General features: G+C 46.4%; 118 protein-coding genes, 1 tRNA gene and 3 pseudogenes (2 of these 122 running past the window's edge). 75 read left to right on the top strand and 47 right to left on the bottom strand.

What is annotated here, in order from left to right:
* Positions 1-828, top strand: the 3' portion of a protein-coding gene (locus CWI82_RS07070; RefSeq protein ID WP_130203017.1) for an MBL fold metallo-hydrolase RNA specificity domain-containing protein. 528 nt of this gene lie to the left of the window's left edge; 828 of the gene's 1,356 nt are visible here — the last part of the coding sequence; the start codon falls outside the window, past its left edge; it ends in the stop codon at positions 826-828.
* Between the two features lie 20 nt (positions 829-848).
* Here CWI82_RS07070 and CWI82_RS07065 read toward each other — a convergent pair whose 3' ends face one another.
* Entirely contained in the window at positions 849-2,210 is a 1,362-nt protein-coding gene (locus CWI82_RS07065; RefSeq protein ID WP_092854608.1) for an SLC13 family permease, read from the bottom strand.
* Positions 2,211-2,323: 113 nt separating this feature from the next.
* Between CWI82_RS07065 and CWI82_RS07060 the strand changes: the two genes are divergently transcribed.
* Positions 2,324-4,351, top strand: coding sequence for a BCCT family transporter (locus tag CWI82_RS07060; RefSeq protein ID WP_092854610.1), 2,028 nt, complete (start codon positions 2,324-2,326; stop codon positions 4,349-4,351).
* Here CWI82_RS07060 and CWI82_RS07055 read toward each other — a convergent pair whose 3' ends face one another.
* From CWI82_RS07055 to CWI82_RS07045, 3 genes are all read right to left on the bottom strand, one after another.
* On the bottom strand, positions 4,352-7,504 hold the full coding sequence (locus CWI82_RS07055; RefSeq protein WP_092854612.1) for a bifunctional diguanylate cyclase/phosphodiesterase: 3,153 nt from the start codon (positions 7,502-7,504) through the stop codon (positions 4,352-4,354). It lies immediately after the preceding gene.
* A gap of 69 nt (positions 7,505-7,573) precedes the next feature.
* A complete protein-coding gene (locus CWI82_RS07050; RefSeq protein ID WP_130203016.1) occupies positions 7,574-8,026 on the bottom strand; it encodes a GNAT family N-acetyltransferase in 453 nt (150 codons plus the stop codon).
* Complete coding sequence (locus CWI82_RS07045; RefSeq protein ID WP_130203015.1) at positions 8,026-8,610, bottom strand: YceI family protein; 585 nt, start codon at positions 8,608-8,610, stop codon at positions 8,026-8,028. The genes CWI82_RS07050 and CWI82_RS07045 overlap by 1 nt, the downstream gene beginning before the upstream one ends.
* Before the next feature lie 128 nt (positions 8,611-8,738).
* Between CWI82_RS07045 and CWI82_RS07040 the strand changes: the two genes are divergently transcribed.
* The gene (locus tag CWI82_RS07040) at positions 8,739-9,623 is read left to right on the top strand and encodes a mechanosensitive ion channel domain-containing protein (protein ID WP_092854618.1); all 885 of its coding nucleotides are present in this window, start codon (positions 8,739-8,741) and stop codon (positions 9,621-9,623) included.
* 195 nt (positions 9,624-9,818) lie between these two features.
* Positions 9,819-10,133 (top strand): hypothetical protein, encoded by a 315-nt coding sequence (locus CWI82_RS07035; RefSeq protein WP_092854620.1) that lies wholly within the window; start codon positions 9,819-9,821, stop codon positions 10,131-10,133.
* Here the strand turns inward: CWI82_RS07035 and CWI82_RS07030 are convergent.
* Entirely contained in the window at positions 10,120-12,255 is a 2,136-nt protein-coding gene (locus CWI82_RS07030; protein ID WP_092854622.1) for a putative bifunctional diguanylate cyclase/phosphodiesterase, read from the bottom strand. The genes CWI82_RS07035 and CWI82_RS07030 overlap by 14 nt on opposite strands.
* Before the next feature lie 185 nt (positions 12,256-12,440).
* Between CWI82_RS07030 and CWI82_RS07025 the strand changes: the two genes are divergently transcribed.
* The 5 genes from CWI82_RS07025 (at position 12,441) to prpF (ending at position 19,121) form a co-directional block, all read left to right on the top strand.
* A complete protein-coding gene (locus CWI82_RS07025) occupies positions 12,441-13,130 on the top strand; it encodes a GntR family transcriptional regulator (protein ID WP_092856831.1) in 690 nt (229 codons plus the stop codon).
* A gap of 1 nt (position 13,131) precedes the next feature.
* Positions 13,132-14,010 (top strand): methylisocitrate lyase, encoded by an 879-nt coding sequence (gene prpB, locus CWI82_RS07020; protein WP_092854624.1) that lies wholly within the window; start codon positions 13,132-13,134, stop codon positions 14,008-14,010.
* Positions 14,011-14,121: 111 nt separating this feature from the next.
* Positions 14,122-15,246 carry a bifunctional 2-methylcitrate synthase/citrate synthase gene (prpC, locus tag CWI82_RS07015; protein ID WP_130203014.1) on the top strand — a complete coding sequence of 375 codons (1,125 nt, stop codon included), beginning with the start codon at positions 14,122-14,124 and terminating at the stop codon, positions 15,244-15,246.
* A 79-nt stretch (positions 15,247-15,325) separates the two neighbouring features.
* Positions 15,326-17,920, top strand: coding sequence for a Fe/S-dependent 2-methylisocitrate dehydratase AcnD (acnD, locus tag CWI82_RS07010; RefSeq protein ID WP_130203013.1), 2,595 nt, complete (start codon positions 15,326-15,328; stop codon positions 17,918-17,920).
* A 4-nt stretch (positions 17,921-17,924) separates the two neighbouring features.
* A complete protein-coding gene (prpF, locus tag CWI82_RS07005) occupies positions 17,925-19,121 on the top strand; it encodes a 2-methylaconitate cis-trans isomerase PrpF (protein ID WP_092854631.1) in 1,197 nt (398 codons plus the stop codon).
* On the opposite strand, the gene CWI82_RS07000 is transcribed toward prpF, so the two are convergent.
* Positions 19,118-19,420, bottom strand: coding sequence for a type II toxin-antitoxin system RelE/ParE family toxin (locus CWI82_RS07000; RefSeq protein ID WP_092854633.1), 303 nt, complete (start codon positions 19,418-19,420; stop codon positions 19,118-19,120). The two genes, prpF and CWI82_RS07000, sit on opposite strands and share 4 nt — an antisense overlap.
* Before the next feature lie 3 nt (positions 19,421-19,423).
* Positions 19,424-19,654, bottom strand: a complete 231-nt coding sequence (locus CWI82_RS06995; RefSeq protein WP_092854635.1) for a ribbon-helix-helix domain-containing protein — start codon at positions 19,652-19,654, stop codon at positions 19,424-19,426.
* 153 nt (positions 19,655-19,807) lie between these two features.
* Here CWI82_RS06995 and rluF point away from each other — a divergent pair, with 153 nt between their 5' ends.
* Both rluF and CWI82_RS06985 read left to right on the top strand, forming a co-directional pair.
* Positions 19,808-20,710 carry a 23S rRNA pseudouridine(2604) synthase RluF gene (gene rluF, locus CWI82_RS06990; protein WP_092854637.1) on the top strand — a complete coding sequence of 301 codons (903 nt, stop codon included), beginning with the start codon at positions 19,808-19,810 and terminating at the stop codon, positions 20,708-20,710.
* Entirely contained in the window at positions 20,703-21,086 is a 384-nt protein-coding gene (locus CWI82_RS06985) for a YchJ family protein (protein WP_092854639.1), read from the top strand. Before rluF ends, CWI82_RS06985 begins: the two co-directional genes overlap by 8 nt.
* A gap of 24 nt (positions 21,087-21,110) precedes the next feature.
* Here the strand turns inward: CWI82_RS06985 and CWI82_RS06980 are convergent, their stop codons facing one another.
* The 3 genes from CWI82_RS06980 to CWI82_RS06970 all read right to left on the bottom strand — a co-directional run bounded on the left by CWI82_RS06980 (position 21,111) and on the right by CWI82_RS06970 (position 23,320).
* Positions 21,111-21,479, bottom strand: coding sequence for a DUF4870 family protein (locus CWI82_RS06980; RefSeq protein ID WP_233340208.1), 369 nt, complete (start codon positions 21,477-21,479; stop codon positions 21,111-21,113).
* 80 nt (positions 21,480-21,559) lie between these two features.
* Positions 21,560-22,987: a protein adenylyltransferase SelO gene (locus CWI82_RS06975; RefSeq protein ID WP_130203012.1), complete on the bottom strand. Its 1,428-nt coding sequence runs from the start codon at positions 22,985-22,987 to the stop codon at positions 21,560-21,562.
* 81 nt (positions 22,988-23,068) lie between these two features.
* Positions 23,069-23,320, bottom strand: a complete 252-nt coding sequence (locus CWI82_RS06970; RefSeq protein WP_130203011.1) for a hypothetical protein — start codon at positions 23,318-23,320, stop codon at positions 23,069-23,071.
* A 205-nt stretch (positions 23,321-23,525) separates the two neighbouring features.
* Between CWI82_RS06970 and CWI82_RS06965 the strand changes: the two genes are divergently transcribed.
* On the top strand, positions 23,526-24,224 hold the full coding sequence (locus CWI82_RS06965; RefSeq protein ID WP_092854645.1) for an OmpW/AlkL family protein: 699 nt from the start codon (positions 23,526-23,528) through the stop codon (positions 24,222-24,224).
* 60 nt (positions 24,225-24,284) lie between these two features.
* Here the strand turns inward: CWI82_RS06965 and CWI82_RS06960 are convergent, their stop codons facing one another.
* On the bottom strand, positions 24,285-24,497 hold the full coding sequence (locus tag CWI82_RS06960; RefSeq protein WP_092854647.1) for a DUF2798 domain-containing protein: 213 nt from the start codon (positions 24,495-24,497) through the stop codon (positions 24,285-24,287).
* Between the two features lie 110 nt (positions 24,498-24,607).
* On the opposite strand from CWI82_RS06960, the gene CWI82_RS06955 reads away from it, so the two are divergent.
* Positions 24,608-25,045 carry a thiol-disulfide oxidoreductase DCC family protein gene (locus tag CWI82_RS06955; RefSeq protein WP_092854649.1) on the top strand — a complete coding sequence of 146 codons (438 nt, stop codon included), beginning with the start codon at positions 24,608-24,610 and terminating at the stop codon, positions 25,043-25,045.
* Positions 25,046-25,078: 33 nt separating this feature from the next.
* Here the strand turns inward: CWI82_RS06955 and trxC are convergent, their stop codons facing one another.
* The 5 genes and pseudogenes from trxC to CWI82_RS06930 form a co-directional block, all read right to left on the bottom strand.
* A complete protein-coding gene (gene trxC / locus CWI82_RS06950; RefSeq protein WP_092854651.1) occupies positions 25,079-25,510 on the bottom strand; it encodes a thioredoxin TrxC in 432 nt (143 codons plus the stop codon).
* A gap of 82 nt (positions 25,511-25,592) precedes the next feature.
* Positions 25,593-25,715: pseudogene (locus tag CWI82_RS11570) on the bottom strand (hypothetical protein); the annotation flags it as partial.
* 33 nt (positions 25,716-25,748) lie between these two features.
* Positions 25,749-25,991, bottom strand: coding sequence for a type II toxin-antitoxin system ParD family antitoxin (locus CWI82_RS06940; protein WP_092854653.1), 243 nt, complete (start codon positions 25,989-25,991; stop codon positions 25,749-25,751).
* 124 nt (positions 25,992-26,115) lie between these two features.
* Positions 26,116-26,325 (bottom strand): cold-shock protein, encoded by a 210-nt coding sequence (locus tag CWI82_RS06935; protein ID WP_130203010.1) that lies wholly within the window; start codon positions 26,323-26,325, stop codon positions 26,116-26,118.
* 265 nt (positions 26,326-26,590) lie between these two features.
* The gene (locus tag CWI82_RS06930) at positions 26,591-27,862 is read right to left on the bottom strand and encodes a DEAD/DEAH box helicase (protein WP_233340207.1); all 1,272 of its coding nucleotides are present in this window, start codon (positions 27,860-27,862) and stop codon (positions 26,591-26,593) included.
* 311 nt (positions 27,863-28,173) lie between these two features.
* Between CWI82_RS06930 and CWI82_RS06925 the strand changes: the two genes are divergently transcribed.
* The 6 genes from CWI82_RS06925 (at position 28,174) to CWI82_RS11430 (ending at position 33,381) form a co-directional block, all read left to right on the top strand.
* The gene (locus CWI82_RS06925; protein WP_130203009.1) at positions 28,174-29,664 is read left to right on the top strand and encodes a SulP family inorganic anion transporter; all 1,491 of its coding nucleotides are present in this window, start codon (positions 28,174-28,176) and stop codon (positions 29,662-29,664) included.
* A 17-nt stretch (positions 29,665-29,681) separates the two neighbouring features.
* Positions 29,682-30,533: a universal stress protein gene (locus CWI82_RS06920; RefSeq protein ID WP_130203008.1), complete on the top strand. Its 852-nt coding sequence runs from the start codon at positions 29,682-29,684 to the stop codon at positions 30,531-30,533.
* A gap of 100 nt (positions 30,534-30,633) precedes the next feature.
* Positions 30,634-32,142, top strand: coding sequence for an FAD-binding domain-containing protein (locus tag CWI82_RS06915; protein WP_130203007.1), 1,509 nt, complete (start codon positions 30,634-30,636; stop codon positions 32,140-32,142).
* A gap of 115 nt (positions 32,143-32,257) precedes the next feature.
* Complete coding sequence (locus tag CWI82_RS06910; RefSeq protein WP_092854663.1) at positions 32,258-32,539, top strand: CopG family ribbon-helix-helix protein; 282 nt, start codon at positions 32,258-32,260, stop codon at positions 32,537-32,539.
* A 2-nt stretch (positions 32,540-32,541) separates the two neighbouring features.
* The gene (locus tag CWI82_RS06905; RefSeq protein WP_092854666.1) at positions 32,542-32,817 is read left to right on the top strand and encodes a type II toxin-antitoxin system RelE/ParE family toxin; all 276 of its coding nucleotides are present in this window, start codon (positions 32,542-32,544) and stop codon (positions 32,815-32,817) included.
* A 399-nt stretch (positions 32,818-33,216) separates the two neighbouring features.
* Positions 33,217-33,381 carry a hypothetical protein gene (locus tag CWI82_RS11430; protein ID WP_165383892.1) on the top strand — a complete coding sequence of 55 codons (165 nt, stop codon included), beginning with the start codon at positions 33,217-33,219 and terminating at the stop codon, positions 33,379-33,381.
* A gap of 54 nt (positions 33,382-33,435) precedes the next feature.
* Here CWI82_RS11430 and CWI82_RS06900 read toward each other — a convergent pair whose 3' ends face one another.
* The 3 genes from CWI82_RS06900 to CWI82_RS06890 form a co-directional block, all read right to left on the bottom strand.
* Positions 33,436-34,143: a hypothetical protein gene (locus tag CWI82_RS06900; protein WP_130203006.1), complete on the bottom strand. Its 708-nt coding sequence runs from the start codon at positions 34,141-34,143 to the stop codon at positions 33,436-33,438.
* 108 nt (positions 34,144-34,251) lie between these two features.
* Complete coding sequence (locus CWI82_RS06895) at positions 34,252-34,707, bottom strand: hypothetical protein (RefSeq protein ID WP_130203005.1); 456 nt, start codon at positions 34,705-34,707, stop codon at positions 34,252-34,254.
* A 595-nt stretch (positions 34,708-35,302) separates the two neighbouring features.
* Positions 35,303-35,656 (bottom strand): DUF3147 family protein, encoded by a 354-nt coding sequence (locus CWI82_RS06890; protein WP_130203004.1) that lies wholly within the window; start codon positions 35,654-35,656, stop codon positions 35,303-35,305.
* An 84-nt stretch (positions 35,657-35,740) separates the two neighbouring features.
* Between CWI82_RS06890 and CWI82_RS06885 the strand changes: the two genes are divergently transcribed.
* From CWI82_RS06885 to CWI82_RS06840, 9 genes are all read left to right on the top strand, one after another.
* Positions 35,741-36,124, top strand: a complete 384-nt coding sequence (locus CWI82_RS06885; protein WP_064663795.1) for a BlaI/MecI/CopY family transcriptional regulator — start codon at positions 35,741-35,743, stop codon at positions 36,122-36,124.
* A gap of 2 nt (positions 36,125-36,126) precedes the next feature.
* Positions 36,127-37,116, top strand: coding sequence for a M56 family metallopeptidase (locus CWI82_RS06880; protein WP_130203003.1), 990 nt, complete (start codon positions 36,127-36,129; stop codon positions 37,114-37,116).
* A gap of 13 nt (positions 37,117-37,129) precedes the next feature.
* Positions 37,130-38,467 (top strand): TolC family protein, encoded by a 1,338-nt coding sequence (locus CWI82_RS06875; RefSeq protein ID WP_199286244.1) that lies wholly within the window; start codon positions 37,130-37,132, stop codon positions 38,465-38,467.
* A 16-nt stretch (positions 38,468-38,483) separates the two neighbouring features.
* Complete coding sequence (locus CWI82_RS06870; protein WP_130203002.1) at positions 38,484-39,716, top strand: efflux RND transporter periplasmic adaptor subunit; 1,233 nt, start codon at positions 38,484-38,486, stop codon at positions 39,714-39,716.
* A gap of 10 nt (positions 39,717-39,726) precedes the next feature.
* Positions 39,727-42,870, top strand: coding sequence for an efflux RND transporter permease subunit (locus CWI82_RS06865; protein WP_130203001.1), 3,144 nt, complete (start codon positions 39,727-39,729; stop codon positions 42,868-42,870).
* A gap of 1 nt (position 42,871) precedes the next feature.
* Positions 42,872-43,555, top strand: coding sequence for a HupE/UreJ family protein (locus CWI82_RS06860; protein ID WP_407681424.1), 684 nt, complete (start codon positions 42,872-42,874; stop codon positions 43,553-43,555).
* 55 nt (positions 43,556-43,610) lie between these two features.
* Positions 43,611-44,135, top strand: a complete 525-nt coding sequence (locus CWI82_RS06855) for a hypothetical protein (RefSeq protein ID WP_123326088.1) — start codon at positions 43,611-43,613, stop codon at positions 44,133-44,135.
* Complete coding sequence (locus CWI82_RS06850; protein ID WP_325049923.1) at positions 44,110-44,508, top strand: DUF6488 family protein; 399 nt, start codon at positions 44,110-44,112, stop codon at positions 44,506-44,508. Before CWI82_RS06855 ends, CWI82_RS06850 begins: the two co-directional genes overlap by 26 nt.
* A gap of 417 nt (positions 44,509-44,925) precedes the next feature.
* On the top strand, positions 44,926-45,615 hold the full coding sequence (locus CWI82_RS06840) for a site-specific integrase (protein ID WP_130203000.1): 690 nt from the start codon (positions 44,926-44,928) through the stop codon (positions 45,613-45,615).
* A gap of 24 nt (positions 45,616-45,639) precedes the next feature.
* Here the strand turns inward: CWI82_RS06840 and CWI82_RS06835 are convergent, their stop codons facing one another.
* The 5 genes from CWI82_RS06835 to CWI82_RS06815 are packed head-to-tail and all read right to left on the bottom strand — an operon-like array spanning position 45,640 to position 52,533.
* Positions 45,640-45,975 (bottom strand): YnfA family protein, encoded by a 336-nt coding sequence (locus CWI82_RS06835; protein ID WP_055437776.1) that lies wholly within the window; start codon positions 45,973-45,975, stop codon positions 45,640-45,642.
* 2 nt (positions 45,976-45,977) lie between these two features.
* Positions 45,978-46,865 carry a cation diffusion facilitator family transporter gene (locus CWI82_RS06830; protein ID WP_130202999.1) on the bottom strand — a complete coding sequence of 296 codons (888 nt, stop codon included), beginning with the start codon at positions 46,863-46,865 and terminating at the stop codon, positions 45,978-45,980.
* A gap of 59 nt (positions 46,866-46,924) precedes the next feature.
* A complete protein-coding gene (locus tag CWI82_RS06825) occupies positions 46,925-50,122 on the bottom strand; it encodes an efflux RND transporter permease subunit (RefSeq protein WP_092857842.1) in 3,198 nt (1,065 codons plus the stop codon).
* A gap of 11 nt (positions 50,123-50,133) precedes the next feature.
* Positions 50,134-51,279, bottom strand: a complete 1,146-nt coding sequence (locus CWI82_RS06820) for an efflux RND transporter periplasmic adaptor subunit (RefSeq protein ID WP_130202998.1) — start codon at positions 51,277-51,279, stop codon at positions 50,134-50,136.
* 3 nt (positions 51,280-51,282) lie between these two features.
* Positions 51,283-52,533, bottom strand: a complete 1,251-nt coding sequence (locus CWI82_RS06815; protein WP_130202997.1) for a TolC family protein — start codon at positions 52,531-52,533, stop codon at positions 51,283-51,285.
* Between the two features lie 211 nt (positions 52,534-52,744).
* Here CWI82_RS06815 and CWI82_RS06810 point away from each other — a divergent pair, with 211 nt between their 5' ends.
* Together CWI82_RS06810 and CWI82_RS06805 are read left to right on the top strand one after the other, a co-directional pair.
* Entirely contained in the window at positions 52,745-52,930 is a 186-nt protein-coding gene (locus CWI82_RS06810) for a hypothetical protein (protein ID WP_055437781.1), read from the top strand.
* 720 nt (positions 52,931-53,650) lie between these two features.
* The gene (locus CWI82_RS06805) at positions 53,651-54,772 is read left to right on the top strand and encodes an Eco57I restriction-modification methylase domain-containing protein (RefSeq protein ID WP_130202996.1); all 1,122 of its coding nucleotides are present in this window, start codon (positions 53,651-53,653) and stop codon (positions 54,770-54,772) included.
* A 270-nt stretch (positions 54,773-55,042) separates the two neighbouring features.
* Here CWI82_RS06805 and CWI82_RS06800 read toward each other — a convergent pair whose 3' ends face one another.
* Positions 55,043-55,243 carry a hypothetical protein gene (locus CWI82_RS06800; protein ID WP_006956255.1) on the bottom strand — a complete coding sequence of 67 codons (201 nt, stop codon included), beginning with the start codon at positions 55,241-55,243 and terminating at the stop codon, positions 55,043-55,045.
* Between the two features lie 75 nt (positions 55,244-55,318).
* Here CWI82_RS06800 and CWI82_RS06795 point away from each other — a divergent pair, with 75 nt between their 5' ends.
* The 9 genes from CWI82_RS06795 to CWI82_RS06755 all read left to right on the top strand — a co-directional run bounded on the left by CWI82_RS06795 (position 55,319) and on the right by CWI82_RS06755 (position 61,956).
* Positions 55,319-55,663: a hypothetical protein gene (locus CWI82_RS06795; RefSeq protein WP_055437783.1), complete on the top strand. Its 345-nt coding sequence runs from the start codon at positions 55,319-55,321 to the stop codon at positions 55,661-55,663.
* Between the two features lie 66 nt (positions 55,664-55,729).
* Positions 55,730-56,221: a DUF411 domain-containing protein gene (locus tag CWI82_RS06790; protein WP_130202995.1), complete on the top strand. Its 492-nt coding sequence runs from the start codon at positions 55,730-55,732 to the stop codon at positions 56,219-56,221.
* A gap of 2 nt (positions 56,222-56,223) precedes the next feature.
* Complete coding sequence (gene tatA, locus CWI82_RS06785) at positions 56,224-56,442, top strand: twin-arginine translocase TatA/TatE family subunit (RefSeq protein WP_092854680.1); 219 nt, start codon at positions 56,224-56,226, stop codon at positions 56,440-56,442.
* Positions 56,432-58,195 carry a copper resistance system multicopper oxidase gene (locus CWI82_RS06780; protein ID WP_092854682.1) on the top strand — a complete coding sequence of 588 codons (1,764 nt, stop codon included), beginning with the start codon at positions 56,432-56,434 and terminating at the stop codon, positions 58,193-58,195. Before tatA ends, CWI82_RS06780 begins: the two co-directional genes overlap by 11 nt.
* A gap of 11 nt (positions 58,196-58,206) precedes the next feature.
* The gene (locus tag CWI82_RS06775; RefSeq protein ID WP_092854684.1) at positions 58,207-58,950 is read left to right on the top strand and encodes a copper resistance protein B; all 744 of its coding nucleotides are present in this window, start codon (positions 58,207-58,209) and stop codon (positions 58,948-58,950) included.
* Between the two features lie 26 nt (positions 58,951-58,976).
* Complete coding sequence (locus tag CWI82_RS06770) at positions 58,977-59,327, top strand: copper resistance CopC family protein (RefSeq protein ID WP_011234483.1); 351 nt, start codon at positions 58,977-58,979, stop codon at positions 59,325-59,327.
* Positions 59,324-60,172, top strand: coding sequence for a copper resistance D family protein (locus tag CWI82_RS06765; RefSeq protein ID WP_233340205.1), 849 nt, complete (start codon positions 59,324-59,326; stop codon positions 60,170-60,172). The genes CWI82_RS06770 and CWI82_RS06765 overlap by 4 nt, the downstream gene beginning before the upstream one ends.
* A gap of 17 nt (positions 60,173-60,189) precedes the next feature.
* Positions 60,190-60,624, top strand: coding sequence for a YybH family protein (locus CWI82_RS06760; protein ID WP_092854689.1), 435 nt, complete (start codon positions 60,190-60,192; stop codon positions 60,622-60,624).
* A 21-nt stretch (positions 60,625-60,645) separates the two neighbouring features.
* Positions 60,646-61,956, top strand: a complete 1,311-nt coding sequence (locus tag CWI82_RS06755; protein ID WP_092854691.1) for an APC family permease — start codon at positions 60,646-60,648, stop codon at positions 61,954-61,956.
* A gap of 26 nt (positions 61,957-61,982) precedes the next feature.
* Here the strand turns inward: CWI82_RS06755 and CWI82_RS06750 are convergent, their stop codons facing one another.
* The 3 genes from CWI82_RS06750 to CWI82_RS06740 form a co-directional block, all read right to left on the bottom strand.
* The gene (locus CWI82_RS06750; protein ID WP_055437791.1) at positions 61,983-62,729 is read right to left on the bottom strand and encodes a MauE/DoxX family redox-associated membrane protein; all 747 of its coding nucleotides are present in this window, start codon (positions 62,727-62,729) and stop codon (positions 61,983-61,985) included.
* 273 nt (positions 62,730-63,002) lie between these two features.
* Positions 63,003-63,515, bottom strand: a complete 513-nt coding sequence (gene lspA, locus CWI82_RS06745) for a signal peptidase II (RefSeq protein WP_003821921.1) — start codon at positions 63,513-63,515, stop codon at positions 63,003-63,005.
* Between the two features lie 3 nt (positions 63,516-63,518).
* Entirely contained in the window at positions 63,519-64,415 is an 897-nt protein-coding gene (locus CWI82_RS06740; protein ID WP_004574643.1) for a cation transporter, read from the bottom strand.
* Between the two features lie 95 nt (positions 64,416-64,510).
* Between CWI82_RS06740 and cadR the strand changes: the two genes are divergently transcribed.
* From cadR to CWI82_RS06680, 11 genes and pseudogenes are all read left to right on the top strand, one after another.
* Positions 64,511-64,918 carry a Cd(II)/Pb(II)-responsive transcriptional regulator gene (gene cadR, locus CWI82_RS06735; RefSeq protein WP_004364961.1) on the top strand — a complete coding sequence of 136 codons (408 nt, stop codon included), beginning with the start codon at positions 64,511-64,513 and terminating at the stop codon, positions 64,916-64,918.
* Positions 64,919-65,643: 725 nt separating this feature from the next.
* Positions 65,644-66,933 (top strand): TolC family protein, encoded by a 1,290-nt coding sequence (locus CWI82_RS06725; RefSeq protein ID WP_233340204.1) that lies wholly within the window; start codon positions 65,644-65,646, stop codon positions 66,931-66,933.
* Position 66,934: 1 nt separating this feature from the next.
* Positions 66,935-68,461, top strand: a complete 1,527-nt coding sequence (locus tag CWI82_RS06720; RefSeq protein WP_092854695.1) for an efflux RND transporter periplasmic adaptor subunit — start codon at positions 66,935-66,937, stop codon at positions 68,459-68,461.
* The gene (locus CWI82_RS06715) at positions 68,454-71,579 is read left to right on the top strand and encodes an efflux RND transporter permease subunit (protein ID WP_092854697.1); all 3,126 of its coding nucleotides are present in this window, start codon (positions 68,454-68,456) and stop codon (positions 71,577-71,579) included. Before CWI82_RS06720 ends, CWI82_RS06715 begins: the two co-directional genes overlap by 8 nt.
* Before the next feature lie 99 nt (positions 71,580-71,678).
* Entirely contained in the window at positions 71,679-72,014 is a 336-nt protein-coding gene (locus CWI82_RS06710) for a hypothetical protein (RefSeq protein ID WP_092854699.1), read from the top strand.
* A gap of 129 nt (positions 72,015-72,143) precedes the next feature.
* Positions 72,144-72,482, top strand: coding sequence for a P-II family nitrogen regulator (locus CWI82_RS06705; RefSeq protein WP_092854701.1), 339 nt, complete (start codon positions 72,144-72,146; stop codon positions 72,480-72,482).
* Positions 72,483-72,539: 57 nt separating this feature from the next.
* Complete coding sequence (locus CWI82_RS06700) at positions 72,540-72,911, top strand: cation transporter (RefSeq protein WP_055437796.1); 372 nt, start codon at positions 72,540-72,542, stop codon at positions 72,909-72,911.
* A 27-nt stretch (positions 72,912-72,938) separates the two neighbouring features.
* Positions 72,939-73,397, top strand: coding sequence for a hypothetical protein (locus CWI82_RS06695; protein ID WP_055437797.1), 459 nt, complete (start codon positions 72,939-72,941; stop codon positions 73,395-73,397).
* Between the two features lie 45 nt (positions 73,398-73,442).
* Positions 73,443-73,823: pseudogene (locus CWI82_RS06690) on the top strand (IS30 family transposase); the annotation flags it as partial.
* Between the two features lie 12 nt (positions 73,824-73,835).
* Positions 73,836-74,729: pseudogene (locus tag CWI82_RS06685) on the top strand (IS3 family transposase); the annotation flags it as partial.
* 113 nt (positions 74,730-74,842) lie between these two features.
* Entirely contained in the window at positions 74,843-77,176 is a 2,334-nt protein-coding gene (locus tag CWI82_RS06680; RefSeq protein ID WP_130202994.1) for a heavy metal translocating P-type ATPase, read from the top strand.
* A gap of 217 nt (positions 77,177-77,393) precedes the next feature.
* Here CWI82_RS06680 and CWI82_RS06675 read toward each other — a convergent pair whose 3' ends face one another.
* Positions 77,394-78,035, bottom strand: coding sequence for an IS3 family transposase (locus CWI82_RS06675; RefSeq protein WP_130202993.1), 642 nt, complete (start codon positions 78,033-78,035; stop codon positions 77,394-77,396).
* Positions 77,947-78,204: a hypothetical protein gene (locus CWI82_RS06670; RefSeq protein WP_092854705.1), complete on the bottom strand. Its 258-nt coding sequence runs from the start codon at positions 78,202-78,204 to the stop codon at positions 77,947-77,949. The genes CWI82_RS06675 and CWI82_RS06670 overlap by 89 nt, the downstream gene beginning before the upstream one ends.
* An 8-nt stretch (positions 78,205-78,212) precedes the next feature.
* Here CWI82_RS06670 and CWI82_RS06665 point away from each other — a divergent pair, with 8 nt between their 5' ends.
* Positions 78,213-78,830, top strand: a complete 618-nt coding sequence (locus CWI82_RS06665) for a hypothetical protein (RefSeq protein ID WP_130202992.1) — start codon at positions 78,213-78,215, stop codon at positions 78,828-78,830.
* A gap of 235 nt (positions 78,831-79,065) precedes the next feature.
* On the opposite strand, the gene CWI82_RS06660 is transcribed toward CWI82_RS06665, so the two are convergent.
* From CWI82_RS06660 to CWI82_RS06640, 5 genes are all read right to left on the bottom strand, one after another.
* Positions 79,066-79,142 (bottom strand) — tRNA-Val (locus CWI82_RS06660).
* 135 nt (positions 79,143-79,277) lie between these two features.
* Positions 79,278-80,765: a class I adenylate-forming enzyme family protein gene (locus tag CWI82_RS06655; protein ID WP_130202991.1), complete on the bottom strand. Its 1,488-nt coding sequence runs from the start codon at positions 80,763-80,765 to the stop codon at positions 79,278-79,280.
* Between the two features lie 45 nt (positions 80,766-80,810).
* Complete coding sequence (locus tag CWI82_RS06650; protein WP_130202990.1) at positions 80,811-82,475, bottom strand: isovaleryl-CoA dehydrogenase; 1,665 nt, start codon at positions 82,473-82,475, stop codon at positions 80,811-80,813.
* 15 nt (positions 82,476-82,490) lie between these two features.
* Positions 82,491-83,111, bottom strand: a complete 621-nt coding sequence (locus CWI82_RS06645; RefSeq protein WP_165383891.1) for a TetR/AcrR family transcriptional regulator — start codon at positions 83,109-83,111, stop codon at positions 82,491-82,493.
* Between the two features lie 58 nt (positions 83,112-83,169).
* Positions 83,170-84,207, bottom strand: coding sequence for a cytochrome P450 (locus tag CWI82_RS06640; RefSeq protein ID WP_165383890.1), 1,038 nt, complete (start codon positions 84,205-84,207; stop codon positions 83,170-83,172).
* Between the two features lie 189 nt (positions 84,208-84,396).
* Between CWI82_RS06640 and CWI82_RS06635 the strand changes: the two genes are divergently transcribed.
* A complete protein-coding gene (locus CWI82_RS06635; RefSeq protein WP_199286243.1) occupies positions 84,397-84,675 on the top strand; it encodes a hypothetical protein in 279 nt (92 codons plus the stop codon).
* An 8-nt stretch (positions 84,676-84,683) separates the two neighbouring features.
* Here the strand turns inward: CWI82_RS06635 and CWI82_RS06630 are convergent, their stop codons facing one another.
* The gene (locus CWI82_RS06630; protein ID WP_130202988.1) at positions 84,684-84,917 is read right to left on the bottom strand and encodes a hypothetical protein; all 234 of its coding nucleotides are present in this window, start codon (positions 84,915-84,917) and stop codon (positions 84,684-84,686) included.
* Positions 84,918-84,963: 46 nt separating this feature from the next.
* Here CWI82_RS06630 and CWI82_RS06625 point away from each other — a divergent pair, with 46 nt between their 5' ends.
* Positions 84,964-85,479 (top strand): RrF2 family transcriptional regulator, encoded by a 516-nt coding sequence (locus CWI82_RS06625; protein WP_233340203.1) that lies wholly within the window; start codon positions 84,964-84,966, stop codon positions 85,477-85,479.
* On the opposite strand, the gene CWI82_RS06620 is transcribed toward CWI82_RS06625, so the two are convergent.
* From CWI82_RS06620 to CWI82_RS06605, 4 genes are all read right to left on the bottom strand, one after another.
* A complete protein-coding gene (locus tag CWI82_RS06620) occupies positions 85,421-86,632 on the bottom strand; it encodes a vWA domain-containing protein (RefSeq protein ID WP_130202987.1) in 1,212 nt (403 codons plus the stop codon). The genes CWI82_RS06625 and CWI82_RS06620 overlap by 59 nt on opposite strands.
* Positions 86,633-86,636: 4 nt before the next feature.
* Entirely contained in the window at positions 86,637-87,473 is an 837-nt protein-coding gene (locus tag CWI82_RS06615; RefSeq protein WP_130202986.1) for an AAA family ATPase, read from the bottom strand.
* A complete protein-coding gene (locus CWI82_RS06610) occupies positions 87,473-87,901 on the bottom strand; it encodes a DUF6746 family protein (RefSeq protein ID WP_233340202.1) in 429 nt (142 codons plus the stop codon). The genes CWI82_RS06615 and CWI82_RS06610 overlap by 1 nt, the downstream gene beginning before the upstream one ends.
* 99 nt (positions 87,902-88,000) lie before the next feature.
* Positions 88,001-89,068 carry a DUF3080 family protein gene (locus CWI82_RS06605; protein WP_130202985.1) on the bottom strand — a complete coding sequence of 356 codons (1,068 nt, stop codon included), beginning with the start codon at positions 89,066-89,068 and terminating at the stop codon, positions 88,001-88,003.
* Positions 89,069-89,091: 23 nt separating this feature from the next.
* On the opposite strand from CWI82_RS06605, the gene CWI82_RS06600 reads away from it, so the two are divergent.
* On the top strand, positions 89,092-89,703 hold the full coding sequence (locus tag CWI82_RS06600) for a riboflavin synthase subunit alpha (protein ID WP_130202984.1): 612 nt from the start codon (positions 89,092-89,094) through the stop codon (positions 89,701-89,703).
* On the opposite strand, the gene CWI82_RS06595 is transcribed toward CWI82_RS06600, so the two are convergent.
* The gene (locus tag CWI82_RS06595; protein ID WP_092854729.1) at positions 89,700-89,909 is read right to left on the bottom strand and encodes a CPXCG motif-containing cysteine-rich protein; all 210 of its coding nucleotides are present in this window, start codon (positions 89,907-89,909) and stop codon (positions 89,700-89,702) included. The genes CWI82_RS06600 and CWI82_RS06595 overlap by 4 nt on opposite strands.
* A gap of 110 nt (positions 89,910-90,019) precedes the next feature.
* Positions 90,020-90,925, bottom strand: a complete 906-nt coding sequence (locus CWI82_RS06590) for a DMT family transporter (RefSeq protein ID WP_130202983.1) — start codon at positions 90,923-90,925, stop codon at positions 90,020-90,022.
* A gap of 86 nt (positions 90,926-91,011) precedes the next feature.
* On the opposite strand from CWI82_RS06590, the gene thrS reads away from it, so the two are divergent.
* From thrS to CWI82_RS06555, 7 genes are all read left to right on the top strand, one after another.
* A complete protein-coding gene (gene thrS / locus CWI82_RS06585) occupies positions 91,012-92,928 on the top strand; it encodes a threonine--tRNA ligase (protein ID WP_130202982.1) in 1,917 nt (638 codons plus the stop codon).
* Between the two features lie 19 nt (positions 92,929-92,947).
* The gene (gene infC / locus CWI82_RS06580; protein ID WP_130202981.1) at positions 92,948-93,490 is read left to right on the top strand and encodes a translation initiation factor IF-3; all 543 of its coding nucleotides are present in this window, start codon (positions 92,948-92,950) and stop codon (positions 93,488-93,490) included.
* Positions 93,491-93,575: 85 nt separating this feature from the next.
* A complete protein-coding gene (gene rpmI, locus CWI82_RS06575) occupies positions 93,576-93,773 on the top strand; it encodes a 50S ribosomal protein L35 (protein ID WP_034729724.1) in 198 nt (65 codons plus the stop codon).
* A 16-nt stretch (positions 93,774-93,789) separates the two neighbouring features.
* Positions 93,790-94,143, top strand: a complete 354-nt coding sequence (gene rplT, locus CWI82_RS06570) for a 50S ribosomal protein L20 (protein ID WP_055437818.1) — start codon at positions 93,790-93,792, stop codon at positions 94,141-94,143.
* 128 nt (positions 94,144-94,271) lie between these two features.
* Entirely contained in the window at positions 94,272-95,252 is a 981-nt protein-coding gene (gene pheS / locus CWI82_RS06565; protein ID WP_092854735.1) for a phenylalanine--tRNA ligase subunit alpha, read from the top strand.
* Between the two features lie 16 nt (positions 95,253-95,268).
* Entirely contained in the window at positions 95,269-97,656 is a 2,388-nt protein-coding gene (pheT, locus tag CWI82_RS06560; protein WP_130202980.1) for a phenylalanine--tRNA ligase subunit beta, read from the top strand.
* A gap of 3 nt (positions 97,657-97,659) precedes the next feature.
* A complete protein-coding gene (locus tag CWI82_RS06555) occupies positions 97,660-97,950 on the top strand; it encodes an integration host factor subunit alpha (RefSeq protein ID WP_092854739.1) in 291 nt (96 codons plus the stop codon).
* A 64-nt stretch (positions 97,951-98,014) separates the two neighbouring features.
* On the opposite strand, the gene CWI82_RS06550 is transcribed toward CWI82_RS06555, so the two are convergent.
* From CWI82_RS06550 to CWI82_RS06540, 3 genes are all read right to left on the bottom strand, one after another.
* On the bottom strand, positions 98,015-98,686 hold the full coding sequence (locus CWI82_RS06550) for a ChrR family anti-sigma-E factor (RefSeq protein ID WP_092854741.1): 672 nt from the start codon (positions 98,684-98,686) through the stop codon (positions 98,015-98,017).
* Positions 98,679-99,260 (bottom strand): sigma-70 family RNA polymerase sigma factor, encoded by a 582-nt coding sequence (locus tag CWI82_RS06545; RefSeq protein ID WP_233340201.1) that lies wholly within the window; start codon positions 99,258-99,260, stop codon positions 98,679-98,681. The genes CWI82_RS06550 and CWI82_RS06545 overlap by 8 nt, the downstream gene beginning before the upstream one ends.
* Before the next feature lie 125 nt (positions 99,261-99,385).
* Positions 99,386-99,997 (bottom strand): LON peptidase substrate-binding domain-containing protein, encoded by a 612-nt coding sequence (locus CWI82_RS06540; protein ID WP_130202978.1) that lies wholly within the window; start codon positions 99,995-99,997, stop codon positions 99,386-99,388.
* Positions 99,998-100,168: 171 nt separating this feature from the next.
* On the opposite strand from CWI82_RS06540, the gene CWI82_RS06535 reads away from it, so the two are divergent.
* Genes CWI82_RS06535 through CWI82_RS06490 form a run of 10 tightly spaced genes read left to right on the top strand, consistent with a single transcriptional unit; the run spans position 100,169 to position 108,618 of the window.
* A complete protein-coding gene (locus tag CWI82_RS06535) occupies positions 100,169-101,104 on the top strand; it encodes a YbgA family protein (protein WP_233340200.1) in 936 nt (311 codons plus the stop codon).
* Entirely contained in the window at positions 101,101-102,507 is a 1,407-nt protein-coding gene (locus CWI82_RS06530; protein ID WP_130202976.1) for a cryptochrome/photolyase family protein, read from the top strand. The genes CWI82_RS06535 and CWI82_RS06530 overlap by 4 nt, the downstream gene beginning before the upstream one ends.
* 25 nt (positions 102,508-102,532) lie before the next feature.
* Positions 102,533-102,970, top strand: a complete 438-nt coding sequence (locus CWI82_RS06525) for a nuclear transport factor 2 family protein (RefSeq protein ID WP_092854751.1) — start codon at positions 102,533-102,535, stop codon at positions 102,968-102,970.
* A complete protein-coding gene (locus CWI82_RS06520) occupies positions 102,967-103,683 on the top strand; it encodes an SDR family NAD(P)-dependent oxidoreductase (protein ID WP_092854753.1) in 717 nt (238 codons plus the stop codon). Before CWI82_RS06525 ends, CWI82_RS06520 begins: the two co-directional genes overlap by 4 nt.
* A 43-nt stretch (positions 103,684-103,726) precedes the next feature.
* Complete coding sequence (locus CWI82_RS06515; RefSeq protein ID WP_130202975.1) at positions 103,727-105,007, top strand: NAD(P)/FAD-dependent oxidoreductase; 1,281 nt, start codon at positions 103,727-103,729, stop codon at positions 105,005-105,007.
* Positions 104,997-105,746, top strand: a complete 750-nt coding sequence (locus CWI82_RS06510; RefSeq protein ID WP_233340199.1) for a DUF1365 domain-containing protein — start codon at positions 104,997-104,999, stop codon at positions 105,744-105,746. The genes CWI82_RS06515 and CWI82_RS06510 overlap by 11 nt, the downstream gene beginning before the upstream one ends.
* 12 nt (positions 105,747-105,758) lie before the next feature.
* Complete coding sequence (locus CWI82_RS06505) at positions 105,759-106,997, top strand: SAM-dependent methyltransferase (protein WP_130202974.1); 1,239 nt, start codon at positions 105,759-105,761, stop codon at positions 106,995-106,997.
* Positions 106,988-107,521: a DUF2878 family protein gene (locus CWI82_RS06500; protein ID WP_165383889.1), complete on the top strand. Its 534-nt coding sequence runs from the start codon at positions 106,988-106,990 to the stop codon at positions 107,519-107,521. The genes CWI82_RS06505 and CWI82_RS06500 overlap by 10 nt, the downstream gene beginning before the upstream one ends.
* Positions 107,522-107,539: 18 nt before the next feature.
* Positions 107,540-108,088, top strand: coding sequence for a chalcone isomerase family protein (locus tag CWI82_RS06495; RefSeq protein ID WP_130202972.1), 549 nt, complete (start codon positions 107,540-107,542; stop codon positions 108,086-108,088).
* On the top strand, positions 108,085-108,618 hold the full coding sequence (locus CWI82_RS06490) for a DUF3833 domain-containing protein (RefSeq protein ID WP_130202971.1): 534 nt from the start codon (positions 108,085-108,087) through the stop codon (positions 108,616-108,618). The genes CWI82_RS06495 and CWI82_RS06490 overlap by 4 nt, the downstream gene beginning before the upstream one ends.
* 8 nt (positions 108,619-108,626) lie before the next feature.
* Here the strand turns inward: CWI82_RS06490 and dauA are convergent, their stop codons facing one another.
* Together dauA and CWI82_RS06480 are read right to left on the bottom strand one after the other, a co-directional pair.
* Positions 108,627-110,372 carry a C4-dicarboxylic acid transporter DauA gene (gene dauA / locus CWI82_RS06485; protein ID WP_130202970.1) on the bottom strand — a complete coding sequence of 582 codons (1,746 nt, stop codon included), beginning with the start codon at positions 110,370-110,372 and terminating at the stop codon, positions 108,627-108,629.
* Between the two features lie 133 nt (positions 110,373-110,505).
* On the bottom strand, positions 110,506-110,919 hold the full coding sequence (locus CWI82_RS06480) for a hypothetical protein (RefSeq protein ID WP_092854767.1): 414 nt from the start codon (positions 110,917-110,919) through the stop codon (positions 110,506-110,508).
* Between the two features lie 146 nt (positions 110,920-111,065).
* Between CWI82_RS06480 and CWI82_RS06475 the strand changes: the two genes are divergently transcribed.
* The 4 genes in view from CWI82_RS06475 to CWI82_RS06460 are tightly spaced (each overlapping or abutting the next) and all read left to right on the top strand, a layout consistent with a single transcriptional unit that may run on beyond the window.
* Complete coding sequence (locus CWI82_RS06475) at positions 111,066-111,821, top strand: Nif3-like dinuclear metal center hexameric protein (RefSeq protein WP_092854769.1); 756 nt, start codon at positions 111,066-111,068, stop codon at positions 111,819-111,821.
* A complete protein-coding gene (locus CWI82_RS06470) occupies positions 111,821-112,594 on the top strand; it encodes a methyltransferase domain-containing protein (RefSeq protein WP_130202969.1) in 774 nt (257 codons plus the stop codon). Before CWI82_RS06475 ends, CWI82_RS06470 begins: the two co-directional genes overlap by 1 nt.
* Positions 112,587-113,510 carry a diacylglycerol/lipid kinase family protein gene (locus tag CWI82_RS06465; RefSeq protein WP_130202968.1) on the top strand — a complete coding sequence of 308 codons (924 nt, stop codon included), beginning with the start codon at positions 112,587-112,589 and terminating at the stop codon, positions 113,508-113,510. Before CWI82_RS06470 ends, CWI82_RS06465 begins: the two co-directional genes overlap by 8 nt.
* A protein-coding gene (locus tag CWI82_RS06460; RefSeq protein WP_130202967.1) for an NAD(P)-dependent oxidoreductase crosses the window boundary here: on the top strand, positions 113,507-113,602 show its 5' portion. Its footprint extends 774 nt past the window's final position; only the first 96 of its 870 coding nucleotides appear in the window; the start codon lies at positions 113,507-113,509; its stop codon lies beyond the right edge, outside the window. The genes CWI82_RS06465 and CWI82_RS06460 overlap by 4 nt, the downstream gene beginning before the upstream one ends.

The following is a 113,602-nucleotide window of genomic DNA, read 5'->3' as shown; positions in this document are numbered from 1 at the left end:
GGCTTTAGCGGAGATATCGGTCGTCCACATGATATTTTAATGAAAGCGCCCGAGCCGATGCCACCGGTTGATATTCTATTAGTCGAATCAACCTATGGTGATCGTCGTCACGAAACCGGTGACCCATGGCAACAACTTGCCGATGTGGTGAATGAGACGGCTGCCAGCGGTGGAGTGCTGCTGATTCCAAGTTTTGCAGTTGGTCGTGCACAATTATTGCAACACATGTTGGTGACTTTAATGGCAGAACGCAAAATACCGCGCATGCCAATATTTCTAGATAGTCCAATGGCAATAAAAGCGTCAGATATTTATGGCGACTTTCATCAATTTCATCGGTTAACAGCAGCGCAATGCCAAGCCGCAGAGCAACAGATCATTTATACGCCTCATGTTGAAGATTCCAAGGCTATCGCGAAACAAACTGGACCGCATATCATTATTGCTGGCAGCGGCATGGCCACTGGTGGACGTATATTGCACCATTTCAAACATTGGTTGGCTGATCATCGAGCGACGGTACTGTTTTCGGGGCACCAAGCAGGTGGAACGCGTGGTGCAAAAATGGAGCAGGGCGTAGAGCGCATTAAAGTTCACGGCGAGTGGCTGCAGGTAAAAGCAAGAATTCGCCGACTTGATGGGTTGTCTGGTCACGCAGATTATGAGGAAATTGGTGATTGGTTACACAGCTCGCCACTACCGCCGGATTTGCAAGTGTACTTGGTTCACGGCGAACCTGATTCTTTAGAGGCCATGTCCGATTATCTCAAACAAACGACGTCTTATGACGTGAATATTGCCGATTATATGGGTGTTATTCATTTTTAAATGAACAACACCCATGTGAACTAAACCAACAGGACCACAACGGCGGTGGTAATCACCGCCATAATCACGTTTAACACCATACCTTCGCGCACCATCATTTTGATAGTGAGACGCTCTGATGCAAATACAATGGAGTTTGGTGGTGTCGCTACGGGTAAGCAGAAGGCGCAACTGCAAGCAATAGCAGCAGGTATCATGAGTAACTCAGGTGGTAGATTTAACGCCCCGGCAGCCGCTGCCAACACTGGCATTAATAACGTCGCCGTAGCGGTGTTTGAGGTAACTTCGGTAAGAAAACTGACCGAAATGGCAAGTAAAAACACCAATAACCAAGTCGGTACGCCCGTAAAGCCAATCAAGCTATCGCCAATAATTTGACTTAAGCCACTGCTAACGAAGCCTTGCGCTAATGCAATACCACCAGCGAATAGCAACAATATGCCCCAAGGAATCGACACAGCATCGCGCCATTCCAGTAACGGCACGCCTTCTTTATCGTGCCAAATGAACAATGCCAGAACGCCCATGAATGCCACAGTTGCATCTCCCATGCCGCCTAGCCCTAGTGTTTCAGTCCAACCACCAAACGGTGCAGTTCGAGTCATCCATAAAATAATCACAACACCAAAAATTAACAGCACACGTTTTTCGGCACTTCGCATGGGGCCACTTTCGGCAATCACGAGATGAGCCGAAGATGTTAAGCCGCGGGTTAACCACCACGCCATGACTGGAATGCCAATAATGACCAACGGTAAACCGATTTGCATCCAACGCATAAAGCCGAAACTTGTTCCCGTGTAACTCTCATAAACCGATGCGAAAATTAGATTCGGTGGTGTGCCGATCAGGGTCGCGATACCGCCAACTGAGGCAGAGTAGGCGAGCCCCAGTAGCAGCGCGCGCTGAAATTTGTGGTCAGGACTCGCGTCGGCTAGCGCGAGTGCGACCGGTAACAAAGCAAGCACGGCTGCGGTATTTGAGATCCACATCGATAAAAAAGCAGTAGCTATCATAAAGGCAAAAATCATGCGGCGGGCACTGCGGTTACCGAATTTACGCACTAAACCTAGTGCGATTCGTTTGTGTACACCGCTTAATTCAACAGCTTTGGCGAGCATAAACGCTGCCATAAACAACAAAATAATTGGATTACCAAGCGCCGCCGATACTTCGTTTACGTTGGCTATTCCGCCAAGAGGTAACAATACGAATGGCAGTAATGAAGTAACCGGTAGCGACACGGTTTCAGTAATCCACCACCACGCAACCCACACCGTGGTTGCCAGTGTCCATGCTGCGGCACTTGGCATGTCGAACATAAAATGTGTGAGTGAATAGGACAACACTGCGGCAGCAGGTCCTGCAATACGATGCAACATAGAGAATAGCGCTCCAGAGATTTTCAAAATAGGCTATCAGAGTTGTGGCAAATTTGAAATTTTTCCTCTGAACGCATAGGGTTAAATAACAAAAGCAAAAGGAGTTAGTGCGCATGTCTACGAAAAAGGCGAAATGGAACTCTGCAATTTTAGTACCGGTATTTGTACCAGCTGTAGCCGTTATTGCATTGTTAGTGATTGGTACGTTGAGTAGCCCAGAACTTGCCGGAGAACTTTTTAGCGACGTCTTAGCATGGATAACCACCGATTTCGGTTGGTTCTACATGTTAGCGGTTGCGATCTTTCTGGTATTTATTGTGGTGGTCGCAATATCGAAATGGGGGCGCATTAAGTTAGGCCCTGACCACGCTGAGCCCGAATACAGCTTTCCAGCTTGGTTCGCGATGTTATTTTCTGCTGGTTACGGTATCGCATTACTGTTTTTTGGGGTGGCTGAGCCGGTGCTTCATTATGCAAGCCCGCCTGTTGGCGCTGCGCAAACGGTTGATTCTGCCAAACAAGCGATGCAGATTGCCTATTTCCACTGGGGTTTCCACATTTGGGCTATTTATGGCTTAGTAGGTCTCGTGCTTGCCTATTTCTCGTTTCGACATGGTTTGCCATTGTCGATGCGCTCAACACTCTATCCAATGATTGGTGAGAAAATTCACGGCCCAGCAGGACACGCCGTTGATACCTTTGCCATTTTGGGAACAATGTTCGGTATCGCAACCACGCTCGGATTATCAGTCATTCAAATCAACGCTGGATTGAATTATCTATGGCCGGAAATTCCAATCAGTACTGCGGTGCAGCTTATCGCTATTACCGTCATCACCGTCTTTGCGATTATGTCAGTAGTAGCCGGCTTGGATAAGGGCGTGAAGCGCCTGTCATACGTCAACATGGTGTTGGTGCTATTTATTTTGCTGTTTGTGTTTTTTGCCGGGCCGACGGTACATATTCTCGAGACATACTTACAGAACACCGGTTCTTATCTGAATAATATTGTGGAGCGGACATTTAATCTTCAAGCTTATTCACGCAGTGACTGGATTGGCAATTGGACGCTCTTTATATTTGGATGGACAATCGCATGGGCGCCGTTTGTCGGGCTCTTTATTGCGAAAATTAGTCGTGGCCGCACGATTCGCCAGTTCGTGTTTGGCGTGATGTTTGTGCCGACCATGTTTACCTTTTTCTGGTTTAGTGTGTTTGGTGATACCGCTCTCAATATGATTATGAACGAGGGCTACACAACACTCATTAGCGAAGTTCAAAACGACGAAGCCATTGCGCTGTTTAAGCTTTATGAGCGCCTGCCATGGACGAATATCCTGTCGTTTGCGACTGTTATTTTAATCGTAACGTTTTTCGTGACCTCATCTGACTCTGGCTCATTGGTCATAGATTCTCTCGCTTCCGGTGGCATTGCTGAAACGCCAGTTTGGCAACGCGTTTTTTGGGCAAGTGCAGAGGGCGTTGTAGCGGGCGTATTATTATTAGCCGGCGGTCTTGGTGCACTGCAAACCGCATCAATAGCTAGTGCCTTACCATTCGCGGTGATCATATTAATTGCTGCCTTTGGTATGTGGCGCGCGCTGGTTATTGAGGGGCACCAATATGCAAGTTTAAAAACAGCCATGCGTACGCATCGACGCGGTGTTCATGCAGGTCCTACATATTGGAAAAAGCGTTTAGCCGGAGTTGTTGATTTTCCACGCCAAACCGAAGTACGTGAATTTGTTGAGCACACGGTTATGGAGTGTCTTGGCGATGTCGCGAGAGAGCTTGGCGATAAACAATGGGTGACCGAGACTTCATTCGATGCCGATCACGTACGCGCTATTTTGACGATTCGTCGCCAAGATGAAGTCGATTTTAGCTACGAAGTGCGTATGCGCGCATACCAGCGTCCGCAGTTTGCTATGTCAGATAAACGAGACAAACGAGAAACAGAATATTATCGTGCTGAGGTGTTTTTGCGCCAAGGTGGGCAAGCTTATGACTTATATGGATATGAGCCGAATGACATTATCAATGACGTGATCAATCAGTTCGAGAACTATTTGCAGTTTATGCATATCTCTCCGGGAAGTCTGCCGTGGGATCTCGAACAGCATGACGATGACCTGAAATAGTTAAATCAGGTCACTGTTCTGCAGAAAAATTAATAAATCGGTCAGTGGCATTGGGCGGGCAAAGTAATAGCCTTGCCCATAGCCACAGCCAAATTGTTTTAAGATGGCAATCTGCTCTTTTGTTTCAACACCTTCAGCTATCACTTCAAGGCCTACCTGAGAGGCCATATTGATGATGCCTTGCGTAATAACCTGATCGCTTAAAGAATGGTCGAGCTCTTTAATGAATGCGCGGTCAATTTTCAGCTTGGTCACCGGTAAGGTTTTCAAGTAACTGAGCCCAGAAAACCCAGTACCAAAGTCATCAATTGCAACACGAACGCCACGCTCACGTAAACGCTCGAGTACATTAATTGCATTATCGGTATTTTCCATCAGAATGCTTTCCGTGAGTTCCAGCTCCAACATATCTGGTGGTGTTTGCGTATCGTTTAAAACCTTCTCAATTTGCTCAAAAAAGTTGGCGCGATGGAACTGTAATGCAGATAAGTTTACAGCCACTCGCTGAACACCGGCCTGCTGAAGCTTATGCAAATCCGTACAAGCTTGCTTCAAGGCCCATGCGCCGGCAGGAATAATTTGCCCTGTGGCTTCCGCCAGCGGAATGAACTCAACTGGTGAAATGGCTGTGCCATCGTTCAATGTCCAGCGCATCAGTGCCTCTACCGAGACAATTTTGCCTGTACTGAAGTCAATAATAGGCTGGTAATACAATTGCAAGGCTTCGTTATCAATCGCTTGTTGTAACTGACTTCGCAGAATAATGTCAGAAGCGGACATCGATTTACGCTGTTTATTATAAAACTGCCAGTGATTTCGCCCTTGTTGTTTTGCCTGAGACATGGCGACATCGGCTTGTTGAATCAAACTTAGCGCGTCTTTATCAGTCGATTTATAAACGGTAACACCGATACTTGCCGTCAGATATATTTTTTGTTTACCGACGGTGTAGGGCTCATCGATAAAGTTCATTATTTCAGCTACAACAGCTTCAAGCTGAGCCATCGAATGGCAACGATTGGTTGCCAACACAAATTCATCACCACCGAAGCGAGCCAGAATATCGGGCTGTTTGACGTGATGTTGCAATCGTGCAGCAACTTGCTGCAGAATTTCATCACCAACTTGCAAGCCAAGACTATCATTCACTGGCTTAAATCCATCTAAGTCGATAAATAACACAGCCAATATCTGTTCCGATGGTTTTCTCTGTTGTTGGTGAACGAATTGAGTTAAGCAGCTCTCGAACGCGGCGCGATTATACAGGCCGGTTAGTCCGTCATGTCGAGCTTGATAATTCAGTTGTTCTTCTTGTTCTTTTATTTGGGTAATGTCGCGGCCGATACCGAACGTACCTAATACTTTGCCACCGATAATGATCGGCAAATTAGTGATATCAAAAATTTTTCTTAGTTTGTTTTGATACGTAATGACTTCAGCCTCATAGCGTTGGCTTTGCCCGGTTTGAATAATTTCAGTGAATATCGGAAGAATTCGAGCAAACTCATTGTCGTCTAGAAATGCATTGAAATGCATATTGAGTAGTTGTTCTCGACTCACTTCAACTTGTTGGCAAAACGCGTCATTTACATGGGTAAATTTACCCTCACAGTCGAGCGAGAAAACTGGATCTGGATGCTGACTAAATAAGCTACGATAACGTTGCTCATTGACGGTGAGTTCTTGGCGTTGTTTGCGCAAATGTTTTTGAGTGAGCGCAATTCTACTGCTGTGATGACGAAGTGCTCGGTTTTGTTCGAACATCAGCACAAATGCAAGACTAAATAACAATCCTAAACTGACAATAGCCGTACGCATATTGGCGGCATAGGAAAGGTCTTTAAAGTCATATAACGTTGCGTGGAGTTTTAATTCAGGCCCAAAAGGTATCGATAGAATGGTGGAGGCGAGCGCGAGCTCATTTTCATGAGTGTGTTTATCTGCTTCGAAGCTACGTTCGGCCTGATCAGAGAGTCTGGTATAGACCTTAATACTTTCGTTCGTGAGCCGCGTAGCAGGGTTCATCATTTGGTTTAAGTTGAATACCGCTAATAAATAGCGCATATCATCAACAACATCGGCAATCGGTAAAATCATCAAGGCGACAGCAGGGGACTCAGCCTGCATAAACTGTAGTTCAGGAATTATGAAATTAATTTCAACATGATGTTCAACTAACCAATGCTGTACTTCGGGGATTGCCATAACCTCTAAACTGGGCATATGACTATCCGGACGATCCTCCGTCCACAACGTACGTTTATTCGAATCAAGCGCAGATAAACTCAATAAGTGAGGAATATCGCGAAGATATGCCTGCACGTCAGACCGGCGATCAAATTGAAATCCGTTGCCAGCCGCTTTTTCCCACCGTTCGGTCATCCGTTGCATTAACTGCACATTCACCATTGCCATGGTGGTGCGAGCATTCGCTAAGCGCACAACTTCGCGTTCAGCTTGTTGTTGAATTTCTTTTAGGCTGGAATAGCCCATGAAATACCAAGCTGCGCTGGTGAAGCAAACTGCGACAAAACCAATCGCCATGGCCTGTTTACCCGGCAATGATGAACTAAAACGCTCTTGCCGCGACAGTAAGTTGTAGCCGACACCGATAAACAGCAAGAGTACGGCAGCTACGCTGGTGATATCGGGATGAGGCCCGAGCAACATAAAACCATTTGGGTCAACATGTAGGACTAACATGATTGCTGCGGCAATTGTTACCACAGTTGACGTCACGCGCATCCAAATGCGTTGTACGGGGTGCTTCGGGTTCATCCCCAGCATGACGCCAAGGACTATGAACAGAAGTATCATGGGTGAATACAGCGCGGCTTCGTATTCAGCAAGCCAAGACATAAACAAAATGTCATGTAGGCTGGTGTTCACTAATAAACTATGAAGAGCAGCAAGGATAATAATGCCAGCTCCGAACCATTGGATGAATCGACGTTTGAAGAGTAAGCCTGCGGTGGCAAGGCTGATCGCGATGCAGATCAGTGAGGAATTATTCGACAACATGCGTTCAAACAAGCTTTGCGGCTCGACGATCGCATTCATGACGAGGCCGAGCGCACCAATTGTGAAGGTCGCTACGAGGGTTGTGAATAATGTTGCCGAAACAACAAATGGATTGATCCGAATTTTCGACAAAGGACTTCGTGCCTTAAATTTTTTGATTAATTATTATGAAGTCACTATATGAAAGAATTAATCGTACCGTCAACAGGCTTTCATCTGCATGAATAGACGGTGTTGCCCTGGTCCCATAAAATCGTTGATTTGTTTGATTTTTTCGAAACCTAGCTGATGATACAAATGAAGCGCACCATGGTTATTCGGTGAAACCGTGAGTGCTATTTTGGAAAATGAATTGGGCTGATTGCCAACGTTTGTAAGTAATGCCTTCATTAATTTCGACCCTACGCCTTCACCACGCGCCGATTCAGCGACTAATAGCGACATGACCCACAATGAATTGTCGGCACCTGGAGCTGCTAAGACATAACCGACGATGACATCATCCCTTGCGGCGATAAGCAGCCACTGCGGCCATTGCGCAAGCGCTTGGTAGAATAACGGGGCGGGATAGCCCTCGTCAGCATATGTACTGCTTTCGAGGGCAGCTAATGACTCAATATCGGCGGCAATGGCCGGGCGAATATGAATGGTCATTATTGTGTGAATTGCACACTAAAGGTAACAGGTACGCTGTAATCGATGCGCGATAGACCAGCAATTTCACGCAGTTTATCGACACCGGCAACGAGACTAAAAGCTTTTGTATCAATAATCACAGGTTGCGTGGTCGTTGCTAAAAAGCGATCGGTAGCAAGACGAGTTAATTGCAGATAAGCACTTAACGTTTCACTCTCACCGGCGATGTACACATCAAGTTCAACGGCAAGCGGTACCGATTCGCCCACAGCCATGGCCATTAACACATCATCTTCCAATGTTGCGGTTGCGGTCACGACAGAATACTCGCTGGATTGGAATACATGTTCGAGCATGCGTTCGTTGCGAATTGGAATTTGCGTGTCGAGGCTTACGACAGGTATTTCGATGCTGACGCGGTTGTCGTTCCATGTACCCTGCAAATCGGTAAACCGATGTGTTTCAGCCACATGATTATTTTTTACAGAGACAAAATTGAGAACGGAGTTGTCGCTGTCGAGTTGCCATGTGTCAGCCTGTACTGAACTCGTGAATAATGCGGCTGTACACATGCTTGCAAACAAAATATTTTTAATAGACATACAGTTACTCCTCCTGTTGGGCTATAAAAGATAGCATATACATCATTTTTACTCGAGATGCAGACGGAATATTTACGAAACTGGTGTAAGATATCCGTCATAAAAAATAAAAACTATTTAGGTATGTTATGTATACGGATACATTGACAAATTTGTTTAACGAATTTCAGTTTTCGGAACAATTATTGCGGCCGGTTATCGCCACCTTGATACTGGTGACAGCGATAGTCATTATCCGTGCGATCTTGTCAAAATTCATTCGTAAGAGCGTTCGCTCGACCGATCTACGTCGTCGTTGGTTTGTACAAACCCGTAATGCTTTGTTGCTGTTAATGGTTGTCGGACTCATGCTGATTTGGGCTGAGGAACTGCGCACGCTTGCGCTCGGTATTGTCGCAATCGCCGTAGCCTTTGTGGTGGCAACCAAAGAGCTCATTATGTGTTTGACCGGGAGCTTAGTAAAATCGGGCGGTAGCGCATTTAGCATTGGCGATAGAATTCAAATCAAAGATTTTCGCGGGGATGTAATTGACCAAAATTTGTTAACGACAACTATTTTGGAAGTAGGGCCTGGAAAATTTTCACATCAACGCACCGGTCGTATGATCGCCATTCCAAATTCATTGTTTGTCTCCGAACCAGTAGTGAACGAAAGTTACACTCATGATTTCGTGCTGCATGTTTTTACCGTGCCGTTCAAACGCGAAGACAATTGGCATGCCGCACAACAAGCGTTGCTTGAGTCAGCGAATCGTCATTGTGCCGACTATGTTGAGCAAGCTCGACGGTATATGCAACGCATGAGTGATCACCGTGGCATTGATGTTCCATCAGCTGATCCACGTGTAACCATCTCGGTTCCGGCGGCAGGCGAAATTCACCTTATCGTTCGGTTCCCATGCAAGTCCGGAATGCGTAGCTTCATGGAACAATCTATTCTCAATGATGTGTTTCAGCACAATGACTTTACTCCGAGCACCAAGCAACTCAAATCGGAAGTACCGACGCAGTAGGGATCCCTCCACCAGATAAATCAAGCGAATTAGCGAATGTTATATTGCCTTTCGCTGCAGAGCTTTCTATTCTATTCAAAGTCAATCGACATATTTAAATGTTTTTTAAATGTTATCTATCTCCCGATAGATACTTCAGGGAAAGGTGGTCAGGAAGGGATTCCTTTTATATGAGTTGCATGTGAAGGGGTAGGTTTGAACACCATTCGTTGTGTTATTTTAAGTGGCAGCTGCTGTTTAATGGCAGGATGCAGTGATCTTAGTCCTTCATGTGATGCGGCGTTAGCGAAACGCGAAATCCGTCAGTTTGTTATGACCCAATTGCCTGGACACGTTGAGTTTAAATCGATGGGGATCACCACATTGCGAACCAACTTCGCAACTGGCGAAGTGTTGTGTTCAGCGAAGGTGACCTTACAAGATGCTTATTTGAATAACGAAGTGAGTCGTGCAGTCGGGTATACCGTAAAATATGATAAACAACACCAATTTAAGATTACGGTGTTCTAACATGTTTAAATGCTTGATTGAACTCATTTACAGAAACGGGGCGGCCGAATAAATAACCTTGATAGATGTAACAACCCAATTGGGTTAAAAATTGACGTTGTTCAGGTTCTTCAACACCCTCAGCGATGACCGAGAGTTTTAAGCTTTGTGCCAATTGTATGATGGCCTGAACAATCGTCGCTGTTGATTTCTGATGAAGCATATCGCGTACGAACTGCACATCAATCTTGAGTGTCTCAAATGGTAATTCCGCCAAATATAAGAGTGACGAGTAACCCGTACCGAAATCATCGATAGCGAATTGCACGCCAAATTTTGTAAGCTGACGCATTTTTTCTGCGACAATTTCAATATCATGCAGCATCAGGCTCTCTGTGATCTCAAGTTTGAGACGCGATGCATCAATGGCATTACGTTGTAATGCTTGATTGAGTTTGTCGACAAAATCAGGCTGTTGAAATTGTCGACCACTGACATTAATGGCGAGTGTGATGGATGCTGTCTCTGGGGATTTGCTCCAGGATTGTAAAATCACGCAGGCTTGTTGAATAATCCAATCACCGATTTCGATGATTAGACCTGACTCTTCAGCGATTGGAATGAATTCAGCCGGGGAGACCCAACCTTGTTCGGGATGATGCCAACGCAACAAAGCTTCAGCGCCGACGATGTCCTCATGCTGATTTACCTGAGGTTGCACGAACAGCTGCAACTCATTCCGTGTCAGAGCACTGCGTAAATCTTTTTCGAGCTTCGCTCGTTGCTTTGCTTGTTCAGCCATGTTTGCATGGAAAACCTCAACACCACTATGATGATGATTCAACTTCGCATACGCCAAGGCTAAGCCGGCCTCGCCAAGAATAGAGTCGGGTAAACTCTGTTTGTCGAAACGGGTGATTCCAACGGATACTGTGAGCAGATGAGTAAAATGCCCCAACTTGTATGGTTGCTCAAGTCGCGACTGGATGGCTTTGATGAGTGCGAATGTCTCAACTTTTGAACGATGATCATCAGCGTGCATCGAGCACGGTAGCACGACAGCAAATTCATTTCCGGCTAAGCGAGCAATGAAAGTTTTTTTATCGGTCAATTGACTCAAATGTTGCTGTAATCGATCGGCGACTTCTTGCAATACCAAATCACCATTACTTGCTCCAAAGTTATTGTTAAGCGCTTTGAACTTGTCGAGATCGAAAATTGCTAGCGCATACGTGGCATGATCAATGGTTTCTAATTGCTCAATCAGCATTTGCCGATTGGCCAGACCGGTTAAACTATCGCGTGTTGCGAGATTATGAATGATTGAACGCGCTTCTTTTTGCGATTTAGCTTGGGCGTACAAACGTTTATCGACAAAGGTACCAAATACAGCAACGAGAATGGCGACGACCGCGCAAATTCCAATGAAATAAGCGAGCCAATGGTCGTGCTGATGTTGACCATTGACGTCAACAACACCATAAAATCGTGCTGCAAACATCGCAGTGTAATGCATCCCGCTAATTGCGAGAGCGATTAAGGCGGCAGATACGATGCGACTTAACAAACGCGATACGGGCGTTTTTCGTGACCAGCGATTCATCACTCGGTATGCCAGCATGGCAATGACACCAAGGCCCAACGCGACCGCTATTGAAACAACAAACCATCCCTGATCATAAAGTAACGTGCCATTAAACTGCATTGCCGCCATGCCAACATAATGCATAGTGCCAATGCCTAACCCCAAAACCATACCGGCAACCACTGTTAATGAAAGTGGTGCCGTATAAGGGGCTTTTTCAGCAACTTGCGTTTTCAGCGCAAACCAATTGGCGATAATTGCTGGAATGACCGACAACAAAGTTAAGTCGACCTGATGAGAAATTTCTAACGGTATTTCGAATGCCAGCATGCCAATAAAATGCATACTCCAAACAGCCAAGCCAGCAATCACGGCGCTGACAATGAGCCACACATGACGAAAGGTGGTTTGTTTGTAAGAACCAGCGCGAGTCAGTGTTAATAAAGACGTGTAGGCGCCGAGCAGGGCAACAGCATAAGATAAAAAGACGAGAAATAAATTATGACGGCCGAAAATAATAGGTTGTGTCGCCTGCCCAAAATCGAAGAATAATTCCATATTTTTCTTGTTGCTCTTTTTATTGTCGATTTCTCGTAGGTATTGTCGTTTGTATCAACATACTACGGGAAAATATAGTAGACCGTTCAAAAAAATAAATTGTCGACAATAAGTTTTGTGTTCCACTTGGAATTGGCTGTTAATGAGCGTATCATTCGTTCAACTCATAAAATATGTCGACAATCATGACCGATTCACCACAAAGTCCATTATGGCGCTCGCCTGTCACTTCATCCGATCGACTCTTACTCGAGATGCAGCGGACGATAGTTGAAGGCGAAATAGCATCAGGCAGTAAGATTAGCGAGCCAGAATTGGCGCGTAAATTCAACGTGAGTCGAGCCCCATTGCGCGAAGCCATGGCGCGACTTGAGCGCTGTCACTTGATCGAACGTATCCCGAACGCTGGTGCACGCGTGGTGAAATTATCTACGGAAGGGTTACGTGCGTTGTATCAAATTCGGGAGGAACTCGAAGGGCTCGCATGTCGACTCGCGGCAGAAAATATGGATGAGCAAGAAATTGAACAGTTGCGCGGTTTGCTTGACCAACATTTAAACACTCAGCGGGTTCGTGAAGGTGAAAGCTACTATCAAGAAGCCGGCGATTTAGATTTTCATTACCGCATCATTATCGGCAGTAAAAATCCATATTTGATTAATATGCTGTGCGATGAGCTCTATTTTCTTGTGCGTATGTACCGCGTGCAGTTGGGGATGAATGGCCCGCGTGTTTCACGTGCCTTTGATGAGCATAAAGCTATTATTAACGCCATTGCCAATCGCGATGGCGAGTTGGCGGATCTTTTGATGCGTCGTCACATTGCCGCCTCGCGCGGCAACATCGAATTGAAACTGCAACAATTGGGGAAGTAACATGACACAAACTCACAGTGCGGGCGCAAAATTCCGCCAAGCGATTACCGACAATAAACCATTACAAATTGTTGGTACCATTAATGCGTATACGGCAATGATGGCGGAGCGTGTTGGCCACCAAGCGCTATACTTGTCGGGTGCAGGCGTTGCCAACGCATCGTTTGGCTTGCCAGATTTAGGCATGACGTCACTGAACGACGTGTGCGAAGATATTCGCCGTATTACGGGCGCAACCGATGTGCCGCTACTAGTGGATGCAGACACCGGCTGGGGCGGGGCGTTCAATATTGCTCGTACCGTTAAAGAAATGACGCGTGCTGGCGCTGCAGGCTTCCATATTGAGGACCAAGTTGCGCAGAAACGCTGTGGACACCGTCCGAACAAAGAAATTGTCTCGCAGGCAGAAATGGTTGATCGCGTAAAAGCAGCCGTTGATGCGCGTATTGACGATCAATTCTTCATTATGGCGCGTACCGATGCCTTCCAACAAGAAGGTTTGGAGGCTGCTATTGAACGTGCACAAGCGTGTGTGGAAGCTGGCGCTGATGCTATTTTTGCTGAAGCGGTCCATACGCTTGAGCACTACCAAGCGTTCACCAAGGCGCTAGATGTACCAGTACTTGCGAATATTACCGAGTTTGGTGCCACGCCATTATTTAGCAAAGACGAATTAGCGGAAGTTGGCATCGAGTTAGTGTTGTATCCGCTGAGCGCTTTCCGTGCCATGAATAAAGCAGCACTCAATGTCTACGAGAGTATTTTGGCAAACGGCCATCAGAAAGATGTTGTCGATAGCATGCAAACGCGCGCGGAGTTGTATGACTTCTTAAATTATCATGCGTTCGAAGACAAGCTCGATCAGTTATTCAAAAAATAAAAACCAAAGCGCTATTAGATAATAGATATTGGATATTAGAAAACACGGGACACTAATATCTAATATCCAATTGCTAATATCGCCTTAGATTTTCAAAATAAGGAGTGAGAGATGGTTGATAAGAAATTGACGGGCGCGGGTTTGCGCGGACAAGTAGCAGGCGAAACAGCACTATGTACCGTTGGCAAAAGCGGTTCAGGCCTAACCTATTATGGCTATGACATTAAAGAATTAGCTGACAAAGTGAGCTTTGAAGAAGTGGCTTACTTACTATCACAGGGCGAGTTGCCAACCAAAGAACAACTGGCTGAATACAAAGCTCGCCTGAAGAAGCAGCGTGGCTTGCCACAAGAGCTTAAAGATGTGCTTGAGCGTATTCCAGCTGACGCACACCCGATGGATGTTATGCGCACTGGTTGTTCATTCTTAGGTAACATTGAGCCAGAAGAAGACTTCAACCAAGCGGACGCAAAGATTGAGCGCATGTTGGCGGCTTTCCCAAGCATTTTGCTGTACTGGTATCGTTTTAGCCATGAAGGCAAGCGTATTGAAACGCAAACAGATGACGATTCAATTGGCGCGCATTTCTTGCACTTATTACATGACAAGGCGCCGTCGAAACTGCACACCGACGTGATGAATACCTCATTGATTCTGTATGCAGAACACGAGTTTAATGCATCAACCTTCACAGCACGTGTTTGTGCGTCAACCTTGTCAGATATTTTCTCATGTGTCACAGGCGCCATTGGTTCACTGCGTGGCCCATTGCATGGTGGTGCGAACGAAGCAGCCATGGAATTGATTGAGAATATGAAAGATGCTGACGATGCAGAAAAAACGCTGATGGGCATGCTTGAGCGCAAAGAGAAAATCATGGGCTTCGGTCATGCAATTTATCGCGAGTTCGATCCACGTAATGACATTATCAAAGAATGGTCTGAGAAACTCTCGAAAGAGTTCGGCGACAGCCGTTTGTACGATGTGTCAGTTCGTTGTGAAGAAGTCATGTGGCGCGAGAAAAAATTATTCCCGAACGCTGATTTCTTCCATGCTTCGGCTTATCACTATATGGGCATTCCGACCAAGTTGTTTACGCCGATTTTCGTTATGTCACGCGTAACCGGCTGGACTGCGCACGTGAAAGAGCAACGCGCGAATAACCGTATTATTCGTCCGAGTGCCGACTATACTGGCCCAGCGCCACGTCCAGTACCTGCTTTGGAAGACCGCTAAGCAGATGAAAAAGAGGCACTTCGGTGCCTCTTTTTGGCTTTCCGAATGAAAACACTGATGTTAATGAAGGGGCATAGCCATGAATACCGAATTTCGTAAACCGCTCCCGGGCACTACGCTACAGTATTACGATACACGTGCCGCGGTAGAAGCGATTAAGCCAGGCGCTTATGACGGCCTGCCATACACCTCAAAAATTTTAGCTGAACAGTTAGTGCGTCGCTGCAATCCGGAAGATTTGACAGCTTGTTTGACGCAAATTGTTGAGCGCAAACGCGATTTAGATTTTCCATGGTATCCAGCTCGCGTTGTTTGTCATGACATTCTTGGTCAGACAGCATTAGTTGATTTGGCTGGCTTACGTGATGCCATTGCTGCGAAAGGCGGCGACCCGGCCAAAGTAAACCCAGTAGTGCCAACTCAGTTGATTGTGGACCACTCGTTAGCGGTTGAGCATGCAGGCTTTGAAAAAGATGCGTTTGAGAAGAACCGTGACATTGAAGACCGTCGTAACGACGACCGTTTCCATTTCATCAATTGGACCAAGACTGCATTCAAGAACGTAGATGTGATTCCGCCGGGTAACGGCATCATGCACCAAATCAACCTCGAGAAAATGTCGCCGGTGGTGCAAGTGCGTGACAACGTCGCATTCCCTGATACCTGTGTGGGTACCGATAGTCATACCCCAATGGTTGATGCGCTGGGCGTTATCTCTGTCGGTGTTGGCGGTTTGGAAGCTGAAAGCGTGATGCTTGGCCGCGCTTCGTACATGCGTCTGCCAGATATTATCGGTGTTGAATTAACTGGTAAGTTAAAACCAGGTATTACCGGTACTGATTTAGTCCTAGCGATTACGCATTTCTTGCGTAAAGAGCGCGTGGTCGGTGCTTATTTAGAGTTTTATGGTGAGGGCGCTGATGCTCTGTCAGTCGGTGACCGTGCAACGATTTCGAACATGACGCCAGAATACGGTGCCACTGCGGCGATGTTCTATATTGATTCGCAAACCACGGATTACCTGAAACTCACAGGTCGCGATGACAAACAAGTTGAGCTTGTTGAGAAATTTGCGAAGCACACCGGGTTGTGGGCTGACAGCATGAAAGGTGCTCAATATGAGCGCGTATTGACGTTTGATTTGTCAAAAGTTGAACGTAACTTAGCTGGACCTTCAAATCCGCACGCGTTACTACCAGCGGCTGAACTGAGCTCGCGAGGCATTGCAAAGCATATTGAGCAACCAGAGAACGGTCTCATGCCAGACGGTGCAGTGATCATTGCAGCTATCACCAGCTGTACTAACACCAGTAACCCGCGCAACATGATTGCAGCTGGTTTGATTGCCCGTAACGCGAATAAACTCGGTTTAACCCGTAAGCCGTGGGTGAAAACCTCGCTGGCGCCGGGCTCGAAGACGGTGAAAATGTATCTTGAAGATGCCAATTTGCTACCTGAGCTAGAAAATTTGGGCTTTGGTGTGGTTGGTTTTGCGTGTACCACCTGTAACGGGATGAGTGGCGCGTTAGACCCGAAAATCCAGAAAGAAATTATTGAACGTGATCTGTTCTCGACGGCAGTACTCTCGGGTAACCGTAACTTCGATGGTCGGATTCATCCGTATGCGAAACAAGCATTCTTGGCATCACCGCCGTTGGTAGTTGCGTACGCCATCGCAGGTACTATTCGTTTTGATATCGAAAAAGACGTGTTGGGCTTTGACCATGACGGTAACCCAGTCACATTAAAAGATATCTGGCCAAGCGATGAAGAAATCGATGCGATTGTGAAGCAAGCGGTGAAACCGGAGCAATTCCGCACGGTGTATGACCCGATGTTTAGTATCGATGTTGATTACGGCGAGAAAACCGATCCGTTATATAACTGGCGTCCGCAGAGTACCTATATTCGTCGTCCACCCTATTGGGAAGGCTCATTCGCTTCAGCAAATAGCTTGAAGGGGTTGCGTCCGTTAGCGGTGCTTGGTGACAACATCACCACCGATCACCTGTCGCCGTCGAACGCGATTTTGGCCGACAGCGCCGCTGGTGAATATCTGGCAAAAATGGGCTTACCAGAAGAGGATTTCAACAGCTATGCGACACACCGTGGTGATCATTTGACCGCGCAACGTGCGACCTTTGCCAACCCGAAACTGTTCAACGAAATGGTATTGGATGATAACGGTGAGGTGATTCAAGGTTCTTTGGCTCGTGTTGAGCCAGAAGGCAAAGTCATGCGCATGTGGGAAGCAATTGAAACCTACATGGAGCGTAAGCAGCCGTTGATTATTGTTGCTGGTGCAGACTATGGCCAAGGGTCATCGCGTGACTGGGCAGCCAAAGGTGTTCGTCTCGCGGGTGTTGAATGCATTGTCGCTGAAGGTTTCGAGCGCATTCACCGTACCAACTTGATTGGTATGGGCGTATTACCTCTTGAATTTGAAGCAGGTACCACGCGTAAAACCTTGAATATTGATGGTACCGAAACCTTTGATGTTGAGGGTGATGTGAAGCCCGGTGCTGTGATGACTCTAGTGATTCATCGCGCCAACGGTGACACCGTGAAAGTGCCAACCAAGTGTCGTTTAGATACCGCAGAAGAAGTGTCGATATACTCTGCCGGCGGTGTATTACAACGCTTTGCACAAGACTTCTTAGCGGGAGAGGTGTAAACACATGGCATTTCCTCCACAGTTAAAAATTGCCGCCACGTATATGCGTGGCGGTACCTCGAAAGGGGTGTTTTTTAAGCTCGATGATTTGCCTTTAGCGGCACAGACGCCAGGCCCGGCTCGCGATAAGCTTCTGTTACGAGTCATTGGTAGCCCTGATCCGTATGGTAAACACACCGATGGCATGGGCGGCGCGACATCAAGCACCAGTAAAACGGTGATCTTGTCGCGTAGCTCTCGTGCTGATCACGATGTTGACTATTTGTTTGGCCAAGTATCAATTGATAAGCCATTTATTGATTGGAGCGGTAACTGCGGCAACTTAACTGCGGCGGTAGGCTCATTTGCAATCAGTAATGGCTTGGTCGATGCTTCGCGGATTCCAGACAACGGCACATGCGTTGTGCGAATTTGGCAAGCCAATATTCAGAAAACCATTATTGCTCACGTACCAATTACCAACGGTGAAGTACAAGAAACCGGCGACTTCGAGCTTGACGGTGTGACGTTTCCTGCGGCTGAGGTACAAGTTGAATTTATGGACCCAGCGTCGGATGAAGACGCTCAAGAGAACGGAAAGGGTGGCTCTATGTTCCCAACCGGAAACGTGGTCGATGAATTTGAAGTTCCTGGCTTTGGTAGGTTACAAGCCACTTTCATTAATGCGGGTATTCCGACTATTTTTGTGAATGCTGCGGATATTGGCTACACCGGTACCGAGCTTCAGGGTGCGATAAATGAAAATGCCGATGCGCTATTGAAGTTTGAAACTCTGCGAGCGCATGGTGCGCTGAAAATGGGCTTGATTTCATCTATTGATGAAGCAGCGTCACGCCAGCATACGCCGAAAATCGCATTTGTTGCGCCTCCAGCGGACTATGTCTCATCAAGCGGCAAAGCCATTAATGCGAGCGACATTGATGTGTTAGTCCGCGCGATGTCGATGGGCAAATTACACCACGCGATGATGGGCACAGCAGCGGTGGCAATCGCTACGGCGGCAGCGGTTCCCGGCACTTTGGTCAACTTAGCCGCTGGCGGCGGTGATCGTAACCAAGTGGTATTTGGTCATCCATCCGGCACTTTGCGCGTTGGCGCTGAAGCCAAGCAAGTGAACAGTGAATGGACGGTTACGAAGGCGATTATGAGCCGCAGTGCCCGTGTACTCATGGAAGGTTGGGTGCGCGTTCCACAAGACTAGAGCCACGTTTCTAAATCTTGACCGCCAAGGATGGCGATGATTTCTACTATCGTTCCATTATCCTTCGATTCGTTGATGCGGTAATAGATGCTATCAACACCACATACGCCGCGCCGATAACCCTGACGAACTTCATTAACAGCCGGAAACTGAAAAGGAATCTCGGCGATACGTTCGAAGGTCTCGAAAAATTTATAGAAATAATCATCGGCAGCTTGTTCACCAAAAGTTGACAGGCCATATGCGTAAATTCGCCGTAGATCTTCTTTGGCCGCATTGGATAGCTTGTATGAAGCCATCCGCTATTTTCTCAGTGCCTGCTTAAACTCATTTAAAATTTCATCTGCCGATTGCTCGGTAAATCCGCTTGTTTCGGCTTGTTGAAGTTTATAATTAATCGCTTCCGCTCGACGCGCACGACGAATTAAATCGTTAATTAATTCACTCTTACTCGCATATTCGCCGGTTACATCAACGTGTTCGCGCAGCCATTGATCGTTTTGCTCAGTTAACGTAATACTTTGTCGGGTCATTTTTAAGGACTCTCTTTAATGCTGGCTGTGGTGTAAATATACACCATGAGAGTGAAAATGCTAGCGACCAATATCGTCTTTTGTTTCATGATTTGTCTTACATTCTGATAAACTGCGCAGGTAAATTCAGTCTATCAAGGTGATTTTAAAGCCATGCAGCCAAACCAACCTCAGCAACGCGAAGCCGTTCGCCTGAACAAGTTCATTAGCGAAAGCGGCATGTGTTCGCGTCGTGAAGCGGATCGATTCATTGAGCAAGGGCAGGTCACTTTGAATGGCCGCAGAGCGGTGGTTGGCGATAAAGTTGGTGCTGGCGACGAAGTTCGAGTCAATGGACGTTTGGTAGCAGCGCAGAATAAAGAAAAGTTTGTGTTTATTGCACTGAATAAGCCGGTCGGTGTGGTGAGTACAACAGATTCAGCCGAGCGTAACAACATTCAGAAGTTTGTTGGTCATAAAGAACGGATTTTCCCGATCGGGCGTCTAGATAAAGACTCACAAGGTCTGATTTTCTTAACCAGCAATGGCGATTTGGTGAATAAGATTTTACGTGCTGGTAATAAGCACGAGAAAGAGTATGTGGTCACGGTTCACCGTCCTATTACATCTGATTTTATTCGTGGTATGGCTAGTGGCGTTCCGATTCTTGGCACCATGACGAAGCGTTGTAAAGTAGAGCAACTGTCGACATTCGTATTTCGTTTAACGCTAATTGAAGGTATGAATCGTCAGATTCGTCGGATGTGCGAGCACTTTGGTTATGAAGTTCGAAAGCTAGAACGCACGCGGATTATGAATGTTCGCTTAGGTGCTTTGCAGGTAGGGCAGTGGCGTAACTTAACCGAGCGCGAGCTCGCTGAACTCATGGCCTCGATTCAGCATTCTAGTGGCTTGGCTCCGGAAGGGCATAAGAGCCGTCGACCGAAACCGCAACGACCGCCGAGTGTGGGTGGCGAGCAACGACCCAACGCACGGGGACAGCGATCAGGCTCTCGTTCAAGGCATAAACCATCGAACGTGAGTAGCACGCATAAAAAAGGGTGGCCGTATGAATAAGCCACTCGGTAAAAAGTGCCCATGCGGCGGCGGAAAGTACGCCAAGTGTTGCGAACGGTTTCATTTAGGGAAGTCGTTACCACGCACACCTGAAGAGCTGATGCGTTCACGTTATAGCGCATATGCGCGCGGTTTAGCCTATTACGTCGCAGCAAGCTGGCACCCAAGTACCTTACCACCGGGATTTTCGTTAGACGACAATCCACAATGGTTACAGCTACAATTAATTGCCACGGGTACACACGGTAACCGCGGTTATGTGCATTTCAAAGCCTACTTTCAAATTGATGACGATATTGGCGTGATGGAAGAACAGTCGCATTTCATCCGCGAAAATAATCGTTGGTATTACTTAGATGGTGAAGTGCAGGAATAGCCTGCACTTCAAGGTCTAATCGTTTTAGACGTACATCGGACGATTTGCACTCAAAGCATTTAAGCCTTTTATGGCGCGGTAGATATACCAAACAGCCACCGCCAGAAGTATTAAGATACCGATACCAACCATCGTTAAAATTCCGCCAATAATAGTCCACAGTAAAACAAACCAAAACGTGCGGATTTGCCAGCGGAAATGCGATTCAAGAAAAGTGCCACGTACCTCACTCAATTTCACATAGTTCATCACTACACCAATAATTGACGTGATCCCGAATATCAAAGATACCAGCTGCAAGATATAGATAATTTGGGTGTATTGTTTGTTGGCTGCAAGTTGCGCTACAGCAACGTTATTCACTGACGATGATTCGTGATTGAAGTCTGACATAGGTTAAAATCCTTTATTGTTATTTTTGCATCCCTGTTAACTATATTGAATTGTTTCTAAACTTACCAATAAATTAGGGCTTAAGTGCCACAAAACGTTTGCGTGATCGCTTGTTCGGATTTAGCTGGTTCAAACCAGTCCTTAAACTCAGTGCGTTCAGTGAAGGGGTCGGCAAGCATGCGTTGTAAGCGGTTGAAAATGGTTAAGTCACCGTCATTGGCTGCTGCTTGAATGGCTAATTCTATTAAGTGATTACGCGGGATATATGCCGGATTCACTTGGTGGAGATCGCTGCGGTCAGCATGTGCTTGCCAGTCATTAAACCAGATCTGCCATGAATCGCTATTTTCGAATAATTGTTGTGCGCGCTCAGGCGTGGCATCACCCAAGAAGCGAAACGCTTGGGTAAAGTCGACTTGCTGTGCTTGCATCAGGTTCAAATAGCGTTCGACAAGAGGTTTTGCGATGGTTGGGTCGTTCACGCCGATCTTACGGCTCATTTCTTTCCAATAATAGTCTTCGTAGGTGGTTTGAAATGTTTCAATCGTCGCGGTAGCTTGCGCGACCGCTTTGTCAGGATCGTCATCTATTAGCGGCAGTAATGTTTCTGCAAATCGAGCGATATTCCACAAGCCAATTGCAGGTTGGTTGTGGTAGGCATACCGACCGCGTTTATCAATGAAGCTAAATTTAGTTGCCGGATCATAGGCTTCCATGAACGCACATGGGCCGTAATCGATGGTTTCGCCGCTTAGTGTCATATTGTCGGTGTTCATCACGCCGTGGATAAAACCAAGGCTCATCCACTTGGCGATGAGTTGTGCTTGTTTGTTTTGCACGTGTTCAAGTAAATCTAAATAGAGTGTCGCAAAATCTTTTAGCGCTGGATAATGACGGTCAATCACGTAATCAGCAAAGCTTTTGAGTAAGTTGTAGTCTCTCAGATGCAGCACATACTGCGCAGTGCCAACTCGCAGGTGACTTTTGGCAACGCGTGTGAGAATGGCACCAGGTTGTGCCGTGTCGCGTTGCACCCACTCGCCGGTTGCTACTGCTGCCAATGCACGGGTCGTCGGTACGTTGAGCTTATGCATGGCTTCGCTCACTAAATATTCGCGGATGACCGGGCCCATCGGCGAGCGACCGTCACCACCGCGAGAATAAGGCGTTCGGCCTGATCCCTTAAGCTGAATATCGTAACGTTGCTGGTTATTGGCTATCACTTCAGTGAGCAGTAAGGCTCGGCCATCGCCAAGTTGTGGCACGAAATTAGCAAACTGATGACCGGCATAGGCCAGCGCCGCTGGAGTTGCCCATTCAGGTGTTTGATTACCGGAAAATATTTGCAAGCCCTTTTCTGTCGCCCATAACTCTTGCGGTATTTGCAACTGCTTCGCTAACTCTTCATTAAATGCGATCCATTGCGGCGCATGTACAGGGGTCGCTTTGCATGGTGCAAATAACTGTTCAGATAAATCTTGATAGCTGTGCTCAGGACGAAATGGCATGCCGTAAACCTTTATAGCGAGTTACTGCGTTCAGTTTAACATGGGGGAGAGGTGGGGTGCAGTCCTTGGTCTGCACCCCACTTATTCTGGGCGAAGATCGCCATGCAGGAACTTACATACAAATACGACTTTGCCGTATTTGTTGAACGACCATTTTATACAGGCTTGTATGGCTTCCATCACGTCATCGTATTCACCAAACACTTGGGTGCTTAGCGTATTGGTAAGAATATGCAGATTAGGATATTTCGCTAATTCATCGATAAATTCACGAATAGGGTCTTTGTAGTTTTCAGCTAATGGATATTTGCTAATATCAACTGTCAGTTTCATGTCGGATGTCCTCTTGTTTGGTTTCGTTAATTATAGAGAAATGAGGGGTGCAGGCCTAGGCCTGCACCCCTCCTCATACCACCTTGGTGATATTTGTTTGGTGTGCAAATACCCCTGATTTTCTTGTGGTTACATTTATTGATCGCAATCAATTTATTCCAGCAGTGACCTTATAAAATGTGCGGAAATTACTAAGGAGAGCTGTATGAAAAAGTCATTATTAGTTTGTAGTTTACTTGCGGCCGTGGCCGGTGCGCCTGCTTATGCAGATACCTTTAGCGTGAACGTTGGCGCAATCGGTGTGATGCCAAATGATAGTAGCTCAAACCTGCCAGTGGTGGAGTCCATTGCTGGATTTGAGAATGGAAGTACTGGGGTAACCGTTGATAACAACACCCAACTTGGTATCACCATTGACTACAAAATGACAGATAACTGGACGTTGGAATTAGTTGCAGCAACACCGTTTAGCCATGAAATTCATGGCACTGGTGTGCTTGCGGGAATGAAAATTGGTGAAACGAAGCACTTGCCACCAACGTTGTTAGCACAGTACCACTTTGATATCGGTTCTGACAATGTGAAGCCGTTCGTTGGTCTAGGTTTGAACTACACCACGTTCTTTGAAGACAAGGTATCAAACCAGTTGGTTTCTACTCTAGGTGCGTTGGGCGTTGCAACCGCTGATGACCACGTTGATCTCGCGTTGTCTGATAGCTTCGGTTATGCATTGCAAGCTGGCGTGAACTGGAAATTGACTGACAAGTGGGGCGTACACTTTATGGTATCGAAAATGGATATCGATACCGATGCAGACGTACGTTTGAATGGGACAACGATTGAAACTGTCGCTGTAGAAATTGATCCGACTGTCGCAATGGTTGGTGTGCGCTACACCTTCTAATTGCTCCCGAAAGAGTGACGAAAGAGGAGGGGTGCAGTCCAAGGACTGCACCCCTCTTTTTTATAGTTTTGCAGCGAGCTTTTCGCTGATCGCGCGAATGCGTTGACCGCCAATAAAAACTAAAAATCCGGCAATTGGCCACGCGATATAGAATGCGGTAAACCAACGGCCCCAGAAACCTGAATCAAATCCAGTATTAATCCAGGTGATTAAACAGGTCATCAACAATGCCATGTAGCAGCTCATTAGGGCTGGAAAAATCAACTTCTTCATCGCAGGTTACACCATAATTTAGTAACTACTTAAATAAAATCGATGCAGAGTTTATAAGATTTGTAGGTAAAGTCAAAGAGAAGAAGGAGAAGTGATCGGGAGGAGTCAACATGGCGTATAATTCAGGAACTCATAAACCACAAAAAGAGGTGCCCGTGGCCACAAAACTGACTCTTTTTTACGATGGTGGTTGCCCGCTGTGCGTGAAAGAAATGAAGCACTTAAAGGCGAAAGACAAACAGCGCAAGCTCAAATTTGAGAATATATGGGCAGTCGATTTCGCCGAGCGCTATCCGCACATTGAGGTGGCTGAAGCGAATCGCATTTTGCATGGACAAAAAGCCAACGGCGAAATGATTTATGGCTTGGATGTCACTCATGCTGCATGGTCAGCGGTAGGGCGAGGCTGGATGACAGCCACGTTACGTTGGCCCATCGTGAAATGGTTTGCAGACAAAGGTTATCTGTTCTTTGCCCGCAACCGCAATGGTATCTCGAAGCTAATTACGGGGCAGGAGCGCTGCCTGCAGTGCTCCCTCGACGAATAACCAATAACGAATAACGAATAACCAGCAACGCTCTTAAAGATGTTGATTTAGCCACTGCACCAACTGCGCCGGCCCCATCGCACCGGCTTGGCGTGCAACCTCTTGTCCGTTTTTAACCACCATCAATGTCGGAATGCTCCGAATCATAAAATGCTGAGCCAAGTGAGGCTCCGATTCGGTACTTACTTTTACGAAACGCGCCTTCTCAGCATACTGCTGCGCAACCTGTTCGAATATCGGCGCAAACTGCTTACACGGCCCGCACCAACTCGCCCAGAAGTCCACCACTAATGGTAAATCACTGTCGCGATGTACGCGAAACTCATCGGCGTTAACCGCAAATGCTTTCCCGGGAAATAACGAAGCCTTGCATACACCGCACTTAGCTTCGCTACGAGGCTTATCGGTAACAACACGATTTTTTTTATGACAGCTAGGGCATGCCACGATGATATTGTCAGCCATACGCGTCCTCTCTAAGAAAATTTAATACCGAGTATATGGGCTCTAACCTAAATTAATTCAAGGAAATAAAATGTAGTGGGTTTTAAAGGGGGAAATAAAGATAAGGATTCATTTGTTGATGCAATATTCGAACAATTAGAACGGCAGAACCTGAATTATCATTTGTAACGATACGATAAAAGACCGCATGGTGGTTATGGTTAAAACGTCGAACTCCTCAGCGGCGAGCGAAGAAAGTTTATAAGCCATGCTTTTGCTTCACTTGATTAGCTATATCGCGAAGTGACAAATCACTTACGCCACTAGCATCGCCGTCTGAAACAGCGTTTCGAAGCATATTAAGTTGGCGCTCTTGGGTTTCGAGTAAACGTAGCGCTGAGCGCACAACCTCGCTGGTGGAGCCATAACGACCTGACTCAATGAGCTCGTTCACGAATTCATCGAGTTGAGTACCAATGGTAATACTTGTTGTGCGAGCCATCGTTAATCCAAGAATGTGTATGAATAATTAACACAATAATAGTCTGTTATTTAAAAGAAGCAAATTCAAGACATAAAAAAGGAGCTCAACAGAGCTCCTCATTATCAAGCGATACTATCGGCGATTAAAGCGCAACGATGTTTTCAGCTTGTGGGCCTTTAGGGCCTTGAGTGATCGAGAATGATACACGTTGGCCTTCGGCTAAGGTTTTGAAACCGGTGCTAGCAATTGCGCTAAAGTGAGCAAATACGTCTGCGCCACCTTGTTGCTCAATAAAACCAAAACCTTTTGCTTCGTTAAACCATTTTACAACGCCAGTTACTGTAGTAGACATATTATTAATCCTGAAAATTTAAAAATTTAATTGCCGTGGCGAAAACCACTGACAACGTCATGCGGGGTAAAAAAAGGAAATTTAAAGCTGCAGGACGAAGAATAATGCTAGTAATACGAAGTAGAGGAGATTTAACTTGCTGTTTCTAACCAACGCGACGTACGCTACGCTGATTGTTCAACAAGTCAAACGTTATTTTAGTAACAGCTAAAAACAAGTGCCGATCGTGGTTTACCCACCTGAAGGTATACCACGGTCAAACTACTTAGTGACTTGCTTTTCGACCGCCGTCGCGCCGCTTGAAACGGTTTGAAGGCTTGTTATTTCCATTGCTAGCTTGTGATTTCCGCGGCGGTCGCGGTGCACGTTGGCCTTGCTTCGGTGCTGGAGTTTTACCAGTTAATTGCACCTCAGCAAAGCCTTCTAAAGTGTGACGTTCAATTGGCTGACCAATGAGCTTTTCAATCGCTTTGAGGGTTTTAAACTCTTCGTCCATGACCAATGAAATGGCGTGCCCAACTTGTCCAGCGCGACCGGTACGGCCAATTCGATGCACGTAATCTTCAGCAACTTGTGGCAAATCAAAGTTGATGACATACGGTAATTTTTCGATATCGAGACCACGAGCGGCAATATCAGTAGCGACGAGCACGTTAACTTTGCCCGATTTAAAATCGGCTAATGCTTTAGTTCGAGCGCCTTGGCTCTTGTTGCCGTGAATCGCGGCAGCTAAAAAGCCGTCTTGATCAAGCTGCTTCACCAAGCGGTTCGCACCATGTTTGGTACGCGAGAACACGATAACTTGCGGTAGATTCAAATTACGCAGAATTTGCATGAGCATGCGAGGTTTTTTGCTTTTCTCAGCGGCATACATGATCTGGTCAATGCGCTCAGCAGTCGAGTTAGGCGGCGCAACGGAGATTTCGACTGGGTTTTTCACCAACGTTTTCGCCAACGTGCGAATGTCGTCCGAAAATGTCGCCGAGAACATCAGCGTTTGGCGTTTGGCTGGTAGTAACTTAATGATTTTCTTAATGTCGTGAATAAACCCCATGTCGAGCATGCGATCAGCTTCATCAAGCACTAACACTTCTAACTTCGGAAATCGGATCGCATTTTGCTGATAGAGATCGAGAAGACGGCCTGGCGTTGCGACTAAAATATCGACACCTTTGCGCAACTTCATCATTTGTGGATTAATTTTTACACCACCAAACACCACGGCATAGTTGAGTGGTAAACCGCGTCCATAGGTTGCGACACTTTCACCAACTTGCGCAGCAAGTTCACGTGTTGGCGTTAAAATGAGTACGCGCGCGGTATTTGCTTTGGCGCGCTCATTGCCCTTGAGCATTTCTAAAATCGGCAGGGTGAATCCTGCAGTTTTGCCGGTACCGGTTTGGGCTGCCGCCATCACATCGTGGCCAGCAAGTACCGCTGGTATTGCCTGCGCTTGAATGGGGGTTGGTTCGGTATAACCTTGGCGGGTTAGGGCGTCGAGAATTTCAGGGCAAAGTCCGAGTTCAGAAAAAGTCATGTATAAATGTGCAACTCAATTGTGATTAGAGCCGCTATTCTAACCTATACCGGCGATTGGTGCAGTCTATTTAGATTCCGAAGGAGTAACCAGCAATTTTGCGTTCAATCACCTAATTCCGTATAATCCGCGCCTTCTTACATTGGGTAAGAGCAAGCACGGAGAGTTGTTGGTTTGTTTAACCTTACGCCACCCTAGCGTTCATAATTTCTTCTAACGTTGCGTTTATACTCTGACTACCAGAGCCGAAAACGCGGCGCATTTCTGTATTTCTATTGTTTGAATTTTAACGAAAAAGTGAAACTTAACTTATGTTCAAAACCATTCAGAACCAGTGGTTTTCGAATATCCGTGGCGATTTGCTCGCGGGTATTGTCGTAGCTCTAGCGCTTATTCCTGAGGCCATTGCTTTCTCAATTATCGCCGGTGTTGATCCGAAAATAGGGCTGTATGCCTCTTTCTGTATTGCCGTGATCATTGCATTCACTGGTGGGCGACCGGGTATGATTTCGGCAGCAACCGGCGCGATGGCGTTGCTGATGGTGACCTTGGTGCGCGAGCACGGGCTCGAGTATTTGTTAGCGGCCACGCTATTGACCGGCGTACTACAAATCGGCGCTGGGTACTTAAAGCTCGGATCGTTAATGCGCTTTGTGTCGCGCTCAGTAGTAACCGGTTTTGTGAATGCATTGGCGATATTGATATTCATGGCGCAGTTACCTGAGCTGACCAATGTGACTTGGCATGTGTACGCCATGACGGCAGCTGGTTTAGGGATTATTTATTTATTCCCGTACGTTCCAGTTATCGGCAAGCTCTTACCGTCGCCATTGGTGTGTATTATTTCTTTAACGATTGTGGCGATTTTCTGGAACATTGATATTCGTACTGTGGGTGACATGGGGCAATTACCAGATACCTTACCGATTTTCTTATGGCCGGATGTGCCGCTTAACTTCGAAACCTTAGCTATTATCTTCCCGTATTCTGCTGGCTTGGCTGTGGTTGGTTTGCTTGAGTCACTGATGACGGCAACGATTGTTGATGACCTGACGGATACGACGAGTGACAAGAATCGTGAATGTAAAGGTCAAGGTATTGCGAATATCGGTGCTGGTTTGATGGGCGGTATGGCTGGTTGCGCGATGATTGGGCAGTCGGTGATTAACGTGAAATCAGGTGGTCGTACACGCTTATCAACCTTAACGGCCGGTATTTTTTTGATGGTTCTTATTTTGGTTCTTGATGAGTGGCTGAAACAGATCCCAATGGCAGCGCTGGTTGCTGTGATGATTATGGTATCCATTGGCACCTTTAGTTGGGATTCCATTCGTAACCTGAAAAAGCATCCGTTATCAACCAATATCGTGATGGTGACCACGGTTGTTGTCGTTGTTGCCACGCATAACCTAGCAATCGGCGTTGGGGTTGGCGTGTTGCTTGCCGCCATGTTCTTTGCGAACAAAATTGGCCACTTTATGAGTGTGACATCAACGATTGATGAATCCGGAAGCGAACGACGTTATCAGGTGATCGGCCAGGTGTTTTTCTCTTCTGCCGATAAGTTTGTTGACTCGTTTGACTTTAAAGAAGCGCTCGATAAGGTCATTATTGATCTTACTAAAGCACATTTCTGGGACATTACCGCGGTAGGAGCACTTGATAAAGTGGTGATTAAGTTCCACCGTGAGGGCGCAGAAGTGGAAGTGCGCGGCTTAAATGAAGCGAGTGCTACGATTGTTGACCGCTTTGGTGTTCATGATAAACCCGACGCTGCCGACAGTATTATGGGCGGCCATTAGAATAATAAGGGGAAATTATGTCTTATGTAATTAGCTGTATCGATGGTGCATCGCGCAACACTGCGGTGTGCGATTACTCCGCATGGGCCGCGAAGCAATTGTCGGCGCCGGTGATGTTATTGCATGTTTTAGATGAATTAAAAACGCAAACTGAGAGTGAGCTTTCTGGAAATATTGGTTTAGGTACGCGCGAACATTTGCTTGAACAACTTGCTGAACTTGACGTTAAGCGTGCAAAAGTAGCGTTGGAACATGGTCATGTGCTGTTGCAACTCGCCGACGAAAAACTGAAAAAGCTTGGCGTGAGTGAGGTAACTCAACGTCAGCGGCACGGCGAACTTGCCGAAAACCTATTAGCGCTTGAAGGCGATGTACGTCTTGCGGTGCTAGGCCTCCATGGGGAAGCATCTGCAAACCAATTGCATCAAGTAGGAAGCCAGCTGGAAACCGTAATTCGCACCGTCCATCGACCGTTATTACTGACTCCAGATACGTTCAGTGAACCGCGCTCAGCAATGTTAGCCTTCGACGGTAGCAAAACTACTGAAAAAGGCGTCGAAATGTTGGCGAAAAGCCCGTTGTTTAAAGGCATGCCGATACATGTGGTGATGGTTGACGCCGACACTGCGAACAATTGGGAAAAGCTCAATTGGGCTGAGAAAGTGTTAAGCGACGGCGGTCACGAAGTTAGTGTGGCGCTTCGTGCAGGTGATGTAGAAGCCACCTTGCACCAGTATCAATCTGAACACGACATTGACCTCATGGTAATGGGGGCATTTGGCCATTCACGCATTCGCCAATTTTTGGTTGGCAGCACCACCATGGCGATGCTAAAAGCAAGCCGCACCCCAACCCTAGTACTGCGATAAAGGAGAGGTGCAGTCCTTGGACTGCACCTCACTTAGTGAGTGATCCCTTCGCAATCTCAGCACGTTTTAAAACTTAGATATTTCTTTTAACGTGCACTTCATGAATCTTCAAGTTGTCTGGTTTAAACGCGATTTACGAACAATTGATAACCAAGCATTGGCTGCAGCAAGCAAGGCTGGGCCTGTGCTGTGCGTTTACGTACTTGAGTCCGAATACTGGCAGTTGCCGGATACCAGCAATCGACAATGGCAGTTTGTGCGTGAATCACTAGTTGATTTACAGGAGCAACTCCATAAGCTTGGCGGTGCCTTGTGGATAACGCAGGGCGATGTGGTTGAAACGCTGACAAGATTAAAGCATCGGTTTGGAGCATTCACGTTACATAGCCATGAAGAACAAGGTAATGCTTGGACGTTTGCACGGGATAGGGCGGTAAAACGTTGGTGCGTAGCAAACCAAGTTAGATGGCATGAATATGCTCAGTTTGGCGTTGTACGCCCGGTAAAACAACGGGAAGGGCAGTTTCATGAACACTGGTTTACTTACATGTCGGAGCCACAGGCTGAGTTGCCTCGTGAAATCAATTTCGTCACCTTCGAAGTGCCATCAATCTACTTACCTTTCGATGTCACACAAGATGAATACCCCTGTTTAAAGCGCCAGAGCGGTGGTCGTACTCAGGCATTGGCCACTTTAACGAGCTTTTTGACTCGCCGTAGTGAGCGCTATCGAGGTTCAATTAGTTCGCCGTTGACCGCGCCGGCAGCATGTTCTCGCTTAAGCCCTTACTTGGCGTATGGCTGTATTAGCCTCAAAGAGTTGGTCCAACAAACCAATGTCGCGCAAGAGCGCACCGTCAATAGCTACTGGCGAAGAAGTTTAAATGATTTTGCGAAACGACTGTGGTGGCATTGTTATTTCATGCAGCGTTTTGAAAGCCATTGTTATATGGAAAACCGACCGCTAGTGCCGCAAATGGCGCAACTTGAACCAGAATTCGATGCCATAAAGTTTGACGCATGGAAACACGGGCGCACTGGTTGGCCCATGGTTGATGCGTGTATGCGCTACTTGCATCACCATGGCTGGATTAATTTTCGGATGCGCGCGATGTTGGTTTCGGCTGCGACGTACTCACTCGGGTTACCATGGCAGCCTGTTGCACAATGGTTAGCGAAGTTATTTGTTGATTACGAGCCAGGTATTCATTACCCACAAGTTCAAATGCAAAGCGGACAAGCCAGTAATTCGATACTGCGAATATACAACCCGGTGCATCAAGCGCAGCGATTGGATCCCGATGGTCTTTTTGTAAAGCGTTGGATACCTGAATTGCAGCATATTGAAGGGGCTTGGCTATTTGAACCATGGCAAATGCCGAATAATTTAAGACGTCAAGCTGGCTGGAATGAGCAATACTTTTATCCAACGCCGTTGGTGGATTTTGAACAATCTCACCGCCAAATCAAAGCCGCCATTGCTGAACTTCGCCAGCGCTATAACTTACATCCCGCCGACCGCAACAAAGAGCGCCGCCGGCTACCAGCATCACGCAAAAAACACCGTACAAAGTCGCAATTGGCTGACAACCAATTAAGTTTGTTTTAAATCGACTATTCGCGAATACTCAGAAACAAGATGGTCCTTGTTTCCGAAGTAAATTAGACGATTTTTTAACTTGGTGCTACATTGTACATAATTTGTAACACATGCGGTGATTGATATGAGCGATGCAACATTTACGTTCCGAGTTAACGATGAGTTGAAAAGTGAATTTTCAAAAGCAGCGCGTTCACGCGATCGAAGCAGTGCACAGTTGTTGCGTGACTTCATGCGTGAATATGTGCACCAACAGCAGCGATTGGCTGAACACGAAAGCTGGTTTAAGGAGCAAGTAAATCAAGGGCTTGATTCTGCTAACGCTGGGGATTTGGTGCCAGCGAATGACGTTGAGGCTAAGTTTTCGGCACGCAGAGCGTTAACTCAGCGTAACACCGATAAGTAGCGATGATAGTGCAATGGACTCCTGAAGCCATTCAGGACCGTGAACAAATTTATGATTTTATCGAAGGTAACAACCCATTAGCTGCGCCTCAATTAGATAACCTAATTTCCTCAAGCGTTGCAAATTTATCTGAATATCCAGAAATGGGTCGTGAAGGACGAGTTCTCGGAACTCGAGAGTTTGTTGTACATGCAAATTACGTCATCGTGTACGATGTCCGTGATAACGCTATACGAATATTGCGGATTTTACATTCAGCAATGAAATGGCCGGGATAGACTTAGTACCAAGAGCTTTGAAACTTTAAGAAGATGGTGCGTCCGAGTAGACTCGAACTACCGACCCCTACCATGTCAAGGTAGTCTGGGGTAATTTTTATCTTTACACCTTAATGTACATTGCTTTACAACCCTTGCTACATAAGGGGTTCAGCTATCCATCACCTCAGCGTCGCTTAAAATCCATTAAGGTAAATTAGCATGGACACCGCCAACTTGGTCACATGGTCTTGGCATGAAATCATGCTATTTTGAGCGGCAAAAAAGCATGATTTCATGCTATTTGGGATTTTGGTGTGTGCATAGATATGCATTGTAGTGAGTTTTTAGAGGGCGTTTGGTTCGTTGTGAAGTGCTATAATTAGCGCAAGCCTAAGCGATGATAAGGAGGATTTTGTCATGTTTAGTTGGTTGCTAAAACCGAGGACAACTTATAATTCGAACCTGTCAGAATTCGTGCGAAATGCAAAATCGCGCGAGAAGAAGCGTGTGTATGCTCGGGTAATTGATAAAGCAATTGAGGCACAGAACGAAGTCATTGAACGCCAAAAGGCAACGTCATAGAGCTTCACGAAGTGAATTTAATGAAAACGGAGGCGATTGTGCCTCCGTTTTTTATTAGGCGGCCTGTGCCGAACTTACGAGTTGTCCGGGCGCTGGAAACGACACGCCTTGTCGCAGAATATCGGCGGCGGGCGATCCAAGGTTTTCATAATCCAAACTTAAACACTTATTCAAAGCGTCAATCTGTGCTGCGGTGAACACATAGGGCGTTACCGTTTTAGCAATGTGTGCGCGTCGTTGTTCTGGCAGCGTAAAGGATACATTCGATGGATGCGGATTCAATTCACCTGATTTCACATGGGTATAAATATCGTCGGTGATTTCCCACGCGTCCCATTGCTCACAAATAATATCGGGGTTAAGGCCCGCCAGTTCGTGAGAGTAGGTGGCATCAAACTCAAATCGATAATGCTTGGTGCCGTTTAACGATGTCTTGATGATGTCTGGCTCCATGTAAAACTTGTACCAAATATCCAAACAAACATCACTATCTTGGCAAGCTTGAGGAATAAGCTGCATGCCAGGGCCAAGAGCTGCAAGCGCAGTTAGATACAACCGGTAGCCATAACCCTTTTTCTCGGCGGCAGTGGCTAAGGTTTCGACTTGTGCGTATTTATCGTCGCGTAGCTCGAACTGAAGGGCACCTAAAATTTGCTGGTGGTTGTCGACCAATGCAATCAGTTGATGCTGCATATCAAACAGGCATTCGGTATGTTCAGCATGCGCAAACGCTTTATCGAAAACGGTTTTTGAGTGGTGCATCGTTGTGGCTCCTTGTTGGTTGAAATAACTAATGCGTAACCACGCTAGCATGTTTCGAATTTGGCGCTACTGATTGGCAGAGCATGAAAATAGGGTGCTTCAGGGCTTTTAATCAAATGGGTTATGTGAGTCAAATGAGCTGAATGAGTCGTTATGGATACTACTGTTAAAGATATCGTCACCGCTCATACTGCCGGTGAATATGTCGTCATCGAACACTGAATGAATATTTGCTGGATTTAACGGCGAGAGCAGATTAGTTGGGTCGAGTAATTTGTCGTGCAGCATTGAGTGGTGACATGAGTAGTGACTTGAGAAGTGAAAAGTACGGTGGTTTGCCCAACAAAACTGGCAACGGTGCGATGTTGGCTCATCATCGCTATCGTGTAAACCTCGCAGCTCAGCGCTTAAGGGGCGTGTGTTCGTATCTTTAATCTGCTCACTAAATTTTTTGATAGGCTCAGGAGCCAGTAAGTCTGGTGAGCGTTTTGCAGCAACGTCGCCCTTACCAAGTAGATAGCCAATAACCATGACAGCAAACGCCACCGAGATGATAATTCCCATGTGATTTCTCCATTTGAAACTCAGTTAATTTAGTCTTAAAAATGATGCTATGGTTAACATGAGTAACATATTTTGAAATTGACGCTACAATCTTGCAGAAGGTAGGTTGAGGGATTTAAATGAACACTGAATCAACGGAAGAAAACGCAAGTGCATACTGCAAAAGATAACCATATGATTGTCTTACAGGACAACAGAGAGGGCTCTATGACAACAACCCAAGCAATTATTATGACAATCACACCAGTATTATTTGTAGCCATTGGTTTGGCAATGATTTATTGGCCTAAGAAAGATAAATAGGCTAGTAAATTTTCAATTTGAAAGGTTGCATATAGGGTGGGGGGATTTGAATAAGCGCCCATTTAGGCGCCTATTCGGTGATTAATAGTTTGACGGGCTATTAATCGAAACGTTCTTAATCCGTACTTGGTTATTCTTACTGGAAATCGACTCAAATGCAAGGAAACATCTGAAGGGATATTCATGTTAGCGATTTACACAGCAATACAAGAGAAACTCAGGGCTATTTAGAAATGTTGCGGATATTGCTGTTAGTCAGCTATGAGCGAAAAACGGACCTTGCCGCAGGCATTTAAGGAAGCAAATTTATTCCAAATTGTTTCAGCAATAACGAAAACAGCCAAAAACAAATTATCGTTACTATTGAGCTGATGAGTAACGATACCCAAAAACTGTAGCGTTGCATCAGCGTGGGGAAAATAAAAAACATTGGTAACGTCGGAAGAACATACCAAAAGGTGTACCAAGCATGATTGGCTATTTTCTCTGACGGCTGCTTTTCAACATATAACCAAATCATGGTTAAAATGGTGACTGTCGGTAATGCCACTATCAGTGCGCCTAGTTTATCACTTCGTTTTGCTAGCTCTGATGCAGCTACGATAACCATTGCGGTGATCAAATACTTAGTTATTAGCCAACCCATATAATACCCTTAAATCTAAAAACCGATTGCCTATCGGTTTTTGTTGTGACAATATAGCCAGCGAATTAAATAGAGTAAAGTGTTATGCAATTAGGTGAACTAGAAAAGTTAGTGCTTCAACATTTCTGGAATGTCAAAGAGGCGGATGCAAAGCAAGTACATAAAGTACTGGGGCTTGCGCGTGGTAATTCCTTAAATACCATTCAAAGTACGCTTGATAGGTTATTTAAAAAAGAATTACTTAAGCGCACTAAACAAGGCCATGCGTATTGTTATTCAGCCAGAGTAGATCGTGAAGGTTTAATTGCTCAGCTTATTTCAAATGTGACCAGTGACTTTGTTGAAGATGGTGAAAACAGCTTAATAGCCGCTTTTAGTTCCGCTTCAGCACAACTTAATGACGCACAACTCGATACATTAGAAAAAATGATCGAAAAACAACGCCAGTTAAGAAAGGAACAGGCTTAATTATGTTGGTTGGAGAGTTGGCAATCGCACTAAACTTGCTCAGTGTTGCAGTGCTTGCATTTGTGATCGGTATTGCAAGTGTCGCTGTCATATCTCGTTTTGTGTTGTTCAGGCTCAATCAAGTCAGTTTTAATAGTCAAAAATTTATAATGTGCTCTCTTGTTAGTGCGCCTTGGTGGATAGCACTTTCTTGCATCGGTTACTTTATGCCCTACTCGATAGGGCTTGATAAAATTTTTAAAATAAGCTGGTTCGAAGATTTTGCCCATTGGCACCATATCGATATTTTCAGCTTTTCAAGTTGGCACGCGTTAACATTGCTTTTGGCATTGATCTATTTAGCATGGCGCGTAGCAAAGACTATCTTAGCTAGGACCAAACAATCTATCGCATTATCGAGTTTGCTAAGCTTTACTGACGCACAAGATGTTAAGACGACTAATGGCAATCAATATTTCTTGATGCCTGTTAAAGTACCTGTTGCTTTTACTACAGGCTTTATATCGCCCAAGATCTACGTATCAACCGGACTACAAACCCAAGTTAGCGATGAACAACTTAATATCATCGTTAATCATGAGCTTGCCCATGTAACGGCAAGAGATCCGTTATTTAAAGTGCTCTTCACGGCACTAGCCAGCTTCTATCCATCTCGTATAAAACAAACCCTAATTGAGCAATATGTCTTAATGACGGAAAAGATAGCCGATAATGAGGTCACTAAAGAATACGACCACCTTGACGTCGCACAGACATTGATTGATGTCGCTAGGCTTCAAAAGGCACTTCCTACGGATTACGATCAGGCTCCTGTTAGCTACTTCGGACATGATCACACCAGTCTTCGTGTTGAGCGGTTATTAAATCCAATTAATAAACCATCACTTACCACTATCTTCATTACTCTAGCATTATTGGTAACTATGCCTGTATTTGCTGCATCCACGGTCGATAGTTTCCATCACTTTATCGAAACTTTTTTCATCCATTAATTAAGGATATGGAATGAGATTTAACCCATATAAAAACAAGCGTAATAGCAACGAAAAAAAACCGATTAGCTATCGGTTTTTGGCTGTTGGTATAGCTGTAACAACGGGAGTTGGTTTAGCAATACCAACACCCTCTTTGGCTAATTCGCAGTCCCAGCAGCAAATACAGTCATCACATCAGATTATTAATCTGAGCAAGGCTGTGACCATGACTCTAGAAAGTCATCCCGAACTGAAAGCCTTGGTAGCTGAAGAAGCTGTGTGGCAAGGCAATATCGAGCAAGCTGCCATTGGAGAACGCCCTCAAATAGGTTTAATGATTGAGGATGCGTTAGGGACAGGTGAGCATAGTGCATTAAAAAGTATGCAATCGACACTCACTTACTCTTGGCTACTTCAACAAGATCAAATTGATGGCAGAGTTAATGCGGCAAAAAGCCAAGCAAGTGCAGTAATAGTAGAGCAAAAAATAAAAGCACTCGATCTTTCTGCGATTGTTGCAAAGCAGTTTGTTGAAATCTTGATAAAGCAAGAGCGCTTGAAATTAAATCAATTAGCAGTTTCTCAGGCACAGGAAGTGGTTGACGCGATTGCCAAAAGAGTAAAAGCGGGTAAAAGTTCCAATGTTGAAATGCGCTTGGCTCAAGCCGAGCTGGTTCGAAGAAATCTCGCTGTAGAAGATTTAGAGCACGAATTAAAAGCCAGTCATTATCAACTGTCATCTTTATGGGGCAAGCCTCAGGCTGAGCTTAAATTAACGGGGAATTTAATGCTTAAGCCGGAAATTCCCTCGGTAGAAAGCCAGCTAATCAAGCTTAAGCAAATCCCACAAATACAGCAGTTTGTTAATGAACAACGTATCGCTCAGTCTCAAATGGAGCTTGCACGCATTGAAGCAAAACCTCAGTGGCAACTCACTGCGGGATTGAGACGATATGAAGCGACAGATGACTTTGGTTTAGTGGCGGGTATCTCTATTCCTTGGGGGAATGCCAATAGAAATGCAGGAACAATAGCGGCCTTACGCGCAAAACAAGATGTACTGGCAACTCAGCAACAAGCCTTAATGCAGAAACTTGATGCACAGCTATATGTACTATTGCAAGAAATGGCGCATTCCCACCATGTCATTGAAACGATTCAAGCTGAAATTATTCCCGTACTAGAAACCGCATTGACTGAAGCAAGTCAGGCATTTGATATCGGCAAGCTTAGCTACAACCAGTGGAGTGATAACCGTAGAGAGCTACTTAGCGCCCAAAATCAGTTACTTGATGCCTATCAATCTTTGCACTTACAACATATTGAAATTCAACGTCTAACTGGCGTGTCCGTTAGTGATAGCGAGTAGAACCGTGAGCAAACTTATGAAAAATAAAAATATCCTGTCGTCACTGAGCTTGGCGATACTTATCTCATTAACAGGTGTCATCGCACCTAATGCTGTTGCATCATCAACACCAGCAACAGAGCAAGCTGAACCAGAGAAAGGTCCACACCGTGGGCGCATGTTACGAGATGGTGATTTTGCAATAGAGCTATCTATTTTTGAAACAGGTGTGCCACCAGAATTTCGAGTTTGGGCGACTAATGATGGACAGCCTATCGATCCAAAGAAAGTCGATTTAAACGTAAAATTAATTCGCTTAGGCGATGGTACTGATGATATTAACTTTAATGCCCAAGGTGATTTTCTTCGCGGTGATATGGTCATTTATGAGCCTCACTCTTTTGTTGTTGCCATTGAAGCCACTTATCAGGGTAAAAAGTACAATTGGCGATATGACAACTTCGAAGGTCGCACCACGATTGAACAGGCAGTTGCCGATGCAATGGAAATCAACACTGAAATTGCAGGCCCTGCGACCATTCATCAAACCATTCCCGCTTATGGCAAATTAAGTTTACCTGTGGACGCTAAGCGAAACATTGCTGCCCGTTTTGATGGTGAAATCACCAAGTTACATGTCAATTACGGTGAAACTGTTAAACAAGGCCAAACGCTGTTCACAGTAGAGAGTAATGAAAGTCTTAAACCCTACGTTATTAAATCGCCCACTAACGGTGTTGTTACCCAGTTATTCGCAAACGCGGGTGAGCAAACGGGTGGTAGAACCTTACTGACCATTACTAATTTTAATCGCCATATTGCCAAATTAGCGGTTTATCCTTCGGATTATTCCAAGGTGAAACTGGAAACGCCAGTAACGTTAAACGTTGAAGGTCATGAGGAAACCCTAGCAGGTAAGGTGTCATTTATTGAGCCTAGCGTGAGAGATGATCAGGCAAGAATAGTTTGGGTCGAATTAGCTGATGGCCTGTTTTCTGAAGGCAGTTTTGTTAAAGCTGACATAGAAATTGCCACTATTGATGTGCCACTGGCAGTTAAACGTGTGGGCTTGCAAGGCTTTAGAGATTTTACTGTCGTTTACGCCAAAGTGGGTGAGCAGTATGAAGTTCGTATGCTTGAGTTAGGCCGCGCTGGAGGCGAATGGATTGAAGTATTAGGTGGCTTAAAAGCGGGAACCGAATACGTGACCGACAATAGCTACATCTTAAAAGCCGACATTGAAAAGTCTGGCGCATCACACGATCACTAGGAGTGTAACAATGTTGGAGTCAATTTTACGCTTTTCAATAAAGCGCAAATTCCTTGTGATGGTGATGGTGTTAGCGGTTTCAGGTCTAGGTATTTGGAATTTTACCAAACTACCGATTGATGCAGTGCCCGATATCACCAATGTGCAGGTAATGATCAATACCGAAGCGGCTGGTTTTACTCCGTTAGAAGTTGAGCAAAGGGTAACCTTTCCGTTAGAGACCGCGTTGTCGGGTTTACCGGGGTTGATCTATACCCGCTCAGTTTCTCGTTATGGCCTATCTCAAGTGGTTGCAATATTCAGTGATGATACTGATGTCTATTTTGCCCGTCAGCTTGTTAATGAGCGTTTATCAGCGGCACGCGCTGAATTACCGCTGGGCTTAGAGCCTCAACTTGGGCCAATTGCGACAGGTCTTGGTGAAATATTCATGTTCACCGTTGATGCTGAGCCTGATGCTACACATGCTGATGGCACGCCTATTACACCAACGGATTTACGCACCGTACATGACTGGACAATAAGACCACAGTTAATGCGGGTTCCGGGTGTAGTAGAAGTGAACCCGATAGGGGGATTTGAGCGTGAAATATTAGTCGCTTTCAAACCTGAAAAGTTACTTGCTTTTGGGCTGTCACAAGCCGATGTGGTTGATGCAATTTCGCAAAACAACCAAAACCAAGGTGCAGGCTTTATTGAGCAAAATGGCGCGCAGTGGTTGTTAAGGCTGCCCGGTCAGGTTACTGATATGACTGCCATTGGTAATATTCCGCTTAAGTCGGTTGATGGTTCATCAATTTATATAAAAGACGTAGCCGATATTGAAAACGGCAAAGGGCTAAGAACTGGTGCTGCTACACAAAATGGTCGTGAAGTGGTAATGAGTACTGTGTTCATGCTTATTGGTGAAAACAGCCGCACCGTTGCCCATGCAGTGGGAGAAAAGCTCAAGGAAATTAACGCCACTTTGCCAGAAGGTATTGTCGCAACTGCTGTTTATGACCGTACTAAATTAGTAGATAAAACCCTCAAAACAGTTCAACTTAACCTGACCGAAGGGGCGATACTGGTAATCGTTGTACTCTTTGTTCTTTTAGGTAACTTTAGAGCCGCATTCTTAACTGCCTTAGTGATCCCTTTTGCCATGTTAATGACAGTGACAGGTATGGTACAAACTCGTGTGAGTGCAAACCTGATGAGTTTAGGCGCGTTAGATTTTGGCTTGTTAGTCGATGGTGCCATTATCATTGTAGAAAATTGCCTTCGCAGGCTAAGTCAGGCGGGGAGCAGTCCTCTGCCGCTAAAAGAACGTATGGAACTCGTGTTCGAAGCAACAAAAGAAGTCATACGCCCAGCGCTATTTGGTGTGTTTATTATCACCGCTGTTTACTTACCAATTTTTGCCCTAGAAGGTGTTGAAGGTAAGATGTTCCACCCTATGGCGATCACCGTGGTTATCGCTTTACTTAGCGCTATGGTGTTATCGGTTACCTTTGTACCTGCTATGGTTGCCTTGTTATTTAAAAAGCCTGTGAAAGAAAAACACAGCCCAATAATTCGTGGTGCTGCTGTTCTGTATAAACCAGCATTGAACTGGGTATTAAAAGCCCGTTGGTTAGTGGTTGTAGCCGCAACAGTATTAGTGGGTTTGTCAGGTTATCAGGCAACTAAGCTAGGTAGTGAATTTGCGCCTAATTTGGATGAAGGTGATATTGCCATGCACGCGCTGCGGATTCCGGGTACATCACTGTCTCAAGCAATCGCGCTTCAGGAATCCTTAGAAGATAAAATTAAACAAATGCCAGAAGTTGAGCGCGTTTTTGCCAAAATAGGAACGGCCGATGTTGCAACCGATGCCGTGCCGCCAAGTGTCGCTGATAACTTTATTATCTTGAAACCTCGCGAGTTATGGCCTGATCCTGACAAAACTAAAGTACAAATCGTAGAAGAGCTAGCCGCGCTAGTAGAGCCAATTCCGGGTAACCGCTATGAGTTTTTACAGCCAATACAAATGCGTTTCAACGAATTATTGGCAGGGGTCAGAGCTGAACTTGCGATAAAAGTGTTTGGTGATGACTTTGATACGTTGACCACGTTAGGCGATGAGATAGAGGGTGCAATCTCTCAGGTTGAAGGTGCTGTAGATATACAAGTTGAGCAAACTACTGGGTTACCTATGCTTAATCTTGTACCAAATCGTGAAAAACTGATGCAGTTTGGCATTAACATCAGCCAAGTACAGTCTCAAGTGGCAACGGCTATGGGCGGTACAATCGCAGGTAAGTTTTATCAAGGCGATGTCCGTTCTGATATTGTAGTGCGTCTTGCAGAGTCTAAACGTAATGATATCGATTCATTACCTTATTTACCGATAACTTTGGCTGATGGACATTCAGTACCGCTTAAAGAATTAGTTGATATTGAGTTGATATCTGGTGCAAACCAAATTAACCGTGAAAATGGTAAACGGAGAGTGGTGGTAACTGCCAATGTTCGCGGAAGAGACTTAGGAAGTTTCGTTGGTGATATTAAAACGGTTATTGAAGAAAACGTAGAAGTTCCAGCAGGCTACTGGGTGGAATATGGCGGCACTTATCAAAAACTGCAATCCGCTTCAGAGCGCCTGAGTATTGTTGTACCTGTCACTTTAATCATGATTGTTGGTTTGTTAATCCTCGCACTTAACTCATTTAAAGATGCCATGATCATCTTTACGGGGGTTCCGCTCGCATTAACTGGTGGTATTGCAGCGCTGTTACTACGTGATATTCCATTCTCAATTTCGGCAGCGGTTGGCTTTATTGCCTTATCGGGCATCGCCATCTTAAATGGACTGGTTATGGTGTCGTTTATTAGAGAGCTGCGCAAAGATGGGCTGGCACTTGATAAAGCAATCTTTGACGGTGCGCTGACGCGTCTTCGACCTGTGTTAACAACGGCACTCGTTGCATCATTAGGTTTTATTCCTATGGCGCTAAATACGGGCATAGGCTCAGAGGTTCAGCGGCCTCTAGCAACAGTGGTCATTGGCGGCATTATTTCGTCAACGATTTTGACCCTGTTTGTCATTCCTGCCTTGTATAGAATTTTACATAAAGAAAAGGAGTCTATTTTGACTGATGTTGAAGTATTGGAGTCACAAGATGCCAAGTAACATGATTAAAGTACTGACCTATCTGACGATTGCGCTGTTAGCGCTTATCAGTGTTGAAGCTTTGGCTCACGGAGTTGATGACAAAACCAGAGCGTTTTTAGAGCAAAATACGGGTGTTCAGTTTATTCCATTCTTATACATAGGCGCTAAGCATATGATAACGGGCTATGACCATTTGTTGTTTTTAGTCGGTGTTATCTTCTTCTTATATCGCAGCCGTGACATACTTTTGTACGTCACTATGTTTACTATCGGACATAGCACAACATTGCTATTTGGCGTGTTAAGCGATATTCAAGTTAATGCTTATTTAATTGATGCCATTATCGGTTTTTCTGTAATTTATAAGGGCTTCGATAATCTAGGTGGCTTTAAGCGTTGCTTTAATTGGCAACCTAATACCCAATGGGCGGTGCTGATTTTTGGTCTGTTTCATGGCTTTGGTTTAGCAACCAAGTTACAAGAATTCAGCCTTCCGGATGATGGCTTAGTGACCAATTTAATTGCGTTTAATATTGGTGTCGAGCTTGGTCAATTTGCGGCACTTGCACTGATACTTATTTTGATAAATGCGTGGCGAAAATTACCGTCATTCCAACGATTTTCAACAATTACCAATGGCGCATTAATGAGCGCTGGTGTGATGTTGATGGGCTATCAACTTACAGGTTATTTCGTTATTTAATTGATTCAATCAATAGAAATACGCGACAAATTAGAGAAAACAAAAAGAGAATCTTATGCAACATACAGTTAGTACCAAAACACTCGTTAAAGCGAGTATCTCAGCAGTCGTCGTCGCGGCTATTACTCTGGTTACCTTTATCTTACCAGCAGAGTACAACATCGATCCGACAGGTCTCGGTGGCAAGTTAGGTTTAACAGCACTTGCACAAGCGGCTGAAATGGAAACAACGTCATTAGAGACGACTAAAGGCACCGATGAGTTTCAAACAATAGAAGTGACCGTTCCAGCGGGACGTGGCATTGAATATAAATTCTATATGAAACAGCATGAAAAAATGACCTATGAATGGTTAACCGATGGTGCTTCATTGTACTTCGATTTACATGGTGAGCCTGAAGGCGACACAACGGGATATTTTGAAAGCTACACCATTGCTACAGCTAATGAAATGAAAGGCAGCTATACCACGCCATTTACTGGCTCTCATGGTTGGTACTGGAAAAACAAATCAGATAAGTCTGTTTCTATACAGCTACTGGTTAAAGGGCAATATGAAGTTATTGGCCTTAAACAATAACGACTTGAAACTTAATATCAGATATTTAATGGGAACTAAAATGAACAAACTAATATCAATTGTTGCACTTTGTGGTGCCTTGCTTACTGGTAACGTACAAGCTCATGGTGATCATGGGGTTATCAGCGGTCAGAAAGCAATTAGCATTTCTGCCACCTTGATCAAAAAGATGACATTTAAAGACGCGGGTTTTGAAGTTGGTAAGTTAGATGAGTCATGGAAGAATATTGATAAATCTCAACTTTCGATTGCTAATGTTGAAGACAATTTTTACGTTGTTAGTGCGTCTAATCCTAGCAATGAAAATAAGCTTTATTTCCAAATTGCTAAAAACGGTCGTGTTATCGCTGTTAAAGGTAAAAACGATTTTTAACAAAATAAAAAGGCACCTTTTGATACAAGCTTGAGGTGCTTTTATTTTTGTATTTAAAGTCCGCTATTGGCACACAGCGGACATAGCTTCGTCGAATTTTAACTATTAAGTTTTTATCCTACACAATATTACGTTTGCCACTTTTACCAACTAACCATACTCTTCAAACCTCGTGTCAACGCACAGGTTGTTAACTGCAGTTGACAAACCCCGGGGTAGTTACATACACACAACACCTCGATAATGACGAAGCCATTCAAGCATATTTGGATGCATGCGTGGAGGAATCTGATGGAGATCCGACATTTTCAACTATCGCTAAGGTGGCATCTGCACTTGGTTTAACGTTAACCTTGCAGCCTAAATCAACGAGCACATACTAAGCTAACTTTATCCGTAATCTTTTTCCTACAGCCAATGTGTAATCCCCCCGAAAAATCGGGGGGATTACACGATGAAGCACAACGTTTATTGAATGAGTTACCTAAGCATCTGCGGTTGATGGCTCAATTTTCACTGGCTACAGGTTTGCGTCAGTCGAATGTGAGTTATCTACGGTGGGATCAAGTGGACTTAGAACGTGGTTTTGCGTGGATTCATCCTGATCAATCAAAATCAGGAAAGGCGATAAACGTGCCACTCAATAACGATGCTTTATCGGTGTTGCAAGAAGTGCAGGGCGACGATGTTCACTATTGTTTTGTGTATCAAGGCAAACCAGTTGAGCGCACATCAACCAAAGCATGGCATGCAGCGTTAAAACGAGCGGGTATTGAAAATTTTCGTTGGCACGATTTACGCCATACATGGGCAAGCTGGCATGTTCAACGCGGCACAAGCTTACAAGAGTTGCAGGAGCTTGGCGGTTGGTCATCGTATGAGATGGTACTGCGGTACGCTCACCTTGCGAGTCATCATTTGAAACGGGTGGCGGGCAATGTGGATGGTACAACTGGTACAAATCTGGTACAAAGCCAGAAAAAGAAAAGCCCCGCTATTTCTAGCGAGGCCTTATCAATAATGGTGCGGAGGCGGGAATCGAAAAGTTTTGATAAAAACCTGTTTTTAAAGATTAAAATCAATCGGAATAAAAAGCGTGTGACTTAGCGTGTTACTAAATCTCAGCCCAGTCTAACGCCAACCATATACAATGATCCCCATGCCTGTGAGCACAAACGCCGTCCCAATCAGGTCGAAGCTGGATAAAGGCGATTTATCGACAATTCGCAGCCAGACTATGGCAGTTAATACGTAAATACCGCCGTAGGCTGCGTAAACGCGCCCGCTTTCCGCTGGATGAAGTGTTAATAAGTAAGCAAATAAGGCTAAGCTCATTGCCGCCGGAATGAGTAACCAAACAGAATGACCCTCTTTGAGCCATAAGTAGGGTAAATAGCAACCGACAATTTCAGCAACTGCGGTGGCAATAAATAACCCGAGTGTTTTTAATAAAAATAATGCACTCATTATCAGTTGTCCCTACAGGCTTCATCAGGATCTTCTAGTTCTACCGTTGTATGGCTTAAAGCATAGGGCGCAAGGACGTCATCGATGCGCTGTTTTAAATCGCTACGGGCCTCGATATCAAGGTTTTTAGATAACACCAAATGAACGGTTAATACATGCTCCTCGCCGTCTAGTGACCAAAAATGCAAATGGTGTAGGTCAGCAATATGAGGTAGCTCCAGTAAAGCGTCCGCGACTTGTCTGTAGGTGTCTTTGTCTGGCGTGGCCTGTATGAAGAGTTTCAGCGTTGCCCACAGGTTGCGCAGTACATTCACTAAAATAAACATCGTAAAACCAATCGACAGTAGCGGATCGAGAATTGGCCAATCCACAAACAGCAAAGCAATACCAACGATTAGTACAGCAACCCAGCCGAGAACATCTTCCAGCAAGTGCCAGTTAATAACGCGTTCGTTTAACGTTTTACCTTCTGACAATTTGTAAGCCGCAAAGCCATTAACCACAATGCCAAGTACCGCCAACGCAATCATGCCATCAGCCACGGGCATTTGTTGGTTCCAGAGCCTGGGAATTGCTTCTACAAGTACCCAGGCAGAGCCTGCGATTAAAACAACGGCATTGATAAATGCACCGGCAAGATTCAGTCGCTTATAACCGTAGGTAAAGTGTTGGTTAGCCTGTTTTTTGCCCAGCTTATTAAGTACCCACGCCAGGCCAAGCGACAAGCTATCGCCAAGATCATGAACGGCATCAGCTAAAATGGCGGTACTGTTGGTAAGAAAGCCACCAATAAACTCGATAATGGTGAAAACAAAGTTAAGAACAAATGCCCACCCTAATCGGTTGGACGGCATGTCCTTTGAGTGATCATGGTTATGGTGATGCCCCATAATACGTTCCTCTTTGTAGTAGAAGGGGCGGCAATAACCGCCCCCTTAAGTGCTGAACCCTAACGGCTCAGATCCTTAATTTTTTGTTTCGAAAACCAAGGATAGAGCACGGGTAAGATAACCAGTGTTAGCAATGTCGCAGACACCAAACCGCCAACAATGACGGTGGCCAATGGACGCTGAATTTCAGCGCCTGCGCCGGTTGCAAACAGCATGGGAATGAGTCCTAACGCTGAGGTTATTGCCGTCATTAATACCGGGCGTAGTCGAGACCATGCGCCATCAAACACGGCATCATTAACTGCATGCCCATCGGTTATTCTCTGGTTTATACTTTCGACCAGAACCACACCGTTTAGTACCGCCACACCAAACAGTGTGATGAAACCCACGGCGCTGGGCACCGATAAGTACTGTCCTGACACATAGAGTGCCACAATACCACCGATGACTGCCAACGGTACATTCACCAAAATCAACATGGCTTGACCCATGGTGCCGAAAGCAAAATAAAGCAGCAGGGCGATGAGTGCCAGCGATATGGGAACGACAATGGACAAGCGCTCCTGTGCTCGTTGTTGACTTTCGAACTGGCCACCAATGTCGACTGAGTAACCGGTTGGTAAATCCACCTTCTCGTCAATCGCCTTCCTAATATCGGCAACCACGCTGCCCATGTCACGACCCTGAACGTTCGATTGAATTACAACGCGACGCTGTACATCATCACGACGGATTTGCGGTGGTCCTGATTCAATTGCAACGTTGGCGACTTCGCCTAAGGTTACCCAGGCCCCCGAGGGAGTTAACAAGCGTAACGAGCGAATAGACTCCGGCGTATCGCGGAATTGCTTGGCCAACCGCACGTAAATATCATAGCGCTCATTACCGCGAATGATCTGGCCTGCCGAAGCGCCACCCAAGCCATTGTCGACAACGCTAAGTACATCGGAGACATTTAAGCCGTAGCGTGAGAGTTGTTGGCGTTTCGGCGAAACCACCAGTTGTGCTTCACCTTTTATTTGCTCCATCGCTACTGCAACGGCCCCGTCAACCTGCTTGACGGCACTTTCTATTTCCTGGCCTTTACGGGCCAACACGTCAAGCTCGGGTCCAAATAGTTTGATGGCTAGCTGCGATTTTACACCTGAGAGCAGTTCATCAACCCGTGTTGCAATAGGTTGTGAAAAATTAAACAACAAGCCTGGGTGATCATCTAGTTTTGCCTCCATTTTTTCTTGTAAGGCGTAGCGATCCGATGCTGTTGTCCATTCAGACTGCGGCTTAAGACCCACATATATCTCGATGTTGCTGATAGGCTCTGGATCGCCGCCCACTTCGGCTCGTCCAATGCGGCTGAGTGCGTAGGTGGTTTCCGGGAACGACATCAGGATTTTTTCAAGCTTCGGAGCCACCTCTAAGGCCGTTTCAAGGTTAGAGGAGGGGGCTAATGTCACGCGAATATTAATCGTGCCTTCTTCCAGTTCGGGCGCAAACTCTGTGCCGAGACGAGGCACTAACACCAAAGCGCCGACAAACAGCACACCGGCCAGGGCAATAACAGCCTTTTTACTGCGTAACGCCACCGATAATAGTCTTTTATAACCATTATCTAGTGGTTTAAGCAGCTTATTTTCACGAGGCTTAATACCCCGACTGAAAAAGTAACTGGCTAATGCCGGTACAACCATGATGGCCACAAAAACCGCGGAGATAATGGCCAGCATAATACTGATAGCCATGGGCTCAAATAATTTAGCTTCAACACCCTGAAAACTAAACAGTGGCATAAAGACCACCAAGATAATCATGGCGGCAAAGAATACCGGTCGTGCCACTTCGTTAGCCGCTTCCTTAACTCGCAGCTTGATACCATGACTATCGAGTTTGGCTGCCTGAGGATCCGGGTCGCGGTGCTCTGTGCGTTGCTCGGCGTCGTCTTGGTGTTCACTATCCGGACGACTTAAGTGCTTAAAGATATTTTCAACCATCACCACGGAGCCGTCGACCAGCATACCAATGGCAACAGCAATCCCGCCCAGCGACATCAGGTTAGCCGACATGCCCATCGCGGACATTACCATCAGGGCAATGGCGATAGAAACGGGAATGGACAGTAACACTAAAAAAGTAGCGCGTATGTTGAGCAAAAACAGTGCTAATACTGCGATAATAAACACAAAGGCAATGAGCAGTGAATACGCGACCGTAGATACGGCTTTTTGTATTAAATCGGCCTGATCATAATACGGCTCAAAGGTAACACCCTCGGGTAATGCTTGCTGAATAAGCGGAATGCGCTTTTTAATACCGTCGATGGTGGCTTTGGTATTCGAGCCCATGCGTTTGAGCACAATACCCGACACCACTTCGCCCAACTGGTTGACCTCGCCGTCGACTTTACGCGACATTGAGACCGCCCCCTGGCGAATTTCACTGCCGATTTCGACGTCGGCAACCTGTCCCAGTGTTACGGAAACGCCGTCAACGGTTTTGAGCGGTATTTGTCGTATTTGTTGCAGGCCTTTTTTACCGCTATCCAACCAGCCGGTGCCGCGAATAACCAACTGCTCCTGACCGCGGGGCATATACCAACCACCAACGTTACCGTTATTCTTGTTGACCGCGCCCATGACGTCTTGCTGGGTAAGGTCGTAAGACAGCAGCTTGGCGGGATTGAGGTTAACCTGATATTGCTTAACTTCACCGCCAAAGGACAAGACTTCGGTAATTCCCTCAACGGGCATCAGTAGCAGTTTAACCACATAGTCGTTAAGACTGCGTAGCTCCATGCTACTGACACCAGAGCCCGGCTCGGCAAGTAGCAGATACTGATAAACCTGGCCGAGACCGGAAGAGTTAGGGCCCATTTCGGGCGTGCCGACTCCCTCTGGAATCAACTCCTTTGCCGCTTGCAGCCGCTCGAATACCAGTTGCCGGGCAAAGTAGATATCGACACTCTCGTCAAATACCACGGTAATGCCCGATAAACCTGTTTTTGAGATTGACCGAACTTCTTTGACGTCGGGCAGGGCATACATCACCGACTCTATCGGATAGGTAATAAGCTGCTCGACTTCGGTCGCTGCTAATCCTGGTGCTTCCGTATTTACCGTTACCTGAACGTTGGTAACATCGGGAAAGGCATCCAGATTAAGTTTGGGAATAATAAAAAATGACGCAATGCTGATGCTGAATAAAGCCAATACCAATAACAGGCGATTGGCGACAGCAAACTGAATAATGCGCTGAAACATACAACCTCCTGTTAGTGGTTATGTGGGTCAAAACCGCCTTTAGCGATTTGTGAGCGAACGAAAAACGCGCCGTTGTCTACGTATTTTGTGCCTTCCTTAACGCCTCGAATAACTTTCCACGGACCCTTTTCATCAACCAATTCGACTTTCTTCGGTTCAAACTTTCCGGGTTCGTGCTCAATGAATATCTGCCAGTCACCATCAGGGGCCCGCATTAAGGCTGAGTCCTTAACTGCAAGCACCGGTCCATCCGACTTGACTGAGAAATAAACATCCGCAAATAAACCAGGGTGTAATTGGTCCTTTTCGTTATTTACCGCAAGTCGTACCGTTCGGGTGCGGGTTTTATGGTCTATTGTGTGGCCTTCCTGAATGACTTTTGCCGCAAAGCGCTGATTGTCGACACTCACTGTAACAGGATCACCAAACTGCACACTAAGGTCAGCTGAGCCTGGTAGACGAGCATTAACCCACAAGGTTTCTTCTTGCAGCACTTCAACCAAGTGGTTACCGGCATTGACTGGCTGACCCTGCTTGAAGTTATCGCTAACCACAATCCCGCCAATTTCTGAGGTCAGTTGGTATTCGCCGATAGGGTAGTCAGGTTTACTTAAACGCTTAATATCACTGGCTGACATACCAAATGCTTTGAGTTGCGCTTGCGCTGAGGTAAAGGCGTTTTTCGCTTCGACAAAGCGTTTTTCACCCACCGTTGACTCACCGAGTGACTGCACGCGTTGCCATTCGTTAAGTGTGACCAAATACTGACTTTGCGCCTCCGCCATGGTGGCGCTGAAGAGGGTTGCCAGTGGCTCACCTTTTTCGACGTGATCGCCAATACTGACAAAACGTTTGAGAACGGTCGAATCGATGCGCGGACTCACGATATAGCTATTAAAGTCGTTAGCAACCACCTCGCCCGGGGCATAAACCGGATATTCAATGACTTGAGTTTGCAAGGTTCGCGTGGTGATATCTGCCATGGATAGCTGCTTGCTGGATAGCTCCACGCCTGAGCTTTCCTTATGTTCACCTTGCTCGTGTTTGCCTTCTTCCTTGTGGGTATCTTCTTTTTCGTCGTGTCCGTGTTCATCCTGCGCCATAACCGAAAAGCTCAGCGCAAGTGCTATTGCTGCGTATAAAGGTTTTACTGACATCGTTTACTCTCCAATCTCTGCGTTTGTTGGCTGGCTTAACGGCGATAACGTCAGCGCTTTACTGAGTTCGCCCGAACGGTACAACCATTCAATGGCGGCCAACCGATATTGTGTTTGCAGCGCTATCCCTGCAAATTGGCTATCGAGCTGCTGTTGCACAGCGGTGAGGTAGTCTGTGGTGGATAGGTCACCGGCGAGCCAGGACTGCTCAATCACCTGCATCGACTCATCCTGCCGAGATTGAAAGTCTTTTTGCCAGCTTTGCCACTGTTTTTTCACAAAACGATAATTGTTAAGAGATGATTTCAGTGCTGCTTGCCATTGTTGCCTTAGTGCAATCAAACGTTTTTCTTCAGCAACAGCTTCGCTATTGGCTGCGCGTACCGCATCGCTGTAGTTATTGCGAATCTGTAGTGGAATGCTGAATGATAAGCCAACTACTGTTTCGTTATCGCTCTCGCCCGCTTCGACGCCTATGGTTGGGTTGGCGGTGGTTAACGAGCGTTTCCAGTCGACATCGGCGCGCTTTAATTGCCATTGCAGGTAAGCGGCTTTTAACGCTGGATGTTGTTGCCAGCGAGCCGTTAACGCAGGTTCAACGTTAAATAGCTCCTCATTCACGGAGAGTTGAGCGACGTCAATCGTGGTTAGCAGAGCGTTTAACTCTGCTTCAGCGGATTGCAGCTGTTGATAAGCCGCTGCCGTTTGTTGCAGTTGCCGACTTAGTGCGAGTACCGTCAGTTGTTCGTCGACGGCACCTAAGTCACCGGCTTTACGTCGTTCGGCAACCAAGCTTATCGCCTGTTTAACGATTTTCTCTTGTTGCTCGGCCAGTGCGTAACGCTGTTTTGCATCCAGCCATTGCACATAGGCATTCAACAGAGTTTTAGCATGCGATGTCGCCGACTGGCGATAAATACTCACTGCCATAGCCGTCATGGCGTCACTCTGACTGGCTCTTGCTTCATTGCGAGTGCTCCAGTCCAGCGTTTGGCTTAGACCAACAGCGTAATTATTGATGTCACCCTCACGCTCCAAGCGTGACGATAAGCTAGGGTTGTACAAAGGCTGGTTTAATTGCTTGCCCTGTTGAATCAGCGCTTCAGCCTGCTGTTGAGCGGCTTCAACACTGGGGTGTTGCTGCACAGTTTGTTGCCATTGCTCGGGCAACTGTTGTGCATTGGCGTAGCTTGAACTTATTGCCAGACTTACGGCAACAAGCAAGCGTTTGCTATGTGTCGAAAACGGACCCATAGATAGACTCCTCAGTCATATTACTGCGTAAAATAACGATTTAGTTGCGCTGCTAAAGCAGCGTATTAGGCAGTTATGAGGAGATGGGAGGCCGGAATAGCGGCGATGACAGAGGATTAGTGTAAAACTGGGTGTAACCGGGGCGGGTCACATTCAAGCGGGGTAACGCCAGTGACTTTTCTGACTTCATTGCGTATAGGTGAAATGAGCCATGGCAGTGACAGCAATGGTGGCAATCAAAGCTGATTTCTCCATTTTTCGGAAGACTACGTTTGTCGATGTGGGATTCGTCATGCTCAAAATTGAGGTGTTGCTCAGAAGAGGACTGGTGAGATTGATGCACGTCAGCAACCGCCTGACTGATTTGAGTCAGAACAGCAACAAGCACCAGTATTAAAAATCCCAGTCTAAGCATTATTACCTACGGTTTAAAAAGGCGTCACTACGGTACATTAATTAAAAGCCGTTCTCAATCAAAGCTTGGACTCACCATAATTTAAAAGATATATCATCAACAAGAGTCGTTCTGTTTTGATTACTACTAAGTTCTCAAAATGCAATAACGGGAACAAGCAACCCCCCTAAAAACGGGCTATTTCCCCCTTTATACCCTGTTCAGTACTCAAAGTCACGTTTTACAGCAAAAAAAGGAATTCGGGCATGGCCGAAGTACAAGCGCTTAAACAGCCGGATACCGTGAAGCTGACTAGCTACTTTTGTTACCAACGGAGTAAAGTTGATCTAAGTTAAGATGAGCCTAAAAATTTGGACCACCTTGGAGCTAGTCTGATGGTTTCATATGGAATGCTACTTTGAGCGCCAGCGTGGTAATACGCAGATTTTTGTAGAGTAAAGGAAGCTGCTAGGCAAGCTGAAGCTACCAGCCATCACAAAAGAGTGGTGGTGAAGGAAACTGATAATGATAATTAGTAGATGTTATATAAAGCTAGTGCGTACCTCTAGTCATCATGATTTAAAAGATATATCACTGTGTTGATATCCAATCGAAGTATTCTTCTTTGTAATAGAAATCAGGATAAAATCAAAAATTTTAAGGATTTGTCTTGGGATTTTTTCTTGGAGGAGTATACTGTATGAATGAACAGTAGAGGTGTATATGATAGATAATACAGCCATGTTGCTACAGCCTAATGCCCTAGAAAGTCTAGTTGACACGGTTGATCAGTATAGGACTGATGCTAACCAGTTGCTTGACCAAAGTACACGCGGGCAGAAAGGTCAGTTTATGACTCCTGCTTCTGTTGCTCAAACCTTGTCTGGGATGTTTAGAAATCTAGATGGTGAGGTTCGGGTCCTTGACGCCGGTGCTGGTGGTGGTTCATTAACTGCATCATTGGTGGCGAGAGCGTTGACCGAGTTCGCTCCAACTTCAATTAGCGGCAACGCATGGGAGTTGGAGAACGTTTTAGTGGAGCGCTTGGAGGATTCGTTTGGCCTATGTGAGGAAGCTAGCCAGGAATCCGGCGTAGCTTGGAAGTCACATATAAACCAAATAGACTTTATCGAGCATGCCGTAGAAATAATAAATGATCGAACCAGCGGCAAGACAACTCCTACTTTCAATAAAGCTATTTTAAACCCTCCTTACCTAAAAATTACGGCGTCTAGCCGAGCTCGTGCGAGTTTACGAAGTGTCGGTGTTGAAACCGGAAACTTATATTCATGCTTTGTAGCACTTGCTTTAATGCTTTTGGAGGACGGTGGCGAGCTGGTCGCTATAATTCCGCGCAGTTGTTGTAATGGCCCATATTTCAAAGATTTTCGTCGGGTGTTGCTTGATGGTAATAACTTGAGCAAGATTCATATCTTTGAGAGCCGTACAAAAGCCTTTAAGGGCGATAAGGTGTTACAAGAAAATGTCATCTTTCATATCGTAAAAGGGGAGGAGCAAGGCAACGTTGAGATTACCTCAAGCGCCTGCGCAGATGATCCTAATCCAGTAGTCCGAATAAGCGATTTCAGTGAGGTTGTTAACCCGACTAATCCAGATCGCTTTATACATATAGTGACTAATGACGAGCAAGCTAAAATAGCTACTCGTGTTGGGGGAATGCCGTGTTCATTAGAAGAGCTTGGTGTTACTGCTAGTACAGGGAAGGTAGTTGATTTTCGGACTAAGCCGAACTTACGGCGTGACCCCAGCTCCGATACTGTGCCATTAATTTATCCTATGCACTTTAAAAATGGCCTTATCGAATACCCGGAGGCGAATCGATAAGATCTAATAACTTATTGTTTTATAGTGGATAAAAAATATTAAGATTCAAGCGTGTTACTTACCTTGTTACTAAAACTTCAGCTTTAGTTTTTTGATTGAAAGCTTTTTCACAAATGAATCTTTTAACTTTTTGGCTATGCCCAATACTCGCTTAACACGTTGAACATAGCTATAGTGGTCTGCAACTTGTGAACGTGTAGTGGCAAATAAATTCGTGCTTCTGATCAGAGATGAAAAGCTATACTTGTTGCTTTGGTTAAAGTGAATTAGCTATTTATCAACATTTTTCCATGGGCCGAACGCTATAAAGTAAAGAAGAATGATATTTGCGATAGGGATAACAATCAGAAGACCCAATGGACCAGGGTAGCCAACTCGTTGGCAGATACGCCATGCGGGAACAATAAAAATAGCTCCCACAATCAGCATCCATAGAAAGCCCATACCTGCGAACATTTCGTGATTCATCATTATCTGCTCCTTATTTGACATGCGTTAAAATGACGTTAGACTGTAGTTTATTAAATTGCAAAAAGCAGGGTGCTCGTGCTAATTCGAATTCTGTTATTAATGACAGTGCTATTGGTGTCGATGTCGTTTTCGCAAACGGCAGAAGCTCACGCATGTCATGATAACAGCCAAGTGCAGCACAGCATGATGTACGAAGCCGACACAAACGATTGCGAGCATGAGACGCAAAAGCACAACTCGTGCTGTGCTGACATGCCCATTCGGCATTGCTCCGGCGGCTCGGTTTTATTTGTCGGACAGTCTTCTTCGGTTAATGCCGCTGCAGTTAACCTCTCTGCCAAAGTCGATGCGCCCGTTGACACCTCCATTCGTGCTAAACACGCGTCTAATTTATTCCGTCCCCCAATAATTACCGCTTAATAAGTTACTAGAAATTTAACTCACGCTCGGCGTGTTCCCTTAAAACTTATTAATCGGTGAATAATTATGTCTATCAAACGCAATATCGCTGTTTTGGCGATGCTGTTTTCCGTGTCTGTATCTGCAACCGATGTAGAAGAGCAGCAACTAACCGTTCTAAAAGATCCCAACTGCGGTTGCTGTGAAAAGTGGTTACAAGCTTTACCGGATAGCTTTAGTGTGTCCGTACAACATCCGAACAACTTGACCCAACGAAAACGTGATGCCGGTATTAGTGCCGAGGCCCAATCCTGTCATACCGCTATTTCTAGTAATGGTTATGTCTTTGAGGGGCACGTTCCTCCTACATTGGTTTCTCATTATTTAGCTGGGAAAAAGTCAGAAAATGGCATTGGATTAACTGTTCCTGGCATGCCGGTAGGGTCTGTTGGTATGGAAATGGGTACTCGGTTTCAGCCGTATACGGTCTATGAAATCAAAAAGGACGGCTCAATTACACCTTATCAGCAGATAGCAAGTTTAGAGCAGCAGCAAGCACTCTCAAATGGAGGGATTTAGCTATGGGATTTGGCGGCATGAGTATGGTTCAGTTAGGAGTTTTACTGGTTATTGTCATTCTTCTTTTTGGTAGCAAAAAGCTACGAACCCTGGGCTCCGATCTTGGTAGTGCGATTAAAGGGTTTAAATCATCGATTACTGATGAAACGTCTGATAAGGAAAAGGAAATTCAATGTCATCAAAATTTAACCTCAAAAGAGGAGCGTCATAATGAGCAATGAGTTTAACAAAGGGCGTCGAAAGTTTATTAAATCTGCATTCACTGTGGCGTCTGCTTTAGCAATCGCCAAAGTAGCCCCGACTTGGGCTGTTCCTCAGGGGCGCAGTTTTAAGGATCAGGTTCTGACAAACGATGAGATTGATCTCACCATTGCAAAGTCCCCACTGCTCGTGGGAAATAAGGTAGGAACACCGATAACCATCAACGGCCAAATGCCGGGTCCTTTGATTCGTTTAAAAGAAGGGCAGCGAGCAAAGTTAAACGTGACTAACCGGTTGTCGGAAGACACGTCAATTCACTGGCACGGAATTATATTGCCCGAGAACATGGATGGTGTGCCAGGCGTATCTTTCGAAGGGATAAAGCCAGGACGAACGTTCAAGTACCGCTACGATGTCGAGCAAAACGGAACTTATTGGTATCACAGCCATTCCGGTTTGCAGGAGCAATTGGGACACCTAGGGCCGTTAGTGATTGAACCCAAGGACGGAGACATTGGTGCTGATCGAGAACATACCATTATTCTCAGCGACTGGACATTCGAAGATCCAGATGAGGTTTTTCGTAACTTGAAAGTTGCGGAGGGGTACTATAACTATCAAAAACGTACGATATTTGAGACCTTCGAGGACGTGCGACAGCAAGGGTTAGAGAAAACCTGGAAGCAACGAGAAATGTGGGGGCAAATGCGAATGAGCCCCCGTGATATTGCGGATGTGACGGGCAGTACTTATACCTACCTGATGAATGGCCGCGATTCACAGATGAACTGGTCAGCATTGTTTAAGCCTGGTGAAAAAGTGCGCCTTCGTATCATTAACGGTTCGGCAATGAGTTTCTTCGACGTGAGAATCCCTGGGTTGGAGATGACGGTTGTGGCCGCTGACGGGCAGCCTGTGAAGCCGGTGCCAGTTGACGAGTTCCGCATTGGTGTGGCGGAAACCTATGATGTAATTGTCCAGCCTAAGCAAAACAAGCCGTACACTATTTATGCTGAGAGCTTTGATCGAAGTGGTTATGTCAGAGGTACGTTAACGCCGGAACTTGGTCTTGAGGCTGAAGTGCCTGAACTACGGCAAGTTCCTGAGCGAGGCATGGCCGCTATGGGCATGGGAGCGATGGCGATGTCCGGTGATATGAAAGGCAATAGCATGAATATGAAGCATATGGGCGGCAATAACAGTCATATGACGCATAAAATGACACATAAAAAAGAGCTCCCGGTCGAAAACATTAAAATCAAACACCGTGAGTCCGGACATGGCGCCGGGGCGGCTATGATTGCTACAAACCCGGTAAGCCGTTTGCATGAACCCGGGATTGGATTGGAAGACGTTGATCATAAAGTCTTAGTGTATACCGACTTGGTCGGCGCGCATGAATGGCCGGATACGCGGGATCCCGAACGACAGATAGAGCTGCACTTAACGGGTAATATGGAGCGTTACATGTGGTCTTTTGATGGTCAGAAGTTTACCGAAGTGGATGGCCCGGTTCAGTTTCATCATGGAGAACGACTGAGGTTGGTGATGGTAAACGATACGATGATGGACCACCCCATACACCTACACGGTATGTGGATGGAACTTGAAAACGGACAGTATCCACGCCCACGCAAACATACGATTAGCCTGAAGCCGAGCGAAAAAGTGTCGTTATTGATAACGGCAGACGCGCCGGGTAGTTGGGCGTTCCACTGTCACCTGTTGTATCACATGAAAGCGGGTATGTTCCGTGTGGTTAATGTCGCATAAGGAGGACAATTATGTACGGTAAATCATTATTAGTGGGTGCGGCGTTGTTGCCAGGTTTAGCAGTCGCCGGACATGCGAAAGAGGACTGGCCTGAACCCGTCAAAGAATATTACACCGGGCAAGTACTGTTCGATCGGTTGGAGTTAACGCGAACCAACGAGGAGGAGAATCTTGCTGTCTGGGACGTGATGGCTTGGTATGGCGGAGATTATCACCGGGTTGTCTTCAAAAGTGAAGGTGAAAACGTTCAAGATGACGGTGAGCCAACTGACCTTGAAAGTGCAGAACTGCTGTATGGATACTTGGTGTCTCCATTTTGGTCGTTTCAGGCCGGTGTTGGTACGCGAGGCTCCTTATCGTCTAATGCCTCTATGGAAAATTATGCCGTTGTTAGCTTCATGGGGCTGGCTCCGTATTGGTTTGAAATGGACAACTCGTTGATGGTGAACGAAGAAGGTGATGTCCAGTTTGTCAGCGAAACTGAGTACGAGTGGCAGCTCACACAAACATCGTACTTACAGCCTCGCATTGAGTTTACAGCCAACCTGACAGATTCAGACAAATATGAACGGCAAAGTGGCTTGAGCAACTTGCGTGTGGGGTTGCGTTATCGTCACGAAATCAGTCGTGAGTTTGCACCCTACATTGGTGTTTATTGGAACGGCGCGTTAGGCAACACGGCAGATGAAATGAAACGAATGGGAGAGGACACCACAGAAACAGGCGTGGTCCTTGGGGCCAGAGTTTGGTTTTAATTGATATTAAACAAAGAGGAAACAACATGAAAAACATACTTAAGTTAGCCTTCGGTACCACGTTATTTTTTAGTGCATGGGCCAGCGCTCACGTCGGCCTAACATCCAGTAGCCCGGAGGACGGTGCGACTTTGTCCGAGTCACCAACGGAAATTACGATGAATTTTTCCGGTGATGTTCGTCTGGCTAAAATTATGCTGCACTCAGATGACGGTAAAATGCATCCGCTGGACTTTTCGATGAGCATGACTCCCAAAGCAGCGTACGAAATTGCTGTTAAAAACAATTTGGCGTCAGGTGGTTATACGGTTTATTGGACGGCAATGGGTGGGGACAGTCATAAAATATCGGGTGATTTTAGCTTTGAGGTGAAATGATGACCCTTTGGAGTGTGGCCAGCGTTTTAACGTTGGCCTTTATATTCTGGCTTAACGCGGTGATGACCGCCTCGCCTTATATCGTTTATTTGTCCGGTTTAAAAAAACAGTCTGAACGAAAGAATAGCCTTGTTGCGTGGCTTCTATTACTGGCAAGCCTTCTGTATTTTTTTCTGAAAGTCGGTAGTTTTGCTGCTGAAGGCTTTGCCGGCATGATTGACAAGACCTACATGCAGTTTATATGGACCGGCCCTGTTGGGTTGTTCATCCAACTTCAGATAGCGGTTGCTATTGCTTGGATTGTTTACTCCGTTGTTAAGCTAAAACGTATAAAGTGGGTGCTATATGTTGTCGCCATTGGACTCATGGGATGGAGCTTTTTAAGTATTGGTCACGGCAGTGACGCTGTCTGGTGGGGAAAGCTAGCGCTTTTAACACACTTGTTAGTCGCTTGGGTTTGGTTCGGCAGTCTTAACTCATTGCGAAAGCTGGCAACGTCGGTACCGCTTGCTAAAGCGAAAGCCATTATGGAGCGTTTTGGTGTGCATATGTCTGCAGCGGTTCCAATACTCCTTATTGCGGGCTTGGTTATGTATCGTAGTGCAACAGGGCGATGGATGCCAGAGCTGCCGCTTACGTCGTATGACACGGTACTACTAGCGAAACTTGTGTTTGTGGCGCTGATTCTCCTTGTTGCCGCATTGCATAAATTAAAGTTCGTACCGCAATTAAATGATAACGCGGCCGCCAAGCGACTCAAAAACTCCATAACGGCGGAAATGGTATTGGCTGTCACTATTTTTACCCTGGCCTCTGCGCTAAGCAGCGCGTTTTCCCCTAGTTAATGTAAGGAATAATAAGAATGAAATTATTCATGAGTGTTTTTATGGTTTCGGTGCTGTTTATTTCAGCGCCCAGTAGCGCCGAAAAACTATCTGAGCCGACCGCAGTGCTTGATGCATTTCGAACTGCTTTAACTGAAGGTGACACGGAGGTCGTTAAAGACGTGCTTTCCGATGATGTGCTTATCTTTGAAGGTGGTGGCGTTGAACGATCCTTGGCCGAGTACAGTGCTCATCACCTTAAGTCAGATATTAAGTTTAGCCAGGCGGTTCCTTCACAGTTGCTTGAAAGGACAGTACAAGCAGCCGATGGCCTTGCTGTGATCACTTCTCGGTATAGCGTTTCCGGGGAGTATAACGGGCGTGAGGTTGATTTAACGATGAATGAAACCGTAACCGTATCAAATTCGACTGAGTCTGGCTGGAAAATTATCCGGATCCATTGGTCCAACTGAGTTCAATCACAGGAGCTGATTATGGCAGAACACGATCATGAACACGGACATCAGGATTATCAGAAAAGCAGCCTGAGTCTTTGGGGGGCGGTGTCGCTGGGGACTGGTGTGATGATTGGCGCTGGTATTTTTGCACTGACCGGACAAGTTGCTCAGCTGGCAAGAGAGTGGTTTGTCCTGGCGTTTGTGTGCGGCGGTATCATTGCCGGCTTTAGCGCTTACTCTTACGTTAAGTTGGCGAAAGCCTATCCGTCAGCGGGCGGTATTGCGATGTTCCTCAGTAAAGCTTATGGAAAAGGAAGTGTGACGGCGATATTCGCACTCTTGATGTACTTTTCTATGGTGATTAATGAAAGTTTAGTCGCTCGGACATTTGCGTCTTATACCAGCCAGTTAATTTCTTTTGAAGCGCAGTGGCTTATCCCTTTGTTGGCGGTGGGTTTGCTGGTCTTTGCGTTTTTTATCAATATTTTGAGTAATCAGTTTATTCAAACGTTCTCGTTTTTTATGGCCTTTGTTAAGACTTTAGGGTTGGTCATTTTAGCGGCTGGTGGTTTGTGGGCCTCAGGCATTCAGTTTGAATCGATATCGGCTATTCCAGAAGAAGCTACGGGTGGCGGTATTTTAGCGGGGATTGCTTTAAGCATACTTGCGTACAAAGGGTTTACAACAATAACCAATAGTGGCGGTGAAATTGTTGAGCCTAAGAGAAATGTCGGGCGTGCCATTATTATTTCGCTGATTATCTGCGCGTTAATATACGTTCTGGTCACTCTGGCGGTTGGCTCGAGCCTGTCCATAGATGAGATTGTGAAAGCGAAAGACTATGCGCTTGCTGAGGCAGCGAGACCCGTCTACGGTGAAACTGGACTCTGGATTACGGTTGGGTTTGCGATTGTCGCCACAGTGTCCGGTGTGATTGCCAGCGCGTTCGCCGTTTCAAGAATGTTAGCTATGTTGACCAATATGAAGCTTGTGCCACACAGTCATTTCGGTATGCCAGGTTCCATTCAGAAGCACACGCTAGTTTACACCATTGTTATGGCTATGATCTTAGCTGCTTTTTTCGATTTGAGCCGAATCGCTTCGCTTGGTGCTATTTTTTATATCGTTATGGACATTGCGATCCACTGGGGGGTATTGCGACATCTTAGACAAAAAGTGAATGCGAATATTTACATACTTGTCAGCGCAATCACGCTAGATGTCATCGTTTTAGCCGCTTTTATATGGGTGAAATGGACAAGCGATCCGCTGGTTATTTGGGCGTCTCTTATCAGTATGGCATTGATTGCCGCTGGTGAGATTTTGTTTTTACGTAAAAAGCGTTAAGAAAAAGAACGCATAGCGCTCCTTTCCTAGTTCATTGTAAAAAACATCCAGATAGCCATAGCGACCATCATGAGGTTTTCAGTGAGCGAAATGAAGCCTAACGGCACATTACTGGAGCCACCGACACAGGCACATTTTAGCTCGCGTTTGTCGACATAAACGGCTTTAAACACGGAGACAGAACCCACGATGCCTATGAATAACGCAATAGGGATGGAAATGACATGAGCAAATTCCGCTGCCATTAACAGACCCGCCAAGCCTTCGGCGTAGGGGTAAATACGGCCATAAGGCACCCATTTCTTGGCGAGAAGATCGTAATTGAGAAACATGGTAGAGAATTTCTCTACGTCCTGGAGTTTGAGCAAGGCCAGAACCACCATAGAGAAACTGATGAACCACTCGATGGTTTGTACGGTAAATACGCGACCAAAAGACAACCACGACGTGGCTACAGAGAGGAGTGCCGTCATAATAAATAATGCAATAACGGGCCGGTAACTGGTTGCGTCAGGGTCAGGAAGAGGCTTTCCAAGAAAGGCTCGAACCTCCTCGTACCCACCGATACGTTTATCACCAATAAACACTTGTGGAGTGGTATCGACGTCGTGCTTTTTCTTGAATTTGTCGGTTTCTTCTCGGCTTTCCAACAGGTTGTCGTCCACATCGTAACCGTTGGCTTTAAGTAAGTGCCTGGTTTTTAAACCAAAAGGGCATTGGTGGTCAGGTGTCGACATTCTGTAAAGCGTGGCTTTTTGAGTTGATTGACTCATAGTGACGTCTCCTTACTTAAAAATGGTACATCTATATACGCATTATAGTCGCTGGAGGATTAGCATCTCTAATTGTGAGATTAAAAATTCATAAAAATTGAAAATATATTTTAAATTTTGAAAAACTGGACAACTTTTTTTGATGGCTTTTTAACCGTTTATAAGAGCTGATTTTAAAAGAGTTAGGATATTTAAGGGGGGTAAAAGTTGAAATTGCGGCAGGTGAAGGATGTTGTCGGGAAGTTCGGTCATGGTGTTGTATAGGCGTAGGTGTCAGTCAGATCCATCCGACTCGGCATTGGTGTTTGCTTTTTTACCCAACAAGCTGCTGGAAACGAAAAGTAAGGCACCGAGGACAATTGCAATATCAGCCAGGTTGAAGGCCGGCCAATGCCAGTCTCGCCAATAGAAATCAAAGGAATCCACAACATAGCCGCGAAAGACCCGGTCAATCAGGTTGCCCATGGCGCCACCGAGGATAAGACTGTAAGCGATGGCTTCTCCTTTATGACGATTTTCAAGGATCAGCTTGATCAGAAAAATCGAGACCACTACCGCGATTCCGATAAAAAAGTAGCGCTGCCAGCCTCCACCATTCGCAAAAAGACTGAATGCGGCACCGGTGTTCCATAGGTGCACCCAGTTAAAGAACGGGGTCACCGAAACATACTCGCCATAGGCCATTGATTGCTGCACCAGCCACTTTACAGCCTGATCAGACGCTGCCAGCAGGCCCGATATGGACAATAGGGCATACGGCGAGAGCTTTTTGCCAATAATGAGCATTATTTAACCCTTCAACGCCAAAATGCGTCTGGCACCGTTAAGTACAATGCCCCCCGCGATGGTGCCGATAATCAGATCCGGATAATTGGAACCGGTCCACGCGACCAAGGCGCCGGCGGTGATGACCCCCAGGTTGATCACCACGTCGTTGGCCGAGAATATCCAGCTTGCCTTCATGTGCGCCCCGCCTTCCCGATGTTTGGATATGAGCAGCAGACAACTGGTATTGGCAATCAATGCGACGAATGCGATAGCCATCATCACCAGCGATTCAGGCTCACTACCGAATACAAAGCGTCTCACCACCTCTACGAGCACGCCCACAGCCAAGATCAGTTGCAGTACACCAGCAAGATGCGCGGCACGTACCTGCATTTTCACGCTATGTCCAACCGCATAAAGGGCAAGCCCGTACACCGCCGCATCGGCAAAATTGTCCAGGGATTCTCCAATCAGGCCGGTGGACTGGGCGATCAGACCGGCAGTCATTTCCACCACGAACAGAAGTGCATTGATGCCGAGCAACCAGCGCAGGGTCCCGGATTCTTGCTTAGCAGAAGCTGCCGAAAACTCGGCGGCCTTGATGGTCTCCGGATTTGCAGCGACGGTTTCCTGAAGCGAGGCGCCTAGCCCCAAGGTCTTCAGTTTCGAGGTGACGGGCTCGACCTCGCCGTCATGCACGACCTTCAGCCGGCGGTTCGACAAGTCGAAGGACAGCGCCCGAATCTCCTCAAAGCCGTTCAGGGCTAGGCGAATCATTCGTTCTTCTGATGGACAGTCCATCTTCGGCACGGCATAAACACTGACCCATCTCCCTGGCGCCTCGGAGGAGGCCTGTATATCGGTATCCGCTGCGGACGTTGCATCTCCGCCACAGGCGCCACCACAGGATTTGCTCATGATACGACTCCACTTGAACAATGTTGTGGTACCATTTTAAACTATAAAGCTACTATAAGGTCAATAGAGTAAAGAATCCGTTGGGGAGGAGGCTGATGCGCATTGGTCAGTTGGCGCAGTTGGTAGGGGTCGAAACACAGACGATCCGCTTCTATGAACAGCAGGGCTTGTTGCCGCCGCCTGATCGGCAGGACAACGGTTACCGTGTCTATACCGAGAAGCATGGTGAGGGGCTGGCCTTCATCCGTCGCTGCAGAATCCTGGGCCTGTCACTGGCTGAGATTCACGAACTACAGAGCTATCAGGACGACCCTCATCAGCCTTGTACCGCCGTCAACGCCTTGCTCGATGATCATATCTCTCATGTGCGGTCGCAGATAACCGCTCTGCAAGCGCTTGAGAAACAACTCGTTTCACTGAGAGCGAGTTGCAACGATGACCGGGAAGTTGAGGCGTGTGGGGTTCTTGCTGGAATTAGCGAAGGAAACATGCACCAGCAGTAGGTGAAGCATCAACCAGATAATCCGATGAGATGCCGGTCTGTCTCACTCTCATGCAAAGGTAAGATCAACCATTTAATCCGCTTACCCCAATAAATCTGGGTGGTGATGTAGAAGTCGTATCACCATCTGGGTTGACTACCTCGTTATGGGTACTTCCTTTAATTGATTGATCTTTATCAGCCAAAAGAGATACAATGCAAGCATGTTTTTATAGTGAAGCTTCGCATGTATCGTTTAATCATTGCCCTACTGCTATTGGCAGTAACAACAATGTCATTTTCACAAACTATCAGTACGGAAGAGGCATGTATGCACGATTCTACTGAGCAGGTTTGTGATCTTGCTGATTGCGAAGTGTCGCACTCTCTTACCGATAATTGTTGCTCTGATTCAATGATGCGACATTGTTACAGTCCGTCAATTACTGTCGTTTATTCTGAGCAATCCACCGTTCCTCCTGTTGAGAAGCTGCTTTTTAACGCTTCCTCATTCTTAGATACGAATATTAAAGAAAAGCATTCTCTCTCGCTTTTTCGCCCCCCAATCTACTCTTAAAAAGTACTAAATTTCTCGCTCCTGGCGCGTTTATCGTCCAGGTAAAAGCACAGCTATAAGCTTTGGTTCGGTCATTGTCGTTACGACGTCGTTCGTCGTCCTCGTTACGGTCCGACTCATAACTTGGTCTGTGTTTAATTTAAAAATTCACAGTTTTTGAGAGTAACAATATGAAACTTTTAAGAAGAATGGCTTATTTAAGTGTTCTGACTGTAGTGGTGCCAAATGTCGTTAATGCACAAGAGCCGCTTTTGAATTTGCAAGAAGCAGTGAGTATCGCTGTACAAGAAGATCCTTGGTTAACGGCAAGTAAGCAAACCCAAGAAGCATTCGCGAGTGAAGCAATAGCCTCTTCCAGTTTGCCTGACCCTCAAATATCGCTCACGGCTGCCAGTTTCCCGGTTGACAGTTTTAGTTCAAGACAGGAAGGAATGACCCAGTTAGTCGTCGGTGTTTCACAAGCATTTCCCAGAGGAGACACATTATCGTTGTCTCGTAAGCAGAAAAACCAATTAGCTCAAAAACAACCGTTTTTGAGAGCGGATCGTATTGCAAAGGTCAAAACAACGGTCACGAAGTTGTGGTTAGATGTTTTTTTCTCTCAGCAAAGTATTCGCTTGATTGAATCGGATAGAGCGCTTTTTGAACAGTTAGTGTCGACGGCTAAGGCGAGTTATACCAGTACCGAGGGAAAAGCACGGCAGCAAGATGTTATTAGAGCCCAACTTGAGCTTACACGCCTGGATGATAGGTTGACGTCACTGCGACAAAAAGAGGAGCAACTTCAAAGCGAATTGTCGGAATGGATAGGTGTTATAGCGAAATCAACGTTACCGGATGACCTTCCGAGTCTTACGCTGAAGAAGACATTGCTATCACCTTCGACAATACCGAATCAAGCCTTGTACGAATTGATAAAAGAACACCCGGTTTTGCAAGCGACCGATCAAGACATTTTGGCGTCGGAGACGTCTGTCGAGCTCGCTCAGCAAGGTTATAAACCGCAATGGTCAGCCAATCTGAAATATGGCCATAGAAACGACGATCCAAGCGGCAATGACCGTGCCGACTTGCTGTCAGTCGGGGTTACGTTCGATGTCCCTTTATTTACTGATAACAAACAGGATAAGCAGGTACGCTCAGCAAAGTTTAAAACGGAAGCAAAAAAAACTGAGAAGTTATTGGTTGCCAGGCAGTTAATAGCCAATTTACGCAGTACGTTTTTACAACTGAACCGTTTGAATGAACGTGCTGCCCTATATCACGAAGAGCTACTTCCACAAATGTCCGCCCAGTCTGAAGCCGCATTGACTGCCTACAACAATGATGATGGCGACTTTGCCGAGGCGGTACGGTCACAGATTGCGGAAATCGACGCAAAAATTGATGCATTAGCAATCGCCATCAACCGCCAAAAATTGATTGCCGAAGCAAACTACTTATTACTTTCAGGAGTGTAAAATGAAAACAGTCACCAAATCTCTTATAAGTTTAGCTGTAGGCTTTGCAGTTGGCGCTGGCGCTATTGGCTATGTAATGCAATCGACTGAAGTGTCTGATCGTTCATCGGGCAATGCAGAAAAAGAGCCGTTATATTGGGTGGCTCCGATGGATCCCAATTATCGTCGAGACAAACCAGGAAAGTCTCCAATGGGGATGGACCTTATTCCTTACTATGGCGATGATGCAGAAGAGAGTTCACCTGGTACGGTGAGAATTGATCCCGACGTTATTAATAACCTTGGGGTTACAACTGCAACCGTCACGTCCTCGAGACTCAACCTAGATATCGAAACAGTTGGCTATGTTCAGTTTGATGAGGACCGAGTATTAACAGTAAGTCCTCGTGTTGAAGGCTGGATTGAGAAGCTTTTCGTAAAAGCGGTTGGTAACTCGGTTAAAGCCGGCGAGCCTTTATACAGTATTTACTCTCCTGAAATGGTTAATGCGCAAGAGGAGCTTGTATTGGCCTCGCAAAGAGGTAATCAGGTGCTAATTGATGCCGCTGAAGAACGCTTAAGAGCTCTGCAAGTCTCTGAATCTGAGATTAAAAAGTTAAAAGAAACTCGTAAAATTCAGAAAACAATCACGGTAAAAGCAAAGCAGTCCGGGGTATTGGATAGACTGACTGTGCGTGAAGGTGCGTTTGTAACGCCGAGTATGAATTTAATGACCATTGCTCAACTGGATAAAATTTGGGTTATTGCAGAAGTCTTTGAGCGGCAATTGAACCAGGTTGAGGTAGGCAATGACGTTCAAATGAACCTTGAGTATGCTCCAGGTAAAGAGTGGCAAGGAAAGGTTGATTATGTCTATCCGTCACTTAACCCTAAAACTCGGACGGGACAAGTTCGAATTCACTTCGACAACCCAGATGGTTTTTTAAAACCGGGCATGTTTGCGAATCTTAACATTAAGGCTGGTTTAGGCGACAAAAACTTAATCATCCCTAAAGAAGCGCTTATCCGAATGGGTGGTTCGAACCGAGTTGTACTGGCACTGGGTGATGGGAAATTTAAAACAGTTAATGTTGACGTTGGGCGGTTAGGGAGCTCGCGAGTTGAAATTTTATCGGGTCTTATGGCAGGTGATGACATCGTTACTTCAGCTCAGTTTTTGATTGATTCTGAGTCCAGTAAATCCTCTGACTTTAAGCGCATGCAACATGACACTGATGCTGATAACGAGAGCCATGGCAGCATGTCAAGTGACGCAGCAGCTCAAGCTGTCTGGGTTGAAGCAACCGTTAAAAATGTTATGCCTCAGCACTCGATGGTTACGCTGGAGCACGGTGAGATTTCTGAATGGGACTGGCCTGCAATGACGATGGACTTCGATGTTGCTTCGGATGTTGAACTTTCTCAGCTTAGCACGGGGTTATCCTTGCATGCGGAAATAACGCAAGTCGGGAAGCAACAGTACCAGCTCACATCGATTCATATTCCTGAGCAAAAACAAGTGACAGAGCAGGAGCATAACCATGATTAAGTCAGTCATTCGATGGTCAGTGAGTAACCGTTTTTTCGTTCTTCTGGCGACATTAATCCTCGTGGGTGTTGGTGCTTTTGCGGTTAAGAATACGCCCGTAGACGCACTGCCGGACTTGTCGGATGTCCAGGTGATCATTAAAACCAGCTATCCGGGTCAAGCGCCGCAGGTGGTAGAAGATCAAGTAACCTATCCATTAACAACCGCTATGCTGTCTGTCCCCGGCGCTAAAACCGTCCGTGGATATTCGTTTTTCGGCGACTCCTATGTGTATGTCATTTTTGACGAAGATACAGACGCTTACTGGGCGCGTTCGCGAGTACTGGAATATTTGTCTCAGGTTGCTCCGACACTGCCTTCTAATGCAAGACCGCAATTAGGCCCTGATGCAACAGGGGTTGGTTGGGTGTATTTGTATGCCTTGGTTGATCGTACGGGTAACCACAATTTGAGTGAGTTACGCAGTATGCAGGATTGGTTTTTAAAGTATGAACTGCAAACGGTCGAGGGGGTTTCGGAAGTTGCCGCCCTCGGCGGGATGGTAAAGCAGTACCAGGTGAAAGTGGATCCGGAGAAGCTGCGCGCATTCAATATTCCTCTTGCTCACATACAAAATGCTATCCAGCGAGGTAATCAGGAAGTGGGGGCGTCGGTGGTTGAAATGGCGGAAGCTGAGTATATGGTCCGGGCCTCAGGCTATATTGATGGTGTGTCAGACTTAGAGAGTATCCCGCTTGGCGTTGATGAAAATGGCACGCCATTATTGCTTAAAGACGTTGCTGATGTGGGTGTGGGCCCCCAAATGAGACGCGGTATCGCCGAACTCAACGGTGAGGGAGAAGCCGTGGGTGGTATTGTGGTAATGCGTTTCGGAGAAAATGCCCAAAAAACGATTGATGGCGTTAAACAAAAGTTGGAAGAATTAAAGTCTGGGCTACCAGAAGGTGTCGATATAGTCACTGTCTATGATCGTTCGGGGCTTATCTCGGATGCCGTGGAAAGTCTCTGGAAAAGTTTAATAGAAGAACTCGCTATTGTCGCGTTTATCTGTGTGATATTTCTCTTCCATGTCCGCTCCTCGCTGGTTGCCGTTATCAGCTTGCCTTTGGGTATTTTAACCGCGTTTATTGTCATGTATTGGCAAGGAATTAACGCGAATATTATGTCACTTGGAGGGATCGCAATCGCTATTGGCGCTATGCTCGATGGTGCCATCGTCATGATTGAGAATATGCATAAGCATATGGAAAAAACGCCACTGACAGCAGAGAACCGCTGGCGGGTGGTTGCCGCCTCTGCTTCAGAGGTGGGCCCTGCTCTTTTCTTTAGCTTGCTCATTATTACCGTCAGCTTTATGCCGGTATTTACCTTAGAAGCCCAGGAAGGGCGGATGTTTTCTCCGCTTGCTTTCACGAAAACTTACGCAATGGCAGCCAGTGCAGCCTTAGCGATTACCGTTATCCCCGTGTTGATGGGATATTTTATCAGAGGAAAGGTAACACCTGAGGGGAAAAACCCGCTTAATCGGTTATTGATCGCCGGGTATAAACCGCTTTTAAAAGGCATTTTGAAATACCCCAAGACAGCAGTTGTCGGAGCGCTTGTTATCCTGGCCGTTGGTGTCTGGCCGATTGACAAAATTGGTAGTGAATTTATTCCAGATTTGGATGAGGGCGATTTGATGTATATGCCCACTACCTATCCCGGATTATCAATTGGTAAAGCAAGGGAGCTGTTGCAGCAAACCGACAAGCTCATAAAAACGGTACCGGAAGTGAAGACGGTTTTTGGCAAAATTGGTCGAGCGGATACCGCCACTGATCCGGCACCCCTAACGATGATTGAAACCTTTATTCAACTGAAACCGAAAGATCAGTGGAGAGACGGTATGACCACTGAGAAGTTGAAAAAAGAACTGGATGCGCTTGTAAAGTTTCCGGGGCTGACCAATGCGTGGGTTTACCCCATTAAAACTCGCATTGATATGTTATCGACAGGTATAAAAACGCCGGTAGGTATAAAAGTTGCCGGAGCTGATCTTAATGAAATTCAGAAGATCGGGCAGCAGCTTGAAACGATACTTGATGATGTCGATGGTACGGCTTCTGTTTATTCAGAGCGAGTGGCTGGTGGACGCTATGTCAAAGTCGACATAAAAAGAGAGCAGGCTGCACGTTATGGCTTGAACATTGAGGATGTTCAGCAGGTTGTTGCCACGGCTATTGGCGGAATGAATGTTTCAGAGACCATTGAAGGGCTTGAACGTTACCCAATAAACTTGCGCTACCCTCAAGATTACCGTGATTCGCCGGAAGAATTAAAGAAGCTACCTTTAGTTACGCCAAACGGGCAGCGTATTAGTTTGGCGGATGTGGCTGATGTCTACGTTGAACTTGGACCGCCGGCAATTAAAAGCGAAAACGCAAGACTTAATGGCTGGACTTTTGTCGACATTGAGGGAGTTGATGTCGGCACTTATGTTGAAAAAGCAATGAAGGTTGTAGAACAAGAACTCGAGTTGCCAGCAGGGTATTCAGTTACCTGGTCCGGGCAGTACGAATATATGGAAAGGGCAAAGGAAAAACTGACTTACGTGATTCCGTTAACGCTCGCGATTATTATCGTTCTTTTATATATGAACTTTCGAAACGCTACAGAAATAGCCATTATATTGGGAACTTTGCCTCTCGCATTGGTGGGGGCAATCTGGCTAATGTATCTTTTAGATTATAATTTCTCAGTTGCTGTAGCGGTTGGCTTTATAGCACTAGCGGGGGTTACCGTAGAAATAGGGATATTAATGCTGACTTATCTTAATCAGTCCTATAACGAATACGAACAACGCCAACTAGAGCAAGGTAAAGCTTTGACTAAAGACGGTGTTTCTCGCGCTGTAATGGAAGGGGCTGGGCTTCGTGTTCGTCCTGTCATGATGACGGCGGTTTCTACAATTGCTGGTCTATTGCCTATCATGTTCAGTACAGGAACTGGTGCTGAAGTGGTTAGCCGAATAGCCGCCCCGATGGTTGGAGGAATGATCAGCGCTGTTATTCTAACCTTGCTCGTGTTACCCGCTGTTTACTACTTGTGGCGAAAGAAAAACGTTAAGGTTAGATGATACCTTACTCTGTAAATATCACCTGCGCATCTTTGATCTCGATCAATGATGTGCAGGGGGTAGTATGCTAATTCATAGTATGGCAATAGGAGCGCACATATGTTTCAAGCAAAATTTTTAGTTGTGCTTATGTTAGGAATAGTGATACAGCTATCCTTCCCAGCCGCTCCTCCTTATAACAATGCTTCCAATGTACAGCACGAAAAAAGTGTTAGCCATATGGATGTTAGCAACGAAAGCAAAGATAACTTTCATTGCGATGAAAGTGAGCAATCTATCATTGACGACTGTTATTGCTGCGTAGCTGATAAATGCTCTATGGATGAAGAGTGTAACTCTGCGAACTCACCTCTAGTATTTATTCAATTCGACACCTCGATAAACTCTCCTAGCAACTCGCCACATCCCTTGTCTTATAAAGGTGATGTGAAGTAAATACTCTTCGATATTTACTACCCTCCGAAATAGCACTACTAAATTACAACTCTAGATTTTCTCGAAATTTAAGTAACTAGACTAAACACAGTCCATAAGCTATATGTTTTAGGGCTTTTAGGGGGGTATATGAACCTATCTAAAATTACCGCTATTTTTGATCAACTTCGACAAGACTCAGTGGAAGAGGCTCTCATCGGCCGTGGCGTTAGCGGCTTTACGCTGTTTCCTGTGCGAGGACGGGGTTACTACTTCGATAGCTATAACGATGATCACTTAGTTGATCACGTACAGCTTGAAGTTTATGTGAACAGTGATGATGCGCGTGATGTTGCCCTCTTGGTAGTTGAAGCGGCCCATACTGGGGTATCTAACGAGGGATTATTTTCTATCTCGCCAATCGATGAATTGTTCTGGGTTCACGATAAACGAGCAGCCACTAATAAAGAGCTTTCGTTACAAAGTTAACACCGAGCAAATGTTGCCTGAAACGTATTGGTAGTTTTAATTAACAGGACAGTATTGATGTCAAATAACGATCATAGAGCCGGAGTGCGGGAAATTAACTTAGTCAATCGCACATTAAAGCTAAACACTGAGAGTGTGAAAAAAGTTCGCGAAGCGATTAACGAAATCGATCGCTTGGTTGGTCTCGATAGCGTTGCCTATGACTCTGAGCGTAACTTGTTATTGGTAGCTTATGATGCCTCTAAAGTGGATCTCAATGTTATAGAGGAAAAGCTCAGGAAGTTTGGTGTTGAAATAAATAGTGGGTGGTGGACTCATCTGAAAGAAGAGTACTACAAGTTTATTGACCAAAATATTAAAGATAATTCGGAACATACACCGTGGAGTTGTCACAGAAGTCCGCCAGTTAACAAAAGCAAACGAAAGTAACGATTAATTATAGGTAAGGAATAAAAAATGCAAATAGAAACAATCAAAGATGTGCTGAGTTGGACCGTTGATTTCCACAAAAACCTGAAGGAGTGTGTTACTCACTGCTCTAAACAAAACCAAGATGAACGAGCTCGGATGATTCTAAACTACGTGTCGGGTCATGAGGCTAGCTTAGAGCTAATGGTCGAAGGTTTTTTGAGTACAGCAAACCGAAATGCATTAGACACTTGGTGTTATGACTATATTGGGAAACATCCCATCGTTGAGCATGGACACTGTGATTCGCCTTTTAAAGAGTTAGATACTGATCACATTATGGAGAACATTGTAAACCATCATGAGCAAGTCATTGAGTTGTATGAACACCTATATTCCCGTGTTGGTATAGACAGCGCAAAAGAGCTGTTAGAAACAGTAAAAAACGTTGAAGAAAATGAAATTAAACGAATGGTGCACACTGCGAATCGATTTTCGGATATGTAGTGAGTGACGGTTTTATCGTTGGTACTTTACGGGAAATAGCTTGTAACTATCCTATTGAAATTAGCTGGCAAAGACGCGGAGTCGGTTTACCGGGCGCTGTTAAAAATATTTAAGCAGATGCCGGCAGAATACCGGAAATCGCTCACCTGGGATCGCGGTATGGAACTGGCTAAGCATGCTGATCTAACAAAAGAAATTGGTATACCCGTTTACTTTTGCGACCCCCAATCACCATGGCAACGAGGCACAAACGAAAATACTAATAGTTTGGTTCGGCAATACTTCCCAAGAAAAACTGATTTATCTGTTCATTCACAGGAAGTTCTTAACAACGTAGCGACCCAATTAAACGAGAGACCGAGAAAAACATTGAGCTTTATGACACCGTCACACATGATTGATAAGGGTGTTGCGTTGATGACTTGAATCTACATCAGCCTTCTTCGCGAAAGAAATAAAGTAAAGTTTGAATTCATCAAGGTCGAATCTGGCAACTACCCAATCAGGGCTCTGTGTCGGGTTATGAAGGTCAGCAAGTCGGCTTACTATGACTGGTGCAAGCGCCCGGGCAAGCTGATTGGCGCTCAAGAGCTGCAGCTTCGCCGCCGGATCAAGGAACTGTTCAAAGCGAGCAGATCCAGCTTGGGCAGCCGGAAAATGATGAAGGCACTTCGCGCGGAAGGCTTTGAAATTGGCCGATACCGGGTTCGCCGGCTTATGGATCAAATGGGCTTGAAGGTGACGCAGCGCGTGGCTTACAAAGTAACCACCAAGCGCAAACACAGCGACAGCGTAGCGGGCAATTTGCTGAATCAGAATTTCAACCCAGTGGGCCCGAATCAGATCTGGGCGGGCGATGTGACCTACTGCCGCACCGGCGAAGGCTGGATGTATCTGGTGGTTGTGATGGACCTGTATTCGCGGCGCATCGTGGGCTGGGCAATTGATAAAACGATGACCACCAGTTTGGTGCTGCGGGCTCTGATTACGGCTTACAACCTGCGCAGGCCGAGCAAGGGGCTGGTGTTCCATAGCGACCGCGGGTCGCAGTACACCAGCAAGCGGTACCGGAAGCAGCTTCAGCGTTTTGGTATGCGAGCGAGTATGGGCGACGTTGGCGCCTGCTGGGACAACGCAGTTGTTGAACGATTTTTTGGCAGCCTGAAACATGATTGGCTCTTTAAAGTGTCACAACCGACACGTGAACATATGAAAAGGGATGTGGCCGCTTACATCCGTTACTACCACCTGGAGCGACTACATTCGGCCAACGGCGGCAGGTCGCCAGTTAACCATGAATTATTGTTTAAAAATGTGTCCGGATTTAGTTGACCAGTACATCCAATGGGTTAAAGTGGTGCTGAAAAGAAGTAAATGTATGCCGTCATGAGGCTATACGCACGCATATACGGAATTTGGCACATACCTCGAGAGGATTAGTTGTTATGAGGCAAAATCAATCAGAACATCCACACCACGTGGATCCGTCGCACACAGATGCGCCGCTCTCAGATCCCGTGTGCGGCATGCGAGTTACAGAGAATTCATCCCATCACATGGAGCATGAGGGTAAGTCTTTCTATTTTTGCAGCACCAAGTGTTTGGGTAGATTCCGTGATGACCCGGAAAAGTACCTCGATCCCACCAAGTCGGAGGAACATACAACGCCGCATGAGCCCGGCACGACGTACACTTGCCCTATGCATCCGGAGATCCTGCAAGATCACCCGGGAACCTGTCCAAAGTGTGGCATGGCTCTTGAGCCATTGATGCCCAGTCTGGATGATGATAACAATCCAGAGTTGAAAGATTTTTCACGCAGGTTCTGGTGGACGCTGCCGTTTACTGTCATCGTGACAATACTTGCTATGTTCGGCCCGCAGCTTGGCTGGTTCAGCATGAGCGTGCAAACATGGATCGAACTCGTTCTTTCAATACCGGTAGTGTTGTGGGCAGGGCAGCCATTTTTTGTACGGGGCTGGCAATCAGTAGTGAACCGCAGCCCGAACATGTGGACGCTGATAGGCCTTGGTACTGGAGCGGCGTTTATCTATAGCGCTATCGCGACGATAGCACCGGGCATATTCCCTGAAACTTTCATGTCGATGGGCCGCGTTTCAGTCTATTTTGAAGCAGCAGTTGTCATTATTTCGCTGACATTGTTGGGTCAGATGCTTGAGTTGAGGGCACGCTCGAAAACATCAGCTGCCATCAAGTCCTTGCTCGGTCTGGCGCCTAAGACAGCACGGCGGATCAACAAGGATGGCACTGAGGAAGATGTGCCTTTGAATCACGTACATGAAGGTGATCGCTTGCGCGTTCGCCCTGGTGAAAAAGTCCCGGTTGACGGCACGGTAGAGGAAGGTAATAGCTCATTGGATGAGTCGATGTTGACCGGAGAGCCACTCCCCGTAAGCAAGCGGCCCGGAGACAAGGTGATTGGCGCGACGATGAATACTTCAGGCGCTCTTGTGATTCGGGCAGAGAAAGTGGGTTCTGCCACAGTGCTCTCTCAGATTGTGCAGCTCGTAGCGCAGGCGCAGCGTTCGCGCGCTCCCATGCAGCGCATGGCTGACTTGGTTGCCGGTTACTTCGTTATGGCTGTAGTGGTCATCGCCATAACAACTCTGTTCGTTTGGGGATTCTTCGGTCCGCAACCGAGCTGGGTGTACGGTTTGATAAATGCTGTTGCGGTGCTGATTATCGCTTGCCCGTGTGCGTTGGGGCTGGCCACACCCATGTCCATCATGGTGGCAACCGGCAAAGCCGCTACGCAAGGCGTGCTGTTTCGCGATGCCGCCGCGATTGAGAACTTCCGCAAAGTCGATACTCTGATTGTTGATAAAACCGGCACATTGACTGAAGGACGTCCGGCTTTTGAACAAGCAATTCCGGCAGGTGACATAACTGCCGATGAAGTACTACGTCTTGCAGCGAGCCTCGATCAAGGCAGTGAACATCCACTTGCCGACGCTATTGTGAACGCGGCGCGCGAGCGCGGCCTCACACTCAGTGCAGTCGACGATTTTGAATCAGGTAGCGGCATCGGCGTTCGTGGCCAAGTCGATAGTAAGTCGCTGGTCCTGGGCAATACAGCTCTGATGCAGCAAGACGGGATTGATGTTACCCACCTGACAAACATCGCCGACTCATTGCGCGAAAAAGGTGCGAGTGTCATGTATCTCGCCTCGGATGGCCAACTTGCAGGCCTGTTGGCTGTCTCCGACCCGATCAAACAGAGCACGCTGGAAGCAGTGCGAGATCTCCAGCAAGCGGGGATTCGTATCATCATGGCAACCGGCGATGGTATTGCAACGGCTAACGCTGTTGCCAAGGAATTGGGAATCGACGAAGTGCACGGCGAAGTCAAACCTGCTGACAAGCTTGACCTCGTCACACAGCTTCAAGCTGAAGGTTGTATTGTAGCTATGGCTGGGGACGGGATTAACGATGCCCCGGCTCTCGCAAAGGCTAACGTAGGTATCGCCATGGGGACGGGTACAGACGTTGCCATGAACAGCGCTCAGGTAACCCTGGTCAAAGGCGACTTGCGTGGAATCTCCACCGCACGGCACCTTTCCGATAGTACCGTCGCTAATATGAAGCAAAATCTGGGTTTCGCGTTTATCTACAATGCGCTTGGCGTCCCGATCGCAGCCGGTGTGTTGTATCCCCTCACGGGTATTCTGCTCTCACCCATGTTCGCCGCACTCGCAATGAGTCTCAGCTCGGCATCGGTGGTTTTCAACGCTCTCCGGCTTCGTGGCTCACGCGATTGAATGGGGCGATAACCCACGGAATGATGCTCTGATAACACAAGCTGCTGAAGAACAGATGTTTCAGCAGCTTGTGCCCCCTCATCCACCATCCGTTGATTAACGAGGCCTTAATCGATGCTGTTTCACCAGCGTATAGAATACCGGGATGACAATGAGTGTGAGGATAGTGGAAGAAATGTAAATACCCCATTTCTAACACAGTCATCTCGTAGAGTATTTATGCCGCATTTCGGTACTCAAATGGCGTCATGTCATTGAGTGAATCGTGCGGTCGTTCGTTGTTGTATAGCTCAATCCAATCTTCGGTTATTTGCTTCACTTCGTTCAGGTTGTTGAAGATGTAGCAATCGAGTACATCATCACGATAAGTTCGGTTAAATCGTTCAATGTAGGCGTTTTGATATGGGCAACCAGGTTTAATGTAATCAATCATAATGTCATGTGCTTTTGCCCAATTTACAAACACTTCCGAGGTGAATTCGCTGCCATTATCAACCCGAATTTTCTCAGGGTAACCATGCCACTCAGCAAGTTGGTCAAGATAGCGTATGACGCGCAACGACGGCATGCTGGTTGCAATATCAATACCTAAAACTTCACGATTAAAGTCGTCAATCACGTTAAATGTGCGGAACCTGACTTTGTTGTGCAAGCTGTCGCTCATAAAGTCCATTGACCAGGACTTACCCAATGCATTCGGTGCAGCCAATGGCTCTGGGTTGCGGTTGGGTAATCGCTTTTTGCCTTTGCGTCGCAGGTTCAGTTTTAGCTCAGTATAAACGCGATAAACACGCTTGTGGTTCCATCGATGGCCTAGCTTTCGAAGGCGTTGAAAGCACTTCGGGAACCCCCCACCGATGGTGCTTGTCGATTAAAGCATTCAAGGCATCAATGATTTCGTCATCATCGGTCAATTTTGGCTCGTAATAGTAAGCGGTACGGCTAATGCCAACTACATCACAGCACTTTACAACGCTCGCGTTATACTGCACCTGCAACTCGCGTGCCCAGGTTTTCCGTTCTGCCACAGGTGCTATTGCGTGGCAAAACCAAACTATGGCTGATAACCAGTGATAGTGATTTTGCTACAAAACATGAAAAATCCTTGTTTCTAAATGCTTTTCTAATGCAAGAAATCAAAGCGTTACCAAATTCGCCGCAGATTTTCGTATTTGATGAAACATTAGGTGGTATTCGAGATTTTGCTGAGGTTAACGGTATTGATCTAGATATCGAGCTTTCACGTGAAGAAATAGATGAAATTAATTTAGAAGAGCAGCAACTTATTCTTTCCGATAGACTGCGAGATTACTTCCAATTATATGGTACGGGAATAGCTGGTTCTGTCGCTAACCAGTTAGCAGCCCTCGAGGCTAACCCTAGTTTTCAAAGCATGCTAGAGGCTCAAAAATATTGGAACAGTGATATTTTAAAGACAGCGGCACAGATGGCTAGTTTAGAGAGTAACCCTTCAATGAGGGCATTTCGCGAATCTCAAAGTGGCTTGGTCGGTCAAGCACAAAAATTTGCGGCAGAAATAAATAAGGCCGGCAACGGGATGTTGCGTAATGCAAAGGCTCGACAGAACAATGACTCCGAAGACAATCAAGCCCGTGATGACTCAGAGAGCTCAAGATCTGATTCAAAAGAATAAGTAAATCATTCAAACTAGGTAGCTTTGAATAATTATTCACTTGTTACCATCTAAACGATGTGTTTCAGAACTCAGGTTCTACACTTAATGCTTTTATATTAAAAATCGACCATGGTCACCGTTTGGTCACCATTTGGTCACAAGCTCCAAAATGGTCACAAAAACGCACAAAGCATCAAGCCAACTAATACGGCTGCAAGTCAATAAATTCAAAGGGTTTGGAACTTTAGAAAGATGGTGCGTCCGAGTAGACTCGAACTACCGACCCCTACCATGTCAAGGTAGTGCTCTAACCAACTGAGCTACGGACGCACATTGTATTGCTGACGCTCATGAACATGAACGGGCGCTATATTAGTCATTCCCTAACGGCGGTGCAAGTGGTTTTTGCACCGCTGTGGTTCAATTGCATAACTTTCAACCAAGTTCCACTCAGTATCACGAGAACTACCGTAATTGGTGTTTAAGAACTTTACCATTAGCATTATGCGGAAGCTCGTCCATGAACGCATAAACGCGGGGGCGTTTGTAATCAGCTAAGCGCTCGGCCACATGATGACGCAATTCGCTCTCTTCTAACGGCTCTCGCAGCACGACGCAGGCTTTAACAGTCTCACCCCATTCCTCATGAGGCACACCAATAACCGCAGCTTCAAGCACGGCTGGGTGGCTCGCTAAAGCATCTTCAACTTCGCGCGGGTAGACGTTTACACCACCACTAATAATCAAATCTTTAATGCGGTCTTTCACCCAATAAAAGCCATCGGCGTCGCGTATGCCAATATCACCGGTGCGAATCCAACCATCTTCAGTAAAAATTTCAGCGGTTGCCTTTGGATTACGCCAGTATTCGCGCATCACGCCTTCACCGCCAATGTGAATTTCGCCAGGTTCATTGATTTCTGCAATGTCGCCATCGATATTCACCACTCGTATTTCCGTAAATGCGGCCGCGCGTTGACCGACTGATCCCGCTTTTGTAGCGTGCTCTTCGGGTAATAATAAGCTACCGGTTGGCCCGGCTTCGGTCAGGCCGTATACGCAATAAAACTGGTCGCTCCTGAAAGCTTGTTGCACGCGGCGAGCGTGGTCGCCGGCCAATGGGCCGCCGCCGTATATCCAATGGGTCATGCTACTGAAATCTGCATGCGCGATATCAGGATGCTGCGCGGTGAGTAAGTAAGCAACAGGGGCGCCAAAGAAATGCGTGGTTTGTTCTTTTTGCACAAGGTTAAGGAGTAAGTCAGGTGTAAAGGTTGGCGCAATAACGTGTGTGCTACCGACTAAAGTGCCGCCAACGAGTGATAAATTCAAAGGTGCTGAGTGCGTAAATGGCATCAGCGATAATAAACGACTTCGCGGCCCGTAGTGCATTTCAGTGGCAAACATCATGCCAACGAACAGTAGGGCTTTATGATCAAATAGCACGCCTTTCGGACGGCCGGTGGTGCCGGACGTATACAATAGGGTCGCTGGTTCATAGATAGCCTGTTCGGGCAACCTCTCGAATTCTAACGCATGATGATTAGCGTCTGTAAAAGCCGGCATATCGTTTACCACTAAATGCGCAAGTTTGAGTTCCGCGCAGGCTTTTAGCGCTTGGCTGCTCGTCATGTCACAGGTAATAACCAAACTGGATTCGGCGTCTTCAAAAATATAAACCAGTTCGCTGGCGGTGAGTTTGACGTTAATTGGAGCGACGATAGCGCCGAGGCGCTGAATCGCGAAGTGCGCGACGATAAATGCGTAATTGTTTGGGAGCACAAGGCAGACTCGGTCGCCAGCTTTGACACCATGCTGCTGAGAGAGAATACCGGCAAATAGATTGACGTGTTGGTCGAGCTGTTGCCAAGAGACGCGCAAGTTGCCGTCAATGACAGCCTCTTGGCTTGGATATTTACGCGCATTGCGAGCAACGTAAGCTGGGATAATCATTTTTTTGTTCCTTGTTGTTCTTTAAACTAAAACAGTCGCGGCGCTTTATGCCGAAAGCGCTCGCTTGATAATCGCACGTGGATCGAGACCAGTTGGTAGGCAACCGTAATTGGCGCTCGTATGTGCGGTTAGGCGAGAAGCGCAAAAGGCATCGGCGATATACGCAGGCGCATGTTGGAGTAATAACGCTGCTTGCAGTGCAATTGCCATATGATCAGCAAAATACCGTGCTTGATATTGCCATTGTTCTTTTGGCGTGGAGCTAAAGTCCGCTTTTAATTTAGAGACAAAGAAATCGAAGCGTTTGTCAGTGCCAACAGCGCGTTGAAGCTCATTGAAATAGGCTTCGAGTACTTCCGGTTCTTTCTGAATCGCGCGCAAGATATCAAGACATTGAACGTTACCGCTACCTTCCCAAATCGCATTAACTGGTGATTCGCGAAATAGCCGCGGCATGATGGTGTTTTCCATAACGCCCATACCACCAATCACTTCCATTGCTTCATAGGCATGGTTGGGCGTGCGCTTGCAGATCCAATACTTACCAATAGGTGTCGCTATACGTGCTAACAAGCGTTCGTGTTCATTATCTTGTTGATCCATCGCCCGAGCCATACGCATGGTTAGCGTCATGGCAGCCTCGCTTTCTAATGCTAGGTCAGCCAACACATTCTGCATCAATGGCTGATCAACGAGCGTGGCGCCAAAAGCGCTGCGGTGTTGGGCATGATGGATTGCTTGAACGATTGCTTGGCGCATGCCTGATGATGAACCAATCATGCAATCGTAACGGGTCATGGCGACCATCTCGATGATGGTACGCACGCCGCGGCCTTCCTCACCAACCATCCAAGCGAGGGCACCGCGTAATTCGCATTCACTCGAGGCGTTCGCAACGTTCCCCATTTTGTTCTTCAGTTGCTGAATATGCAGCGCATTCTTAGTACCGTCTGGTCGCCAGCGCGGCAATAGAAAACAAGATAGGCCTTTCTCAGTTTGCGCAAGTACCAAAAACGCATCGCACATGGGCGCAGATACAAACCATTTATGGCCAACTAATTCATAGGCTTTCCCCGGGCCTTCTGCGCCAATTGCATAGGCTTTGGTGGTGTTGGTTCTGACGTCTGATCCGCCTTGCTTTTCAGTCATTGCCATACCAATTGTCATGCCGTGTTTCATGGTGTCTGGAACATTACGTCCGTCATATTCTGGCGCCATAATTTTGGGCCCGAATTTTGCCAGTAGGTCGGGTTGGTGGTGCAGGGCAGGTATGGCAGCAAAGGTCATTGTTATCGGACATCCATGTGCGGCTTCAACTTGTGTGTGCAAATAGTATTTTGCGGCGCGGGCTACGTGCGCTCCGGGCTTTGGATTGGCCCATGGGCTGGCGTGCAGACCTTCGGTAATTGCGATATCCATCAGTTGGTGGTAACTCGGATGGAAGTCAATTTGATCGATTCGATGGCCAAAACGGTCGTGTGTCATTAACTGAGGTTTGTTGGCATTTGCGGCAAAACCTAAGGTAATGCGCTCGGGCAATCCGCACTCCGCACCGAAACGCAGCAAGTCTTGTTCAGACCAAGCAGCGCCTTCACGCTTGACGGCTTCCTGTAAGGCTTGATCTTCAGCAAAAAGATTGTAGTCCTCAAGCGCTGGTGGTTGATTTTTAACTGTATGAGTTTGAGAAAGAAAACGGTCGGTGGTGTTCATAATGATTGTCCCTGGTTATATATGCGGGTATTTATTCGCAGTAATCGCTTGCAGGCAAAAGCGCACGCTATCGGTAATCGCTTGGTTTGGGTCAAATTCGGTTTTGTGGGCAAGCGGTCCAATTAATGCTTCGGCAATCGCTCCAACCAATGCGCGACTACTTAACGCACTGTCTTGTGACGGCAACGTATTTTCACGAATGCCTTTCTCAATGGCTTGTGCGAACAAACCAGCATACCGTTCGCGGTAGCGTAAGCGAGCCGCAACAACGGCTGGTTCTACGGGCTCTGCAATCAACGCCCATGCGGTAATTGGGGCGCGTAAAGCACGTTTAGCAAACGCCGTTAAAGCGGCGGCAATACGTTCAGGAGCACTGAGTTCAGTTGCTTCTAGGTGTTGCTGCACTTGTGCGACTTCTATTTCAGTTGCGTGTTCAAAAACGGCTGTACACAAGTCGTCTTTAGATGGGAAATAGCGATACAGCGTACCGGTTGCGACGGTCGAGCGCTGGGCAAGGGTAGCCATTTGCAAACCAGCAAAACCGACTTCGTTAAGCAAAATCAGTGCATTGGTTAAAATGTTTGTGCGAGTGGCTAGCTTACGTTCGCGCACTCGCGATGTTTCTCGATAGGCCATAGACTTCTCGGTATTTAGAAATACATACCAAGAAGTGAATCATGATTCAGTTTTTAGATCAATGATTAAATTTCACCCAAATAGATTGATATCCACCTCTGGGTGGTAATGCACGTTCGAAAGCGTTATCACCGAGTTGAATTGTACTGAACTTATTCAGCAAACAGCGTGTGAGTAATCCAAGTTCAAGTTGGGCTAGTGGTTTACCGGGGCAAACATGGACTCCGGCGCCGTAAAGTAAATTCAAATGCGGGTCGCGATTCCATTTAAATTGCTGGGGTTCAACAAAGACTGCAGAATCGGTGTTGGCGGCACACCAATCGATGGTTACTATTGTCTCAACATCATAAGACTCATTGCCCAGCTGCATGGGACAAGTAGTCCGGCGGCGATTGGTCAATAACGGCGCATCAATACGAAGTATTTCATCAATGGCGTGATCAATATGCATCGGTGCCGCGCGCAATTGTTTTTGCACGACAGGATTCTGCGCCAGAAAACCAACAATGGAGCCAACGGCTGCTGCAATAGTGCCAAGCTCGCCAACGGTCCAATTGCGCACGATACTAACTAAGTATTCATCAGGTACAGGCTCACCACGCAAACTCAATTGTGTTAACTGAGCGGTAACCGAGTCGAGGTCACACTCACAACGCCGAGCGCGTTCAAATTGCTCAATGACGATGGCGCTAAACTCGTCAGCCAAGGAGCGCAGAGCAGGGCGGTCTTGCGCCAACGTTGCTGAGTTCTGTGCAGCCATCCAGTCAATTAACCGTTGCTCTAGCGCGACGGGCCAGCCCATAAAAGCGCACTGCGCACGTAATGCAAATGGACGAGCAAGTGTGGTCATCACTTCCACATCTCTCTGTGCATCAAGATTATCGAGCAGTTCGTCAATGACGACCTGTAATTTAGGTTGGAATTGTGTGAGTACAACGTCGCTGAAGAATGGCTCAATGAGCGCTCGGTAGGCTTGATGTTCGTCACCGTCCATGCCATTCGGCACGTTTAAATGTGAGGAAACTTGATTACTAAATTGTTCAGGCGCATAGAGCGCAGCGAGAACATCATGATGACAGGATAAAACAGCCGCCATGATCACCTCCATAACTGAAATGAATGTGAGTGTCAGTATATAAACCTAACGAAAAAATTCTTTGCGTTTGGTCAAACCAATTGTCCAATATTGAATTATTTGCAAATTTAACTAGGTCACTTATGCTTAAGTTCGCAATGAAAATTGCGACATCGCACAAAAAACATAATAAAAAACAAGGATAAATCCATGGAACAATCCAACATGTCATCTGCTAACACTGCAACGGCACCGTATATCAATAACGAACACACAAGTACTGGCAATTGGTTTCTTTCTATTTTTTTAGCGGGAATACCACTTGTTGGGCTAATTTTGTTGATCGTTTGGGCATTCAGTCATTCAACACCGCTAAGCAAACGTAATTGGGCTCGCGCAATGTTGATATGGATGGTGGTCGCTTTAATTATGTTCACCTTAGTTGCATTAGTGGGCGGCATTGGTCTCGCCACAATGGAAGGCTACTAGAACAACGGTTAGCGCAGCGGTTGTCCTAAATGGTGCTGCGCTATTAATCGCACCACGTACGAAAGTTTAAATAAACCTGCCAGCAATATTTGTAAGAAATGTAATACTGCAATCACCATTAATGGGAATTCAGCTTCTAACCCCCATGCTAAATAGGCAACGATGAGAAATAAACCTAAAAAAATCACCATGGCAAAGTTAGCGCCCTTGAGTAATTTATGACCTGATTGGTGCTGCTCCATAAAGTACATCTCCAATGCATGTTTGTATAAAGCGCATTATGAATGTATGTTTGATGAAGATCAAGGATTGCTATACTATAATGCTTCGAAAATGTACCTTTTTGGACAATCTATGCAGCTGAAAAAATATACCGACTATGGCTTGCGCATTTTGATGTATTTGGCGAGCTTTGAAGCAGATAAAAACTGCACTGAACCGAAGCTGGCCACAATTCGTGAAATTTGCGAAACCTTTAGTCTGTCAGCCAATCATGTCAATAAAGTAGTGCATCATTTGGGACGATTGGAGTTGATAGAAACACGCCGCGGCAAAAACGGTGGGTTTTTACTGGCGAAGAAGCCGGAGGATATCTCGCTGGCGTTTGTGATTCGTCAACTCGAAGGCGATGAGAAATGGATAGAGTGCGAAAATCCATACTGCGTGGCGCTGCCAGCGTGCGAGCTAAAGGGCATTGTCGCACGCGGTAAAGAGCTATTTTATGACTATCTCAGTCAATATTCGCTTAAGAGTTTGATGGTGAAGGCACCGCAGTTGCGACAGATTTTTTCAACAGCGTCGTAATTGCCATACTAATACCATCAAGAGTCAATGGATACATACGTTGACTCATCAGCTGTTGCATTAAATCAATCGATTGGTAATAGCGCCAGTGGCTGGTTGGCTGCGGATTTAACCAAACCGCATCGGTAAAGTGATTCAACAGGCGTTGCATCCACACTGCGCCAGCCTCTTCATTCCAGTGCTCAACGCTACCGCCAGGGTAGGCAATTTCATACGGACCCATGGTTGCATCACCGACAAATATCAGCTTGTAATCGCGGCCATATCGATTAATTAATTCTAATAACGGTAATTTTTCGTCATAGCGCCGATTATTGTCCTTCCAAACGTGTTCATACACACAATTATGAAAATAAAAGAACTCGAGATGTTTGAATTCGTTGCGAGCGGCGGAGAACAATTGTTCACATTCGTAAATGTAATCATCCATCGAACCGCCGACGTCAAACAATAACAAGACTTTCACCGCATTGTGACGTTCTGGCTGCCACTGCAGATCTAACAAACCACCTTTTTGCGAAGTGGCGCGAATTGTTCCATTTAGGTCGAGTTCTTCCGCAGCGCCAGTACGCGCAAACTTGCGTAATTTGCGCAGTGCGAGTTGCAGGTTTCTGTTCGCTAACTCGGCGTCACCATCCAAATCTCGAAATTCACGTTTGTCCCACACCTTCACCGCGCGACGAGCGTTACTACCATCTTGGCCAATGCGAATGCCTTCGGGGTGGTAACCATAGGCACCAAAAGGCGAGGTGCCGCCGGTGCCAATCCATTTATTACCGCCGGCGTGGCGCTTCTGTTGTTCGGCAAGGCGTTCTCGAAACGTTCTGAGGAGCTCATCAAGACCACCAAGCGCTTGTAACTTGGCTTTATCTTCGTCACTGAGTTGTCGTTGCAGGCTACGTTCAAGCCAATCAGCGGGAATTGCAGACGCTAAGTCGACTTGCTCAACCCCTTCAAAATATTCCGCAAAGGCGCGGTCAAAGCGATCGTATTGGCTTTCATCCTTCACCAACACCAGACGCGAGAGTGTGTAGAAGTCATCAACGTTACCAAACACCACGCCACGTTCCAGCGCACCGAGCAAATCGAGAAGCTCGGTGAGGCTGGTTTTGAGGCCGTGCTTGCGCAGGCAAAGGAAAAACTCAATAAGCATGCAGTTAAGACGATTGACGACGTGCCATAAACGCTAGTTTTTCAACTAGTTGCACGTCTTGTTCGTTTTTCAATAGGGCGCCAAACATAGGCATAAGACCATTGCTCTTACTAAGCTCGGCAGGCTTAATATCTTCAGCCAATAATAGCTTCAACCAATCAATTAATTCTGATGTTGATGGTTTCTTTTTTAAACTCGGTACTTGCCGTAAATCAAAGAATACCTCGAGGGCTGAACTGAGTAAGTCTTTACGAATATCGGGGTAGTGTACTTGGACAATTTTCGCCAACGTATCCGCATCTGGGAACTTGATGTAATGAAAGAAACAACGTCGCAAAAATGCGTCTGGTAGCTCTTTCTCGTTGTTTGAAGTGATAATCACAATCGGACGGTGTTCGGCACGTACTTGCTCACCAGTTTCATAAACATGAAATTCCATCTGGTCAAGTTCGTGTAGCAAGTCATTCGGAAACTCAATGTCCGCTTTATCGATTTCATCAATGAGCAGAACTGGGCGTTCTGCAGCAGTAAAAGCTTGCCACAATTTGCCCGGCTTAATGTAATTGGCTATGTCGTGAACTTTTTCGCTACCGAGCTGGCTGTCGCGTAAGCGCGATACAGCGTCATACTCATAGAGACCTTGTTGTGCTTTGGTTGTTGATTTAATTTGCCAGCGTATAAGCGGCACGCCCAAGCTAGCGGCCAGTTCTTCCGCTAGTCGGGTTTTACCTGTACCGGGTTCACCCTTCAGCAGTAGTGGCTTTTCGAGGGTTACGGCTGCGTTGACTGCTAGGCCAAGATCATCGGCAACAATGTAACTTTCGGTACTCGCAAAACTCATTATTTGTGCGCTCGACCAGCTTCAACAATTTTGTTTGAGGCTTCGAGGTATTTCGCCCCGTTTTTCTTCACACGGTCAAGTTCCATGCGCTCCGAACCAAGGTGTACTTCTTCCAGTACATCTTTCATTTCATCGATTTCGTCATCTAATCGCTCAAGCGCACGCTCAAGCGTGTATGTAAGCTGATGAATTTCTGCCATTTTTTGTGGGGTTAATTCACCACTTAATTCAGTATTTAGTAACTTATTGTATTCACGTAGATTGTTTAAAGCTTGAGTTAAGTTTTCAGATGGTTTGCCTTTGTAATGATCTGGTCGCTCTTGCTCATCGTGTTTATGGTCTTTTTTACCATGGTCATGCGCGATTACTGGCGAGGTCAAAAAAGCCAGAGACAGCGCGACAGCGCTAGCGATTGGTAGAAGTTTCATGCGTGCTCCTTACAAGCGAGAGTTTTTTACATCGTTAATGAGAATAATTATCAACAAGGTATCATTTTTTGTTGAGCTAGCCAACTCCGTTGAGGACATTTAAGCCCCCGGAGAGAATTCACAATCGGCAAAAAATTGCTGCCAATATTCAACGTGGTTACGTGTTTCTGCAATCAGTTGATCATCAAGCGCGGCAATATGTCGCAAGTAATCGTTCCAAGCTTTTAAGTTTGGCTGCTTGACAATTAGCTCTGGTGTTGCGCGTAAAGACGGAATAAATGCTTCAATTTGTTGAGCCTGTCGCGTTAAGCCACTAATGTGTTGCTGCACTGGACCGCTAAAACGAGCAATAAATATCTGTCTTAAAATACGGGCACGCTCAGGCACCCCTTTGCTTAAACAACCCGCATCGGCACTCAGCGTGCTGACTAATGGTTGTAACTGCAATAAATAAAAACGATGATCATTTAAACTGCGCCACAATTGACCGATATATGGACTTTTATCGACGATTTCGAGTGCTTGTTCAAGTTGCTTCTGCGAAGGTAGCTCAGCGTTGTCGTTGAGTGCAGTAAGAACCACATTGAACGCTTGCAGTACCGGAGCGAGTTGTGCGCCGTCCACAACCGGTAGGGCGCGATCAGCAGGGCGTAGCGATGCGCGAATACTATCATCGGCGATAATCGCTTGCATTCTTAACAGTGGCATGACGGCTTGTTTTGCATTCGCCTGCTCGCGAACTCGTTCGGATAGCTCTGGTTCAATGTGTTCAAGCTGGCTTGCGCAGTCTTTTAGTGCCATCAATAACTGGCGGTCGTGATAGTAGCGCAGCACACCCTCACGCAGGCGTCCTAGTGCACTGTTACGTTCGGCAATCAGGGCTCCGGCAGGGCAAGCGTCGAGACGTATCGAGTCGATTAAGGATATTTGCAATCGTGGAATGCTCAAACGCAAGTCGCGAGATGCTGGAATTTGTGGAGGGAACTTTGGCGTGTAGGCTATCGGCTCTCGTGACAAGGTGTTGGCGATACGCTGTTGGTAGTCATTTAATTGTGTCAGACCGGTTGGCGCTGGACTACAAGCCGGCAACGCAAAGGTAACCACTATCGCAATAGCCATTGCTATAGCGTAGCCAATCAATTGTTTTAGCGTTACAATCTGTGCCATTCCTCAGCCTTTTAAGAGACATCATGTTCACTGGAATTGTACAAACTCAAGCGACCGTTGCCCAGTTGCACGATCGTGACAACTTTCGGCAGTTGATCGTTGAAGTTTCACCTGAGCATTTGCACAACGTAGCGCTTGGCGCGAGTATCGCGATTAATGGTTGTTGCTTAACGGTCGTCGCATTTACTGAAACCTCAGTAAATTTCGATATTATTGATGAAACCCTACGGCTAACCAACCTAGGTGGATTAACTGTTGGTGATACCGTCAATTTTGAACGTTCACTGAAAGTGGGCGACGAAATGGGCGGGCATTACGTTTCGGGTCATATTCACTGTGCCGGTAGTGTGGTAAAGCGAGAGCAAAGCTCTGATAATTTGGCTTTGTGGATTGAGTTTCCTGAACAGTTTAAACCGTATGTGCTTGCCAAAGGCTTTATTAGCGTTAACGGTGCCAGTTTGACGATTGGGCAGGTCGAAAGTAACTGTTTTAGCTTACATTTAATTCCAGAAACCTTGCGTTTAACGAATTTGGAACATGCTAACCGCGTTAATCTAGAATTCGATCAGCAAACCATGACCATTGTCGAAACGGTTGAACGGGTGTTGGCGCAACGCAATTACTCAGCCAACTAATAAAAATTCTCGTCGTCACTCGCAACGCGAACAAAAATCTTATCGTTAACCTCATCGAGTTTGACCAGTAAATGAATGTCGGCGCCGCAGGCGCGGCATTCATCTTGGTAATCTTGATCGCCTGCTGAGGCATCAATACTCACGTGAACGTGGTGCCCGCAGTAGGGGCAGCGTAGGCCGGCGTCATAAAGTTTGTCGGCGTTCATGTTTACCTCCAAGTGCTATTCAATAACTACCTTTCAGTATGGCTTAGAATGAAAGATTTGCTTGAAAGTTCACCCGAAATTAACGCAATTGTGCGTACTAAAAACCTAACTTATTGAATTCCAAATAACAGTGCGATACCACTGACGGCAATGAGTGCACCGACAATGCTTCGTGCGGATAATGGTTGGCCACGCAACCACTGAATGGGGATCAGCCATAACGGGGCGGTAGCAAGCAAGGTTTGCGCAAGCCCGGGGTTGATATAGGCAATTGCGGTTTGCTGCAGCCAAATGGCCAAAAAGGTACCCATGACAATGGCTACCAGCAGCCACGGAATAGATGTATGGCGCAGCGCCGAACGGGTGGACTGAATCAAACTCGGTTTTAAAAGTAGCAAGGCTATGGTCAGTGCGAAAGTGCCCGCAAGTAAACGCAGCAGCGCGGCATTTAGAGGACTCATTTCGAACTCTTGCAGTGCGTGAAATGACATCACAAGGCCTAAAGCTTGACAAAGTGCAGCACCAATACCAGCCGCTATGCCGCTGAGGTTAATTTGCACGAGCTCGGCACTTTTCGGTTTTTCACTGATGACCACGAAAATTCCGCTAATAATCACTAGCGCCGCCATCACTTCAAACCAGCGCATGCCTTGTGCCAACAGCATCCACGCTAGTAATGCCGCAAACGGTGGTGCTAGGTATTCAAGTAGCATGGTGTGCCACGGGCCTAAACGGCGTAACGCAGCGAAGTATAGGGTATCACCCAGAGTTATCCCGATAACGCCACTGGCGAGCAATAGGTAGGTTGCGAGATTTCCCTCAATCGCCAATAACTGACCACTAAACCACCCAACGAGTACCAATAATGGGCAAGCAACGATGCCTTTCACCAAATTCAACTGGGCGGCAGATAAATAGCTACCCGCTTGACTATACAAAAGCGTCGCCAACGCCCAAAAAAGCGCAGCGGTTAATGCGGCCAGAGGACCAATGATTGTGGCGGTTGGGGTTTCCATGGCGAGCATCATACGCTATAGTGTGGCCTTTAAAAATAACAAGTGACACTTGGTAGGTGCCACCACTGTAAAAAGGACAGAAAATAATGCCTGTAGTAACGCTCCCCGACGGAAGTAAACGTTCATTCGACAAGCCTGTTTCTATTCTCGACGTAGCCCAAGATATTGGTCCTGGTTTAGCCAAAGCGACCGTAGCTGGGCGGATTAACGGCGAATTAGCCGATGCTTGTGACCTCATTACCGATGACGCAACCGTTCAGATCATCACGCCGAAAGATGATGATGGTCTGCATATTATTCGCCATAGTTGTGCGCACTTGCTTGGCCATGCGTTAAAGCAAATGTTCCCTGATGTAAAAATGGCGATTGGTCCGGTTATCGATAACGGTTTTTACTATGACGTTGATATGGAGCACACGTTAACTGCAGACGATTTGCAAGCGCTTGAAAAGCGTATGCTTGAACTGGCAAAAACTGAATACGACGTGGTGAAGAAGAAAGTGAGCTGGGCTGAAGCTCGGGAAACTTTTGTTGGTCGTCACGAACCTTACAAGGTCGAGATTCTAGACGATGATATTAGCCGTGACGATCGTCCGGGTTTGTATCATCACGAAGAATACGTGGATATGTGCCGTGGGCCACACGTACCCAACATGCGTTTCTGCCAACATTTCAAAATTATGAAAGTGGCTGGTGCTTATTGGCGTGGTAAGTCTGACAATAAAATGTTGCAGCGCATTTATGGCACCGCATGGGCTGATAAGAAGCAACTGAAAGCGTATTTGCAACGGCTGGAAGAAGCAGAAAAACGCGACCACCGAAAAATTGGTAAAACCCAAGACTTATTCCATTGGCAAGAAGAAGCACCAGGGATGGTGTTCTGGCACAACAATGGTTGGACGGTGTTCCTAGAACTTGAACGTTTTATTCGTGAGAAGTTACGCGAGTATCAATATCAGGAAGTAAAAGGTCCGTTAATGATGGACCGCGTGTTGTGGGAACGTTCGGGTCATTGGGAGAAATTCTCAGAGCTTATGTTTACCACCGCATCAGAAAATCGTGAGTATGCGATCAAGCCGATGAACTGCCCGGGTCACGTGCAGATTTTTAACCAAGGTTTGAAATCCTACCGTGATTTGCCATTGCGTATGGCTGAATTCGGATCGTGTCACCGTAATGAACCATCGGGTGCGTTACATGGATTAATGCGTGTACGTGGTTTTACGCAAGACGATGCGCACATCTTCTGTACTGATGCACAGGTGCAAGAAGAAGTGAGCGGTTGTATCAAGATGGTGTACGAAACCTATAAAACCTTTGGTTTCGACAACATTGTCGTGAAGCTATCAACCCGTCCAGAGAAGCGTTTAGGTGATGACGCGACTTGGGATCATGCTGAGCAAGCGTTAGCCGATGCCCTTAAGAGTAACGGCATTGAATTTGAGTATCTGCCGGGTGAGGGCGCGTTTTATGGTCCGAAAATTGAATTTACCTTGCATGACTGTTTAGGTCGTGCATGGCAGTGCGGTACGGTACAGCTCGATTTCGCGTTACCGGGCCGTTTAGGTGCTACTTATGTGGGCGAAGATAACGAGCGTCATACACCGGTGATGATCCACCGTGCCATTTTGGGCTCGCTTGAGCGCTTCATGGGTATCATCATTGAAGAATATGCGGGATATTTCCCGACTTGGTTGGCACCAACGCAGGTTGTGGTGATGAATATTACCGATAATCAGCGCGATTATGCCATCCAAACCGTAAAAGAATTGAATAAACTTGGATTTAGAGCCATTGCTGACTTGAGAAATGAGAAAATAGGCTTTAAAATTCGCGAGCACACTCTAAAACGTGTTCCATACTTGTTGGTTGTCGGCGATAAAGAAGTCGAGAACCAAGCGGTTGCGGTGCGTACTCGTCGTGGTGAAGACCATGGTGTTAAAGGGCTACAGCAATTTATCACTGAGCTCAGCGACGAAGTAAACAGCCGCAAAATTAGTTAATTGACTGGAGGAATGACCCATTAAAGGCGGAAAAAGAACTCAGAAAGCTGGTGACAAAAATCGGATCAACGAAGAAATTCGCGTCAATGAAGTACGACTCATTGGTGTTGAAGGTGAACAGATTGGCGTCGTAGGTATTCAAGAAGCTCTTACTGCAGCCGAAGAGGCTGGTGTTGATCTGGTGGAAATTAGCCCGAATGCGGAGCCACCAGTTTGTCGTCTGATGGATTATGGCAAGTTCCTCTACGAGAAAGCTAAGAACGCGAAAGAGCAAAAGAAAAACCAGAAACAGATTCAGGTTAAGGAAGTAAAATTCCGTCCTGGAACTGACGAGGGCGATTATCAGGTAAAACTGCGCAACCTGACTCGCTTTCTGGAGGGAGGTGACAAAACGAAAGTCACCGTCCGTTTCCGTGGCCGGGAAATGGCACACCAAGAGTTGGGAATTGAATTGCTAGAGCGCATTAAGAATGACCTAGCGGAAATCTCAACTTGCGAATCGTTCCCAAGACGTGCTGAGGGTCGCCAGATGATTATGGTTCTGGCCCCTGCTAAGAAGTAACTGTGGTTCACAAGTAGGGCGGTTGTTGGCAACAGCACCAAACTCACCCTGTTACACTTTTAATTAACAATGCGGAGTAATTTTCATGCCGAAAATGAAATCCAAGAAAGGCGCATCTAAGCGCTTTAAGAAAACCGCTTCAGGCGGCTTTAAATGTAAACAGTCTCATTTGCGTCACATCCTGACCAAAAAGAGCTCAAAGCGGAAGCGTCACCTACGTGCTAAGAGCATGGTGCACGAGTCTGATGTTGGCTTAGTTCAGCGTATGTTACCATTCGCGTAAGGGAAGGAGATAGCAAATGGCACGAGTAAAACGTGGTGTGATCGCGCGTGCGCGTCACAAGAAAGTCCTGAAGCAGGCGAAAGGTTATTATGGTGCTCGTTCACGCGTTTATCGCGTAGCGAAGCAAGCAGTTATTAAAGCAGGTCAGTACGCATACCGCGACCGCCGTGCGAAGAAACGTCAATTCCGTCAATTGTGGATTGTTCGTATCAACGCTGCAGCGCGTCAAAACGGTTTGTCTTACAGCCGCTTTATCAATGGCTTGAAAAAAGCATCTGTAGAAATCGATCGTAAAATCCTTGCTGACATCGCAGTTCACGACCAAAACGGTTTTGCTGCCTTGGTAGAGAAAGCGAAAGGCTCTCTGTAAGCAGGTTGAATAATTGAAAAAGGGAGCGTAACTGCTCCCTTTTTTTGTGCTTTTTCGGTATCATTGAGCACTTTATCTCGTATTGAAAAATCATCGTGAAACCGCACGGGTCATAACTGAGGACGATCATGGCGTTATCTGACATTGTTGCTGCCGCTGAAGCAGCCGTTGCACAAGCAACGACCCCGCAAGAACTCGACGCTGTTCGAGTAGAATATATGGGCAAAAAAGGGCAATTAACCGAGCAATTAAAAAGCTTAGGTAAGCTAAGCCCAGAAGAGCGTCCTGCGGCAGGACAAGCCATTAACGAAGCCAAGCAACGTGTGCAAGAATTGATTAATGCACGCAATAACGAATTGAAACAAGCTGAGCTTGCGCAGAAATTGGCCGCCGAACGCATAGATGTTAGCTTGCCAGGTCGTCGTGCTCAGGTGGGCGGATTCCACCCAGTTACAAAAACGATTCAACGTATTGAAGCGTTTTTTGGTGATTTAGGGTTTCGTACCGTTGAAGGTCCCGAAGTTGAAGATGACTTCCACAATTTTGATGCACTGAATATTCCAGCGAATCATCCAGCACGAGCAGATCACGATACGTTCTATTTTACTCCGACCACAATGTTGCGTACGCAAACCTCAGGCGTACAGATTCGGACTATGGAGCATGAACAGCCACCACTTCGAATTATTTCACCGGGCCGCGTATATCGGAACGATTACGATCAAACCCACACGCCAATGTTCCATCAGGTGGAAGGCTTGATGGTGGACACCGACGTGAGCTTCACGCAATTAAAGGGCATTTTGGAAGACTTCTTGGTCAACTTTTTTGAAGAAGAGCTCGAAGTACGATTCCGTCCGTCGTATTTCCCGTTTACTGAGCCTTCAGCAGAGGTTGATGTGCGCCGTAAAGATGGCAAATGGTTGGAAGTATTAGGGTGTGGCATGGTTCACCCGAGTGTCTTACAGGCCGTTGGTATCGATAGTGAAAAATACACTGGTTTTGCCTTCGGTATGGGCGTTGAGCGTTTAACGATGCTCCGCTATGGCGTTAATGACTTGCGCGCATTTTTCGAAAATGACGTGCGTTTCTTGAAACAATTCAATTAATTAGCCGGGTAAGCAGATGAAATTTAGTGAACAGTGGTTACGTACCTGGGTGAATCCGGCGTTAGACAGCGTCGCGTTATCTGAACAGTTAAGCATGGCTGGCCTTGAAGTAGATGGTATTGAGCCAGTAGCTGAGGCGTTTTCTGGCGTGGTTGTTGGTGAAGTTGTGAAATGCTGGCAGCATCCAGACGCGGACAAGTTGCAAGTGACCGAGGTCAATGTTGGTACCGATGAGTTAGCAACCATCGTTTGTGGTGCACCAAACTGCCGCCAAGGTTTGAAAGTTGCTGTTGCAACAGTCGGTGCCGTGTTACCAGGCGACTTTAAAATTAAGAAAGCCAAACTACGTGGACAACCGTCACACGGTATGCTTTGTTCAAGCTCAGAGTTGGGCTTGAGTGATGACCACGACGGTATTATCGAATTGCCGTTAGATGCGCCGGTTGGCATGGATTATCGCGAATATTTAGACCTCAATGATGTGGTTTTAGACGTTGATTTAACCCCAAACCGTGCTGATTGCTTAGGTTTGCGTGGTATTGCGCGCGAAGTCGGCGTATTAAATCGTTTGGAAGTGACTGAACCAGAAATCAAAGAAGTACCTGCGGTTCATGACGAAGACCGCGCTGTGGTTCTTGATGCTCCAGCCGCTTGTCCACGTTATCTTGGCCGAGTTATTCGCAACGTTAATGTGAATGTAAGCTCGCCATTATGGTTACAAGAGCGTCTACGTCGCAGTGGTATTCGTAGCATCGACCCCGTGGTTGATATCACCAACTACGTATTACTAGAGCTGGGTCATCCAATGCACGCCTTTGATAATGATAAGCTAGAAGGCGCTGTGCATGTGCGGATGGCGAAACCAGAAGAAAAGCTGACGTTACTTGACGGTAATGAAGTCACGCTGCAAAACGATGTATTGGTGATTGCTGATGAGCAAAAGCCACTCGCAATGGCCGGAGTTTTCGGCGGCGAGGGCAGCGGTGTGACTGAAAACACCACGAACGTATTTCTAGAGAGTGCGTTCTTCAGTCCTGATGCAATTGCTGGGCGTGCACGCCGTTTCGGTTTGCATACTGATGCATCCCATCGCTATGAGCGCGGTGTTGATCCTGAACTACAACGTACCGCCATGGAACGTGCAACGGCATTGCTACTGGAAATTTGTGGCGGTGAAGCTGGTCCAATTGTTGAGGCTGTAAGTGTTGAGCATTTACCTGAGGCAGCGCACGTTACCTTGCGTGCTGAGCGTTTAGAGCGCGTTCTTGGTATTAGCATCGCCACAGAAGAAGTCACTGAAATTCTGCAACGTTTAGGGTTTGTGGTTATCACCACTGACTCTGGCTGGAATGTGACTGTACCGACGTTCCGTTTCGATATCAGTATTGAAGAAGACTTAATTGAAGAAGTTGCTCGTATCTACGGCTACCACCGCATTCAAGCGGCGGCACCCGCGGCGCAATTGCGGATGATTCCACGCCAGGAAGCTCAGTTGACTGCAACTGGTATGAAGCGCACCTTGATTGATCGTGGTTATCAAGAAGCGATCACCTACAGCTTTGTCGATCCGAAACATCAAGCCATGTTGTTTGATGAAACAGCTGCATTAACGTTACCGTTTCCGATTTCGGTTGAGATGTCTTCCATGCGTGTCAGCTTATGGCCGGGCTTGATTGGTGCAGTGGCACACAACCAGAAGCGCCAGCAACAAAGCTTAGCGTTCTGTGAAACAGGTCTTCGCTTTTTACCTGACGAGACAGCTGAGAATGGCGTGGTCCAGCAACCGATGATCGCGGGTGTTCGTGCAGGTAAAGCTTACCCAGAACATTGGAGCGACGGTGAACGTGCCGTTGATTTTTATGATATCAAAGGCGATGTTGAAGCATTATTGGCATTGACCGGCGCGGCTCACGAGTTCCGCTTTGTGGCAGACCAGTATCCTGCGTTGCACCCCGGTCAGTCGGCAGCTATTTTCCGTGGCGATAAGCGAGTCGGTTACATAGGCGCAGTTCATCCGCAGTTTGAGAAGAAACTCGGTTTGAATGGACGTACATTTGTGTTCGAACTTGAACAAAATGCTATTGCTAAGCGCACTGTTCCTCAAGCTCAGCCGATTTCAAAATATCCATCGATTCGTCGTGACTTAGCAATTGTGGTGAAAGACTCTATTGCGGCCGGCGAAATTTTTGCGGCAATTGAAAATATTGGCGTAAATCATTTAGTTGACCTAAACTTATTCGATGTATATCAAGGGACTGGAATGGCAGAAGGCCATCGCAGTTTAGCGTTATCGTTGACATTGCAACATGCGGAGCGCACTCTTGAAGACAATGAAATCAATGCAGCCGTGAAGACGGTTGTGGAGATGCTAACATCTGAATTCGGGGCAACCCTAAGGGAGTAAGCTATGGCGCTGACCAAAGCAGAAATGGCCGAGCATTTGTTTGAGAAATTTGGATTAAACAAAAGCGATGCAAAAGATCTGGTCGAAAACTTCTTTGAGGAAATTAGACGTGCGTTGGAAAGTGGTGAAGAAGTGAAATTATCAGGATTCGGTAATTTTGAACTTCGCACGAAAAACCAACGACCGGGACGGAACCCGAAAACCGGTGAAGATATTCCTATTTCTGCGCGACGGGTTGTTACTTTCCGCCCCGGTCAGAAGCTGAAACAACGCGTGAGTAACGCTAAAAAATAACGTGTTCGACACATTAAAAAAGGCCGCTATTATAGCGGCCTTTTTGTTAATAACGCTGTTTAACTTATTTAAAAAATAAGCTACTAAAAGGATTCAATAAACGACTCAGACCAGTCGTGAAATACAACGGCCCTTCGAGCGCAGCAATAGTTAAACAGTCATGGTCTTGTGTCGCTGGTGAATGCTTATGCTGTTCATCCAGCAGCATAAAATCACCGTCACGATACTCGTTGTTTTCATCGTTAAACACGCCATTAACCACTATCGTAACTTCGTTACCTTTGTGGGTGTGTTCAGGAAGCGATGCGTGCTTATCCATATAGATGAAGTTCAACATTTCTTCGCCGCCGACACGAACCGGCGCACGCCACAACTTACCAGGTAAACGACTCCACTCACCGATGCGGTGTGAGTTACGAGCCAGCGTTGGCGGCAGGGCGAAGCGATGACCTTCTAAGAAGAGGCTATCGTTTGCCGCAGCTGTATTATTGACAGCTGGTTGCTGCGAATCAAAGATTGCTTGCAGCATCGCTTGCTCATCAAAACCATGAACAATGTTCGCTGTTTCCGATTCACCAAATAGTTTGGCGGCCATGTGTTGCTCGATATCTTGTACATGCGCTTGGCACTTCGGACACATGTCAACGTGGGTTCCAACCATCATTAACATGGCGGGGCTGAGTTCACCAGCGGCATAGAGCACCAAGTGCTGTTCTGAAGGGTGGAATTTAATCATCGTGCTGTATCAACTCTTTCAATTTCTGTAGTGCTAACCGGGTGCGTGACTTGACGGTACCCAACGGAATCTCCAAGGCATCAGCGACTTCTTGCTGCGATTTACCTTCGATATAAATAAGCTCAATTACCGTACGTTGTGCTTTTGGTAACTGTTCACAATAAACGGCCAGTTGTTGCATCAACAAGTCGTTATCTAACGCATAATCGTCATCAAGTGAATCATTTGTTTCCGCAAGTACCGGCCACAAATCATCCGCACTTAAATCGTTTTGGCGATGCTTATTTTTACGCAACAAATCAAAGCGAATGTTACGTGCGATGGTGAATATCCAAGTAGCCGCTGAACCACGATCGGGCTTAAACAAATGGGCTTTATGCCAAACATTTGTCATGGTTTCTTGAACCAAATCCATAGCGGTTTGTTCGTTACCAAATTGGCGCGTGGCATAGGCTTGAAGACGTGGGGCGAAGTAGCGAAATAATTCACTAAATGCGGCCCGCGATTGCTCTGCAGCTATTTTCGCGAGTAATTCGGCAGCGTGTTCGGGGTTATCCGGCTGCGCAGAAGACATAGTTTTCCGTTGTGTTATTCTATGAGTTGCTGTCTGCATAGTAGTTTATACCCACCGGGATATTCAACATATTGTCTGATTTAAACGTAATTAATTATTTCTTGGATCACTGCACTGATTAAATCTTAACCAGCCGCTTGCTGGTTACTCTCCATAACCAAATTACGAAGAAAGTCTAATGCCGCATCTGCGGTGTCTTCGTGCAATAACTCCTGCTTCGTTTTTGCTGATACGGGTAGCAATTCTAACCAACGCAAACACACCCAATCCGCGTGTTGAAGTTGCGAGTCATCGTAGGCAATGGCCATTTCTGGATAGGTGTTGTATATCTCAATCAGCTGTTCTGCTAAAAATTTATCATTGGGTTCAAGTTGTTGCTGCGGCCATTCTTGCACGCGTTCGGTTCGCCCAACACGTAAACCGTCTTCATCTACTTTTACATCAGTAATACGAAATAGATGATGTCCAGCAACAGTAATACCAAGCAAACCATCGGGTAGTTGTTCAAAATCGACGATGGTTGCTGCGGTACCAAGCGGATGAATGTGGGTATTTGTTTGACGGTCACCGTCATCGTTCAGCATACACATACCAATTGGACGACAGTCGCGTCCGTTGCACGCTTCTTTGACCATACGAATGTAGCGAGGCTCAAAAATGCGCAGGCGCATTGTGCCGCCTGGTAACACGTGCCCCGAAAGCGGAAATAAAGGCATTGTTTGGTGCGCATCAGTCATTGTTGCTAACCTCATAAATAACAGATACAGCAACTACGCAGGGAATTTTGTTTTGGATTAATTTGCAATGAACTTTTATAGCTATTTTTCGTAATTTTCTTCAGTCTAAGTAAAACGCTATAAATTTAGCGCTTTTATAGAGCAGTAATGCAACCGAAAAGGAGTGTCACGGTGGCGATTAAAGTAGGTATTAGTGCTTGTTTGCTGGGCGATCAAGTTAGATTTGATGGTGGTCATAAAAGATCAGATTTCTGCGCCAACGAATTGCAACGTCATGTTGAGTTCGTCAAATTGTGTCCAGAGGTCGGAATTGGTATGTCAGTACCGCGTCCGACGATTCGATTAGAACAGCATGACAATGGCGTTCGTGCTGTGGTTCCCAAAACCGGTGAGGACGTTACCGAACGATTAAGCAATTTTGCCGATAAGGCGCAGCCACATTTAAAACAACTCAGCGGATATGTATTGTGTGCTAATTCACCCAGCTGTGGTATGGAGCGCGTCAAACTTTACGACCCAGATACAGGCTATGCGCGCAAGGAAGCTGAAGGCATTTTCGTTAAACGTCTGCGCGAATTACATCCAGCACTTCCACTTGAAGAAGACGGCCGTTTAAATGATGCACCGTTGCGGGAAAATTTTGTCATGCGAGTTTTTGTTTACCATGCATGGCAACAATTACCAAAACCATTGCGCAAGGCAGATTTACTGAACTTCCATACCGAACTGAAACTGTTGTTATTAGCGCACAATCAAGCTGAATACCGGCGCTTAGGACGACTCGTTGCCGAACAACAAGAAATTGATGCAGCGTTCGCGAGACAGTACATCGAAGCGATTATGGCTGCACTTGGTAAGCCAGCAACGCGGGCGAACCACACCAATGTATTGCAGCATATTCAAGGCTATTTCGGACAGCATTTATCAAAAGATCAGAAAGCTGAACTCAGCGGACTCATTCTTGATTATCACGATGGCGTGCAGCCGTTATTAGCGCCGCTGACTTTGTTGCGCCATTACTTGCGCGAGTATCCAAATGATTATTTGCAAGGCCAGCGATATCTCAATCCATATCCTGCCGATTTAAAATTGAGGTATGCACTATGAGTTATGCCGGTGTGTGGTTTCGCGGTGACGTTCGATTAACTGCCAACCCAGCTGTCAGTGCAGCAAGTAAAGTGAACGGTCGCGAACAGGCAATCCCAGCATTACTACTCATATGCCCACAACAAATGAAAAACCACGATTGGGCGCCAATCAAGTGGGACTTGTTACGCCGGCACTTAGAGGTATTTGCCAAAGACGCTGCGCAGCAAGGAATTCTATTATCTATTGAAATGATTGAGTCTTGGTCGATGGCGGCAAAAGCTGTAAAACGCTTTGCACAGCACCATGAGTTGACTGAACTGCACTTTAATACGGAATATCCGGTTCATGAACAACGTCGTGATCGCGCTGTAACTGCCGTATTAGAAGAGCAGCACATTAAGGTGCAGCAGCATCACGGTAGTCTTGTGGTACCGCCTGTGCTAACGACTCAGGCAGGCAAGATGTATCAAAAGTTTACGCCGTTTGCCAAAGCGTGGCGTGAGTATGTGGCACAAAATGGTTTACCGGTAGTTGAGGCTTTGCCCAAACGTGAGTCGGTAGCGCCAGCGAAAGTGCCAGTTGTTGATTACCCAGTGCGGGATTCGAGTGCATGGCCCGTTGGCGAAGCGGCGGTTCGTGAATTGCTGACAAACTATGTGAATAAAACTGTTTGTGGTTACGCAGATGAACGAGATATCCCTGGTCTTGATAGCACTTCGCGGTTATCCCCATACTGGGAACTCGGCATTCTTTCGCCGTGGCAAGCTGTGCATTTATTGGCGCAACAAAGTGCTCAGTTCCCATCAGGTTTAGACAAAGGAGCCGACACGTGGTTAAACGAGCTCATATGGCGCGAGTTTTATTTGCACCTAATGAAACATGTGCCACGCTTGAGTTATGGCAAAGCATTTTTGCCGCATACCGACGCCATGCAGTGGCGAAATAATGAGACTGAGTTTGATGCCTGGTGCCGCGGCGAAACAGGCTATCCTATTGTAGACGCTGGTATGCGCCAATTAGCAGCCGAAGGCTGGATGCATAATCGTGTGCGCATGATAGTGGCTCACTTTTTAGTGAAAGATTTAATGATTGATTGGCGCTGGGGCGAGCAGTTTTTTATGCAACACCTCATTGATGGCAGTTTCGCAGCAAATAACGGCGGCTGGCAGTGGAGTGCTTCAACAGGAACAGATGCAGCGCCGTATTTTCGCGTATTTAATCCGACCTTACAGAGCGAAAAAGTTGATCCCGATGGTACCTATATTCGTAAATGGGTCAAACAATTAGAAGATTGCCCGGCTAAGCAAATTCATGCTCCTGCGGCATGGTTAAAGCAACGCGGTCGAGACGACTATCCAGCTGCTATCGTGAATCACAAACAAGCAAGGGAGCGATTCTTAGCAGCATTTAAAGCCTTATAAAACGTGTTGAACAACAGGGGGATTCATGACTAGTGTAGCAAATATCGTAGAACAGCTTGAGCAGCTCTATGACAATCTAAATGAAGAAAGTATAGCTGCACTCGATACATTGTATTGTGACGATGTAACGTTTGTTGACCCGATTCACCATGTGCAAGGCTTAGATAGTCTCAAAACGTATTTTCGCAATACCATTAAAGGAATTGAATACTGCCATTTCGCGTTTGCTGAGCGAGCGCGACAGGGTGATGACGTGTTCGTATCATGGCAAATGCGATTAAAGCATCCTAAATTGGCGCAAGGGCGTGAGATCTTAGTGCCGGGCACTAGTCATTTAAAACTAGAAAACGACAAAATTTTATCGCAAACCGATTATTACGATGCCGGTGCGATGCTGTATGAACATATTCCAGTGATTGGTTATGTCATTGAGAAAATCAAAACGCGGGTAAAATCGTCATGAATATTTTAATCACCGGCGCAACTTCAGGCATCGGCAAACAGGTTGCAATGGACTATGCGAGTGAAGGCCATACTGTCATTGCCTGCGGTCGCAATACGGACGTACTTGCTGAGCTTGAACAGCGATTCCCCGATAACATTGCGGCGCAACGACTCGATGTGAGCGATGCAGACCAAACTCAGCAGGCATTAGCGGCCTACACCGATGTTGACGTCGTTATCTTGTCCGCGGGGGTGTGTGAATACGTTGATATTGAGAATTTTGAAGCTGCAATGTTTGAGCGCGTCTTTGAAGTAAATGTATTTGGCATGATGCGTTGCGTTGAAGCCTTATTACCGAACATGAAAGCGGGGAGTAAGTTGGTTTTGGTTGGTAGTACTGCGCGCCTATTACCATTTACTCGAGCCGAAGCGTATGGCGGTTCAAAAGCAGCTATTCAGTACATTGCGCGAAGCTTACAAGTTGACCTCGAAAGAAAGGGCATCAAGGTGTTGACGGTATCTCCCGGTTTTGTCGAAACGCCAATGACCGATGCCAACGATTTTGAAATGCCAATGCGAGTATCCGTTGAGTTTGCCTCTGATCGAATCCGACAGGGCATTCGTAAAAATAAGACTGATATCACCTTCCCAACAATATTTGGAATGTTTTTAAAATTAATGTCGCGATTGCCGCAAGCATGGCAGGTGGCGTTGTCTAAACGTATGTCCTAAGTGGCGGCGTAGCGAACAGTTCATCCAATGGAGTAGTACTTGCATGAAGATTGCCATAATCGGCTCGGGGATTGCGGGCTTAACATCAGCCTACCTTCTAAACAAACAGCATGATGTTGAAGTCTTTGAAAAAAATGATTATATCGGTGGCCATACGCATACCGTTCCGGTTCATGTTCATGGCAAAGACTATGCGATTGATACCGGTTTTATCGTTTTTAACGATCGCACGTATCCACACTTTAGAAAATTAATGAGAGAACTCAATGTGGCTTGGCAAGACACCGAGATGAGTTTCAGTGTGCGCGATCCTGACACTGGTTTAGAGTATAACGGTCACAATCTCAATACCTTGTTTGCTCAACGTGGTAATTTGTTTTCTCCAAAATTCTATCGTTTAATCAATGGTATACTGCGTTTTAATAAGGCCGCAAAAGCAGCGTATGAAAGCGGTGATAACTTAGATGAAGTCACACTAGGCGAATTTCTTAAGCGCCAATCTATTTCGAACGAAGTGAGTGAACTGTACTTACTACCTATGGTTGCGGCTATTTGGAGTGCGAGCTTAAAAGAGGCAGAAGCGTTTCCATTAGGCTTCTTTTTGCGCTTCTTCTCGAATCATGGTCTACTCAATGTTGCCGATAGACCCCAGTGGCATACCATTATTGGTGGCTCAAGTGCATACATCAAACCGCTAACAGCCAGTTTTGCTGACAAAATCACCCTAAATGCCAACATAGTTGCGGTGCATCGGGCACTATCAGATCGCGAAAGCCCGGTCACGTTAGAGTTCGCTGACGGCACCTTACAAGATTTTGATGAAGTTGTGTTTGCTTGTCATAGTGATGAAGCCTTGGCTCTTCTGGCACAACCAACGGCAGCGGAACAGCAAGTACTTGGCAACATTCCGTACCAAATGAATGAGGTTGTATTGCACACAGATGTTCGTTTATTGCCTCGCAATAAGCGCGCATGGGCAAGTTGGAACTATTTATTACATAACGATGACGACGCCCGTACACGACCAAGTTCTGTGAGCTACAATATGAACATATTGCAGCGTATTAACGCACCTGAGGTGTTCTGTGTGACTCTGAATAACACATCTGCTATTCATCCCGATAAAATTCTGGGGACTTATCATTACGCTCATCCAGTTTACACTGTGGCGTCGATGCAGGCGCGCGCTCAACGTGATCAGATCTGTGGTCACCATCATTGTCATTTTACCGGCGCATATTGGTATAACGGTTTTCACGAAGACGGTGTGCGTAGCGCGGTGGATGTAGCGAAGCGTTTAGGAGTCGAGTGGCATGCTGGCTAGTGCCATTTTGAAGGGGCGAGTGCATCATGCACGGTATCGTCCCACGCAACATGCCTTCAGTTATAGCATTGCGCAGTGGTGGCTTGCCCTTGATGAACTCGATCAGGTTACCGCACACAGTCGCTGGTTTTCTGACAAGCGTTGGGCGCCACTCTGGTTTCGACGAGAAGATTATCTGCGCGGCACCCACGGTGATTTAGCCCAAGCGGTGCGCAACAAACTCGCCGAATTGACCGGTCATGAAATCAACGGGCGGGTATTTTTCTTGGGTGCTGTACGAACGTTTGGACTGTACTTCAGCCCACTGAACTGCTACTTCGTGCAACCAGAAGGGCGCAGCGAGTATAGCTACATGCTCGCCGAGGTAAGCAATACGCCATGGAATGAGCGTCATTATTACGCCTTAGACCTGTCCCAAGCACTGGTGCATGAGAAAACATTTCACGTTTCACCATTTAACCCGATTGATATGCGTTATCACTGGCAATTGATTCCGCCGCAGCCGATGGCTGATCACCATGCCATGGTGCATCTTGATGTTCATGCCAAAAAGCGCGATTTCAGCGCCACAGTGAAATTAACTCGAGTTGAATTGAACTCGAAATCTATTCGTAACGTATTACTAAGATATCCGATAAACACGTTGGGCACAGTAAGTGCTATTTATTGGCAGGCGTTACGGTTGTGGTTGAAACGTACACCTGTGTACACGCATCCCAACAGCGATAAGTCTAAATAAGGGTTTGTTTTAATGTACAAAGAGAACGCATTGACGGTTATGCAAAACGATTTAGGTAGCATTGATAAGATTTTGCGAAAGACGGTATTGAGCTTGCTCAATCGGCTTAGTGAAGGCTATTTAGTAGTAAAAGAACGCGGCCAGGTTGTTGGGCGTTTTGGCAAAGAAGCCAGCTCGTTAAAAGCTGAAATAGATATTCAAAAGCCGGGTTTTTATCGTCGCTTTTTGTTTGGCGGCAGTATTGGTGCAGCTGAGTTGTTTATGGATGAGAGTTGGACGACGCCGAACTTAACTCACGTTATTCAAGTGTTTGCGCGTAATTTGCCAGCACTTGATGCCGCTGAAGCCAAACTCAGCTGGATTTTATTACCAATACAAAAATTTCAGCATTGGCGCCGCAATAACAGCAAGCGTCAGGCAAAAGAAAACATTTCTGCGCACTATGATTTAGGCAACGATCTGTATCAGGCGTTCTTAGATCCAGCATTGCAATATTCTAGCGCCGTTTACCCGCACGATGATGCAACCCTTGCGGAAGCCCAACAGCATAAGTTAAAGCGTTTATGCGACAGCCTCGAATTAACTGCGGCTGATCATCTGCTTGAAATCGGTACAGGGTGGGGCGGTCTTGCCGTCTTTGCAGCGAAAAATTATGGCTGTAAGGTCACCACGACAACGATTTCAGAAGAGCAGTACAGCTATACCAAAGAGCTCATTGAGCGCGAAGACTTAGGTCATTTGATCACACTACTCAAAGAAGATTATCGTGATTTGACCGGTACTTACGATAAGTTGGTATCAGTGGAAATGATTGAAGCAGTAGGGCGTAAATATATGCCAACGTTCTTCAAAACCTGTAATCGTTTGTTAAAGCCAAATGGCAAGATGGCGTTGCAAGCAATTACCATTGCCGACCAACGCATGAAGAGCTACGCGAACTCGGTGGATTTTATCCAAAAATATATTTTCCCAGGTGGCTTTTTACCGTCATTAACGATGATGGCAGAAATGTTTACTGAAGAAACCGACATGGTCATTCGTCATATTGATGATATCGGTTATGACTACGCCCAAACGCTTGCAGATTGGCGTGTACAGTTTAATCATGCGCATCCGCAACTGATGCAACATGGCTATGATGAGCGCTTTGGTCGCATGTGGAATTATTATCTTTGTTACTGCGAAGGTGGTTTCCGTGAACGTACTGTATCAGCGGTGCAGCTCGTGGCAACCAAACCACAGTGTCGTTAAATGAAAAAACGCGCCAAGTTGTTCGAACTTGGCTTCCCAAGTTAGCTGGGCTATTTCTCTTTGATTTAGTCTGGCTAAGTGCTGTCGGCGGTCGCGACGACTGGTTGGCTTTAACAGCGATTCTGGTCGCTCTGCAAGTTATATTGGCAATCCGTAGCAGCGAGTTCAATTGGACGCTCTATGGCATTTTGGTATTGCTTGGGTTAGCGCTTGAAGCAACTGTTGTCGGGATTGGCATCCTTAACTTTACTGGTGGCTTCTTACCTCTATGGCTGATTTTGCTGTGGTTAGGTTTTGTCGGCATGCTGATGAACACGCTCAGCGGTTTAGCGAATCGTCTTGGCTGGGCAGCTGTGCTCGGTATCGCGTCAGGGCCGCTGACCTATGCGATAGGCATACGACTTGGTGCCGCTGAATTATTCGCGCCTGAATGGCAGCTTTGGGTAATCTATGCGGCGCTTTGGGCCGTATATATGGTGATATTTGCTTGGTTAATGCCACGCGTTGCCAAAGTGGCAAGCTAACCAATCGGGAGGTTCATCATGACAAAATCATTTCGTTTGTACATTCACAAAGGCTTGGTTGCAACACTTGCGCTAGTTCTTGGTGGCTTCAACTTTGTCGCTGCCGCGCAGCAATGCACAGTCGATGCTTTCGAAAATTTACAAAAAGTCGGTGAAACACGCTTAAGCGTTTGGTTTTGGGATGTTTATGACGCTGAGTTGCGCACTGATACCGGCGCATTTGAAAATGCCGAGCAACGAGCACTGCAGCTGAGTTACTTACGTGATATTCAAGCAAAGGACTTGGTTGAGACGACGGCAGAGGAATGGCAACGACTTGGTATAACGCTAAGTGCCGAGCATGAGCAATGGCTGCAGGAATTACGCAAAATGTGGCCGAATGTAACTGAAGGCGATTGCATCACGTTATTAGAAACCGAACAAGGTCATGCAAAGTTTTATGGTCCTAAAGGAGAGCTTGGCGAAATCGCTTCAGCACAATTTACAGACGATTTCCTAGCCATTTGGCTTGATGAAAATTCTCGCTTTAAAAAAGAGCGCAACCAATTAATAGGAGTGCAGCAATGAAATTCTTAAAAATGTTAGCCGCAGTCAGTGCGTTAAGTTTTTTGGTTGGTTGCTCGGCGAATATCGAAGACTATCAAAAAGAACAGCCGCAATTGAAATTGGAACAGTTCTTTAATGGCGAACTTGTCGCTCATGGCATGGTTCAAGATTATAGCGGTAAGGTCATACAACGCTTCCGAGCTGATTTAAAAGGCACCTGGGATGGTAATGAAGGGGTGCTGGATGAACAGTTTTATTATGCTGATGGAAGCGAGCAAGAACGTATTTGGTACATTACCAAAACCGGTGAGAATAGCTATGAAGGGCGTGCCAGTGATGTCGAAGGTGTCGCCAAAGGAACCACTGCTGGCAACGTATTAAATTGGAGTTACACACTGATCATTGAGCGCGACGGCGAACCGTTTGCAGTCAAGCTTGATGATTGGCTTTACCTTGTGGATGAAGACAACATGATTAACCGCACGCAGATGTATAAATTTGGTCTGCCAGTTGGTGAAATCACGCTCTACATTGGTAAAAAAGACCAGTAATTTCGAGTTCAAGCTTTTAGCCAGCGCTCCGCCACGTCGCGCGCGTGTTGCAAGTTGCGGCAATAAGTGAGTTGACTTGATTGTTTCTCGATACCGGCGCGGCTGAGTTTGACCACCATTCGCGCTGGTAAACCCACCAAAATAACTTTGATACGCTGACGTTGCATTTCATCAACGAGCGAATGCAACGCATTGATAGCAGTACCATCAATACTCGGCACATCCTGCATATCTAATATGAGAATATTGACCTCGCCCGGAACGCGTTCGAGCGCGCTCAATGCTTTTTCAGCAACGCCAAAAAATAGCGGGCCATTGACATCATAAACGATAACCGATGGTGGTAGTCCTTGTGTTGCAGGGTGCGCTTCGTTATGCCGCGTTTGTGAGCTGGTCAGGTTCGCCATGCGCTGAATAAAAAGGGCGCCGGCTAAACCAATACCAACAGCGACGGCAAGCACCATATCGAATAATACAGTTAACCCGAAACAAACCAATAAAATTGCGACATCGCCGCCAGGAGCAGTCCGAATCGTTCTGACAAAGTGCCGTGCTTCACTCATATTCCAAGCAATAATAAACAGTAACGCTGCCAATGCAGCCATAGGTACAAGGCCTAACAAGCCAGCTAACGCCACAACTGCAAGTAAAACCACCAGCGAATGGACTACAGCGGCAATAGGGGAGCGAGCACCGCTACGGATGTTTGTGGCGGTTCGAGCCAGCGCTGCTGTGGCCGTGATACCACCGAATAACGGTGCGGCAATATTGCCAAGCCCCTGACCAATCAGTTCGGCGTTTGGATCATGTTTGGTCTTTGTCAGGCCATCCGCAACAACGGCACACAACAACGATTCGATCGCACCAAGCATTGCAATCGCAAACGCTGGGCCAGCAAGGTTTACAATCAAATCAAAAGATATTTCCAATGGTTTGCCATCAGCGCCTGGTAGATTCCAAGGTGCAACAAAAGTCGGCGGAATTGGCGGAATACCCTGGCTGGTTTCGTCATTGGCTGTCCAGCTAAAGCGCGACGCAATAGTCTCGATAAACTGACTGCCATCGGACAACAGATAATGATTCATCAAGTAAGCTAAAAATGCAGCGGCGATTAAACCCACCAAGGCCGCTGGTATAGGAAGCTTGAACTTCGGCCAAATTAACAACAAAGCTAGCGTAAATATGCCAACACTTAACTCAGCACTATTGACCGTTGGCATCGCTCGAATAATGGCGGTCAAGTTAGTGATGAAATGTTCACCCATTTTGTCGGTCGTTAAACCGAAAAAGTCAGGTAACTGTAAAACGGCGATGACTACGGCTATTCCTGCGGTAAATCCCAGAATGACAGGATAGGGCACAAACTGAATCAGGCGACCCATGCGGGCAATACCAAGCGCAATTAATATTACCCCCGCCATCATGGTTGCGATGAGCAAACCACCCAGCCCATATTGTTGAACAATGGGGAATAGAATAACGACAAACGCTGCCGTCGGTCCTGAAACGTTGTAGCGCGAACCGCCGGTAATAGCGATGATCGCGCCAGCGATAATTGCTGTATATAGGCCATGTTGTGGCGGTACGCCGGTAGCGATAGCCAATGCCATGGACAAGGGTAAGGCGACCGTACCGATAGTAATTCCGGCGAGAATGTCTTGGCGCAAATCAGCTAGCGAATAGCCAGCCAACCAAGCTGCCTTAAGACCACTAAAGAGTTGCGGTAGAGTGACAATGCGTTGCGGTTTCGCCATGGGAAGTTACCTTTGCCAAACAACAAGATAAGTTCACAAAGTATACGCCAGTTATCGGTGTTTTGATGCGCTGATGATCAAAAAAGCCGACAGTCATGTCGGCTTTTGTTTACAGCGTGTATTGGATGATTAATTAATCATACCCACGAGGCAAGCGTGATAACGTATTGTCTTGCTCAAGACGCTGACGCCATAGTTCTTTCGCGGTTAGGCCGCCTGTGGCTGATTTCGCCACTTTAGCGCCTTTTGAATCAGATTTGGCTGCCGCTTTTGGTGCTGTTTTGCTTGGCGTTTTCTTAGCTGGCGCTGCTTTTTTAGCTGGCTCAGCTTTTTTGTCCGTTTTCTTTTCCGCTTTTGCTGCTGGCTTTTTAGTTGCGCCACCAGCCAAGCTTTCAGCTTCTTCCGCAAGTTGTGCAAGACGCACGTTTTTGCCGCCATCAACGCTATACCAGCCGCCTTTTGCTTCAATTTTCGGTTTTTTACCGTGAGCTTGCTGGTATGCTGCAGTAAAATCAGCAAGCACTTGGTCTTTATCAAGTTTGCTCATGGATATTATCCTATAGCTATATAATGTATGTGTGCGTCATTTTTATACCGTTTTTTAAGCATATTGTCTAATGTCTGACTTATTTGTCGAAAATATATGCTAAAAACAAACCGTATGACTCAATTTTCAACAGAAACGAGGACATCGTGCAACGTTCTGAACTCCAGCATTATCTCAATGAATTATTACAAGTTGACCGTATTCGGGATTATTGTCCAAATGGTTTGCAGGTGGAAGGCCGGCAATCGATTCGCAAGATTGTCACCGGGGTCACAGCCAGCCAAGCACTCATTGACGCGGCGATAGCGCAGGGGGCTGATGCTATTTTTGTTCATCACGGTTACTTTTGGAAAAGCGAACCAGCGGTGATTACTGGCATGAAGAAACGTCGGATTCAAGCTTTGTTACGGGCCGATATCAATTTGTTTGGTTATCACTTGCCGTTAGACGTTCATCCAGAGTTGGGGAACAATGCGCAACTGGCGCAACTCTTTGGTTGGCCGAAGCCTGAACCGTTATCGAGCGTTGAACCCACGGGGGTGGTGATGGGCTGCACGTTGCCGCAACCGGTGACATCGCAAAAACTTGGTGAACATATCGGACGCTGCTTAAAACGGCCATTGACCGTACGGATTGATTCGAGCCAGCCGATTTCACGGATTGCTTGGTGTACCGGTGGTGGGCAAGGCTATATTGATCATGCGGCAGTCGCTGGTTTTGATGCATTCTTAAGTGGTGAAATATCTGAACAAACCACGCACAGCGCGCAGGAACAAGGTTTAGCCTATTTCGCAGCTGGTCATCATGCAACCGAGCGTTATGGTATCCGTGCTTTGGGCGAGCATCTCGCCGAGGAGTTTGGTCTTGAGCATGTGTTTATCGACATTGAGAATCCAGCCTAATGGCCAGACGCGATCAAAGCTTTGAGGGCATCACACAGAAGTTCTCGCGCAATATCTATGCAACCAACAAAGGTAAGATACGCTTAGCTGTGCTAGAACGGGATTTACAAGCTTGGTTGCCAACCTCCGCTGAGGCGGCCAATATGCGAGTACTCGATGTAGGCGGCGGGCTCGGTCAGTTGTCTATGATGTTCGCACAGGCTGGCTGTGAAGTGACACACACTGATATTTCTGGGGAAATAGTTGCCGAGGCACAAGCGTTACATAGCAAACATGGATTACAACAACGCTACCAATACCACGTCGCGCCACTACAGCAGCTACCTGAGTTACTTCAGCAATCTTATGATATCGTGCTGTGCCACGCTGTTCTCGAGTGGCTCGTTGATCCACAACAAGCATTAGTAACACTCAAGCAACTCATGCGACCGAACGGTCGTTTATCACTAATGTTTTATAATCGTGACGCCAAAATACTTGCCAATATTATTTTTGGTAACTTTGATTACGTGCAAGCTGATTTAATGGTTAAAAAGACCGTTCGTATGAGCCCACAACAACCATTGGCGCCAACAGATATGCGTGATTGGCTTGAACAGTTGCAATTGAAAGTGACAAAGCGCACTGGTGTACGATGTTTTCATGATTACTTGCGTAATCGCGATGATCAAAAGCGCTACGACGATTTACTCGCACTAGAGCTGCGCTATAACCAGCAATCACCCTTTGTTGATATTGGTCGTTACTTGCATTGGCAAATTGAACATGCCTGAACCCACGATGAACGATCAACCGATCGTGATTTATTACAATCAGTTAAGCCGACGTGCACGCCGCTTGGCGCAACGCTATGAAACGTTCTTCACTCTGCATTTGCAGGTTGTGACACTAGTTCCGAGTACAGCAAGTGCAGTGCACGATACCCAGCAACTCACTCAAGTCTGCTCAACAGCACATGAATGCGTTGTTATAGGTGGGGATGGGAGTATTAACATCGTCGTCAATGCACTTATTCAAGCATCTTTGCAGCATCAGGTTGTGCTAACAGTGATCCCTGTTGGTACCGGAAACGATTTTGCGCGTGATCATGGGCTTCATCGTTGGAACTGGCGTATGACCAACAACAGAGTTACTCAAGCAGAGGCCGTTGGTGTGGCGCAAGGCGCCACACAAAGCCGCTATTTTGTGAACCACGTCGGAACCGGGTTAAGTGTTGATTTAATGCGGCTTCAACCACAATGGTTGAAACAAAGCGCAGGCCATTTAAGTTATTTAATAGCCTTAGCGCGTTATGTTTTGGGATCGTTGTCGCGACGTTCTCGTATTCGTCGAGACAAATCATGGGATGACGGTCAATTTGTCGTGCTAGGGCGGTATATCGGTGGTGGCTTTTTAGTGCATCCAAAAGCCGATAGAACGAATGCGATATTAGCTCGTATTCGTATTCCGGCAATGCCGCGTATACGTCAAATCAAGGCGTTATTAAATGTTCTTAAGGGCCGCATTGAAGCAACTGCTGCGATTGACTTTGAGCGAGGCCAGCAATTTTCGCTCGGCGATACTGAGCATGTACTTGAGCTTGACGGCGATATTTATTTTCAAGGGCCTGCTACCGTAACTATCGCCGCGACAACAATTTTGGTATTAGTGCCACATTATGATGAGCAAACGAAAGGGGAGAATTCATGAGTACCAACTGTGCATTTATTGGTCTTGGCGTAATGGGATATCCGATGGCTGGGCACCTTCAACAGGCTGGCTTCGCAACGAAAGTTTATAAC

The organism is Pseudidiomarina tainanensis (assembly GCF_004214835.1).
Taxonomy (GTDB): Bacteria; Pseudomonadota; Gammaproteobacteria; order Enterobacterales; family Alteromonadaceae; genus Pseudidiomarina; species Pseudidiomarina tainanensis.
This window is presented reverse-complemented; position numbering and strand designations above follow the sequence as displayed.

Bases quoted from the DNA above. Each gene is read 5' to 3' on its own strand.
- CWI82_RS07065 (WP_092854608.1), bottom strand. From the start codon at position 2,210: ATGTTGCATCGTATTGCAGGACCTGCTGCCGCAGTGTTGTCCTATTCA.
- CWI82_RS07060 (WP_092854610.1), top strand. From the start codon at position 2,324: ATGTCTACGAAAAAGGCGAAATGGAACTCTGCAATTTTAGTACCGGTA.
- CWI82_RS07050 (WP_130203016.1), bottom strand. From the start codon at position 8,026: ATGACCATTCATATTCGCCCGGCCATTGCCGCCGATATTGAGTCATTA.
- CWI82_RS07045 (WP_130203015.1), bottom strand. From the start codon at position 8,610: ATGTCTATTAAAAATATTTTGTTTGCAAGCATGTGTACAGCCGCATTA.
- CWI82_RS07040 (WP_092854618.1), top strand. From the start codon at position 8,739: ATGTATACGGATACATTGACAAATTTGTTTAACGAATTTCAGTTTTCG.
- CWI82_RS07030 (WP_092854622.1), bottom strand. From the start codon at position 12,255: ATGGAATTATTCTTCGATTTTGGGCAGGCGACACAACCTATTATTTTC.
- CWI82_RS07025 (WP_092856831.1), top strand. From the start codon at position 12,441: ATGACCGATTCACCACAAAGTCCATTATGGCGCTCGCCTGTCACTTCA.
- prpB (WP_092854624.1), top strand. From the start codon at position 13,132: ATGACACAAACTCACAGTGCGGGCGCAAAATTCCGCCAAGCGATTACC.
- prpC (WP_130203014.1), top strand. From the start codon at position 14,122: ATGGTTGATAAGAAATTGACGGGCGCGGGTTTGCGCGGACAAGTAGCA.
- acnD (WP_130203013.1), top strand. From the start codon at position 15,326: ATGAATACCGAATTTCGTAAACCGCTCCCGGGCACTACGCTACAGTAT.
- prpF (WP_092854631.1), top strand. From the start codon at position 17,925: ATGGCATTTCCTCCACAGTTAAAAATTGCCGCCACGTATATGCGTGGC.
- CWI82_RS07000 (WP_092854633.1), bottom strand. From the start codon at position 19,420: ATGGCTTCATACAAGCTATCCAATGCGGCCAAAGAAGATCTACGGCGA.
- CWI82_RS06995 (WP_092854635.1), bottom strand. From the start codon at position 19,654: ATGACCCGACAAAGTATTACGTTAACTGAGCAAAACGATCAATGGCTG.
- rluF (WP_092854637.1), top strand. From the start codon at position 19,808: ATGCAGCCAAACCAACCTCAGCAACGCGAAGCCGTTCGCCTGAACAAG.
- CWI82_RS06985 (WP_092854639.1), top strand. From the start codon at position 20,703: ATGAATAAGCCACTCGGTAAAAAGTGCCCATGCGGCGGCGGAAAGTAC.
- CWI82_RS06980 (WP_233340208.1), bottom strand. From the start codon at position 21,479: ATGTCAGACTTCAATCACGAATCATCGTCAGTGAATAACGTTGCTGTA.
- CWI82_RS06975 (WP_130203012.1), bottom strand. From the start codon at position 22,987: ATGCCATTTCGTCCTGAGCACAGCTATCAAGATTTATCTGAACAGTTA.
- CWI82_RS06970 (WP_130203011.1), bottom strand. From the start codon at position 23,320: ATGAAACTGACAGTTGATATTAGCAAATATCCATTAGCTGAAAACTAC.
- CWI82_RS06965 (WP_092854645.1), top strand. From the start codon at position 23,526: ATGAAAAAGTCATTATTAGTTTGTAGTTTACTTGCGGCCGTGGCCGGT.
- CWI82_RS06960 (WP_092854647.1), bottom strand. From the start codon at position 24,497: ATGAAGAAGTTGATTTTTCCAGCCCTAATGAGCTGCTACATGGCATTG.
- CWI82_RS06955 (WP_092854649.1), top strand. From the start codon at position 24,608: ATGGCGTATAATTCAGGAACTCATAAACCACAAAAAGAGGTGCCCGTG.
- trxC (WP_092854651.1), bottom strand. From the start codon at position 25,510: ATGGCTGACAATATCATCGTGGCATGCCCTAGCTGTCATAAAAAAAAT.
- CWI82_RS06940 (WP_092854653.1), bottom strand. From the start codon at position 25,991: ATGGCTCGCACAACAAGTATTACCATTGGTACTCAACTCGATGAATTC.
- CWI82_RS06935 (WP_130203010.1), bottom strand. From the start codon at position 26,325: ATGTCTACTACAGTAACTGGCGTTGTAAAATGGTTTAACGAAGCAAAA.
- CWI82_RS06930 (WP_233340207.1), bottom strand. From the start codon at position 27,862: ATGACTTTTTCTGAACTCGGACTTTGCCCTGAAATTCTCGACGCCCTA.
- CWI82_RS06925 (WP_130203009.1), top strand. From the start codon at position 28,174: ATGTTCAAAACCATTCAGAACCAGTGGTTTTCGAATATCCGTGGCGAT.
- CWI82_RS06920 (WP_130203008.1), top strand. From the start codon at position 29,682: ATGTCTTATGTAATTAGCTGTATCGATGGTGCATCGCGCAACACTGCG.
- CWI82_RS06915 (WP_130203007.1), top strand. From the start codon at position 30,634: ATGAATCTTCAAGTTGTCTGGTTTAAACGCGATTTACGAACAATTGAT.
- CWI82_RS06910 (WP_092854663.1), top strand. From the start codon at position 32,258: ATGAGCGATGCAACATTTACGTTCCGAGTTAACGATGAGTTGAAAAGT.
- CWI82_RS06905 (WP_092854666.1), top strand. From the start codon at position 32,542: ATGATAGTGCAATGGACTCCTGAAGCCATTCAGGACCGTGAACAAATT.
- CWI82_RS11430 (WP_165383892.1), top strand. From the start codon at position 33,217: ATGTTTAGTTGGTTGCTAAAACCGAGGACAACTTATAATTCGAACCTG.
- CWI82_RS06900 (WP_130203006.1), bottom strand. From the start codon at position 34,143: ATGCACCACTCAAAAACCGTTTTCGATAAAGCGTTTGCGCATGCTGAA.
- CWI82_RS06895 (WP_130203005.1), bottom strand. From the start codon at position 34,707: ATGGGAATTATCATCTCGGTGGCGTTTGCTGTCATGGTTATTGGCTAT.
- CWI82_RS06890 (WP_130203004.1), bottom strand. From the start codon at position 35,656: ATGGGTTGGCTAATAACTAAGTATTTGATCACCGCAATGGTTATCGTA.
- CWI82_RS06885 (WP_064663795.1), top strand. From the start codon at position 35,741: ATGCAATTAGGTGAACTAGAAAAGTTAGTGCTTCAACATTTCTGGAAT.
- CWI82_RS06880 (WP_130203003.1), top strand. From the start codon at position 36,127: ATGTTGGTTGGAGAGTTGGCAATCGCACTAAACTTGCTCAGTGTTGCA.
- CWI82_RS06875 (WP_199286244.1), top strand. From the start codon at position 37,130: ATGAGATTTAACCCATATAAAAACAAGCGTAATAGCAACGAAAAAAAA.
- CWI82_RS06870 (WP_130203002.1), top strand. From the start codon at position 38,484: ATGAAAAATAAAAATATCCTGTCGTCACTGAGCTTGGCGATACTTATC.
- CWI82_RS06865 (WP_130203001.1), top strand. From the start codon at position 39,727: ATGTTGGAGTCAATTTTACGCTTTTCAATAAAGCGCAAATTCCTTGTG.
- CWI82_RS06860 (WP_407681424.1), top strand. From the start codon at position 42,872: ATGATTAAAGTACTGACCTATCTGACGATTGCGCTGTTAGCGCTTATC.
- CWI82_RS06855 (WP_123326088.1), top strand. From the start codon at position 43,611: ATGCAACATACAGTTAGTACCAAAACACTCGTTAAAGCGAGTATCTCA.
- CWI82_RS06850 (WP_325049923.1), top strand. From the start codon at position 44,110: ATGAAGTTATTGGCCTTAAACAATAACGACTTGAAACTTAATATCAGA.
- CWI82_RS06840 (WP_130203000.1), top strand. From the start codon at position 44,926: ATGTGTAATCCCCCCGAAAAATCGGGGGGATTACACGATGAAGCACAA.
- CWI82_RS06835 (WP_055437776.1), bottom strand. From the start codon at position 45,975: ATGAGTGCATTATTTTTATTAAAAACACTCGGGTTATTTATTGCCACC.
- CWI82_RS06830 (WP_130202999.1), bottom strand. From the start codon at position 46,865: ATGGGGCATCACCATAACCATGATCACTCAAAGGACATGCCGTCCAAC.
- CWI82_RS06825 (WP_092857842.1), bottom strand. From the start codon at position 50,122: ATGTTTCAGCGCATTATTCAGTTTGCTGTCGCCAATCGCCTGTTATTG.
- CWI82_RS06820 (WP_130202998.1), bottom strand. From the start codon at position 51,279: ATGTCAGTAAAACCTTTATACGCAGCAATAGCACTTGCGCTGAGCTTT.
- CWI82_RS06815 (WP_130202997.1), bottom strand. From the start codon at position 52,533: ATGGGTCCGTTTTCGACACATAGCAAACGCTTGCTTGTTGCCGTAAGT.
- CWI82_RS06810 (WP_055437781.1), top strand. From the start codon at position 52,745: ATGGCAGTGACAGCAATGGTGGCAATCAAAGCTGATTTCTCCATTTTT.
- CWI82_RS06805 (WP_130202996.1), top strand. From the start codon at position 53,651: ATGATAGATAATACAGCCATGTTGCTACAGCCTAATGCCCTAGAAAGT.
- CWI82_RS06800 (WP_006956255.1), bottom strand. From the start codon at position 55,243: ATGATGAATCACGAAATGTTCGCAGGTATGGGCTTTCTATGGATGCTG.
- CWI82_RS06790 (WP_130202995.1), top strand. From the start codon at position 55,730: ATGTCTATCAAACGCAATATCGCTGTTTTGGCGATGCTGTTTTCCGTG.
- tatA (WP_092854680.1), top strand. From the start codon at position 56,224: ATGGGATTTGGCGGCATGAGTATGGTTCAGTTAGGAGTTTTACTGGTT.
- CWI82_RS06780 (WP_092854682.1), top strand. From the start codon at position 56,432: ATGAGCAATGAGTTTAACAAAGGGCGTCGAAAGTTTATTAAATCTGCA.
- CWI82_RS06775 (WP_092854684.1), top strand. From the start codon at position 58,207: ATGTACGGTAAATCATTATTAGTGGGTGCGGCGTTGTTGCCAGGTTTA.
- CWI82_RS06770 (WP_011234483.1), top strand. From the start codon at position 58,977: ATGAAAAACATACTTAAGTTAGCCTTCGGTACCACGTTATTTTTTAGT.
- CWI82_RS06765 (WP_233340205.1), top strand. From the start codon at position 59,324: ATGATGACCCTTTGGAGTGTGGCCAGCGTTTTAACGTTGGCCTTTATA.
- CWI82_RS06760 (WP_092854689.1), top strand. From the start codon at position 60,190: ATGAAATTATTCATGAGTGTTTTTATGGTTTCGGTGCTGTTTATTTCA.
- CWI82_RS06755 (WP_092854691.1), top strand. From the start codon at position 60,646: ATGGCAGAACACGATCATGAACACGGACATCAGGATTATCAGAAAAGC.
- CWI82_RS06750 (WP_055437791.1), bottom strand. From the start codon at position 62,729: ATGAGTCAATCAACTCAAAAAGCCACGCTTTACAGAATGTCGACACCT.
- lspA (WP_003821921.1), bottom strand. From the start codon at position 63,515: ATGCTCATTATTGGCAAAAAGCTCTCGCCGTATGCCCTATTGTCCATA.
- CWI82_RS06740 (WP_004574643.1), bottom strand. From the start codon at position 64,415: ATGAGCAAATCCTGTGGTGGCGCCTGTGGCGGAGATGCAACGTCCGCA.
- cadR (WP_004364961.1), top strand. From the start codon at position 64,511: ATGCGCATTGGTCAGTTGGCGCAGTTGGTAGGGGTCGAAACACAGACG.
- CWI82_RS06725 (WP_233340204.1), top strand. From the start codon at position 65,644: ATGAAACTTTTAAGAAGAATGGCTTATTTAAGTGTTCTGACTGTAGTG.
- CWI82_RS06720 (WP_092854695.1), top strand. From the start codon at position 66,935: ATGAAAACAGTCACCAAATCTCTTATAAGTTTAGCTGTAGGCTTTGCA.
- CWI82_RS06715 (WP_092854697.1), top strand. From the start codon at position 68,454: ATGATTAAGTCAGTCATTCGATGGTCAGTGAGTAACCGTTTTTTCGTT.
- CWI82_RS06710 (WP_092854699.1), top strand. From the start codon at position 71,679: ATGTTTCAAGCAAAATTTTTAGTTGTGCTTATGTTAGGAATAGTGATA.
- CWI82_RS06705 (WP_092854701.1), top strand. From the start codon at position 72,144: ATGAACCTATCTAAAATTACCGCTATTTTTGATCAACTTCGACAAGAC.
- CWI82_RS06700 (WP_055437796.1), top strand. From the start codon at position 72,540: ATGTCAAATAACGATCATAGAGCCGGAGTGCGGGAAATTAACTTAGTC.
- CWI82_RS06695 (WP_055437797.1), top strand. From the start codon at position 72,939: ATGCAAATAGAAACAATCAAAGATGTGCTGAGTTGGACCGTTGATTTC.
- CWI82_RS06680 (WP_130202994.1), top strand. From the start codon at position 74,843: ATGAGGCAAAATCAATCAGAACATCCACACCACGTGGATCCGTCGCAC.
- CWI82_RS06655 (WP_130202991.1), bottom strand. From the start codon at position 80,765: ATGATTATCCCAGCTTACGTTGCTCGCAATGCGCGTAAATATCCAAGC.
- CWI82_RS06650 (WP_130202990.1), bottom strand. From the start codon at position 82,475: ATGAACACCACCGACCGTTTTCTTTCTCAAACTCATACAGTTAAAAAT.
- CWI82_RS06645 (WP_165383891.1), bottom strand. From the start codon at position 83,111: ATGGCCTATCGAGAAACATCGCGAGTGCGCGAACGTAAGCTAGCCACT.
- CWI82_RS06640 (WP_165383890.1), bottom strand. From the start codon at position 84,207: ATGGCGGCTGTTTTATCCTGTCATCATGATGTTCTCGCTGCGCTCTAT.
- CWI82_RS06635 (WP_199286243.1), top strand. From the start codon at position 84,397: ATGGAACAATCCAACATGTCATCTGCTAACACTGCAACGGCACCGTAT.
- CWI82_RS06630 (WP_130202988.1), bottom strand. From the start codon at position 84,917: ATGGAGCAGCACCAATCAGGTCATAAATTACTCAAGGGCGCTAACTTT.
- CWI82_RS06625 (WP_233340203.1), top strand. From the start codon at position 84,964: ATGTTTGATGAAGATCAAGGATTGCTATACTATAATGCTTCGAAAATG.
- CWI82_RS06620 (WP_130202987.1), bottom strand. From the start codon at position 86,632: ATGCTTATTGAGTTTTTCCTTTGCCTGCGCAAGCACGGCCTCAAAACC.
- CWI82_RS06615 (WP_130202986.1), bottom strand. From the start codon at position 87,473: ATGAGTTTTGCGAGTACCGAAAGTTACATTGTTGCCGATGATCTTGGC.
- CWI82_RS06610 (WP_233340202.1), bottom strand. From the start codon at position 87,901: ATGAAACTTCTACCAATCGCTAGCGCTGTCGCGCTGTCTCTGGCTTTT.
- CWI82_RS06605 (WP_130202985.1), bottom strand. From the start codon at position 89,068: ATGGCACAGATTGTAACGCTAAAACAATTGATTGGCTACGCTATAGCA.
- CWI82_RS06600 (WP_130202984.1), top strand. From the start codon at position 89,092: ATGTTCACTGGAATTGTACAAACTCAAGCGACCGTTGCCCAGTTGCAC.
- CWI82_RS06595 (WP_092854729.1), bottom strand. From the start codon at position 89,909: ATGAACGCCGACAAACTTTATGACGCCGGCCTACGCTGCCCCTACTGC.
- CWI82_RS06590 (WP_130202983.1), bottom strand. From the start codon at position 90,925: ATGGAAACCCCAACCGCCACAATCATTGGTCCTCTGGCCGCATTAACC.
- thrS (WP_130202982.1), top strand. From the start codon at position 91,012: ATGCCTGTAGTAACGCTCCCCGACGGAAGTAAACGTTCATTCGACAAG.
- rpmI (WP_034729724.1), top strand. From the start codon at position 93,576: ATGCCGAAAATGAAATCCAAGAAAGGCGCATCTAAGCGCTTTAAGAAA.
- rplT (WP_055437818.1), top strand. From the start codon at position 93,790: ATGGCACGAGTAAAACGTGGTGTGATCGCGCGTGCGCGTCACAAGAAA.
- pheS (WP_092854735.1), top strand. From the start codon at position 94,272: ATGGCGTTATCTGACATTGTTGCTGCCGCTGAAGCAGCCGTTGCACAA.
- pheT (WP_130202980.1), top strand. From the start codon at position 95,269: ATGAAATTTAGTGAACAGTGGTTACGTACCTGGGTGAATCCGGCGTTA.
- CWI82_RS06555 (WP_092854739.1), top strand. From the start codon at position 97,660: ATGGCGCTGACCAAAGCAGAAATGGCCGAGCATTTGTTTGAGAAATTT.
- CWI82_RS06550 (WP_092854741.1), bottom strand. From the start codon at position 98,686: ATGATTAAATTCCACCCTTCAGAACAGCACTTGGTGCTCTATGCCGCT.
- CWI82_RS06545 (WP_233340201.1), bottom strand. From the start codon at position 99,260: ATGTCTTCTGCGCAGCCGGATAACCCCGAACACGCTGCCGAATTACTC.
- CWI82_RS06540 (WP_130202978.1), bottom strand. From the start codon at position 99,997: ATGACTGATGCGCACCAAACAATGCCTTTATTTCCGCTTTCGGGGCAC.
- CWI82_RS06530 (WP_130202976.1), top strand. From the start codon at position 101,101: ATGAGTTATGCCGGTGTGTGGTTTCGCGGTGACGTTCGATTAACTGCC.
- CWI82_RS06525 (WP_092854751.1), top strand. From the start codon at position 102,533: ATGACTAGTGTAGCAAATATCGTAGAACAGCTTGAGCAGCTCTATGAC.
- CWI82_RS06520 (WP_092854753.1), top strand. From the start codon at position 102,967: ATGAATATTTTAATCACCGGCGCAACTTCAGGCATCGGCAAACAGGTT.
- CWI82_RS06515 (WP_130202975.1), top strand. From the start codon at position 103,727: ATGAAGATTGCCATAATCGGCTCGGGGATTGCGGGCTTAACATCAGCC.
- CWI82_RS06510 (WP_233340199.1), top strand. From the start codon at position 104,997: ATGCTGGCTAGTGCCATTTTGAAGGGGCGAGTGCATCATGCACGGTAT.
- CWI82_RS06505 (WP_130202974.1), top strand. From the start codon at position 105,759: ATGTACAAAGAGAACGCATTGACGGTTATGCAAAACGATTTAGGTAGC.
- CWI82_RS06495 (WP_130202972.1), top strand. From the start codon at position 107,540: ATGACAAAATCATTTCGTTTGTACATTCACAAAGGCTTGGTTGCAACA.
- CWI82_RS06490 (WP_130202971.1), top strand. From the start codon at position 108,085: ATGAAATTCTTAAAAATGTTAGCCGCAGTCAGTGCGTTAAGTTTTTTG.
- dauA (WP_130202970.1), bottom strand. From the start codon at position 110,372: ATGGCGAAACCGCAACGCATTGTCACTCTACCGCAACTCTTTAGTGGT.
- CWI82_RS06480 (WP_092854767.1), bottom strand. From the start codon at position 110,919: ATGAGCAAACTTGATAAAGACCAAGTGCTTGCTGATTTTACTGCAGCA.
- CWI82_RS06470 (WP_130202969.1), top strand. From the start codon at position 111,821: ATGGCCAGACGCGATCAAAGCTTTGAGGGCATCACACAGAAGTTCTCG.
- CWI82_RS06465 (WP_130202968.1), top strand. From the start codon at position 112,587: ATGCCTGAACCCACGATGAACGATCAACCGATCGTGATTTATTACAAT.